Genomic DNA, 114697 nt, shown 5'->3' on the forward strand with positions numbered 1-114697 from the left:
GAAACGCACGGAGGGAATGCATGTCCACTGAATCCGGCTTCGATACCGACATCCTGATCATCGGCACAGGCCCCGCCGGCGCCGCCTCTGCCGCCGCGCTCGCCACCTATGGCGTCCGATGCCAGGCGATCGGCAAGTTCGGCTGGACCGCGCGCACGCCGCGCGCGCACATCACCAACCAGCGGACCATGGAAATCCTGCGCGACCTGGGGCTGGAGCAGGAGGCGCTCGGCATGGCGGTGCCCAACACCCAGATGGGCGAGAACACCTATTGCACCAGCCTCACCGGCACCGAACTCGGCCGGCTGCTGACATGGGGCATGCATCCCGCCCGCCGCGCCGATTATGATCTCGCCAGCCCCACCTCCATGTGCGACCTGCCGCAGAACATGATGGAACCGCTGCTGATCGCGGCAGCCGCCAAGCGCGGCGCGAAAATCCGGTTCGACACCGAATATCTGAGCAGCACGCAGGACGCGGAAGGCGTCACGACGACGGTGAAGGACCATCTGACCGGCGCCGTCTACACCATCCGCTCGCGTTATCTGATCGGCGCCGACGGGGCGAACTCGCGGGTCGTCGCGGACTATGGGTTGCCGCTCGAAGGGCGGATGGGCGTTTCGGGATCGATGAACATCGTCTTCGACTGCGACCTTTCCAAATATGTCGCGCATCGGCCGAGCGTACTCTACTGGATCATCCAGCCGGGATCGAGCGTCGGCGGCCTTGGCATCGGCGTCATCCGCATGGTCCGGACCTGGAACAAATGGCTCGCCATCTGGGGCTACGACATCGAACAAGGCCCACCGCAGATCACCGAGGAGTTTGCGCGCGGCATTCTCCACAAGCTGATCGGCGACGACCGGATTCCGATCAAGATAGAGGCGACGTCGACCTGGACCGTCAACGACGCCTATGCCACCACCATCGCCAAGGGCCGGGTATTCTGCATGGGCGATGCGATCCACCGCCATCCGCCCACGAACGGCCTGGGTTCGAACGCGTCGATCGGCGATGCCTATAATCTCGCCTGGAAGCTCGCGCATGTCGTCAAGGGCCAGGCGGCGCCGTCGCTGCTGGAATCCTACGACCTCGAACGCGCTCCGGTCGCCGAACAGGTCGTCAAGCGGGCCAACAAGAGCCTCGGATGCTTTCCGCCGATCCTTCAGGCGCTGGGACTGCTCGATACGCAGGATCCGGAGGAGATGCGCCGCAACATGGCGGCGCTCCAGGACGATACGCAGGAAGCGGCGGCCCGCCGCGAAGCGCTGCGCGCCGCCATCCAGGCCTCCGACTATGTCTATAATTGCCACGGCGTCGAAATGAACCAGCGCTATGCATCGGGCGCGGTCGTCGATGACGGATCGCCCGAACCCGCCTGGTTGCGCGACCCCGAACTCTATCATCAGGCGAGCAGCCGCCCGGGCGCGCACCTTCCGCACGTCTGGCTCAGCGAAAACGGCCGCCGCGTGGCGGCGATGGACTTGTGCGGGAATGGCCGGTTCACTCTGTTGACCGGCATCAGCGGCGCGGCGTGGGAGCAGGCCGCCGCCGAGGCCGCCGCCGCCTTCGGGATCGAGATCGCGGTTCACCGGATCGGTCCCGGCCAGCGATATGACGATCCTTATGGCGATTTCGCGGCCGCAAGCGAAGTGGCCGACGACGGCGCGCTGCTCGTTCGCCCGGACATTTACGTCGGCTGGCGCGCCCGTCGCGCGAGCGCCACGGCCGCTGCCGACCTGATCGCGGCGCTCGGCGCGATATTGGGCTTCGCGCCTGCGGCCGCCCTGCGCGAAGCCGCCGCATGAGGCGAGCGCGGGCGATGCGAGGCGCATGCATATGGCGATCGCCATGGACCAGCCTTATCAGGATATGGTCCGGGAACCGATCGCCAACGCCTGCGGCAGGCATCCGCCGCAATCACGGAACCTGGCGCACCCAGCGCGCCTGGGCGAATTCGGAAAGGCCCGGAAATGGCCATCCCAAGACATTCCCCTCCCGTAGACGGGAGGGGTTAGGGGTGGGCGCGACCCCGGACTTGATCCGGGGGAGCTTCTGACTTGGCCGTTGCAAAACAACGCGGATGTTGCGCCAGCCCACCCCCTAACCCCCTCCCGCTTGCGGGAGGGGGAACGTCCGCTCTCCACCAAAATCACTCAGTCAGGCGGATCCTGAGTTCGAGACGCCGCAATGGCAAACATAGCGACCGGCATGCTGCGCCCATCGCGCCTCAATAATTCCACTGCACCTGCGTGCGGATAAGATTGCCTTCGGCGCGGCCGGTGCGGCGCTCGTCGGCTTCGGCGCGTTTCATCCGGGCGAAGGCAAGGGTGAATTCCAGCGCCTTCCATGGCTGCCATTCGATGCCCAGTTCCAGTTCGTCGGTTTCCAGGCGCGGCGCGTTGGTCCCTGCTTTCCACCCGCCGCGATAATATTGCCAGCGGCCATAGGGCATCAGCGCGCCGATCGAACCCATGGGCACGCGATACATCATCTGCACATAGCCGCCATGCAGCTTCTTCGTCAGGATGGACTGGCTGGCGCGGTCATATTCCGGCCCCCTGCCCCAGTTCCATTCCGCCTGGATGCCGAAGGGCTGAGGGTAGAGCATGGCATGGATGCCGACGCGATCGTCGTCATAGGCCACCGGACTGACCGAGCCGCTGCGCAGTTCGGGCTGCACGTCGTTCATCATCGCGGAGCCGCCGATTTCGAACACCTGCCCCGCCAACGCGTCGCCCAGACCGTCCAGTTCGAACGGCCAGGTGGCGAAGGCGACCTTCATCAGGCCGCGATTCTGTTCCGTCCTGTTGGTGCCCTGCCCGTTGAAGGCGCCGATGCCGAACGCACCGTAATTGCCGAACAGCTTTTGCCCGTCATGCGCCAGCCGGTCCCATATCTTCTGCACCGAAGGCGGCGTGTAATAGCCCACGATGCCAAGGTCGCGTTCGCCGGGCACCGCGCTGTTTATCGCGTCGCTGCGATCGAGCGTCAGGCGGTTGGAGGAGGATTGCATGTTCTCCCAGCCGAAGGGCACCTTGGACTGGCCGAAGCGCAGGCGAAAATCCTTCCCCTTGTCCAGGAAGACGTCCGCATAGGCGTCCCGCAACTGGGCGAATCCCTCCCGCCGCTCGCTTCCCGCCTGGTTGTTCACCGCCGTGGCGAAATCGGACTGAAGATAGAGCGAGACGCGGTCGGAAACGTCGCCCTGAAGCACCAGCCGGGCACGGCGCAGCGAAAAGCCGCCTCGGTCCGAGATAGAGCTGTCATGCACCGAACGCAGGCGGGAAACGCCCGCAGGCGCGCTATCGTCACCGGACAGGAAGGCATTGTAGCGCATCTGGGTATAGCCCCGAAGCGACAGCCGTTCGTACCACGCCTTCGACCGGGGCGCCGGATCCGATGCCGGCGTGGCGGCCGGCGGCTGGTCGGGCGCGGCGGCCAGGGAGGCGGCTGGCGCGGCGGCGGGCGCAGGAGCGGCCGCGACAGGCTCGGCAGCGGCCGGCGCAGACTTGCTGGCGGCGAGCGCCGATGTCAGCGCCTGTACCTGCGCCTTCAACTCATCGATCTGGCGCTGAAGTTCCGCATTGCTCTGGGCGCTCGCCGCCTGCGGCGTCAGCGCCAGCACGCCCGCGATCAATAACCCGGTTTCGAACGTCCTTGCCCCCATCGAGCGACTCCCCTGATATGCTGGTTGCGGCCGCTATGGCATTTCAGAGACAATAGGATGACAATAATATTTCAGTTTGATGACGGACCGCTGATGGCGGGAATGGGCAGCCGGTGCGGATTTCGACCGTCGCGACCATGCCCGGCATGATGGTGTGGTCCCTGCCGTCCCTGGTCCGCGGGCTGGAATGCCGGGTGCGGACATAGACGCGGTAGAAGACCTGGTCGCGGTTCACCTCATCCTGCAAGGTGTCGGGCGAGATTCGGTCGACCGTGCCGTCGAGTGTGCCGTAGATGGACGGATCATAGGCGGTGATCTTGACCGTCGCGGGCAGCCCCGGACGAATGAAGGCGATGTCGCGCCGGCTGATGCGCGCTTCGATCAGCAGCTTGTCCTCCAGCGGCACGATCTCCATCAGTGAACCGCCGGGACGCGAAATGGTTATCATCTCGGCGCAAGAGACAGGTGATCGCGATTGCGATCCACCCCGCTACCCCGCCCAATCGATGCGCGACAGGGGCAGCCATCAGGGCGCCCCTGTCGCGGGAATCCTATGATCCCTTCGCCGCCTCGGCCGCGGCGAGCACCCTCAGGACATTGCCCGACCAGATCTTCTGGACATCCGCCTCGCTATAGCCCGCCTTCAGCAGGGCGGCGGTGATCTTGGGCAGATCGAGCACATCCTCCAGGCCGACGACACCGCCGCCGCCGTCCCAGTCCAGGCCGATGCCGACATGATCCGGCCCAGCCACCTTCAGCGCGTGGAGCATGTGCGCCATGAAATCGTCGAAGGTCGCCCGGTCCGTTTCGGGGTAGAGCCGGTCGATCTCCTGCCGCTTCGCCAGCAGTTCGGCCCGCTTTTCCGGCGACAGCTTCGCATCCTCGCGCAATTGGCCGAACAGCGCCTTCAGCGCCTCCTGCCGCGCCGGATTGGGCTTGGAAGCGCGCAGATAGGCGCCAAAGGCGTTCATCTGGATCACGCCGCCCTTGGCCGCCAGCGCCTTCAGATGCGCGTCGTCGATGTTGCGCGGATGGTCATAGACCGCCTTGCAGCCCGAATGGGTCAGCAGGACCGGCGTGGTGGACAGGGCCAGCAGGTCGTCCAGCACCTGGTCGCTGCTGTGCGACGCGTCCGGCACCACGCCCAGCCGGTTCATCTCCTTCAGCAGATCCTTCCCCAACGGGGAAAGGCCGCCGAAGCGCGGTTTCTTCGACGGGTCGGTGGAGCTGTCGGCAAACTGGTTATGCGCGAAATGCGCGAAACCGACGACCCGCACGCCCATGTCGTAGAAGGTCTTGAGCAGCGACACGTCCTCGCCCAGCGGATAGGCGTTCTCGATCGACATGAAGACGACCCGCTTGCCCGCCGCCGCGATGGGCACGGCGTCCTTCGCCTCCAGCGCGAGCGTGAAATTCGCCGGGTCCGCCGCCACCATCTGGCGGATCGACACGCCGCGCAGAATCGCGAAGTCCCGCGCCTTGCGGAATCCCTCCTCCGTCAACGGCCCCTGCGGCGTGTAGATCGCCCAGAAACCGCCGTCCAGGCCGCCCTTCTTCATGCGCGGCAGGTCGACCTGGGTATAGTCGCTATGAACCCCATGCTCGTCCTCGATCGACCAGCCGGGCAGGTCGAGCGAGGCGGGCGTGTCGAGATGGCTGTCGAGCGTCAGCAGCCGCTGGTGGAGTTGATAAACTTTCTTCGGCACCTCCTGCGCCTGCACCCCGAACGGGAGCAGCGCCACCAGCGCCGCCCCCGCCATCATCCTTTTCAGCATCAAATCTCGCCCGAAATGGTGAACTGGAACGTGCGGGGAGAAAGCGGCCGGAAGAAGCCGTCGCCCGATGGCTGGGCAGATATGAAGGAAAGCGTGTCCTTGTCGAAGATATTGTCGACGTTGAGCCGCGCCTTGATTCCCTTGACCGGCCCGAAGCTGAGGCCGTCCCCAATGTCGACATAGGCGCTGAAGACAGTATAGCCCGGCACGCTCGACCCCGGCGTGTTGACGAAGGTCGACCAGCGCTTGCTGGTATATTTGCCGGAGAAGTTCGCGACCAGCCAGCTTGCCGGTTCCACCGTCACGCCGCCGCTGACGATCCACTTGGCGCTGTCCGGCAGGAACTTGCCCGCGAGGGGGATGACGGTCGAGCCGATGATGTTGTCCTTGAACTTGGCATTGTTGTAGGTGACGTTCAGGTTGCCGTAAGCGAGGCCATCCAGGAAGGACGGCTTGTAGGTGCCGGCAAATTCCACGCCATAGGAACGCACCCGGCCGACATTCTGGAAGAAGGTTTCCGTAGACGCGCCGCCGCCGGGCACGAAGCTGGTGATCGACTGAATGCGGTTTTCGAACTTCGTGTAGAAGGCCGCCAACGACGCATAGAGCTGCCCCTGGTTGGTGCGGATGCCCAGTTCCATATTCTTCGACCGTTCGGGCGCGGGCTGCGGCACCAGCGCGGACGTGCCGGGGCGCGTCACCGAATAGATGTCGTCCATGCCCTTGGGCAGGGCCATATTCTCCGCATAGGAGGCGAAGACCTGCGTCCGTCCGTCAAATTTGTAGAGCAGCCCCGCCATGGGCAGGAACATATCCGTGTAATGCGCGGTGTTGGCCTGCGGACCCCACCCAGGAATGCCCCTGAGGACGCCGGCGATCGTCCGGGTGCGGTAATAATCGTCAAAGTCGCGATAGCCGCGCTGGACATAGTCCATCGTCAACCCCTTGAAACCGAGGTCGAGGATCAGCCGCTCGTCCATGAGTTTCAGCGTATCCTTCACGAACACCTGCAATATGTCGCGCTTGGACCGATAGTCGCGGCGCAGATAGACCAGTTCGTTCAGGTTGGGCGCGCTGTCGGGAGCGCCATCGACCGTATTGTAGCGCGCCTGGGTGCGATGATATTTGTCGGTTTCGGCCCAGACTCCCGCTTCCAGAGCGTTGCTGCCGATTTCCCAATGCAGCTTGCCGGTGATGCCGTAACGATCCCCGCCAACGCCGGACAAGCCATATTGCACGCCCTTGGGCGCTACGACCGGAAGGCCAGCCTCCGACTGATAAAGATAGCGCAGATAGCTGCCCGGGGTCGCGCCCCGCGTCGTGCTGCCATAGGCGTCGGGCGACACGCCGTAACCGTCCTTGTCCTCATAATAGAGGGTCGATTCCGCCCAGACCCCGTCATCGATGCCAGCGTGGAAGGTCGCGCCGTACAGCTTGTCCTTACGCACGTTGATGGCAAGATTGTAGACGGCGGTATAGGCGCTGTTCGAATAATAGATGCCCGGCGCGGTCGGCGCGAAACCCGTCGTCGTATTCGGCACATTTTCGATATAGGCATAGTCGCGGCCGCACTGCCCCAAGGCATTGCGCGTTACGCAATTATATTGCCCCCGCGTAATGGTCGGCGAGTCATAGTCGAAAAAGTCGTTCGACACGAATTTGAAGCGCGCCCAGCTATCGCCGCCCAGATCGGCGTGGATCTGTCCTTCCCAATGCTCGCGGTCGACCGATCCGGGGCCGCGCCACAGATCACTGTCCAGCTTGGTGCGACTGACATAGGCCTTGAACGGTCCCACCCGCCCGGTGCTCGCGCGAATGAAGGTGCGCTTCATGTCGAAATCGCCAAAGCTCTGCGACACGAACAGGCCCATCTCGTCCTGCGGCGCGATGCTGTTATATTGCACTACCGGGCCGAGCGTCGAATAGCTGGGCAGGCCCACATCGCCCGCGCCGATGGCGGCTTCCACCACGCCGAGATTTTCGTTGTCGACATAGCGGAAAACCGGGCTGCCGCCGAAGGCGTCGCTGCGGCCCGTGGGAATGCCGTCGACCACGAAGCCGATCTGGTCGAGGTTGAAGGCGCGTGTCTGGACGCTGTTGCCGAATTCATAGAGGCCGAGCGCGCCGTCGGTCTGCACGTTGAAGCCGGGCAGTTGCTCCAGCATCTTCAGGCCTGAAATGCCCGACGGAGCGGAAAGCAGGGCTTCGCGCGTGACCGCCACGACATTGCTCACCTTGTCCTCGCCGATGGCCTCCGCCGATTGGGAGATGCGGCGGCCGGTCACGGTGATCGTACCTGCGTCTTCCGCATCCGGCTCCTGCGCCCAGGCGTGGGACGACAGCGTGGCGGCGCAGCACGACAGCAGCAATGCAGCGCGACGAACGGACAAGAACTTCTGCATAAATGGCTCCCTTTCGGCCCTTTTCGGGCAGTTATGGGCCGTTCAGGCATGCGTCGCGCGACAAGGCCCGCGACGCGGCATCCCTCCAAAGAACGGACAGGCCGGACGCTTTTCGCACCCAGCCCATTTCTCGGTTTTCTTGTGAAACGAAATGTTCCTGGAAATCCGCCACGAACAAACGAATAATTCTCATGCCGTAATTAATTCTCTCCAGATGGCGGCCATCTCCGCCGCCGCCTAGAAACTCGCGGTCAGGTTGAAGGAGGTATAGTGCGTCCATCTTCCCGCCGGCGCGTTGGGCGCGTCCCGCAGGAACCGCCCCCTGGCGAGCAAAAGCCCGTCGAATTCAAACCGCAGGCGTGAGGGAAGGATCCAGTATCGCACCCGCCCCTCCACCTGATGGCCGGCGAAGCTGCCCGACCGTCCGCTGGCGTCCCTCACCCCCGTGGAGGAGAAGGCGTCCGTCCGCGAAGCCAGCCACAAGGCGCGATAGGTCGCAAACCAGTCCCACCGCTTGTCTGGCGTCGCCTCCAGCCTGATGCCGGGCGTCACGATGTTGGTCCGCGCCAGCGCATTGTAGAGACCGGCCGGCGCCAGGTCCGCCCGGCGCATGCCGAACAGCGTGTCGAAGCGGCCCTGGCGCCCGCCCCGCCGATCGCCGCTCGCCCGGTCGAATTCCAGCGACAGACGCGGCTTCCAGGATCCGCCGAAGCTGTAGCCGGCATCGACATGCAGGAAACTGGCAGCAACCGATTGGCGCGCCGCGCCGGGCGCAAGCGACGCGCTGACGCTGCCGGTCTGGTAAAATGCCTCCACCTCATAGTCGAACCGCCCCGTTTCCGGTTCGCTCATGATGCGTCCGCCAAAGGTATCGAGCGATCGGTCCCGCGTCGGTCGCCCCGGTTCGTCCCGCTCACCCAGGTGGAAATAGCTGAATTCCGCCATGGCCGGGCCGATCGCATCGGCCTTGCCGACGATGCCGCCCCACAGCACCAGATCGAAACCCTCATGATCGAAACGCACCCGCTTGTTGCGGACGCCGTCGGCATCGTCGGGACGACGCTGCTGCGGCAGGGTGTAGATGAAGACCGCCTTGACCCCGCCGGGCGCGGCCAGGTCGGCGCGCAGACCAGTATAGCCATTGGTGGTATTGCGATAATCGTCGGCGGCGACGAGCCGGCGGGAGCCGAGGTTCAGCGTGAACCGCCCCGCCATCAGGCTGAGCTTGCTGCCCTTGCCCAGCGGCTCCTCTATGTCGCCCGCGACATAGACCTGGACCAACTCCATCGCGTTGACCTCATTGGTGGAGATCGGCGTGCCGGGGTCGGCGCCATAGGCCCGGCTGTCGAACAGTTCCGCCCCTGCCCTGAACGCGCCGGACCGATATTCGGCCATAAGCTGCGTGCGGACGTTGAACAGGCCGTCGTCGCGATCGAACCCTGCGCGCGCCTGGCCTTCTATCTCCTCAAGGCGCAGGCGAACGCTGCCGGTCAGGGCAAGATCGTCATCCTGCGCAAAAGCGTGCGGCGCACCCACTAGGACAGCCGCCGCACATGCAACAGAAAGAGAAGAAGGCCGCAACATTGATATTCCTGTTTCTTCGAATCATCTTCATTGATACATATGCATCATGATCATGACTGACGCCACCCCATGGCTCGCGCTGCTGCACCAACTTCCCGCCAAGCCCCCCTATTTGCGGGTGAAGATTTGGCGCCGCCTGCAATCCATCGGCGCGGTGCCGCTCAAAAATGCAGTCCATGTCCTGCCGCATTCGCAGGAAAGCGCCGCCGCCTTCGGCAGCCTGATGGCGGAGATCGTCGACAATGGCGGCGAAGCGACGCTGATCGAGGCCCGCCTGCTCGCGGGACAGTCCGACGCGGACGTGCGCGCCCTGTTCGATGCAGCCCGGCGCGAGGATTATGAGGAGATCGCCCGCGCCGCCCGACGCCTGCTGGAAACCGGCCCCGCGAGCGGAACGGACATCGCCCGGTTGCAGAAGCGGCTGGAGGATGTCGACCGGCTCGATTTCTTCGGCGCCCCGGAGCGGAGACGGGCCGAAGCGGCGCTTGCCGAACTGGACCGGCAGCGCCACCGGCATCCGGACGTCAGCCGCGCCGAATCTGCCGCTCACGCCGAACCGATCGATCTCGCCGACCGGACCTGGGTGACGCGCAGCGGCGTCCATGTCGACCGCATCGCCTGCGCCTGGCTGATCCGCCGCTTCATCGACCCGCAGGCCCGCTTCAAATTCGTCGACAGCCGCCATTATCAGCCGGGCGAAGGGGAATTGCGCTTCGACATGGCCGATGCCGAATTCACCCATGAAGGCGACCGATGCAGTTTCGAGACATTGCTGCTGCGCGCGGACCTTCTTGACGACCCCGCCCTGGTCGCAATCGGCGAGATCATCCATGACCTCGACATCGGCGACGACAGGTTCGGGCGACCGGAAACTTCGGGTCTGGGCGCCATATTGTCCGGCGTCTGCGCCTCGACCGACGACGACCTACAGCGCATCGCCATGGCGAGCGACGCGCTCAACCAGTTCCATGCCTTTTTCAGCAATAGAAGGACGGATCGATGACCGCAGGCGCATCCTCCACCACCACGACGGCTTCTCTGTCCGACGATCATCACGGCATATCGCTGGGCGAAGCGACGCGCGTGTGGGCGCGGATCGCGGCACTCAGCTTCGGCGGACCGGCGGGACAGATCGCCGTGATGCACCGGCTGCTGGTCGAGGAAAAGCGTTGGATCGGGGAGGAGCGATTCCTCCACGCGCTTAACTATTGCATGCTGCTGCCCGGGCCGGAGGCGCAGCAGCTCGCCGTCTATATCGGCTGGTTGCTGCACAAGACCAAGGGCGGCCTGATCGCGGGCACATTGTTCGTGCTGCCCGGCTTCCTCGCCATTTTGGGCCTCAGCTACATCTATGTGCTGCTGGGCCATGTTCCGGTCATCGAAGGGCTGTTCTTCGGCCTCAAGGCGGCGGTGCTGGCCATCGTGATGCAGGCGGTGGTCCGGGTCGGGTCGCGGGCGTTGAAGAATGCCGCGATGCGCGGGATCGCGGTTGCCGCCTTCGTGGCTATTTTCTTTCTCGGCGCGCCCTTTCCATCGATCGTGCTGGCGGCGGGCCTCATCGGCTTCGTCGGCGGGCGCAGCGGCCTTGCGGCCTTCCAGGGCGGCGGCGGTCACGGCCCGGCGAATGGACAGATCGTGCACGACCGCGACACCGCGCTGGGGGAGCGATTGCCCGATCACGCGCGCCCGGCCCTCGGCTGGTCGCTGCGCATCTCGGCCCTGTTCCTGGCGCTGTGGCTGGGGCCGGTGCTGGCGCTGTTCCTGACGCTGGGGCCGGACAATGTGTTCACCCATATCGCCAGCTTCTTCAGCCAGATGGCGGTCGTCACCTTCGGCGGCGCCTATGCCGTGCTTGCCTATGTCGCGCAGGAGGCGGTCGGCACCTTCGGCTGGCTCCGGCCCGGCGAAATGCTCGACGGCCTGGGCATGGCGGAAACCACGCCGGGGCCGCTGATCATGGTGACGCAGTTCGTGGGATTTCTCGCCGCTTTTCGCGAATCCGGCGCGATGCATCCTCTGCTCGCCGCTACGCTCGGCGCAATCCTGACCACCTGGGTAACCTTTGTCCCCTGCTTCCTCTGGATCTTCGCCGGTGCGCCCTTCGTCGAGCGGCTGCGCGGCAACCCGGCGCTTTCGGCGGCGCTGACCGCGATCACCGCGGCGGTGGTCGGCGTGATCCTGAACCTTGCCATCTGGTTCGCCATCCACACCCTGTTCCGGCAGGTCCAGCGGGTCGGCGGGATCGACCTGCCCGTGCCGTCCAGCGTCGATCTTCCCGCCGTGCTGCTGTCGGCGGGCGCGATGATCGCGGTGTTCCGGTTCAGGATCGGCGTGTTGCCGGTCCTGGGCGCCTGCGCCGCGCTTGGGGCCGCCTATATACTGCTCGTCTGAACCACAGACTCCGGCAGAAAAAGGCCGGTGGAGAAGCTCTCCACCGGCCTTTTCCGATTTTTCCGGGCTTGGGACTTCCCTTGTCGCGGGCGAGCCGCAGGCCCCCCGCGACGCGGTGTTAGAAGTCCATGCCGCCCATGCCGCCCATGCCGCCGCCGGGCATGCCCATCGGCGCCTTGTCGTCGGAGGGCAGTTCGGCGATGGTCGCCTCGGTCGTGATCAGCAGGCCGGCCACCGAAGCGGCGTCCTGCAGCGCGGCGCGGACGACCTTGGTCGGGTCGATCACGCCAGCGGCGACGAGGTTCTCATAGGTGTCGGTCGCGGCGTTGAAGCCCTTGGTCTCGTCATTTTCGCGCAGCAGGTTGCCGGCGACGACAGCGCCGTCGACGCCCGCATTCTGGGCGATCTGGCGCAGCGGCGCTTCGATGGCCTTGCGGATGATGTCGATGCCGCGGGTCTGGTCGTCGTTCGCGCCCTTGAGGTCCTTGAGGGCCTTGGTCGCATAGAGCAGGGCCGTGCCGCCGCCGGGGACGATGCCTTCCTCGACGGCTGCGCGGGTCGCGTGCAGCGCGTCGTCGACGCGGTCCTTGCGCTCCTTGACTTCCACTTCGGTGGCGCCGCCGACCTTGATGACGGCCACGCCGCCGGCCAGCTTCGCCAGACGCTCCTGGAGCTTCTCGCGGTCGTAATCGGACGTGGTGGTCTCGATCTGAGCGCGGATCTGCTCGGTGCGGCCCTTGATCGCTTCGCCGTCACCGGCGCCATCGACGATGGTGGTGTTGTCCTTGTCGATGGTGACGCGCTTGGCGGTGCCGAGCATGCCGAGGGTCACGTTCTCCAGCTTGATGCCGAGGTCTTCGGAGATGACTTCGCCCTTGGTCAGGACGGCGATGTCCTCCAGCATGGCCTTGCGGCGATCGCCGAAGCCCGGAGCCTTGACCGCAGCGACCTTCAGGCCGCCGCGCAGCTTGTTGACGACCAGGGTCGCCAGCGCTTCACCCTCGATGTCTTCCGCGATGATGAGGAGCGGACGGCCCGACTGAACCACGGCTTCGAGGATCGGCAGGATCGACTGCAGGTTCGACAGCTTCTTTTCGTGGATCAGGATGTAGGGGTCGGCCAGTTCGACCTGCATCTTTTCCGGGTTGGTGATGAAGTAGGGCGACAGGTAGCCGCGGTCGAACTGCATGCCTTCCACGACGTCCAGCTCGAAGTCGAGACCCTTGGCTTCCTCGACGGTGATCACGCCTTCCTTGCCGACGCGGTCCATGGCTTCGGCGATCTTTTCGCCGACTTCACGGTCGCCATTGGCGGAGATGATGCCGACCTGGGCGACTTCCTGCGAACCGGAAACCGGCTTGGAACGCGCCTTGACGTCCTCGACCACCTTGGCGACGGCGAGGTCGATGCCGCGCTTCAGGTCCATCGGGTTCATGCCGGCGGCGACCGACTTCATGCCTTCGCGCACGATGGCCTGGGCCAGGACGGTCGCGGTGGTGGTGCCGTCACCGGCGATGTCGTTGGTCTTCGAAGCGACTTCGCGGACCATCTGGGCGCCCATATTCTCGAACTTGTCCTTCAGTTCGATTTCCTTGGCGACGCTGACGCCGTCCTTGGTGATGCGGGGAGCGCCGAAGCTCTTGTCGATGACGACGTTGCGGCCCTTGGGGCCCAAGGTCACCTTGACCGCGTCGGCCAGGATGTCGACGCCGCGCAGGATGCGCTCACGAGCGTCACGCGAAAACTTTACGTCCTTCGCTGCCATGATCTTTACCTCTCTTGAATTGCAAATCTTGCGAAGTTCACACCGTTATGGGGCACGAATTTCCGCCAAAATAGGAAATGACGATCTGGTTCGCAGTTACGCGATGACGCCCAGGATGTCGCTTTCCTTCATGATGAGCAGGTCTTCACCGTCGACCTTGACCTCGGTGCCCGACCATTTGCCGAACAGGATGCGGTCGCCGGCCTTGACGTCCAGCGGGGTCACCTTGCCGTCTTCGGCCTTGGAGCCGGTGCCGACGGAGACGATTTCGCCTTCCTGCGGCTTTTCCTTGGCGGTGTCGGGGATGATGATGCCGCCAGCGGTCTTCTCTTCCGCCTCTACGCGGCGAACGAGAACGCGGTCATGCAACGGACGAAATGCCATGTTGAGTGCCTTTCCCTCTTTACGACGTTGAATGGGATGGGGATGGAATCGCGGCGCGACTCCGGCTCCTTCTCCCTGTTGAACTCGCATCTGTTAGCACTCCTCGTCGGGGAGTGCCAGCGCCGTTTCATATGGACGGGAAGGCGGGACGATCAAGAGCCTGCGTGCAAATTTTTTCATGCCCGTCCATCCCCGTCCATCGACACGGCGCGAAGAAACATGACGCCGGTCCTATAGGCCTTCCCTGCCGGCGGAGACAGCCGGACAGCGACGAAATGCGTTCCACGTGCAAAAAACGCGACCAATGCAGCCGCTGCCGCCGCGCTGCCTTTTTTTGATCATGCGGGGTTTGCGCCGGACAGGGTCGATCCTTACCTAGCCGGAGCAGCGGGCGTAGCCCGCCCCACCCTCTTCCCGCTTCCCCAAGGAGACGCCCTCATGACCGACACAGCCTATATTCCGCCGCGGGTCTGGACCTGGGACAAGGAAAGCGGGGGCGCCTTCGCCAACATCAACCGGCCGGTCGCCGGGCCGACCCATGACAGGGAATTGCCGGTCGGCAAGCACCCGCTCCAGCTCTATTCGCTCGCCACGCCCAATGGGCAGAAGGTGACGATCATGCTGGAGGAACTGCTGGCGGCGGGCAAGGACGCCGAATATGACGCCTGGCTGATCCGCATCAACGAGGGCGACCAGTTCGGCAGCGGCTTCGTGTCGGTCAACCCCAACAGCAAGATCCCGGCGCTGATGGACCATGGCGTCTCGCCGCCCCGGCGGGTGTTCGAATCCGGGTCGATCCTGGTCTATCTGGCCGAGAAATTCGGCGCCTTCCTGCCGACCGACCCGGCCGGGCGGACCGAGACGCTGAACTGGCTGTTCTGGCAGATGGGCAGCGCGCCGCTGCTGGGCGGGGGGTTCGGCCATTTCTACGCCTATGCGCCGGAAAAGTTCGAATATGCGATCAACCGCTATGCGATGGAGGCGAAGCGGCAGTTGGACGTGCTGGACCGGCAACTGGCTGAGCATGAATATGTCGCGGGCGACGAATATACGATCGCGGACATGGCGATCTGGCCCTGGTATGGCGGGGTGGCGCTGGGCCGGGCCTATGACGCGGCGGAATTCCTGGACGTGGGGAGCTATGCCAATGTGCTGCGCTGGGCCGAGCAGATCGACGCCCGGCCCGCGGTGCAGCGCGGGCGGATGGTCAACAAGGCGAACGGACCGCTGGAAGAGCAGCTTCGGGAGCGGCATGACGCCGGGGATTTCGCGACGCGGACGCAGGACAAGCTGGAGGGCGCCGGTTGAGCGGACACAACCCGCCGATGGCATGATCGGGCGCATGATCGGGCGCATGATCGGGCGCATGATCGGGCGATGGTGAAGTACCGTTTCGGACGGGAAGGCGGACGGTCAGCTTCCTGAGCGTCTCGCCCTCCTGCGAGGGCAAAAGCGCAAGACGCTCAAAAAAAAAAACGGCAATGACCCAAACCTGTCCAGCCGTGGAGACTGCCCCCCTCAACCCGCCGGCGGCAGGACGGCCGGCGTGGACGCAGTCTTGCGGCTCTGCTGGTCGACCCAGACCGACCAGAAGCCGGCGACATTCGCCCAATTGCCGGTCGTCACCTGGCCCAGCGCGGCCTTCGCGCCCGCCAGGTCGCCCGACCGCGCCAGCGCCACGCCAAGCCGGGCATTCGCCTTGCCGGCATCGACGCCTCCCTTGCTCAAGGCAAGGCGATATTGCTCCACCGCCTGGGGGAACTGGCCGAGCGAGAAATAGGTGTCGCCCACCGCCATGGCGGCCGACCCGTCCTTCGCCGCCGCCGCCTTCTTCGCCGCGGCGGGCAGGCCCGCTATCTCCTTCGCGGCCTTGGGCGTGGCGCTCTTGAGCAGTTGCGCCGTGGCCGCCTGCGTCGGCGTCAGCTTGCCCGCCGATCGGCCCGCCTCGATGATCGCCTTGGTCTCCGCGCTATAGCCTGTCTTTTCGGCCAGTTGCGCATAGGCCTGATAATCGCGCTCGCTCGCCATGGCGCCATTGGCGGCCTGAAGGCGATAGAGGTCGAGCTGCACCTGCGCGTCCATACCGGGGGCCGCCAGGTAATTGGCGAGGGCCGACCGCCACTCGCCCGCCGAATCATAACGGGACAGCCGTTCCCGATACAGCGCGCCCAATTCGGTCCAGTCCCCCGCCTGATAGGCCATGGAGATCGCCCGGTCGTACCAGGCCGCCGGGATAGGCTGCCCGGCCTCCCGCTGCCGCGCCAGGGCCTGCTGCACGAAGCCGCGCGCGTCCTTGGGCCGGTTGCGGCGGATGGCGATGTCGGCGCGCAGCATGGTGGCGTCGATCGGATCGTAGCCGAGCGTCCGGGCATAATCGAGCTGCGCCGTCGCATCGTCGTAATTGCCGACGATGTAGGACAGATAGCCCGCAATGTAGCGCAGGCGGGGCATGTCGCCCTTCGGCACGGAAGACGTCTTGAACATGTCGTTCAGCGCCACCCGCTGCGCCTGCCGGTCGACCTTCAGCACGGCAAGCTGGAACCGCAGGCCCGCCGCCACATAGGCCTCGAAATCGCTGACCGGCATCAGGCCCGAAATCTGCGCCTGCGCGGTCGAGACATCGCCGGCCCTGATCGCGGCGTCCGCCGCCTGCGTCGCGGCGCGGAACCCGTCCGACATCTGGATCGCCGGGCCGACGGCCGGCTTCTTCGCGACGGCGGGCGCGGCGACCAGCAGGGCGGCGCCGGCCAGCAGCCCGTAGGTCAGAATCGAATGTCTCGTCATGGCCATGTCAGCCATCCCCCTTGTCGCCCGGCTTCGGCCAGGCCGTCATCATGGTGGAAGATGATGGAGGCGCGCCGCCCGCGCCGGGCGGCGCGCCCCACATCAGGCAAGGATCAGGCCTTGGTCGCCAGATAGGCCAGCCACAGATCGGCGATCTGCTTGCGCGAACCGGCCTGCACCGACTGGAACGCCGCCTTGGCCGACGCATTGTCGCCGCCCAGCGCCTTGGCGATGCCCATGCGGGTGTTGATTTCGTCCGCGTCGACGCCGCCCTTCTGCTTGGCGAGTTCGAACATCGCCGCCGCCTTGGCATAGTCGCCATAGCCCAGATAGGCGTCGGCGGTCGCCGCCGCGATCTTGCCGTTCGCCGCCTTCTTCGCGTCAGCCTCCGCAGTGCCCAGCGAACCCTTGTCGCCCGCGATCTTGGGCACCGCCGTCTGGTACAGGTCGCCGCCCTGGCTGGCGCTCAGCACGCCCTTGCTGCGGCCAGCGTCGATCGCCGACTTCACCTCGCCGTAGATGCCGGTCTTCGACGCCATTTCGGCATATTCCAGATAATCCTGCGCCACGACCAGACCGCCGGAGGTCGCCATGAGGCGCAGCACGTCCAGATTCTCGCGGTTGGAGATATTGGGATTGGCCTGCTGGAACAGGCGGATCAGCGTGCGCAGATTTTCCCCGCTGGGCGCGGCCTGATAGGCCATCTTGGCCCATTCGGTGACTTCGGGCAGCTTCGCCTGCGCGGCGCGGCTGACGCCGATCTGATACCATTGCGCCGGCACCTGGCCCCCGGCCGCCCTGGTGGCGTCCGCCGCGGCCTTGAGCGCGGCGAGACCCTGCTGGTTCAGGCCGCGCTGCGGTTCGACCGAACTGTTGGCGGTGCCGGCCTTGCCGAAATAGGCCTGGGCCAGCGTCACGTTCACCGCGTCGGGCTTGTAACCGGCGGCCGCCGCCGCCTGGGCGCGGGTGATGGCGAGATCGTAATTCTTCGCCTGCAACGCCTGGTCGGCGGCGACGGCGTTGAACTGGCCCGCCTGCTCCGGCGGGGTGAGGCCGCTGTCCAGCATCTGCGTCAGCGCCTCGCTCTGCATCGCGGCATCCTTGCTGGCGATGGAGGCGTTCAGCTTGATCGCGCCGATCTGATATTTGTCGTCGTTCGACTTCGCCTTGCTGTCCGCATCGGCCAGCGCCGCCTTGGCCGCGGCGAAATCCTGCTTCTCCGCCGCCTGCTGGGCGGCCTGCAACGCCTTGATCACGTCGGGCGAGACGTTCAGCTTCGGGGCGCCGCCCTTCTTCTCGTCCTTCTTGGCCGCGAATGCCGGGGCCGAGACGGCGCCGCCGGCCAGCGCAAGGGTCAGCGCGAGCGCCACGGGGGTAACAAAACGCATGTTCATCTTCTCCTCTGCGCCCGCGGGACAGGCGGCCTTTGTTTGACGCCGATTAGGGGTCGGCGCGTGAATAACGTTTGAACGACCTATATGCACCAGTTGACCGCCTGTCAGCCCCCCGGAAACGATCCGGCGCGTCCGGCACGCATCTCATGCCTTTGCGCGTGCGCGCGCGAGGGGTGACAGATTTGTTTCGCTCCGCTAGTGCATGACGCACAACAAGCACTCACCGAAAAAAGAGAATCGATTTGACCGACGAGACTGCCCTCGCCGACCCTTCGGACATCAGCCCCATCTCCATCGTGGAGGAGATGAAGGCGAGCTATCTCGACTATGCCATGTCGGTCATTGTCGCCCGCGCCCTGCCGGACGTGCGCGACGGGTTGAAGCCGGTCCATCGCCGCATTCTCTTCTCCGCCCATGAATCGGGCTTCACCCACAACAAGCCCTATCGCAAGTCGGCCCGCATCGTCGGCGACGTGATCGGTAAATATCACCCGCATGGCGACAGCGCGATCTATGACGCATTGGCGCGCATGACGCAGGACTGGTCGATGCGCGTGCCGCTGATCGACGGCCAGGGCAATTTCGGTTCCATGGACCCGGATCCGCCGGCGGCGATGCGCTACACCGAGGCGCGCCTTGCCAAGGTGACGAACGCGCTGCTGGACGATCTGGACAAGGACACCGTCGATTTCCAGCCGAACTACGACGCCTCCGAAAGCGAGCCGCAGGTTCTGCCCGCCCGCTTCCCCAACCTGCTGGTCAACGGCGCGGGCGGCATCGCGGTCGGCATGGCGACCAATATCCCGCCGCATAACCTGGGCGAAGTGATCCGCGCCTGCCTCGCCTATATCGACAACACCGGCATCACCATCGACGAGCTGATCCAGATCGTCCCCGGCCCCGATTTTCCGACCGCGCCCTTGATCCTGGGCCAGTCCGGCGCCCGCAGCGCCTATCATACCGGGCGCGGCTCCATCATGATGCGCGCCCGGCATGAGATTGAGGAAGGTCGCGGCGACCGCCGCTCCATCGTCCTCACCGCCATTCCCTACCAGGTCGGCAAGAACGGCCTGGTCGAGAAAATCGCCGAAGCCGCCAAGGACAAGCGGATCGAGGGCATCAGCGACATTCGCGACGAATCGAGCCGCGAGGGCGTGCGCATCGTCATGGACCTGAAGCGCGACGCCACGCCGGAAGTCGTGCTGAACCAGCTATGGCGCAACACGCCCGCCCAGTCGAGCTTCCCGGCCAACATGCTGGCCATTCGCGGCGGCCGCCCGGAACTGCTCAACATCCGCGACATCATAGAGGCGTTCGTCCGCTTCCGCGAAGAGGTCATCACCCGCCGCACCAAATATGAACTCAACAAGGCCCGCGACCGGGCGCATATCTTGCTGGGCCTCGTCATCGCGGTCACCAACCTCGACGAGGTGGTGCGCATCATCCGGGGTTCGGCCAGCCCGGCCGAGGCCCGCGAAACCCTGCTCGCCCGCGACTGGCCGGTGGCGGAGATCGCGCCCTATCTGAAGCTGGTCGAGGCCATAGAGACGGAAGTCGGCGGCGACAGCTACCGCCTGTCCGACACGCAGGTCCGCGCCATCCTGGACCTGCGCCTGCACCGCCTGACCGCGCTCGGCAGGGACGAGATCGGCAACGAGCTGGCGGAACTCGCCGCCGCCATCGCCGAATATCTCGCCATATTGGGCGACCGGGTGAAGCTCTATGCCGTGATGCGCGAGGAGTTCGAGGCGATCGAACGCGACTTCGCCACCCCGCGCCTGTCGGAAATCACCGCCGCCGCCGACGGCATAGACGATGAAGACCTGATCGAGCGGGAGGAGATGGTCGTCACCGTCACCGTGCAGGGCTATATCAAGCGCACCCCGCTGGAGAGCTTCCGCGCCCAGGCCCGCGGCGGCAAGGGCCGTTCGGGCATGACGACCAAGGATGAGGACGCGATCACCGAATTGTTCGTCACCTCCACCCACACGCCGGTCCTCTTCTTCTCGACGGCGGGCAAGGTCTATCGCCTGAAGGTCTGGCGCCTGCCCGAAGGCGGCCCGGCCACGCGCGGCCGGCCGATGGTGAACCTGCTGCCCTTAAGCCCCGGAGAGACGATCCAGACCGTCCTGCCGCTGCCGGAGGACGAGGATAGCTGGAAGGACCTGCACGTCATGTTCGCGACCGCGAACGGCACGGTCCGGCGCAACAGCATGGACGCCTTCGCCAACATCCCGTCGAACGGCAAGATCGCGATGCGCTTCGACGATGAAAGCGACGACCGCCTGATCGGCGTGGCGCTGCTGACCGAAGAGGACGACGTGCTGCTCGCCACCCGCCAGGGCAAGGCGATCCGTTTCCAGGCGACGGACGTGCGCGAATTCCAGAGCCGCACCTCGACCGGCGTGCGCGGCATGACGCTCAAAAAGGACGATGAGGTCATCTCGCTCTCCATCCTTCACCGCTCGGGCGCCAATCAGGAGGAGCGCGACGATTATCTGCGCTTCGCCCCGTGGAAGGCGGAGAAGGAAGGATCGCCGCAGATGAGCGCGGAACGCTTCGCCGAGCTGGCCGCGAAGGAACAGTTCATCCTCACCGTCTGCGCCAATGGCTATGGCAAGCTGTCCTCCGCCTATGACTATCGCCGCACCGGGCGCGGCGGGCAGGGCATCACCAATATCGACAATATCGGCCGCAACGGCCCCGTCGTCGCCAGCTTCCCGGCGCGGCATGGCGACCATCTGATGCTGGTCACCGACCAGGCGAAGCTGATCCGCATGGGCCTTGAGTCCCTCCGCGTCATCGGCCGCAGTTCGGCCGGCGTGCGCCTGTTCAACGTGTCCGACGACGAGCATGTCGTCAGCGCGGCGAAGATCGAGGAAAGCGACGAGGAGACGGAGGTGAGCACCCCCGCCGGCCTGGAAGTCAGCCCGGAGGCCAGCCCCGAAGCCGATCCGGACCTGACCGAGGAGTGACCGACCTCTTCGCCTACAAGATCCTGACGAAGGATCAGTATGACCAGTTGAAGGCGGATGGCGCGTTCAAGGGCGCGCCGGTCGATCTGGCCGACGGCTACATCCACATGTCCACCCGCGAACAGGCCGCCGAGACGGCCGCCAGGCATTTTGCGGGGCAGGACCATCTGGTGATGCTGATGGTCGACCTGGCCCCTTTCGGCGACGCGCTGAAATGGGAAGAATCGCGTGGCGGCGCCCTCTTCCCGCACCTCTATGGCGAACTGCCGCTCAGCGCCGTGGCGGGCAAGGTGATCCTGCGCCTGGACGAGCAGGGCAGGCATCTCTTTCCGGCGGGCTTCTAACCCCCTGGGGCAATGCAGGCAGGCTCGCGGAAGCCTGCTCCGCCTCCCGCGCTATTTCCGGTTCACAGCAGCGTCATCCGCTGGCGGGGGCCATGTCCCGGCCCTCTCCTGAGATGGCGAGGCGGATCAGATGCTTCGTTTTCATGCCTTGGTGACGTCAGTGCAGGGTGGGGAGCGGACATTTCCCCCTATTCGTCACCCCGGACTTGATCCGGGGTGACGGAAAACTGATGACGGGAAGCGGCCAATCGCCGTCTTTAGGTGCGCCTGCTTCAAGGAAAACGGAACGTCCGCTCCTCATCCTGCATCTCTAGGCACCGTGGACAAATTCAAGACTTGCCGGACTGAGTGATTTGGGTGGTTAGCTGTCATTCCCCCTCCCGCAAGCGGGAGGGGGTTAGGGGGTGGGCTGGCGCAACATGCGCGTTGTTTTGCAACGGCCAAGTCAGAAGCTCGCTTCGCTCGCGCCCACCCCTAGCCCCTCCCGCTTGCGGGAGGGGAATGTCCTGGATTGGCCATTTCACGACATTTTCGAATTTGTCCACGCTGCCTAGAACCCTCTTTCCCCTGCTCCTTGGCATGTCCGATCCGCCTGCGGCTTCTGCGCACGCCTGCGCTTGTGCTGCGAAATCGATAGAAAAAATGACCGGAGTCCCGTCATTCCACTCTCTCCATCCGGACGACGCGCTTGTCGTTCATCCAATAATCATAGCCGCCCCATCTGATCCGCCGGGAAGCCGCCGCCGCCAACTGAATTCCCCAATGCGTCCAGCACACGGCAAAAGGCGCCAGCACATCCCACCAGAGCGAGCGCCGCGCCGCCCGCGCCTGGCCCCGTTCCAGCACGCTTGCGATGATCCGCCGCCGGATCAGCGCCCGTCCCGCGGCCGCCGCATAGCCAACGCCCACGGCGCTCCAGCCACCCCAACCCAGCGCCCAAATCCAGCCCAGCGCCTGCGCGCCCGCCACGGCGCAGGCGATCAGCCACATTCCCGCGCTGTTCGTCAGGACATGCCGATATTGCCGCACGCCGAAGCCCAGCGCCCCCCGCCCCTCCAGCGGGCTGGCCACCAGCAGATCGCGCACTGGCCGCAACCGCAGCTTCGCCCGCCATCCGGCAAGCCCGATCGTCATGTCGTCCGACAACCGCCCCGCCAGCGCGGCATCCAGGTCCAGCCGCTCCGCCGTTTCCCGCGTCAGCGCCATGGCCCCGCCCCAGGGCATGGTCGCGCTCGCCGCCCTGGGCAGCGTCGCCAACTGCATTTCGACCGCGCCCACCAGCGTGGCCGCCATGCTGGCTTCCGGCAACAACAGGCGATAGCCGGTCACGATGTCGGCCTTTCCCCGCACCAGCGGAAAGAGCAGCCGTCCCATGAGCCTTGACGGCGGTTCGATGTCCGCGTCGATGAAAATCAGATAACGGTCCCCCTGCCGCAAGGATCGCAGGGCCGCCCGCAGCTTGTGGACCTTCTGCCCCTCGTCGCTGGCGATGCCGGCGCGAACGATCTGCACCCAGTCCCCTTCGCGCCCCGCCAGCGCCTCCGCCGCCGCGCATGCGCCCGACGTGGCGATCACCAGCCGGAAAGGGGCCGCCTGCGCCTTCAGCCGGGCGATCAGTTCCGCGCCGCCATCCCAATCGTCGCGCACCGACAGCAGCACCACGACGCCATCGGGCGCTTCCTCCTGCCGGTCGGCCGGCAGGTGCCGCCAATAGTCGAGCACGCCGATCACGCTCAGCCCCTGCACGATCGCCCAAAGCCCCAAGGCCCAACTCATCGCAAATCCAAGCCCTTTACCGCCCCGACCGCTGCTGTATGACGGCAGGCGCGATGCTCTCCAACCCCTTTCTCTTCACCCTCCTCCGCATTCTTCCCGCGTCCCTCGCCTCCTGGCTGGGCGGATGGCTGTCGGCCAACATCGCCCGCAAGTCGATGAAGCTGCGCGATGAGCGCGCGCGCAGGAACCTTGCCATCCTCCGCCCCGATCTGGACGATGCGACCCGCGAGGCGATGCTCACCCGCCGCTGGTTCAACCTGGGCCGCACCATGGCGGAACTCACCAATATCGACCGGCTGATCGACAACGATCATGTGACGGTGGAGGATGGGGATGGCTATCGGCGGGTGCTCGACGGCCCCGGTCCGCTGATCGCCCTTTCCGTGCATCTGGGGAATTGGGACCTGCTCGCCGCGCATATCAAGGCGTCGACCGACAGGCCGGGCCTGGGCATCTACGACCCGCCGGAAGACCCCCGGCAGGCGGCCATGCTCAAGCGCGCCCGATCCAGCTATATGGGCGAGGCGATCACCGGGGACGGCGCCGCCCGCGGCGTGCTGAAGCATCTCGCCGGCCGGGACCGCGCCACCCTCTACATCCTGCTGGACGAACGCCGGGACCGGCAGGTCTGGTTTCCCCGCTTCGGCCGCGACCTGCCGCCGTCGGGCAACCTTTCCGTCGCGCTTCGCCTGGCCCGCAAGGTCGGCGCCAGGTTCCTGCCCTTCTACCTGATCCGCAGCGAAGGGCCGCATTTCCGCGTTCACTGGCACCCTCCGCTCGATCCCGCCCTGCTTTCCGACGACCGGATCATGGATCAGGTGGACGCCTTCCTCGGCAAGGCCTGCGTGGATCATGCCGACCAGTGGCTTGCGCTGCACGACATGGACCTGGCGGCTCCCGTCGCCGCCGTCGCGGCTGCGCGGGAGGAAGGGGCAGGGGGAGGGATGGCGGGATGAAAGCGGTTCTCACGCCCGGCCGCACCCGCTAAAGCGCCCCCATGCCCCGACTCGCCATCAAGATCTGCGGCCTTTCGACGCCAGAGACCGTGGGCGCCGCCATGCGGGCGGACGCGACGCATCTGGGCTTCGTCCATTTTCCGAAAAGCCCCCGGCATGTCGAAGCGGATCAATTGCGCGCCCTCGCCGCGCCTGTCCCGTCCCATGTCGAACGGGTCGCCGTGCTGGTCGATCCCACGGACGAAATCCTGGCGGGCCTGGCCGCCACCGGCTCCCTCACCGCGCTCCAGCTTCACGGCAGGGAGCCTCCCGAACGGGCGGCGGCCATTCGCAGGCGCTTCGGCATTCCCGTCTGGAAGGCCATTTCCGTCAAGACCCGCGCCGACATAGAGGCCGCCCGCGCCTATGCGGGCGCCGCCGACTTCATCCTGTTCGACGCCAGGACGCCCCATGGTTCGGCGCTCCCCGGCGGCATGGGCCTGCGCTTCGACTGGACGCTGCTGCGCGGCGCTGCCCCATCCCTGCCCTGGGGGCTTTCCGGCGGCCTGGACGTCGACAATGTGGCCGAAGCCGTCCGCATCACGGGCGCGCCGCTGGTCGACATTTCCTCCGGCGTCGAAAGCGCGCCGGGCATCAAGAGTGTGGACAAGATCATGGCCTTCTGCAATGCGGCATCGGCATGTTGACGCAGCGCGCCCCTTTAGAACGCATCGGCCTTCGATGGCGTTGATCACTTGGCCCAAGTGATCCAACCCATGCCCGAAGAGACAGAAGCGATGACCGATAGCATGACCCTGCCCAACAGCCTGCGTTCGCAGCCCGACGCCTCCGGCCATTTCGGCGCCTTTGGCGGCCGTTACGTGGCCGAAACCCTGATGCCGCTCATCCTGGAGCTGGAGAAGGTGTACAAGGAGGCGAAGCAGGACCCCGCCTTCGACGCGGAATTCACCGAATTGCTGCGCAGCTATGTCGGCCGCCCGAACCCGCTTTACCATGCCGCGCGCCTGACCGAGGCGCTGCGCGCCGAAGCGCCGCCCGGCAAGGGCGCGAAAATCTATCTGAAGCGCGAGGAGCTGAACCACACCGGCGCGCACAAGATCAACAATTGCATCGGCCAGGCGCTGCTGGCCCGCCGCATGGGCAAGAAGAAGGTCATCGCCGAAACCGGCGCGGGCCAGCACGGCGTCGCGACCGCGACCGTCGCCGCGCTGTTCGGCATGGAATGCAAGATCTTCATGGGCGCGAAGGACGTGGAGCGGCAGAAGCCCAACGTCTTCCGCATGAAGCTGCTGGGCGCGGAGGTGATCCCGGTCGTTTCGGGATCGCAGACCCTGAAGGACGCTATGAACGATGCGCTGCGCCATTGGGTGTCGAACGTCCACGACACCTTCTACATCATCGGCACGGCGGCCGGGCCGCACCCCTATCCCGAACTGGTGCGCGATTTCCAGTCGATCATCGGCCGGGAGGCGCGCGAGCAGATACTGGAACTGGAAGGCCGCCTGCCCGACATGCTGATCGCGCCGGTCGGCGGCGGCTCCAACGCCATCGGCCTGTTCCACCCCTTCCTGGACGATGCGGAGGTCAAGATGATCGGCGTCGAAGCAGCGGGCGAAGGATTGCAGGGCAAGCATGCCGCCTCCCTCGCGGGCGGCAAGTCCGGCATATTGCACGGCAACCGCACCTACCTGCTCCAGGACGAGGACGGGCAGATCACCGAGGCGCACAGCATCTCGGCCGGCCTGGATTATCCCGGCATCGGGCCTGAACATAGCTGGCTGCATGAAATCGGCCGGGTCGACTATATGCCGATCACCGACGATGAGGCGCTGGCCAGCTTCCAGAAGCTCTCCGCGCTGGAGGGGATCATCCCGGCGCTGGAATCGGCGCACGCCATCGCCAGCGCGGAAAAGGTCGCGCCGACGCTGGACGCCGACCAGATATTGATCGTCAACCTCTCCGGCCGCGGCGACAAGGACATCTTCACCGTGGCGACCGCTTTGGGGGTGGAGATATGAACCGCCACTCCGTTCGCACCAACGCCGCTTCCATTCGCGCAAATCCCTCCTCCGTTCTCCCTGAGCCTGTCGAAGGGCTGTTCTTCTCTTCAAAGAAAGAGCTGGGCTTCGACAAGCTCAGCCCGAACGGGTACTTTTTCAATGACTGACCGCCTCGCCACCCGCTTCGCCGCCTGCAAAAAGGCGGGCCGCGCCGCGCTCGTCACTTTCGTGACCGCAGGCGATCCGACCGTGGCCGACACCCCCGCGATCCTCGACGCGCTGGTGGAAGGGGGCGCGGACATCATCGAACTCGGCATGCCCTTCACCGATCCGATGGCCGATGGCCCGGCCATCGAACTGGCGAACCTGCGCAGCCTTGGCTCCGGCACCAGGACGAAGGACATCTTCGCCCTCGCCGCCGCCTTTCGCGCCAGGCACCCGGAAACCCCGCTGGTCCTGATGGGCTATGCCAACCCGATGCTCGTGCGCGGCTCGGCATGGTTCGCGGAGCAGTGCAAGACCGCGGGCGTCGATGGCGTCATCTGCGTCGATGTCCCGCCGGAGGAAGATGCCGAGATCGGCCCCGCCCTGCGCGCGGCCGGCGTCCACCTGATCCGCCTGGCGACGCCGACGACCGACGCCGCCAGGCTGCCCGCCGTGCTGAACGGCGCCAGCGGTTTCCTCTACCATGTCGCCGTCGCCGGCATCACCGGCAAGCAGCAGGCCGCGCAGGCCGCCGTCGAGCAGGCCGTCGCGAAGCTCAAGGCCGCCACCGACCTGCCGATCGCCGTGGGCTTCGGCGTGCGCTCCGCCGAACAGGCGGCCGCGATCGGACGCGTCGCCGACGGCGTGGTGGTGGGTTCCGCCATTGTCGACATCATCGGATCGCATGGCGATGCCGCCGCGCCCTTCGTCAAGGATTTCGTCGCCGCCCTTCGGGGCGCGCTGAACGCCAACAGCCCACATTTCCGGGAGACCGCCGCATGAGCTGGATCAACCGCGTCCGCAACGCGCTGCCCTTCATGGCGAAGAAGGAAACCACCGCCGAAACGCTGTGGCACAAATGCCCCTCCTGCGCCGAGATGATCTTCATCAAGGAATGGGAGGACAATCTTTCCGTCTGCCCGCGCTGCGACCATCATGGCCGCATCGGTCCCGCGGAGCGGTTCGAGCAGATACTCGACGCCGGATTCATCCTGCTGCCGACGCCGCAGGTGCAGGAAGACCCGCTCAAGTTCCGCGACTCCAAACGCTATCCCGACCGCATAAAGGCCGCCCGCGCCGCGACCGGCGACCAGGACGCGCTGATCAACGCGCGCGGCGCCATAGACGACGTGCCGCTGGTCATGGGGGTCCAGAACTTCGCCTATCTGGGCGGTTCCATGGGCATGGGCGTCGGCGCCGCCTTCATCCAGGGCGTCAACGAAGCCATCGCCCGCAAATGCCCCTATGTGATCTTCACCGCAGCGGGCGGCGCGCGCATGCAGGAGGGCATCCTCTCCCTCATGCAGATGCCGCGATCCACCGTGGCCATCCGGAAACTCCACGCGGCGGGCCTGCCCTATATCGTGGTGCTGACCGATCCGACGACCGGCGGCGTCACGGCGAGCTATGCCATGCTGGGCGACATCCAGATCGCGGAACCCAATGCGCTCATCGGCTTCGCGGGCCAGCGCGTCATCGAAAGCACGATCCGCGAAAAGCTGCCCGACGGCTTCCAGCGCGCCGAATATCTGCTGGAGCACGGCATGCTGGACATGGTCGTCCATCGCAGCGACCTGCGCGACACGCTTGCCAGGGTGATCGGCTACCTCGCCCCACGCGCCGCCGCCTGACGCCAACGGGACCAGAGCCGATGGCCGACCACGCCGTCTCCGACGATCCGGCCGTCCAGGCCCAGCTCGACCGCCTCGCGACGCTGTCGCCGGGCGCCGACATATTGGGCCTGGAACGCATCGTCCGCCTGCTGGACCACATCGGCAACCCCCACCGCGCCCTGCCGCCCGTCTTCCATGTCGCGGGCACCAACGGCAAGGGTTCGACCTGCGCCTTCCTGCGCGCCGCGCTGGAGGCGGACGGGAAGACGGTGCATGTCTTCACCTCTCCCCATCTGGTCCGCTTCAACGAACGCATCCGCATCAGCGGCAAGCTGATCTCCGACGAGGCGCTGGCCCATTATCTCTCCCGCGTGCTGGACGTGGCGGAAGGGATCGGCGCCAGCTTCTTCGAAGTCACGACCGCCGCCGCCTTCCTCGCCTTTTCCGAACATCCCGCCGACGCCTGCATCCTGGAAGTGGGGCTTGGCGGCCGCCTGGACGCCACCAATGTCATCGAAAGGCCCGTGATCTGCGGCATCGCGCAGCTCGGCCTCGACCATCAGGGCTTCCTTGGCGCCACGATCCGGGAGATCGCGGCGGAAAAGGCCGGCATCGCCAAGCCCGGCGCGCCGCTGGTGACGCAGCGCTATGCCGACGCACTCTTCCCGGTGATGCTGGAGGCCGCCGCCCGCAACCGGACCCACTGGTTCGCCATGGGGGAAAGCTGGGACGCGGCGGCCTATCGGGATCGCCTCCATTATCGCGACGACCAGGGACGGCTCGACACGCCCTTGCCGCGCCTGCCCGGCGCGCACCAGATCCATAACGCCGCGCTCGCCTTCGCCATGCTGCGGCACCAGAATGTCGTGCCCGTCAGCGAAGCCGCGCTGAAGGCCGCCCCGCTCTGGGCGCATTGGCCCGCCCGCCTGCAAAGGCTGGACCATGGTCCCTTGCTCGCCCGCCTGCCGGAAGGGACCGAGGCATGGCTGGATGGCGGCCACAATGCCAGCGCGGGCGAGGCGATCAGCGCCTTTTTCAGCAGCGAGCGGCTGGAGGAACAGAAGCTCCAACTGATGATCGGCATGCTGTCGAACAAGGATCTGGACGCCTATCTCCATCCTTTTGCGGGGCGGATCGCGCATATCCATGCCCTGCCGGTGCCCGGCCATGACCATCATCCGCCGGAACGATTCGCCGCCATCGCCGATCGCTGGGACATCGCCTGCACCGCGCATGCGACGCCCGAAGGCGCCCTTGCCGCCATCTCCGCCCAGCCGGGCCATGCGCCGAAGCTGCTGATCTGCGGCTCCCTCTACCTCGCGGGCGAAATTTTGCGGCTGAACGGTCAATATCCCGACTGAATTTACTTGCGATTGACTCGCAATAGCGTATTTTTGCCTTCCAACAACAAGGCAGAAGGTAAGAACGCATGGCCAACGGAGAGTCCCCCTCCCTCGATCAGCCCCGTCCGCTTCCCGGCGGCTACGGCAACCGGCTGTTCCTCTATGTGATGCGCCGCATGGCGACGGCAGGGGTCAATGACGCCCATGCCGCCAATGCGATGCTGGGCGCCTTTGGCCGCAGCTATCGCCGGCCGCTGGTGCTGATGCGGGCGATGATGCTGGAAATGGCGCGGACATCCAGCCGCAAGATATTGATCGCGCCCTGCTGCTGTTCCCGCATGACGAGCGACGAGGCGCTGATGATGCAGGCCATCGGCGGCGCGCTGCGCAGCCCGCGTTCGGCCTATGAGGATGTCGCCGCCCTGCTGGGCAACGACCATGCGCTGGGCGCGCTCACCTGCCTGCAGGCGGTCGCCCAGGCGCATTGCGATCTGGGACGTCCCCTCGATCTCTACGCGGCGGGTTAGCGCATCGGTTCAGCCATGCTGCGTAGCCGCCGTGCCGACGCTGGCGTCGATCAGCCCGGCGCGCATCATCAGCCAGAAAAGGACGATGCCCGGCACCGCCAGCGCGGTGGTCAGCAGGTAGAAGTCGACATAGCCGAACCGCTCTATCATCGCGCCCGCCGTCGTCCCGGTCAGGAACCGTCCGACGATGCTCGCCGCCGCCGAAATCAGCGCATATTGCGCGGCGGTGAAGCGCAGGTCGCAGAGCGCGGAGAAATAGGCGACCACCGTCACCCCGCCGATGCCGCTCGCGAAATTCTCGAAACCGATGGCGCCGGCCATGCCCCAATTGCTCTTGCCCAGCGCGGCCAGCAGCGCGAAGCTGAAATTGGACACGCCCATCAGCAGCAGGCTGACCAGCACGGACCGCTTCATCCCCATGCGCGCATAGAGCACGCCGCCGACGAAGATTCCGATCAGATAGGCCCAGAAACCGATCCCCACGTCGTAGATGGCGATCTCGTCATTGGTGTAGCCCATGTCGTCGAACAGCAGGCGGAAGGTGAGGTTGGCCAGCGTGTCGCCGATCTTGTGCAGCAGGATGAACAGCAGCACCAGCCAGGCGCCGCGCCGCCGGAAGAATTCCACCAGCGGCCCGGCGATCGACTGCCACACTTCGCCCATTCCGCGCCGCGCCGTCGGCTCGCGGTGCCGCTCCGGCTCGCCCAGCACCAGCCCGGTCAGCATGGCGGGCAAGGCGAAGACCGCGCAGGCCAGATAGGCCCCATGCCAGCCGATCCGCGCCGCCAGCACCAGCGCCAGCGCGCCCGCCGCGACCGACCCGATCCGCCAGCCATATTGCGACAGGCCGGACCCGACGCCCAATTGCTCCGGCTTCAAAGTCTCGATCCGATAGGCGTCGATCACGATGTCGAAGGTGGCGCCCGCGACGCCGACCAGGATCGCGGCATAGGCCGTCTGCAACAGGCCTGTGGCGGGATCGACCAGCGCCAGGTTGGCGACCGCCGCCATCACGAACGATCCCGCCACCAGCAGCCAACTCACCCGCTGCCCCAGCCGGCCGATGACCGGCAGCCGAACGCCGTCGACGACCCAGGCCCACAGCCATTTGAGGTTATAGACCAGGAAGGCGAGAGTGAAGGCCGTCACCGCCTTCTTGTCGATGCCGTCCTGCGCCAGCCGGGTGGTCAGCGTCGCGCCGATCATCGCATAGGGAAAGCCCGATGATATGCCGAGAAAAAAGGCCCCCAGAGGCGCCTTCTGCACATAGGGCTTCACCGCGTCCAGCCAGCCAGCCGAGCCCTTCGCCATGTCGGTCATAAATCGGTGCGCCCCCCGGGGATGATTATCCGGGCCACCATATGGGCAAATGCGGTGGAGGCAAGCCGTCCGCCCATCTTATTCCGGGGGTGGATCAGGGCGCATCCTCGAACAGGTGGAGCCCGTCGGGAAAGCGGGGCAGCGCCTTGCCGCGGAGCAGGGCATCCAGCACGTCGATCGCCGCCAGCAGATCGCGCGGCGCATAGGGCTTGGCCAGGCATCCCAGAGCCATTTCCCTGGCGTCGACCGGGCAGGCGCCCGTCACGAACAACACCGCGACGCCCTTGCCCGCCGCGAAGCGCGCAAGGTCGACCCCGCTCTTGTCGCCATGCAGGGTGACGTCCGCGATCACCAGGTCGACGCTCTCCTCCTCGATCACGGTGACGGCATGGGCATATTCGTCGACGGTGGCGGCCACGCGATAGCCCGCCATTTCCAGCACATGCTCATTGTCGAAGGCGACCAGCGGCTCATCCTCGACCACCAGGACGCTGCGTATCGCCTTGCGGCGCTCCCGCGCTTCGGCTTCCCCTTTTACCAGCCCGAAAAACATTTGCCGATCCGCCCCATTTGCGCCATTCAGCCGACCAACGTGCAAGGCCCCGAAGGGGTTTCCCATCGCCCCGGCGCATGGGCGCAAGGACAACACCATTCGTCAATTTCCTGGCCTTCCCGATATGGGAATGCCGCCCCGTTTTGAAAAGGAACTCTTCCGTGGAACCGCCGAAAAAATCTGGGCCGCCGCGTCGGCCGGGCTCCGGCGGTCCCAGGCGTCCGACGGGCGCCAGGGCTGCGCCGGGATCGCGCCCGGCCCGCCCGCCGTTCAGGAAGACCAAGGCCGCCCCGGCGACGCCCGCCAACCCCCATCCCGCCCGCGCCGCCGCCGCAGCCGGCGGCGGGAACGAGCCGCAGCGCATCGCCAAATTGCTCGCCCGCGCCGGCGTCGCATCCCGGCGGGAGGTCGAGCGGATGATCGAGGAGGGGCGGATCACGCTGAACGGCGAAGCGGTGTCGACCCCCGCCACGCTCCTCTCTTCGCTGCACGGCGTCGCGGTCGACGGCAATCCGGTCGCCGCGCCGGCGCCTGCGCGCCTGTTCCTCTTTCACAAGCCGTCGGGTTTCCTGACGACCGAACGCGATCCCCGCGGCCGCCCGACCATCTACGACAAGCTGCCCCCCGACCTGCCCCGCGTCATGCCGATCGGACGGCTGGACATGATGACGGAGGGCCTGCTGCTGCTCACCACCGATGGGGAGTTCAAGCGGCAGATGGAACTGCCCTCCACCGGCGTGCCGCGCACCTATCGCGCCCGCGCCTTCGGCGAGGTGAGCCAGAACCAGCTTGAGGATCTGTTCGACGGGCTGGAGATAGACGGGATACGCTACGGCCGGATAGAGGCCAATCTGGAACGGCGCACCGGCCGCAACCAGTGGATCGAAATGACGCTGACCGAAGGCAAGAATCGCGAGGTCCGCCGGGTGCTGGAACATCTGGGGCTTCAGGTGAACCGGCTGATCCGCACCAGCTATGGCCCGTTCCATCTGGGCGAACTGGCGTCCGGGGCGGTCGAGGAAGTGCGGCAGCACGATCTGGTCGTCTTCCGCAAGGGGCTGAAGGGCGCGAAATGAGGATCATCGCAGGCCAATGGCGCGGCCGTCCGCTGGTTGCGCCCAAGGGCGACGCGACGCGCCCCACGGCGGATCGCACACGCGAAACGCTCTTTTCCATGTTGCTGAGCCGGATCGGCTCCTTCGAGGGGCTGAGCGTCGGCGATTTCTTCGCGGGGTCGGGCGCGCTTGGCTATGAAGCGCTCTCTCGCGGCGCGGCAAGCTGCGTCTTCGTGGAGCAGGACCGCGCCGCGCTGGATGCGATCCGCGCCAATGGCGACAGGCTGGGCGTCCGCCCCGACATCCGCCAGGGCAGCGTCCTGTCGATCGGTCCGGCGGGCAAGCCGCTGGACCTCATCTTCATGGACCCGCCCTATCAGAGCGGCGCTGGCATGGTGGCGCTGGACAAGCTCAGCCGCCTGGGCTGGACTAGCCCCGCGACCTGGATCAGCATGGAAACCGACCGCCGCGAGGATGTGGCCGTAAAGGGCTTCGCGGCAGAGGCGACCCGCGATGTGGGCAAGGCGCGCCTGACGTTGCTGCGCGCAGCGGACCAGGCCGGGTAAAGAGCGCTCCGGCCCCGGCTGAAAGATAGGGCATGCGCGCGGGCGGGGCTTGGCGACCGTCGTCGCCACCCTGCCCCGCCCCGACGCCGTCAGCGCCGCTTACGCATGGATTTGGACGCTTCGCCGCGGTTGATGCAGCTATCCTGCACTGTCTTGCTGCATAGCGGATAATCCTTTCGCTCGGTCGGCGGCGGCGTCATATTGCCGCCCACTGTCGCGGGATTGGCGGATGTTCCGACCGGCGCGGACGGATCGCGCGGGACGCCGGCGGGGGCAGGTTGCATCCCCGTGTCCGGGGGCACGGCGCCCGTGGGTTGGCCGGCATTGGGATCGGCGGCGGGCGGCGGCGTGGCCGGCGTCGCCGGACTGGCGGGCGCGGAGCCCGGCTCCGCGGGCGTCGCGGGCATGGCGGGCGTCGCGCCCTGATCGGGCGGCGGCGCAGCGGTTGCGGGGGGCTGCGCCGAAGCGGGCATGTCCTGCGCTATTGCAATGCCGGTGACGCCGGCGCCGAAGGCCAATATGGTCGCGCCTGCCAACAGGATCGATTTCATCGGGATCATCCTTTCCTTGTTCTCGACCCGTTCTGCCGTTCGGGCTGCACAAAGAACCGGATTTGCGACGCCGACGTTCCGGCCATGGCGATGAACCGTTGCCGCCGCGCCGCCAGACGATCCCCTAAACCACCCGCCTCAATGCTCAGGATAGCGATCGAACTTCGGCAGTTCGTGCGCGCCCGCCATCCAGGACGCGGCCTCCGCGAATTGCACATGGATGGCCGGCGGCAGGGCGGACGGGTCGTCCAGCGTGCCCGTCTGAATATCCACCATGCCGGGGAAGACCGCGGCATTGCGATAGAACAGCCCCGTGCCGCATGTCCCGCAAAATTCCCGCGTCACATTGTCGGAGGATCGATAGGTCACGGGGCGGCCCGTCACCGTCACCCTGTCTTCCGGAAACAAGGCCCAGCCGACCATCGGCGCGCCCGCGCTTTTCCGGCAGTCCGAACAATGGCACAGCGCGCTGTAGACTGGCTCCCCTTGCGCTTCGTAATGGATCGCCCCGCATTGGCACCGCCCCGAAACCATGGCCTTATCTCCTTGCATGATTCGCCTTTTGTTCTCATAGAAGAAGCGACGGCGCAAGGGCTGCCCGCCCTTGCCGCTTCCCGCCCGGCACCTTAGTTGATAGCTCATGACCCTGCCTGCTCCCTCGCCCGACGATCCCGCCTATCTTCAGGGGCTGAACGAACCCCAGCGGGAGGCCGTGCTCTCGACCGAGGGGCCGGTGCTGGTGCTGGCGGGCGCCGGCACGGGCAAGACGGCGGCGCTTACCGCCCGCCTCGCCCATCTGATCGCCACGCGGCGGGCCTATCCTTCCGAAATCCTTGCCGTCACCTTCACCAACAAGGCGGCGCGGGAAATGCGGGAACGCGTCGGCCGCATGATCGGCCCGGCGGTGGAGGGCATGCCCTGGCTGGGCACTTTCCACGCCATCGCCGCGAAGATGCTGCGCCGCCATGCCGAACTGGTGGGGCTGCAATCCAACTTCACCATCCTCGACACGGACGACCAGCTTCGCCTGATGAAGCAGCTTATCCAGGCGGAGGGCATCGACGAAAAGCGCTGGCCCGCCCGCCAGCTCGCCGGCCTCATCGACCAGTGGAAGAACAAGGGCCTGACCCCGGAGGAGATCGGCGCGGGCGAGAGCGAGGGCTATGCCAACGGCAGGGGGCAGAAGCTCTATGCCGCCTATCAGGCGCGTCTTCGGGACGTGAATGCCTGCGATTTCGGGGACTTGCTGCTGCATGTTCTGACGATATTGAAACGTCATCGGGATGTGCTGGAAAGCTATCAGCAGCGCTTCCGCTATATCATGGTGGACGAATATCAGGACACCAACTCCAGCCAGTATCTGTGGCTGCGCCTGCTCGCCCAAAGCAGCAAGAACATTTGCTGCGTCGGCGATGACGACCAGTCCATCTATTCATGGCGCGGGGCCGAAGTCGCCAATATCCTGCGGTTCGAAAATGATTTTCCGGGCGCGAAGATCATCCGGCTGGAGCAGAATTACCGTTCGACCCCGCATATATTGGGCGCGGCGTCAGGGGTGATCGCGGAAAACGGCAATCGCCTGGGCAAGACGCTATGGACCGACATCGACGTGGGCGAAAAGGTCCGCGTCATCGGCGTGTGGGACGGGCCGGAGGAAGCGCGGCGCGTGGGCGAGGAGATCGAATCGATCGAACGCGGCGGCCGATCGCTGGACGAAGTGGCCATCCTCGTCCGCGCCCAGCACCAGACCCGCGAGTTCGAAGACCGCTTCATCCAGATCGGCCTGCCCTATCGCATCGTCGGCGGTTTCCGCTTCTATGAGCGCGCCGAAATCCGCGACGCGCTGGCCTATCTGCGCCTCGTCAACCAGCCCGCCGACGACCTGGCGTTCGAACGGATCGTCAATGTCCCCAAGCGCGGCCTGGGCGACAAGGCGGTGGAAAAGCTGCACCGACTTGCCCGCACGGAGGGCGTTCCGCTGGCCCTCGCCGCCGCCCGCATCCTCGACACGGACGAGATGACGCCGCAGGCCCGCCGCAGCCTGGGCGCCTTTATCGGCGATCTCGCCCGCTGGCGGGACCGCGCCGCGCAGCTTCCCCATGCCGAACTCGCCCGGCAGATATTGGACGAGAGCGGCTACACCGCCATGCTCCAGGCCGAACGGACCGCCGAAAGCGCGGGGCGGCTGGAGAACCTGAGCGAACTCGCCCGCGCCATGGAGGAATATGAGACGCTGGGGGCCTTCCTGGAGCATGTGAGCCTCGTCATGGACAATGAGGCGCAAGCGGACGAGCGCAAGGTCACGATCATGACCATTCACGCCGCCAAGGGGCTGGAGTTCGACACCGTCTTTCTGGCGGGGTGGGAAGAAGGCATTTTCCCTTCCCAGCGCGCCCTTGACGAAGGCGGCCTCAACAGCCTGGAGGAGGAACGCCGCCTTGCCTATGTCGCGATCACGCGGGCGAGGAAATCCTGCATCATCCTGCACGCCGCCAACCGGCGCATCTATGGCCAGTGGACCAGTTCCATCCCCTCGCGCTTCGTCGGGGAACTGCCGCCCGAACATGTGGAGGAGGAAAGCAGCATGTCCGGCGGCGCCTCGCTCTGGCGCGCCAACTGGTCGGAGCGAGCCGATCCCTTCGCCAATGTCCAGCGCGGCACGGGACGCGGCCCCGGCTGGCAGCGCGCCCAGCAGAGCGGGCAGTTCATGAAGGAACCCGTCCGGATCGTGGAAGCCCGCGCATCGGCCGTATCGCTCGGCAACAAGGGCCGCGACGACATGAGCGTCGGTCTGCGCGTCTTCCACCAGAAATTCGGATACGGCACCGTGGCGGAGATCGAGGGCAACAAGCTGGAGATCGACTTCGAAACGACAGGGCGGAAGCGGGTAATGGACAGCTTCGTGCAGCCTGCCTAGCCGTCAATCGGGCATCCACAATGCAGGGGGCGATCTGGTATCGTGAAATGGCGGCGGTAAGGTTAGCGCCCGTATGGGAATGATAAGGATAGGGGTGGAGAGCGGCCATTCCCTTATTCGTCACCCCGGGCTTGACCCGGGGTCCCGCTGCCTTGGACGAGGCGCGCACTCAGACAAGAAAGCGGGACCCCGGATCAAGTCCGGGGTGACGGAAACTTCAGCTATTAGCCAATTCCAGTCGCTTATTCGACCGTCAGCTTCTGGACTTAAACGACCACTGAGGACCAGCCGCAATAACCCAACGACAATGACATCCCCAAAGGCGTCCTATTGCCCAACAGGCGGCCATTTCGCCTGTCCTATCCGCACGGGCCAGCTTACCAGGCTTCGTCTTTGACAGGCTCGATATGCAGGCCCACCCATGAGCGTCAACGGAAAGTAGCGGAAATCAGCCTCCAATCCCGATCGGGTGGAGAAGCTTGCCCATGGCGAGCTCATTCAGATGTTGGTGGAGCCTAGCGGGATCGAACCGCTGACCTCCTGCATGCCATGCAGGCGCTCTCCCAGCTGAGCTAAGGCCCCATCGTCGCGCGGCACATCATACCGCATCCCAATGGATCAGGCCATGTCCGGCATCAAGCCATCGGCCAAATATAGAACACTCCTTGCGTGGCTTTAGAGTGTTAATCGAGGTCACTTGCGACCTCGCCACACCCCTCGCTTGCGCTCGGGAGTTTTTCGGGAAAATGTCCCCCGGACATTTTCTTTTTCCGAAAAACTGGTGGAGCCTAGCGGGATCGAACCGCTGACCTCCTGCATGCCATGCAGGCGCTCTCCCAGCTGAGCTAAGGCCCCGTTTCCAGTGTCGGCGCCGTTTGGGTCCGGCGCCTCGGAGGCCGCTGCCATTAGGTGGCAGCGAACTCCTTGGCAAGCACAAAATTCAATTAATTGTCGTCGTCGCCATCGTCCCCGCCAGCGTCGACGCCCAGATCGTCGTCGCCGCCCAGATCGACGTCATTGTCGGGCGAATCGCCGTCATCATCCACGTCCAGATCCAGGTCCAGATCGTCGTCCGCCGTCTCGATCTCGCCATCGGCGGTTTCGATGACCTTCTTGGGCGCTTCCTCATAGGGCAGCGGCTGCTTCGACTTCAGCACGGGTTCCGGTTCCCAGGCCGTGCCGCAATTGATGCAGGTGACCGGGTCATCCTTGCCCAGGTCGTAGAAGCGCGTGGCGCATTTCGGGCAGGTACGCTTCGTGCCCCATTCAGCCTTGACCATGTCCGGCCTTGTCCTTCTCTTGCGAGTGCTCAAAACAGAAATTACGCGGCACGACAGGGTCGCCCGCGAAGAGACGGCGCCTTGCCATAGCGAAACCGCGCTGTCAAAAGCCGGGCGCATTTTTTCAAGTCTTGCAGACGGATTGACCCGTGACCGCTTCTTCCGACCAGCCGATGCCCCAAGCTCAACCCGCTACCTTCACCGCCGCCTCGGCGCTTTCCGGATCGATCGCCGTGCCGGGCGACAAGAGCATTTCGCACCGTTCCCTGATGCTCTCGGCGCTGGCGGTGGGCGAAAGTCGGGTCGAAGGGCTGCTGGAGGGGGAGGACGTGCTCGCCACCGCCGCCGCCATGCGGGCGATGGGCGCGGACATCCGCAGGGATGCGGACGGCATCTGGCATATCCATGGCGTGGGCGTCGGCGGCCTGCTCCAGCCGGAAAGCGCGCTCGACATGGGCAATAGCGGCACCTCCACCCGCCTGCTGATGGGCCTGATCGCGAGCCACGCCATCACCGCGACCTTCGTGGGCGACGCCTCGCTCAGCAAGCGCCCCATGGCCCGCGTCACCGAACCGCTGTCGCGCATGGGCGCCAGCTTCACCACCAGCCCCGGAGACCGCCTGCCCCTTACCATGCGCGGCGCCTGCCCGGCGGTGCCGCTGGACTATCGCCTTCCCGTGGCATCGGCGCAGGTGAAGTCGGCGATCCTGCTCGCCGGCCTCAACGCCCCCGGCATCACCCGCGTGGTCGAGCCGATCCCCACCCGCGACCATAGCGAACGCATGCTCAAGGGCTTCGGCGCGGACCTCCATGTCGAGGTCGAGGGCGACGGCACCCGCATCGTCACGCTCAGGGGCGAGGCGGAACTCCGCCCGCAGTCGATCACCGTTCCCGGAGACCCCTCCTCCGCCGCCTTCCCGATGGTCGCGGCGCTGCTGGTTCCGGGGTCGAAGGTCGCCATCGCCAATGTCGGCCTCAACGCGACCCGCGCCGGGCTGATCGACCTGCTGCGCGAAATGGGCGGCGACATCCTCGTCGAAAACCCCCGCGAAGTGGGCGGCGAGCCGGTGGGCGATCTGGTCATCACCGCCTCGACGCTCCAGGGGGTGGAGCCGGACCCCGCCCGCGCGCCGTCGATGATCGACGAATATCCGGTCGCCTTCATCGCCGCCGCCCTGGCCGAGGGGCGCAGCACCTTCCGCGGGCTGGAGGAACTGCGCGTCAAGGAATCGGACCGCATCGCCACCATGGCGGCGGGGCTGCGCGCCATCGGCGTGACGGTGGAGGAACTGGAGGACGGCATCGTCATAGAGGGCAGCGGCGGCGCGCTCCTGCCCGGCGGCGGCCCGATCGCCACGAAGCTGGACCACCGCATCGCCATGAGCTTCGCGGTCGCGGGCCTCGTGTCGAAGAAGGGCGTGACCATCGACGACATGCGCCCGGTCGCGACCAGCTTCCCCGGCTTCACCGCGCTGCTGCGCTCGCTCGGCGCATCGGCATGAGGCAGGGGGCATGACCTTCGATTTCGCCAGCGTCATCGGACTGGTCGGCAGCGGCCTGATGGTCCTCGCCTATGCCTACAGCAACATGGCGAAGGTGCTGAACTTCACCCTGTTCAACCTGCTGAATCTGGTCGGCGCGCTGTTGCTGATCTACTCGCTGACGGTTCATTTCAACGTCGCGTCGATGGCGCTGGAAGTCGTCTGGGCCTTTATCGCCCTGATCGGCCTCGCCAAGGCGCTGCGGAAAGGCAAGGCATCATGATCATCGCCGTCGACGGCCCCGCCGCATCGGGCAAGGGCACCATCGCCAAGGCGCTGGGCCGCCATTACGGGCTGCCGGTGCTCGACACGGGGCTGCTCTATCGCGCAGTCGGGCTTGCCGTGCTCAAGGCCAGCGGCGACCCGGACCATGAGGCCGACGCCCTTGCCGCCTGCGATTTCGACGACGCCATGCTGGACGACCCGGCGCTGCGCAGCGAAGCGGTCGGTTCGCTCGCCTCCCGCGTTTCGATCCACCAGAGCGTCCGCCAGGCGCTGGTGAAGCGCCAGCGCGACTTCGCGACCCAGCCTGGCGGCGCGATCCTGGACGGGCGCGACATCGCCACCGTCATCGCGCCCGATGCCGACGCCAAGATCTTCGTCACGGCCAGCGTCCATGTCCGCGCCCAGCGCCGCTATCAGGACGCGCTCGACCATGGTGGCCACCCCGACATGGACAGCCTGATCGCGGACATCCAGGCCCGCGACACCCGCGACATGAGCCGCGACCACGCCCCGCTGCGCGTGGCCGATGGAGCGGACTTGCTCGACACCAGCAATTTGACTATAGACGCCGCCGTCCAGCAGGCCATTGCTCTGGTGGACGCCCAGTTGGAACGTCGGCGACAGGCCTGACGCGAATGCCGGGCGCCGGGGATTCCCAGGCGCCCTTTTCGCTTTTCCACGGGGCGTCGACTCGTCGTGGCCGAACGGATGTGCGCATGGCATTCGGCCCTGCGGACGCTTTGGCCTGAAAGACCACCGGAGACAACCGGTAGGCCAGCAATGACGAGTGAAGGAAACTACCATGGCCTCTACGGCATTCCCTTCGCGCGACGATTTCGCCGCGCTTCTCAATGATTCTCTCGGTGGCGAGGATGGCGGCTTCGAAGGCCGCGTCGTCAAGGGCACCGTTACCGGCATCGAAAACGACATGGCGCTGATCGACGTCGGCCTGAAGTCGGAAGGCCGCGTGCCGCTGCGCGAATTCGCCGCGCCCGGCCAGAAGGCCGAATTGAAGGTCGGCGACGAAGTCGAAGTCTATGTCGACCGCGTCGAAAACGCCCATGGCGAAGCCATGCTGTCCCGCGACCGCGCCCGCCGCGAAGCCGCCTGGGACAAGCTGGAATCCGAATTCACCGAAAACGCCCGCGTCGAAGGCGTCATCTTCGGCCGCGTCAAGGGCGGCTTCACCGTCGACCTGGACGGCGCGGTGGCGTTCCTGCCCGGCTCGCAGGTCGATATTCGTCCGGTTCGCGACGTCACGCCGCTGATGGACATTCCGCAGCCCTTCCAGATCCTGAAGATGGATCGCCGCCGCGGCAACATCGTCGTGTCGCGCCGCGCCATCCTGGAAGAAACCCGCGCCGAACAGCGCAGCGGCCTCATCCAGACGCTGGCCGAGGGCCAGATCATCGAGGGCGTGGTCAAGAACATCACCGATTACGGCGCGTTCGTCGACCTGGGCGGCATCGACGGCCTGCTGCACGTCACCGACCTCAGCTACAAGCGCATCAACCACCCCAACGAGATGATCAACATCGGCGACACCGTCCGCGTCCAGATCATCCGCATCAACCGCGACACCCAGCGCATCAGCCTGGGCATGAAGCAGTTGGAAAGCGATCCGTGGGAAGGCGCTTCGGCCAAGTACCCCGTCGGCGCCAAGCTGTCGGGCCGCGTCACGAACATCACCGAATATGGTGCGTTCGTCGAGCTGGAGCCGGGCATCGAAGGCCTGGTCCACGTTTCGGAAATGTCCTGGACCAAGAAGAACGTCCACCCCGGCAAGATCGTTTCGACCAGCCAGGAAGTCGACGTCATCGTCCTGGAAGTCGATCCCGAAAAGCGCCGCATCTCGCTCGGCCTCAAGCAGGCCCAGAACAATCCCTGGGACAGCTTCGCCGAACGTCACCCGATCGGCTCGACCGTCGAGGGCGAAGTCAAGAACGCGACCGAATTCGGCCTGTTCATCGGGCTGGACGGCGACGTCGACGGCATGGTCCACATGTCGGACATCGCCTGGGGCATTTCGGGCGAGGACGCGCTGGCGCTGCACCGCAAGGGCGAGACTGTTCAGGCCGTCGTTCTGGACATCGACGTCGAGAAGGAGCGCATCAGCCTGGGCATGAAGCAGCTTGAGCGCGGCGGCCCCGCCGCTGGCGGCACCACCGCCGCTGCCGCCGGCCTCAACAAGAACCAGACGGTCACCGTCACGGTTCTGGAAGTCCGCGACGGCGGCCTGGAAGTCCAAGCCGGCGAAGACGGCGCCACCGGCTTCATCAAGCGCAGCGACCTGGGCCGCGACCGCGACGAGCAGCGTCCGGAACGCTTCCAGATCGGTCAGAAGTTCGACGCCATGGTCACGGGTTTCGACCGCGCCAAGAAGCCGACCTTCTCGGTCAAGGCCCTGCAGATCGCCGAAGAAAAGCAGGCCGTGGCGCAGTACGGATCGTCCGACAGCGGCGCGTCGCTGGGCGACATCCTGGGCGAAGCGCTCAAGGCCAAGAGCGAGGGCTAAGCCCTCCTTCGGCATCTAACTTAAGTAATATCGCCCGCCGGAACTTAGCTCCGGCGGGCTTTTTCTATTCCCAAAATGAGAATGACATACCGATATTGGCTGATTGTCACAGGCATGAGGATTCACTATAAATAAACCGGGAACCAGAAGGGGGAGTCTGGAGGACCAATGATACGCTCGGAACTGATTCAGAAATTGGCTGAGGAAAATCCAAACCTCAACCTCCAGGAAGTGGAAAGGATCGTCGATCTTTTCTTCAAGGAAATAGTCGACCGTCTTTCAAGCGGCGGGCGAGTGGAACTTCGGGGCTTCGGCGCCTTTACGACACGGGCGCGCGAGGCGCGCACCGGCCGCAATCCGCGGACGGGCGAACAGGTGCCGGTGGATGCCAAGCGGGTTCCCTATTTCAAGCCCGGAAAGGAAATGCGGGAACGGCTGAACGCCAAGGCTGCGCTCTGATCCAACCACATCCTTGACCTGTGCGTCGTTAGCCTTCAGGGGGTAACGGCCTCAAGCGGACGTGGCGAAATCGGTAGACGCAGCGGACTTAAAATCCGCCTCCCCCTGGGAATGCGGGTTCAAGTCCCGCCGTCCGCACCATGGCGCTTCACGGCGTCATTTTCCGGTTTCGCATGCTTATCGCTGGATATCCGCCGCATTTGTGGCGATGATCGGTCATGGCCGGCGCGATCAATCCACAGAGCTTCAGCGATTCCCTCGTCATATTGGGGGCTGCGGGACTGGTGATCCCCGGCTTTGCGCGCCTCAGGATCAGTCCGGTCATCGGCTTCATCCTGGTCGGGCTGGCGGTGGGACCGTCGGGGTTGGGCGCATTGGTGGGCCAATATCCCTGGCTCTATCATGTCACCATATCCAACAGGGCGGCGATAGAGCCCTTTGCCGAACTCGGCGTCATATTGCTGCTTTTCTCCATCGGGCTGGAACTGAGTTTTCGTCGCCTCTGGACCATGCGAACGCAAGTATTCGGAGTCGGCGCGGCAGAATTGATCGGCGGCGGCACGCTCATTGCACTTGGCCTTTACTTGCTGGGCCAGCCGCCGGCGGGCGCCTTCGGCCTTGGCCTGGCGCTGGCGCTGTCGTCCACGGCGGTCGTCCTGCCAATGGTCGGCACGCAAAACGCCGTCGGCCGCGCGGCCTTTTCCATGCTCCTTTTCGAGGATCTGGCCCTCGTCCCGATCATCTTCATGCTGGGCGCCCTCGCTCCATCCGTCGCCGCCAGCCCGGACGGCCCGTGGGGCGAACTGGCCGACACGCTGGTCAAGAGCGGCATCACCATCGCCGTCATGCTGGTCCTGGGCCGGCTCTTTCTGCCCCATATCTTCAGCCAGGCGGCCCGCACGAAAAGCCCGGAAGTGTTCCTGGCGGCCAGCCTGCTGGTCGTCATCGTCTCCAGCATGGCGACATCCATCGCCGGCCTGTCCCCCATCGTCGGCGCGCTGCTGGCCGGGCTGCTGATCGCGGAAACCGACTATCATGGCGAGGTCGAGGTCATGACCGCGCCGTTCAAGGGGCTGGCGCTGGGCGTCTTCCTCATCACCGTGGGCATGGGCCTGGACGTTCGCGTCATCCTGGCCAACTGGCCCGCGCTCATCCTGGCGGTGGTCGGCGTGGTCCTGGCCAAGACGATCGTCACCGCGGCGCTGCTCTATCTCTCCGGCGCGAGGAAAGGCGTCGCGCTGGAGGTCGGCGTGCTGATGTCCAGCCCTTCGGAAACCACGCTGATCGTGCTGTCCGCGGCGGCGGCGGCCCAGTTGATCCTCCCCTCCACCGCCGCCTTCTGGCAGATCGTGACCGCCATCGGGCTCACCATCACGCCGCTGCTCGCGCGCCTGGGGCATGACATTGCGCGGCGGCTGGAAATGGCGCTGGGCGAGGACACGCCGGAAATCAGCGAAGACCATGCGGAGGCGGCCGCCGTGGTGATCGGCTTCGGGCGCGTCGGCCGCATGGTCTGCGACCTGCTCGACCTGCACAAGCAGCGTTTCATCGTCGTGGAATCCGACCCGGACGTCGTGGCGGAGGCGCGGCGCGGGGGCTATCCCATATTGTTCGGCGACGTGTCGCGCACCGAAATGCTCGACAAGCTCCGCCTCGGCCATGCGCGGGCGTTGATCCTGACGATGGACGATCCCGTCCTGTCGGTCCGGGTGACGAAGCGCGTGCGGGGCTGGGTGCCCGACCTGCCGATCATCGCGCGGGCGCGGGATACCGACCATGCGGCCCAGCTTTATCGCGCCGGGGCCAGCGACGCCGTGCCGGAGACGCTGGAAAGCTCGCTCCAACTGGCGGAAACGGCGCTGGTGGACCTGGGCGTGGCGATGGGGCCGGTGATCGCCTCCGTCCATCAGATGCGGGAGGATTTGCGCATGGGCATCAAGGATGCCGCGCAACTGGAAACCGCGCCCAAGCTGCGCCGGCTGCGGGCCGATGAGGTGCCTTAGGACGGGTCTTGCGGCGGGCTGAAGACCGACCAGCCGGTGCGTCGCGCCAGTTCTTCGAGCGCCAGCGTGCCAAGCTGGCTGTTGCCATTTTCGTTCAGGCCGGGCGACCAGACAGCTATCGAGGCGCGACCGGGCACGATCGCCAATATGCCGCCGCCCACGCCGGACTTGCCGGGAATACCGACGCGAAAGGCGAAATCGCCCGAAGCGTCATAATGGCCGCAGGTCAGCATCAGGGCGTTGATCCGCTTGGCCCGGCTGGACGAAACGACGCGGCCCCCTTCGGGATGACGGCCGTCGAGCATCAGGTAGCGCCCGGCGAGCGCGAGTTGACGGCAACTCATCTCGATCGCGCATTGGTGGAAATAGGTGCCGAGCACCAGATCGACCGGATGCCGGATATTGCCGAAGGCGCGCATATAATGGGCCAGCGCCATGTTGCGAAAGCCGGTGGCCGTTTCCGACGCAGCCACGGTTTCGTTGATGGCGATGCCGTCGTCGCCCGCGAGATAGCGGACGAAGCGCAGCATTTCGCCGATGGCGACGCGGGGTTGATGGCCGCCAAGGTTGACGTCCGCGACGACGACGGCGCCCGCGTTGATGAAGGGATTTCGCGGGATGCCCTGTTCATGCTCAAGTTGGACGATGGAGTTGAAGGCATTGCCGGAGGGTTCCCGCCCCACCCTCTGCCAAAGCTGGTCGCCGACCTTGCCGAGCGCGAGGGTCAGGGCGAAAACCTTGGAGATGGATTGGATGGAGAAGCCCGTGGCGGAATCTCCGCCTTCGATCAGGCGGCCGTCGGCGGTAGCCACGGCGATGCCGAACTGGCCGGGGTCGACCTTCGCCAGTTCGGGGATGTAGCTGGCGACCGTGCCGCGATCTTCCCATGTCGCGGCTTGGGCGACGATGTCGGCGATGATCGCGGGAAGGTCCATGGCTGGCCTCAAATGGCGGGGATGGCTTAGGATGTGTGGGGATTCAGTCCATGGCGGGCTGCAAATAGCGGCTTTCTGCGCTTCCGGTGCTCACGTACTGAATTACGCTGCGCGCCAGTTCTCGAAATCCACTATTTTCGCCGCGCCCTGAACTGAATCCCCACACACCCTAGTCGGTTTTGGAGTTTAACGGGCGCTCAGGGAGCAGGGCATAGCCCGGATCGGGTGGTGTAGGACAGGGGAAATGTGCGGGGCCGTCACGGTCCGCGGGTCTTGACCGTGCTGCCTTCCCTCATTTGTCATGCTGAACTGGTTTCAGCATCCATTTCTCCCCATAAGCCAAGGCTCAAGCCGGAGAAATGGACCCTGAAACAGGTTCAGGGTGACGAATATGGCCAAGGGTCGGAAACCACCCCGGCAATGCGGAAGCGATCAGGCCGGGACGTTGGCGAGGGCGGCCTTGACCGCTTCAAGCGCTGCTTCCGCCTTGTCTCCGTCGGGGCCGCCGCCCTGGGCCATGTCCGGGCGGCCGCCGCCGCCCTTGCCGCCAAGCGCTTCCACGCCTGCGCGGACCAGATCGACGGCGCTGATGCTGCCCACCAGGTCGTCGGTGACGCCGACGGCGATGGTGGCGCGGCCGTCGACCACGGCTAGGATGGCGGAGACGCCGCTGCCCAGGGTCGCCTTGTTCTGGTCGACCAGGCCGCGCAGTTCCTTGGGGTCCAGGCCTTCGATGACCTGGCCGATGAAGTTCACCGCACCGATTTTCTCAGGGCCTGCGGCCTGGGCGGAGCCGCCGCCGCCGAGCGCCAGCGCCTTCTTCGCTTCGGCCAGTTCGCGTTCCAGCTTGCGGCTCTGTTCGACCAGGGCGGCGATGCGGGCGGGGACTTCCTCCGGCGTCGTCTTGAGCGCGGCGGCGGACTGGCGCAGGCGATCCTCGCGGTCGGAGAGCCAGAGGCGCGCCGCCTCGCCGGTCAGCGCCTCGATGCGGCGGACGCCCGATGACACGGCGGATTCCGAGATGATCTTGAAGATCGCGATGTCGCCCGTGGCGCGGACATGGGTGCCCCCGCACAGTTCGACGGAATAGCTGTGCGCGTCCCCCTTCCCCATGGAAAGGACGCGGACCTCGTCGCCATATTTTTCGCCGAACAGCGCCATGGCGCCCGCCTGAATGGCGTCGTCGGGCGTCATCAGGCGGGTCGTCACCGCTTCATTGTGGCGGACCTGTTCGTTCACATCGGCTTCGATGGCGGCGATCTGGCCGTGGGTCAGCGCTTCGGGATGCGAGAAGTCGAAGCGCAGGCGATCCGGCGCGACCAGGCTGCCCTTTTGCGTGACATGCGCGCCGAGCCGGTTGCGGAGCGCCGCGTGCAGCAAATGGGTGGCGCTGTGATTGGCGCGAATGCGGTCGCGGCGGTTGACGTCGACGCTGAGGTGAACCGTATCGCCGACCTTGACGCTGCCGGCGCCGATCTTCGCCCTGTGGGCATGGAGGCGGCCGAGCGGCTTGGCGGTGTCCTCGACATCCGCGACGAGACCGGATTGCGAACTTATGGTGCCCGCGTCGCCCATCTGGCCGCCGCTTTCGCCGTAGAAAGGCGTCTGGTTGGTGACGATCAGGACCGTCTCTCCGGCGGCGGCGCTGTCGAAGTTCACACCGTCCTTCACGATGGCCACGACCTCGCCTTCGCCCTCGGTCGAGCTGTAGCCGATGAACTCGGTGTTGCCGGTCTTTTCCGCGATGTCGAACCAGATTTCGTCCGACGCCTTTTCGCCCGAACCCTTCCAGGCGGCGCGGGCGGCGGCCTTCTGCTCGGCCATGGCCTTGTCGAAGCCCTCGCGGTCGACGCCTAGGCCGCGCGAGCGCAGCGCGTCCTCGGTCAGGTCGTAGGGGAAGCCGTAAGTGTCGTAGAGCTTGAACGCGGTTTCGCCCGGCAGCGTGCCGCCTTCGCTGAGGTCGCCGGTCGCTTCGTCGAGCAGTTTCAGGCCCTTTTCCAGCGTCTGGCGGAAGCGGGTTTCCTCGCGCAGGAGAGTTTCCTCGATCAGCGGCTGGGCGCGGACCAGTTCCTGATAGGCGCCGCCCATTTCGGAGACGAGGCTGCCGACCAGGCGGTGCATCAACGGCTCCTTCGCGCCGATGATGTGGGCGTGGCGCATGGCGCGGCGCATGATGCGGCGCAGGACATAGCCGCGGCCTTCATTGGCGGGCAGCACGCCGTCCGCGATCAGGAAGCTGGTGGAGCGCAGATGGTCGGCGATGACGCGGTGGCTGGCCTTGAACTCGCCTTCGGTCGCGGTCTTCGTCAGCGCGCCCGATTCCTCGATCAGCGCCCTGAACGTGTCGGTGTCGTAATTGTCATGGACGCCTTGCAGCACCGCCGCGATGCGTTCGAGGCCCATGCCGGTGTCGATGCTGGGCTTGGGCAGTTCGCTGACGATCTCGTTCGCTTCCTGCTCATATTGCATGAAGACGAGGTTCCAGATCTCGACGAAACGGTCGCCATCCTCCTCCGGACTTCCGGGAGGGCCGCCCCAGATATGGTCGCCATGGTCGTAGAAGATTTCCGAACAGGGACCGCAGGGGCCGCTGTCGCCCATCGCCCAGAAATTATCCTTGGTAGGGATGCGGATGATGCGTTCTTCGGGGAGGCCCGCGATCTTCTTCCAGAGGTCGAAGGCTTCGTCGTCCGTGTGGTAGACGGTGGCGGTGAGTTTTTCCGCCGGGAGGCCCCATTCCTTCGTCAACAGGGTCCAGGCATGGGTGATCGCCTGTTCCTTGAAATAGTCGCCGAAGCTGAAATTGCCCAGCATTTCGAAGAAAGTATGGTGGCGCGCCGTGTAGCCGACATTGTCGAGGTCGTTATGCTTGCCCCCGGCGCGGACCGACTTCTGGCTGCTGGTCGCGGTGGAATAAGGCCGGGATTCCAGGCCCGTAAAGACATTCTTGAACGGCACCATGCCCGCATTGACAAACATCAGCGTCGGGTCGTTGTGCGGCACCAGAGGCGCGGACGGAACGATGGTGTGGCCGTTGGCCCCGAAATAGTCGAGGAAGGAGCGGCGAATGTCGTTGGTCGAGGTCATGCGGGCGATTTAGTGGGAAGCGCTCCAACGCACAAGCGGGGCTTTTCGTCGTTTATGGGAATATCGGTCGATGGGGTGGCGGAGCGGGATGGGTGGGGGGATAATGGGCTGATGTTGCGCATTTCCCCTCCACCACTCGCTTCGCGAGCGGTCCCCCTCCCCATCTTGCGATGGGGAGGATGTTTTTAGAGCGCCTTCGCCAGTGCGCGATATTTGTGGAGCAGGGGTTCGGTGTAGCCATTGGGTTGGCTGACGCCTTCGAAGACCAGGGCGCGGGCGGCTTGCCAGGCGAGGCTTTCCGGATGGCCGCTCATCGGCCGATAGAGCGGATCGCCTGCATTCTGGGCGTCGACCTTGGCGGCCATGCGGGTGAAGGCGGCGTCGACCTGTTCCGCCGTGCAGACGCCGTGGAGCAGCCAGTTCGCCATATGCTGAGAGGAAATGCGCAGCGTGGCGCGGTCTTCCATCAGGCCGATGTCGTGGATGTCGGGAACCTTCGAGCAGCCGACGCCCTGGTCGATCCAGCGGACGACATAGCCCAATATGCCCTGGGCATTATTGTCCAGTTCCTGCGTGATTTCCTCCTCCGACCAGTTGCGGCCCTGGGCGACGGGGATCGTCAGCAGCTTGTCGAGCGGGGCGACGGCTTCCTTCGCGCGATCATCCTGACGTTCTAAGACGTTGACGCCGTGATAGTGAGTCGCGTGCAGCGTCGCCGCCGTGGGGGACGGAACCCAGGCGGTGTTGGCGCCGCTCTTCGGGTGGCCGATCTTCTGGTCCAGCATGTCGGCCATGCGGTCCGGCGCGGCCCACATGCCCTTGCCGATCTGGGCGCGGCCCGACAGGCCGCAGGCGAGGCCGATCTGGACATTGCGGTCCTCATAGGCCGTGATCCAGTCGCTGGCCTTCATCTCTCCCTTGCGGATCATGGGACCGGCGTGCATCGATGTGTGCATCTCGTCGCCCGTGCGGTCGAGGAAGCCGGTGTTGATGAAGACGATGCGGTCCTTCACCGCCGCGATGCAGGCGGCAAGGTTGGCGGAGGTGCGGCGTTCCTCATCCATCACGCCGACCTTGAGCGTGTGGCGGTCGAGGCCCAGAAGATCCTCTATGGCGTCGAACAGGCGGTTGGTGAAGCCGACCTCCTCCGGCCCGTGCATCTTGGGCTTGACGATATAGACGCTGCCGGCGCGGCTGTTGCCCCCTGCCCGCTTCAGGTCGTGCAGGGCGATCAGGCTGGTGACGATGCCGTCGACTATGCCTTCGGGCGCCTGCGCGCCATCGGCCAGCAGGACGGCGGGCGTGGTCATCAGATGGCCGACATTGCGGACGAACAGCAGGCTGCGGCCCGGCAGGGTGAAGACGCCGCCCTTGGGCGCTATATAGCTGCGGTCGGGGTTGAGGGCGCGGGTCATCATCGCGCCGTTCTTCTCGAACGTGTCGACAAGATTGCCCTGCATCAGGCCCAGCCAGTTGGAATAGGCGGCGACCTTGTCATCCGCGTCGACGGCGGCGACCGAGTCCTCCAGGTCGCAGATGGTGGTGAGCGCGGATTCCAGGATGATGTCGGCGATGCCCGCCGGATCGCCGCCGCCAATGGGGTGCGAGCGGTCGATGACCAGTTCGATATGCAGGCCGTTATGGCGGAGCAGGATCGCCGTGGGATCTTCCGGAGCGCCGCGATAACCGGCGAAGCCGTCCGCCTGCTCCAGGCTGGTCGCGACGACGCCGTGCGCGCCCTTGATATGCAGGTGGAGTTCGCCGTTCCAGACATGCAGCCGGACGATGTCGGACCAGCCCGCATGCCCCTTCAGCGGGACGGCGCGGTCCAGGAAATCCTTGGCCCAGGCGATGACCTGCGCGCCGCGCGCCGGGTCGTACCCCTTGCCCGACGGCGCGCCGGGCAGCGCGTCCGTGCCGTAGAGCGCATCGTACAGGCTGCCCCAGCGCGCATTGGCGGCGTTCAGCAGGAAGCGGGCGTTGAGGATGGGGACGACCAGTTGCGGTCCGGCCAGGCGGGCGACTTCATCGTCGACATTCGCGCTGCCGATCCGGAACGGCGCGGGTTCGGGGACGAGATAGTCGATCTGGCGCAGGAAGCCCTGATAGGCGGCGGCGTCGAAGGGCTGCCCCGCTTTTTCCCGGTGCCAGGCGTCGATCTGCGCCTGGAGCGCGTCGCGCCGGGCGAGCAGGGCGGCGTTTTCCGGGGCGAATTTCGCGAAGATCGCGGCGGTCCCCTGCCAGAAGGCGGCGGCGTCGATGCCCGTGCCGGGAAGCGCCCGATCCTCGATGAAGGCGGCGAGTTGCGGCGCGACCTTCAGGCCTGCGCGCTCTGTCATGCTGGTCATGGAACGATCTCCTTTGGCAGGACCATAGACGGATCGCATTATGGCGTGTAGACGCCATTATTCGAATTCAGACTTTCTTCTGGTGAAAGAAATGATGGACCCGGATTATGACCTGTTCGCGACCATCGTGGACGAAGGCGGGATGGCGGCGGCGGGGCGGCGGCTCAGCATCTCTCCCGCCATGGTGTCGAAGCGGCTGGTGCGGCTGGAGGAGCGGCTGGGCACGCGGCTGATCCACCGGACGACGCGGCGGCTGGCGCTGACCCCGGCGGGCGAGCGGCTGCACGAAGACCTGCGCGCCATCATGGCGGCGCTGGAAGAGGCGGAGCGGCGCGTGTCCGGCGCTTCGGCGGAGGCGGCGGGGACGCTGCGGGTTTCGGCGCCGACATCCTTTGGGCGGATGCATGTCGCGCCCTATCTGGGCCGGTTCCTGGAGGCGCATCCCAAGGTGCGCCTGCGGATCGACCTGTCGGACGATTATGCCGACCTGCTGGCGACGCGGGCGGACCTGGCCATTCGCATCACCGCCGATCCGGGGTCGGGGCTGGCCGCGCACAGGCTGGCGACCAACCGGCGGGTGCTGTGCGCCGCGCCCGATTACCTGGCCCGCTTCGGCGTGCCGGAAACGGTGCCCGACCTGCGCAGGCACCGGCTGCTCGCGGCGGACGGACAACTGCCCTGGCGGCTGATCGGCCCCAAGGGCGCGGCGACGGTCGAGGGCGACAGCCATGTCCGCACCAACAGCAGCGAAATGGTGCGGGAACTGGCGCTTTCCGGCGTGGGCATAGCGCTGCGTTCGCTCTGGGACATCAGCGACGCGCTGGAGCGCGGAAATGTCCGGCAGGTCATGCCGGATCATGAGGGGTCGGCGGATGTTGGCCTCTATGCCGTTCATCTGCCGCAGAATAATCCCCCGCTCGCCATCACCGCCTTCATCGATTTCCTCGCCGGACTATATGCCCCCAGCCCGCCATGGGAGCGTTCGGGCATTGCCCCCGCGTAAAAGCGGCTTTAAGGGCCGTTTCATGGATGAAAACACCCGGCGCGCCGCCCTCGACTATCACCGCTATCCGCAACCTGGAAAGCTGAGGATCGAACCGACCAAGCGCATGGTCAACCAGCGCGACCTGGCGCTGGCCTATTCGCCCGGCGTCGCCGCGCCCTGCATCGACATTGCCGAAGATCCCGAAAAGGCGATGGACTATACCGCGCGCGGCAATCTGGTCGCGGTGATCTCCAACGGGACGGCGGTGCTGGGGCTGGGCGCCATCGGCGCGCTGGCGTCGAAGCCGGTGATGGAGGGCAAGGCCGTCCTCTTCAAGAAATTCGCCGATATCGACGTGTTCGACATAGAGGTCGACACCACCGATCCGGAGAAGTTCATCGAGGCCGTCGCCCTGCTGGAGCCGACCTTCGGCGGCATCAACCTGGAGGATATCAAGGCGCCTGAATGTTTCGCCATAGAGGCGGAGCTGAAGAAGCGGATGAACATCCCCGTCTTCCACGACGACCAGCATGGCACGGCAATCGTCGTGGCGGCGGCGGTGCGCAACGCGCTGGTGTTGCAGGGCAAGACGCTGGCCGACGCGAAGCTGGTGACGTCGGGCGCGGGGGCGGCGGCGCTGGCCTGCGTCGACCTGCTGGTGTCGATGGGGCTGCCCATCGAGAATGTGACGCTGACCGACAAGGACGGCGTCATCCATTCGGGGCGGGAGGGCATGTTGCCGAACATGGCCCGCTATGCCCGGACCACCAATGCGCGCAGCCTGCCCGACGTGCTGCCGGGCGCCAACCTGTTCCTGGGCCTGTCCGCGCCGGGCGTGCTGAAGCCCGAATGGCTGCCGCTGATGGCGCCCAATCCGCTGATCTTCGCGCTCGCCAATCCGGAGCCGGAAATCCGCCCGGAAGCGGCGCGGGAGGCGCGGCCCGACGCGATCATCGCGACGGGGCGGTCGGACTATCCCAATCAGGTCAATAATGTCCTGTGCTTCCCCTATATCTTCCGGGGGGCGCTGGATGCGCGGGCGACCGAGATCAACGAGGCGATGAAGGTCGCCGCCGCCGACGCCATCGCCAACCTCGCCCGCATGCCCGCGCATGACAGCGTCGCGCAGGCCTATGGCGGGCGCAAGCTGGCGTTCGGGCCGGACTATATCATCCCGACGCCCTTCGACCCCCGGCTGATCGCGGAGATCGCCTGCGCCGTCGCCAAGGCGGCGATGGACAGCGGCGTCGCCAAGCGGCAACTGGACCTGGAGGCCTATAAGCGCCAGTTGACGCAGCAGAACGCCCGCTCCGCCCAGTTGATGCTGCCGGTGTTCGAGGCCGCCCGCGGCGCCCAGCGGCGCATCGCCTATGGGGAAGGCGAGGATGAGCGGGTGCTGCGCGCCATCCAGGATGCGCTGGACGAGGGCATCGTCCGCCCGGTGATCGTGGCGCGGCGGCGCATATTGGAACAGAAGCTGCCGGACATGGGCCTGCGGTTCCAACTGGACCGCGATGTCGAGGTGGTCGATCCGGAGACCGACCATCTGCTGATGGGCGAGCTGGTCGAAGGCTATCGCGCCGTCGCGGCGCGCAAGGGCGTGTCGGGGGCGGAGGTGGTGCGCCATGTCTATCGCCGGCCCAGCGTCACCGCCGCCATGCTGCTGCGCACCGGGCGGGTCGACGCCGCGCTGGTGGGCGGCAACAGCGATTATTGGGGCGAGGTCGAGCATGCGATGCGCATCATCGACCGCATGCCGGGCAGCAGCCGCGTCTATGCGCTGTCGGGGCTGATCCTGGACGCGGGCGCGCTGTTCATCACCGACACCCATATGGTGCCCGATCCGACGCCGGAGCAGATCGCCGAAATGGCGCTGCTGGGGGCGACGGAACTCAAGCATTTCGGCCTGACGCCGCGTGTGGCGCTGTTGTCCCACTCCAATTTCGGGGCTTCGCATTCGCCCAGCGCCCGGAAAATGCGGGAGGCGTTCAAGCTGGTAAGGCAGGCCGCGCCCGAATTGATGGTCGACGGGGAAATGCATGCCGACGCGGCGCTGAGCCAGGGGCTGCGCGAGCGGTTGATCCCCGATTCGCGGTTCGAAGGGTCGGCCAATCTGCTGGTCATGCCCAATCTGGACGCGGCGAACATCACGCTGACGGCGCTGTCGGCTTCGTCCAGTTCGCCGACGGTCGGGCCGATGCTGGTGGGGCTGGCGCAGCCGATCCATGTGCTGACGCCCGGCGTGACGGCGCGGGGCATATTGAACCTGACCGCCATCGCCGCGGCGGAGGTCGAGCGGGAGGGATGATGCTTAACCTTTGCCTGCGATAGATTGTCCAACCGGAGTGGCTGAGGGCATATGGCGCGACAGGTTTCGACAGGGGTGAAGCTGGCCATCGGCGGCGGCGCGGCGGCTGTGGCGCTGTTGCTGGGCCTGTCCATGGGCCGTGGCGGCGATCTGCCGCCCATCCAGAGCAAGGTCGTTCAGGCCAAGGTCGTTCACGCCAGGCCCGCCGAACGCACCCGCGCCCAGCCCGTGGCGGTCGATCCGCGTGCGTTGATGGTGAAGCGCGTGCTGCCGATCGACGGTCCCTTCCGCCATGGCGACTATGTCTGGGACGAAGGCGGCGCGCCCGCGACAGGGCCGCTGATCGTCACCGTCGACCTCAAGGCGCAGACGCTGTCCGTCTTCCGCGCAGGCTATGAGATCGGATCGGCGGTCATCCTCTATGGCGCCGACGACAAGCCAAGCCCTCTAGGCGCCTTTCCGATCATACAGAAGGATGCGGACCATTATTCCAGCACCTACAATAACGCGCCCATGCCCTACACGCTGCGCCTGACCAGCGATGGCGTGGCGATCCACGGCAGCGACGTGCAATGGGGCAACGCCACCCATGGCTGCATCGGCGTGCCCAAGCCTTTCGCGAAAAAGCTGTTCGGCGCGGCGAAGCTGGGCGACCTGGTCGTCATCACCGACGGCAAGATGCTGGATACCAGCCACGCCCGGCCTGAGGCGTGAATTGCGCGATCCAATGCCGCAACTGCAATAAAGTCACGCCGGCCATGGCTTGATTTTGTGCGGTAACGCTATCATGTGCGGGCGTCATTCCCACCGCATCGCAACATGGAGCAGCCGATGGCGCAGGCCAGCCGTCCCCCTTCTTCCGGCCCCGTTCACCCCGCTCTCGTCATTCTCGCGCTCTCCATGGGCGCCTTCGCCATCGGCACGACCGAATTCGCGGCGATGAGCCTGCTGCCCTTCTTCGCCGGCGACCTGCGCATCAGCGAGCCGATGGCGGGCCATGCGATCAGCGCCTATGCGCTCGGCGTGGTGGTCGGCGCGCCGGTGATCGCGGTGCTGGGGGCGCGGCTGCCCCGGCGGACGCTGCTGATCGGGTTGATGGCCCTGTTCGCCATCGGCAATGGCATGAGCGCCCTGTCGCCCGACTATGCGACGATGCTGCTGTTCCGTTTCCTGAGCGGCCTGCCCCATGGCGCCTATTTCGGCGTGGCGGCGCTGGTCGCGGCCTCGCTGGTGCCGGGCGACCGGCGCGCGCTGGCGGTGGCGCGGGTGATGACCGGCCTGACCGTCGCGACCGTGATCGGCGTGCCGGTGGCGAACTGGATGGGACAGGCGCTGGGATGGCGGTGGGGCTTTGGCATCGTGGCGGTGCTGGCGATGATCACCATGACGCTGGTGGCGCTTTACGCGCCGCGGGACGCGGGCGATCCGGCAGCCGTGCCCATGCGCGAACTGGGCGCGTTGCGAGAACCCCAGGTGCTGCTGACGCTGCTGACCGGGGCCATCGGCTTTGGCGGGCTGTTCGCGGTCTATACCTATGTGGCGTCGACCATGATTTCCGTGACCCATGTGTCGGAGCGGCTGGTGCCGGTGGTGCTGGCGATCTTCGGCATCGGCATGACGATCGGCAATCTGGCGGCGGCCTGGGCCGCGGACCGGGCGCAGGGCAGGACCGCCGTCATCGTGCTGTTGTGGAGCGCGGCGTCGCTGGCGCTGTTTCCCCTGATGGCGGGGAATATATGGAGCCTGTCGCTGGTGATCTTCCTGATCGGCTGCGGCGGGGGGCTGGGCAGCGTCTTGCAGACGCGGCTGATGGACGTGGCGGGCGATGCCCAGACGCTGGCGGCGGCGGCGCATCACAGCGCGTTCAACGTCGCCAATGCGCTGGGGCCGTGGCTGGGCGGGCTGGCCATCTCGGCCGGCTATGGGCTGACCTCCACCGGGTGGATCGGCGCGGCCCTCGCCCTGGGGGGCTTGGCGATCTTCCTGCTGGCGTTGAACCTGCGCCAAAAATCCCTGCGGCTGGCGGCGGTGGCTTGCGAATGAGCCTCGCCGGAAACGCGACAGGGGCCGGATTTCCTAATCGGGATCGCAAAGCGGATCGCCGCTGCCATCGCGGGCCTGCAAGGCCGCGGCGGCGTCGCTCGCCACGCGGGGGAAGCTGACGCCCTCCAGCGAGCCTCGCCCCTTGCAGAGTTCCGCGCATTTCATGTCGACCACGCCGGGCAGCGACAGTTGATCGCCGTCATATTGGGCCACCACGATGCAATGATCGCTGCGGGAGAAGCTGAGGATCAGCTTGTCGCCGGCCCGCCGCGCCGATCCCTTGCCGGCGCAGCTCTGGCCCTCCCCGAAGGACGCTTCCATGCCGAAGCGATAATCGCCGTCCCTGGCCGGGATCACGCAGAGCGCGTCCCGCCCCGCTTCATGATTGCGCTGGTAAAGGCCGATTGCCGGCACCTTCGCCGCGTCCGCGATCGCTCCGGTCTCGATGGCGGCGCGCTCAAGGCCGGAACTGGTCTGGATGCCGGTTTCACGCGGACCCGGCGCGGGCGCAGCCTCACGCTGGCACGCGGCGAGCGACAGCAGCGCGGCAAGGCTAGCCAGCCGCATCGACAGGCGTCAGGCCTTCCGGGCCGATGCGGCGGAAGAAGCAGGAGCGCGCGCCGGTGTGGCAGGCAGGCCCGGCGGGCACGGCCTTCACCCAGACGGCGTCCTGATCGCAATCGATGCGAAGGTCGCGCACCTTTAGCATATGGCCGGACGTCTCGCCCTTCTTCCACAGCGACTGGCGGCTGCGCGACCAGAAATGCGCAAGGCCGGTGTCGCGGGTAAGCTGGAGCGCCTTCGCGTTCATGTGCGCGACCATCAGCAATTCGCCGCTGTCCGCATCGGTGACGACGGCGGTGATCAGGCCGTCCCGGTCATATTTGGGGTTGAGGGCCAGGCCCTTGTCGCGCGCTTCGTCCATGAGCGGGCTATAGAGGGCTGCGGCGCTCGTGCGAAGCCCTGAATGATGGGCGGCGTATCGGGCAGAGAAGCAACAAGGCGCTTCGAGGGGATCGGCGCGAAAGAGCCGAGGCGGTGCGCTGGCCCTTTCCTGCCGCGACTGTCCAGGAAGGAAGGAAATGGGGCGATCGACGGGATCCGAACCCGCGACCTCCGGTACCACAAACCGGCGCTCTAACCAACTGAGCTACGATCGCCACAGGGGCCGTGCCCCTTGAGAGAAGGGCCACATATGCGGCCCATCCCGCGCCGTCAAGCGGACTGATGCGGAAAAAGCCGGGATGCCGCAATAAAAAGAAAAGGGGCGAAGGGCATGAAGCCCCCGTCCCTTTTCATGCCTTGGAAAATCAGCGCGCATGGGAGCATTTGCTCCCTGTTGCCGCGCTGAAATCCGGCGCTCTCTCTCCGATAAAACTTCGCCAACCGCGACGCCGGCTCAAAAAACGGACCGGGGCGCTTCATAGGAAAGCGCCCCAGGAAAATCCTTAGTTGACCGAATCCTTCAGGCCCTTGCCGGCCTTGAACTTCGGCTGGGCCGAAGCCTTGATCGTCATCGTCTCGCCCGTGCGCGGGTTGCGGCCGGTCGAGGCCTTGCGCTGCGAAACGGAGAAAGTGCCGAAACCGACCAGGCGAACTTCATCCCCCTTCTTCAGGGCTCCGGTGATGGCGTCGAAAACGCCCTCGACTGCCTTGCTGGCGTCGCTCTTGGAAAGGCCGCTGCTTTCAGCGACTGCGCTGATAAGATCCTGCTTGTTCATGCCTTGGGAACCCCCTTCTAGCTGTCTGGATAGTTTAGGAATCGCGGCGTAGGCGGGGCAATAAGGCGCAGCTTTCGGGCCTTGTCAAAGGGAAAGCGGCATCGGCGCCCGGCGAGGCGAGATTTTATGGTAAAAGCCTGCTGAATCGCCGCCCGCCGCTGCCTTTTTCGTCCATCTCAGTGCCGGATGGGGGCTTCCCCGTCCCGCCCCTGCGCCGGGTTCGGCTGGGCGGCGAGGTCGTCCTCTTCGGTCCAGGCGATCGCTTCGGGCTTGCTCACCAGGGCGCGGGCCAGCACCTCGTCCACATGGGACACGGGAACGATCTCCAGCCCTTCCCGGATATTGGCCGGAATCTCCGCGAGATCCTTCTCATTCTCGGCCGGGATCAGCACCGTCTTGATGCCGCCGCGCAGCGCCGCGAGCAGCTTTTCCTTGAGGCCTCCGATGGGAAGCACGCGGCCGCGCAGCGTGACTTCGCCGGTCATCGCCACATCCTTGTGCACGGGAATGCCGGTCAGCGTCGACACGATGGTCGTCACCATGCCGATGCCCGCCGAAGGCCCGTCCTTGGGCACCGCGCCTTCGGGAAGGTGGATATGGATGTCCTTGCGGGTGAAGATGCTGGGCTTGATCCCATAGCCGGGCGAGCGCGCCTTCACATAGGAGAAGGCGGCCTGGACCGACTCGTTCATCACCTCGCCCAGCTTGCCGGTGGTCCTGATCGCGCCCTTGCCGGGCACGGTCACCGCCTCGATGGTCAGCAGTTCGCCGCCCACCTCGGTCCAGGCCAGGCCCGTCACCGCGCCGATCTGATGCTCCTCCTCGCCCACGCCATGGCGGAATTTCCGCACCCCGGCATAGTCGGCCAGGTTTTCCGGCGTGATCGTCACCTTGTCATAGGCGCCTTCGAGGATCTTGCGCAGCGCCTTGCGGGCGAGGCGCGCCACTTCGCGTTCCAGCGTGCGAACGCCGGCTTCGCGGGTATAGTAGCGGATGAGGTCGCGGACAGCCTCCTCCGTGACGTCGAGTTCGCCTTCCTTGAGGCCATGGGCGTCGATCTGCTTGGGCAGCAGGTGGCGCTGCGCGATCTCCACCTTCTCGTCCTCGGTATAGCCCTCCAGCCGGATGATCTCCATGCGGTCGAGCAAGGGCTGAGGCAAATTCAGGGAGTTGGCGGTCGTCACGAACATCACGTCTGAAAGATCGACGTCGATCTCCAGATAATGATCCTGGAACTTGCTGTTCTGTTCGGGGTCCAGCACCTCCAGCAGGGCGGAGGCCGGATCGCCGCGGAAATCCTGGCCCAGCTTGTCAATCTCGTCCAGCAGGAACAGCGGGTTCATCGTCCCCGCCTTCTTGAGGTTGGAGACGATCTTGCCCGGCAGCGAGCCGATATAGGTCCGGCGATGGCCGCGGATTTCCGCTTCGTCGCGCACGCCGCCCAGCGACTGGCGCACGAATTCGCGGCCCGTCGCCTTGGCGATGCTGCGGCCGAGCGAGGTCTTGCCGACGCCCGGAGGACCGACGAGGCACAGGATCGGGCCCTTCAGCTTGTTGGTGCGCGCCTGCACGGCGAGATATTCGATGATCCGGTCCTTGACCTTTTCCAGCGCGAAATGATCCTCGTCCAGGATCGCCTGCGCCTTCCTGAGGTCGGTCTTGACCTTGCCCTTCTTGCCCCAGGGCAGGCCGAGCAGCACGTCGAGATAGTTGCGCACGACCGTCGCTTCGGCGGACATGGGCTGCATGCCCTTGAGCTTCTTCAGTTCCGCCGTCGCCTTGGCGCGGGCTTCCTTGCTGAGCTTGGCCTTGGCGATCTTCTCGGTCAGTTCGGCGAGTTCGTCGCCTTCCTCGCCCTCGCCATTGCCCAGTTCGCGCTGGATCGCCTTCAACTGCTCGTTCAGATAATATTCGCGCTGGGTCTTTTCCATCTGCCGCTTCACGCGGCCGCGAATCTTCTTCTCGACCTGGAGCACGCCCAGTTCGCCTTCCATGAAGGCGAAGACCATTTCGAGGCGCTTGACCGGATCGGCCTCGACCAGCAGGGATTGCTTGTCGGCGACCTTCACGTTGATGTTGGCGGCGACGGCGTCGGCCAGACGGCCCGCATCCTCGATCTCGCGCAACTGCACCGGGGTTTCGGCAGGCAGCTTCTTGTTGAGCTTGGCGTAATTTTCGAACTGTTCGGCCACCGAACGCATCAGCGCGGCGGCTTCCGGCCCTTCGGCAGCGATTTCCTCGACCGCCGTCACATCGGCGACCATATGGCCGTCGGCCTGCCCAATGCCGTCGAGGCGCGCGCGCTGCTTGCCCTCCACCAGCACGCGGACGGTGCCGTCGGGGAGCTTCAGCAATTGCAGCACCACGGCGATGACGCCGGTGTAGTAGAGCGAATCCTGCCCCGGATCATCCTCCGCCGGGTCAAGCTGCGACACCAGGAAGATTTCCTTGTCGCCTTCCATCGCCGATTCGAGCGCGGCCACGCTCTTGTCGCGACCCACGAACAGCGGCACGATCATCTGCGGGAAAACGACGATGTCGCGCAGGGGCAGAAGGGGGTATTGCGTAGTCATTCACTCTCCGGGGCGGCATCCCACCCAGTCATGCGGTTCATCGCCTTTATGGGGATGGTCGCCGCATGGTTCAATCATGCGTTATGGGATCGCAATGATGAATAAAGGCTGATCCCCGGCGCGTCCGCGATCAGAAAGGCAGCTTGAAACCGGGCGGCAGCGGCAGGCCGGCGGTCATCTTGCCCATTTCGGCGTTGGAGACTTCGTCCGCCTTCTTGCGCGCATCGTTGAACGCGGCGGTGATGAGATCCTCCAGCATCTGCTTTTCCGACGGGGCGAGCAGGCTGTCGTCGATGGCGACGCCCAATATGCGGCCCTTGGCGGAGGCGCGGACCTTGACCAGCCCGCCGCCGGCCGTGCCCTCCACCTCCAGCCTGTCGAGATTTTCCTGGGCGCGTTGCAGTTCCTCCTGCACGCGGCTCGCCATGCCCAATATTTCGTTCAGATCCTTCATCGCTCTGCGCTCCATTGTTCGAGCCCGTCGCCAAGCTCGGCATCGGGGAAAGCGGCCAACGCCGCCTTGACCACCGGGGTTTCCATGATTTCCGCGCGGGCGTCCGCCGCCTTGCGCATTTCCTGCTCCAGCAGGGTGGGCGCGGCGGGGCCATCGACGGCATTGACGCGCCAGGCCGTGCCGGTGACCTCGCGCAGCGCCGGGGTGAGGCGGGCAAGGAAATCGGACGGCAGGGAGGGCGTCGGGGCATAGTCCAGTTCCGGCGCGGCATAGCGGACGACGCCGATGCAATCGTGCAGTTCCTGCGCGAGCTGGCCCTTGCCGCGCTGCCAGAAAGCCTCGATCAGTTCCTCGAAGCTGGCGGGGAGCGTGGCGGCGGGCGCCGAGGATGGGGCGGCTGCGTCCCCCTCGCCCGGCGCGGCGGCGGCTGGCGCGCCTTCCCGGATCAGGCGGGCGATCTCGCCGGGGTCGGGCATGGTCGCGGCGTGCATCACGCGCAGCAGCGCCATTTCGCAGCTTTCGATGGGCAGCGCGGCGCTGGCGACCTCGTCATGGCCCTTCAGCAGCAACTGCCAAAGCCGATGCAGCGGCGCGAAGCCGAGTTGCGACGCCCAGTCGGCCAGCGCCTCGCGCTCCTCCGCCGACTGGCCGGGATTGGCGATGTCGCGGCCCGCCTTCACCAGCGTCACGGCATGGACCAGTTCCAGCAGGCCGCGCATCAGCGAGAGCGGCTCCACGCCCAGCGCATATTGGTCGCGCACTGCGCCCAGCAGCACGCCGGTGTCGCCCTCCAGCAGCAGGCCGAGCAGGCGACGCGTGGCGCCCCTGTCGGAAAGGCCCAGCATGTCGCGGACCTGCGCGGCGGTGACGAGCGGCGCGCCTTCGCCCATTTCGGCATGGGCGATGGCCTGGTCGAGGATGGAGAGGCCGTCGCGGGCGGAGCCTTCGGCGGCCTGGGCTATGAGGGCCAGGGCATCGGGTTCGGCGGCGACCGATTCCGCCTCCACCACATGGGCGAAATGGGCGGCGAGCAGTTCAGCGGGGATGCGGCGCAGGTCGAAGCGCTGGCAGCGCGACAGCACCGTCACCGGCACCTTGTTCACCTCCGTCGTTGCCAGCACGAACTTCACATGTTCAGGCGGCTCCTCCAGCGTCTTCAGCAAAGCATTGAAAGCATTGCGGGAAAGCATGTGAACTTCATCGATGATATAAATCTTGTATCGGGCCGAATAGGCGCCTTTGCCCGCTATATCGATGATCGAACGAATATCGTCGACGCCGGTATGGCTGGCGGCGTCCATCTCCAGAACGTCGATATGCCGCCCCTCGCCAATGGCCATGCAGGGCTCGCAGAGGCCGCAGGGATCGATGGTGGGACCGCCCTGCCCGTCCGGGCCGACGCAGTTCAGCGCCTTGGCGATGAGGCGGGCGGTGGAGGTCTTCCCCACGCCGCGCACGCCGGTCATCAGGAAGGCATGGGCCAGGCGACCCCGGCGGATCGCATTGCCCAGCGTCTGGACCATCGCGTCCTGCCCGATCAGTTCGCTGAAATTGCGCGGGCGATATTTGCGCGCAAGGACGCGATAGGGCTGAGGGGAATCGGACATTCGAATCTTCTAGCCGTTCGTGCGGGGCTTGGCGACCCGAAGGGAAGCCTCCTTCGTTCCCATAGCGAAAGAAGAAGCGGCGTTCGACAGGCTGGGCCAGAACGGGGTTTGGATGGCGGTGGGAGCCGGAACGACCCGCAGCGAAATCACTGTGGCTGCTTCCGTCAGGACCTGACCAGGTTCGCGACGACTGCGTCCGCCCGACTCCCGGCGCGGCATATGGCGAAAGGCGGTGGGGATGGCAAGGGGTTAAGGGATCGGCCGGACAGGGGCTTTCCGTGCTTCTGCGAAGGCGGGAGCCCAAGGCCCGGTTGCGCTTCTCCACCCTGGACTTCTGCCTTCCCAGGAGCCCATTGGTTTTCTTTTGGTTCCTTCCGGGTCTATTCCAGCCCGGTCTTCTGCGCCTTATCCACGAAATCCAGCGCGGCGCGGGCGGTTTCGGCTATGGCGGCTTCGGCGGCCTTGGCGTCGACCGTCGGGCGGTCGAGATAGATGGCCAGGATATATTCCTCGCCCGACGGGGCCTTCACCAGCGCCACGTCATTATAGGCGGTGCCGCAGCTTCCCGTCTTGCTGCCGGAGATCCAGCCCTTGGGCAGGCCCGCCTTGATCCGGTTGGCGCCGGTGGTGCTGGCATTGAGCCAGCCGCGCAGCTTTCCGGCGCTTTCCGGAGCGAGGTCGCGGAAGATCAGGCGGCCCATCAGGCCGGCCATGGCGGCGGGGCTGGTGGTGTCGCGCTCGTCGCCCTCCGCATTCTCGTTGAGAGACGGCTCATTGCGGTCGAGCCGCGTCACCATGTCGCCATGGGCGCGGATGAAGCGGGTCAGGCCCTCCGGCCCGCCGACCATCGGCAGCAGCAGGTTGGCCGCGCTGTTGTCGCTGACCTCCACGGCGGCGGCGGCGAGTTCCTCCATCGACATGCGGCCGCGCTTCACATTCTTCCTGACGACCGGGGCATAGTCCAGCAGATCGGCCTTGGCGAAGCTGATCTGCCCCTCCAGCCCGAACTTGCCGCCTTCCGCGCCCGCCAGCACGGCGGCGGCGAGCGGCGCCTTGAAGGTCGAGCACATGGCGAAACGCTCGTCCCGGTTGAAACCAAGGATCAGCGCGCCCTTGCCGTCGACCAGCGCCACGCCCAGCCGGCCGCCGCTTTCCGTCTCTATCTCCTTGGGATTGCGGACCGACTTCATGGCGGATTCGCTCACCATATAGCGGGGCGGCGGCGGGAGCAGCGACTGGCGCGGCGCTTCCTGCTGCGCGGCCGCCGGGGCGGCGAGCAGCAGGGCCGCGAATATCAGGCGCCTGGGCAAGCTCACATTCCCTGCATATTGTAGGATTCGCCCGGAATGCGGACGGTCAGGCTGTCGAGCTGTTCATCCAGCACGATCTGGCAGGACAGGCGGCTGGTGCGGGTCGCGGCGGCGGCGAGGTCCAGCATGTCCTCCTCATCCTCGCTCGCCTTGCCGAGCTTGGAGAAATCGGCGGCGTCGACGATGACATGGCAGGTGGAACAGGCCATCTGCCCTTCGCATGTTCCCTCCAGCGGCTGGCCCGCGGCCTGCGCGACGTCCAGCAGCACGGCGCCCGGCGGCGCTTCGACCTCCTGCTTATGCTCTCCATCCGCGCTGATGAAGACGACCCTGGTCATGATATGCGTTCCCCGCTCTGTATTGCCGCATGATGCGAAAAGCGGTTTTCCGCTTTTCCGCGCGACGCTTCATGGCGCCCATATTTGGGCTGCCCTGTTCATTGCCTCCGCCGCATCCTCCAATTCGGCCAGTGTCGTGTACCGGCCGAAGCCGATCCGCACCGATCCGCGCGCCTCCGCGTCTGAAAGGCCGAGTGCGCGCAGCACATGGCTAGGCCGCCCGGACCCACTTGCGCAAGCGCTGCCGAGCGAAAAAGCGACATCGCGGCATTCCGACAACAGCCGCGCGCCGTCCACGCCCGTTCGACGCAGGTTCAGATTGCCATGATAGCGCAGGCTTTCGCTGCCGTTGAGCGTCCATTGGGAGAAGAGACGGCGGGCAGCGTTCCAGAGCGTTTCCGCATGCGCCCGGTCGCCATCCGCCCGTTCGCGCATCAGCCGGGCGGCGGCGCCGAAACCCGCGCACAGCGCCGGCGACAGGGTGCCAGAACGCAGGCCGCCCTCCTGCCCGCCGCCATGGATGACGGGCGTCAGGGCCACGTCGTCGCGCAGCCAGAGCGCGCCTATGCCCTTGGGTCCATGGACCTTGTGGGCGCTGATCGCGATCATGTCGCAGCGGGGCGGGATGGGCACGCGGCCATAGCCCTGCACGGCGTCGCAGAGGAACAGCGCGCCTGCCTTGTGCGAAAGGTCGGCCAGTTCCGCGACAGGCTGGATGACGCCGATCTCGTTATTGACCAGCATGGCCGCGACCAGCGCCGTGCCCGGACGGATCGCCCTGGCGGCTTCTTCTAGGTCGACGATGCCGTCGGGACCGACCGGCAGGATGGTGATGTCCCGCCCCGCCCTGCCCATCGCCTGGACCGTGTCGAGGACGGCGGCATGTTCTGTGGCGATGGTGACGATGCCGCCCGGCGAGGCGCCCTGAATCGCCATGTTGAGCGCTTCCGTCGCGCCGGAGGTGAAGATCAGGCGGCCGCCATCCGGCAGCAGCTTCAGGATTTCGGCGCGGGCATGCTCGACCTGCGCGGCGGCGGCCCGGCCGAGCCGGTGGGCGCTGTGCGGATTGGCGAACTGGTCGCGCAGCAGCGGGACCATCGCGTCGAAGGCTTCGGGCGCGAGCGGCGTCGTCGCCTGATAGTCGAGATAGACGGTCATCGCGCCCGTTCCGCCATCCGCGTCCAGGCCGCGACGAAGCGATCCACGTCCGCCTCGCTCGTATCCGGGCCGAAGCTGACGCGGACGACTTCGCCCGCCCGCGCATCGTCCCAGCCCATGGCGCGCAGGACATGGCTGGTCTTGAGCGAACCTGAGGAACAGGCGCTGCCGGCCGAGACGGAAATGCCGGCGAGGTCGAACTGGATTAGCTGGGCGCGGGCGGAAAGGCCGGGCATGCGGTAGCCGGCGATGGTGGGGATGCGCGGCGTATCGCGGGCGACGATCTCGCCCCCGGACGCTTCGATGGCGGCGTCAAGTTTGGCGCGGAGGGTCTCGGCCCTGGGGAGCCAGTCGGCGCGGGCTTCGAGCGCCGCCGCCATGGCGAGGATGGCGGGGAGGTTTTCGGTTCCGGCGCGATAGCCCTGCTCCTGGCCGCCGCTGGGGTCGATCAGGACGAGGTCTTTGATCAGCAGCGCGCCGATGCCGGGCGGGCCGCCGAATTTATGGGCGCTGACGGCGATCATGTCGGCGTCGGGAAGCGGGAGTTTGGCGGCGCTCTGGGCGCAGTCGGCGAAGAGGATGATATTTTCGCGGGCGATGGCGTCCAGCGGCTGGATGACGCCGGTTTCGTTGTTGACGTGCTGGACGGCGAGGAGAACCCTCTCATCCGTTCGGGCTGAGCTTGTCGAAGCCCTCCCCTTCTCTTCCGAAAACAAGTGTTGGGCTTCGACAGGCTCAGCCCGAACGGGGAAAAGAGTGGCGAGACCATCGGACGTTACTTCCAGACGTTCGGCCTGGGGCGTGACGCGCAGGACCGAATCATGTTCGACCGGGGAGGTCAGGATGCGGCCCGCCCTGGCCCGCCCCAGTCCGATGGCGATGGCCTCGCTGGCGCCGGAGGTGAAGAGGATCTGGCCGCCCCAGCCCAGCGCAGCGCCGATGCGGCGGCGGGCGTCCTCCAGCGCGGCGCGGGCGGCGCGGCCGTCGCCATGGGGGCTGGACGGGTTGGACCAGTTGTCCAGCGCCTCGACCATCGCCGCCTTCGCCTGGGGCAGGACAGGCGTGGTGGCGGCGTGATCCAGATAGAGACGGTCGGAAGCCACGGATCTGGGAAGACTCATTGATTGCGGAAATGGTGGCGACTTCTATATAGGCGGTCTGTCGCGCAGCGCCAGCACTGGCTGCTGCGCCCTCTCCATTCGCGGCTCGCCCTGTTTCGGGTGGGGCCGCCCAGAACCATAACAGGTGCCATGCCCGACGTTATTTTCCCCGGTCCCGAAGGTCGCCTCGAAGGCCGCTTCAGCCCTCCGCCCCGCCCCCGCGCGCCCGTCGCGATGATTCTGCACCCGCACCCGCAGGGCGGCGGCACGATGAACGACCGCATCACCCAGGCGCTCTACAAGACCTTCGTGCGGCGCGGCTTCGCCACGCTGCGCTTCAACTTCCGGGGCGTCGGGCGGAGCCAGGGCACGTTCGACAACGGCATAGGCGAGTTGAGCGACGCCGCAGCGGCGCTCGACTGGGTGCAGAGCTTCCATCCGGAGGCGCAGACGACCTGGATCGCGGGCTTCTCCTTCGGGGCGTGGATCGGCATGCAGTTGCTGATGCGGCGGCCGGAAATCCGGGGCTTCATCTCTGTCGCGCCGCCCGCGAACATGTATGACTTCTCCTTCCTGGCGCCCTGCCCTTCGTCCGGCATCATCGTGCAGGGGACGGCGGACGAGGTCGTGACCGCCAGCGCCGTGCAGAAGCTGGTCGACAAGCTGCGGACGCAGAAGGGCATCACCATCCATCATGACGAGATCCGTGGCGCGAACCACTTTTTCGAGCATGAGCTGGACCAGTTGATGAAGTCGGTCGACAATTATCTGGACATGCGGCTTTCGCCGGATTCGCCGATACGGTGAATGGGTTTTGCGGTTGAGGATTTGGGGGCTGCCTTGGCGGCCCCTTTTCTTTTTGGGCTGGCACAGAAGCCGCCGCATGGCCCAATATCGATGCAGCTTAGCGGCCGTCCTTTTCCAGCACAGGCAGGTCCGGGCCGGGGATGGCGGTGATGGCGACATTGGCGAACAGGACGAGGCCCGCGACGATCATCAACGCCCCCCGCCTGCGGTCGCCCCGCTTCACGATGGCGTAGATGCCGCCGCCGGTCAGCGCCATGCCCGCGAGCATCAATATGGATAAAATCGTGCCAGCCATGAAGCAGGCCATAGGTGGGCGGGTGGACTGTGGCAATATCGCGGATCAGCCCCTATGAGGCGCGGAAACGAATCGCCTTTTGCGTGACAGGACGAAATTGCCGTGAAAATCGCCATCGCTTCCGACCATGCCGCCGTCGATCTGAAGGCGGAACTTGCCGACTGGCTGCGCGCCGAAGGGCATGAGGTCGACGATCTGGGTCCGGCGACGGCCGACCGGGTGGATTATCCCGATTTCGGCTACAAGCTCGCGGCGGCGGTGGCTTCGGGCGCGGCGGAGCGGGGCATTGCGCTCTGCGGGTCGGGCATCGGCATTTCCATCGCCGTGAACCGCAACCCCGCCTGCCGTTGCGCGCTGGTGTCGGAGCCGCTGTCCGCCGCGCTCAGCCGCGAGCATAATGACGCCAATGTCCTGGCCATGGGCGCGCGCCTGACCGGCGTGGACATGGCCAAGGCCTGCGTCTCCGCCTTTCTTTCCACCGATTTCGGCGGTGGCCGCCATGCCGGCCGTGTCGAGAAACTCTCCCAGCCCGCGCTTTAAGGAGCCTGCCCTATGAGCACCGCCACCCTCGCCCAGCCCGCCCTGTCGGACATCCGTTCCGAAGGCTATTTCACGCGCAGCCTGGCCGATGCCGATCCGGCGGTCTTCGCGGGCGTCACCCATGAACTGAAGCGCGAGCAGAACCAGATCGAACTGATCGCTTCGGAAAATATCGTGTCGAAGGCGGTGCTGGAGGCGCAGGGTTCGGTCTTCACCAACAAATATGCCGAAGGCTATCCGGGCAAGCGCTATTATCAGGGCTGCGCGCCGTCGGACGAGGTCGAGCAATTGGCCATCGACCGGGCGAAGCAGATCTTCAACTGCGGTTTCGTGAACGTGCAGCCCCATTCGGGCGCGCAGGCGAACGGCGCGGTGATGCTGGCGCTGACGAAGCCGGGCGACACCATCATGGGCCTGTCGCTGGACGCGGGCGGGCACCTGACGCATGGCGCGAAGCCCGCATTGTCGGGCAAATGGTATAATGCCGTGCAATATGGCGTGCGCGAAGACACGCATGTGATCGACTATGACGCGCTGGAGGCGCAGGCGGTCGAGGCAAAGCCGACGCTGATCATCGCGGGCGGTTCGGCCTATCCGCGTCACCTGGACTTCGCCCGCTTCCGGGCGATTGCGGACAAGGTCGGCGCGCTGCTGATGGTCGACATGGCGCATTTCGCGGGCCTGGTGGCGGGCGGCGCGCATCCGACGCCCTTCGGCCACGCCCATGTCGTGACCACCACCACGCACAAGACGCTGCGCGGGCCGCGTGGCGGCATGATCCTGACCGATGACGAGGCCATTGCGAAGAAGATCAATTCGGCGGTGTTCCCCGGCCTTCAGGGCGGGCCGCTGATGCATGTGATCGCGGCGAAGGCAGTGGCCTTCGGCGAAGCGCTGCGGCCGGAGTTCAAGACCTATGCGCAGGCCATCGTCGCCAATGCCAAGGCGCTTGCCGGCAAGCTGGAGCAGCGCGGCCTGGCCGTGGTTTCGGGCGGCACGGACACGCATCTGGCGCTGATCGACCTGCGCCCCTACGGCATTTCGGGCAAGGATGCGGACGAGGCGCTAGAGCGCAGCTTCATCACCTGCAACAAGAATGGCGTGCCGGGCGACCCGCTGCCGCCGACCAAGACGAGCGGCATTCGGGTCGGTTCCCCTGCGGGAACGACGCGCGGGTTCGGCGTGGCGGAGTTCGAGGCCATCGGCGACATGATCGCGGACGTGCTGGAAGGGCTGCGCGATCATGGCGAGCATGGCGATGCCGCGATAGAAGCCAATGTGCGCGAGCGCGTTTCGGCCCTCTGCGCCCGTTTCCCCATTTACGAAGGCTGATAAGGAGTAGGTTCGTTTCGAACCCTTGGACGCCGTCCGCGGCGTCGCTCCGGACAGGCCGAGGTCGAGAAACGGGCAGTAGCGACATCTCGTTTCTCGACCAGCTCGAAACGAACGGAGTTTAGTGAATGCGTTGCCCCTTCTGCGCCCATGACGACAGCCAGGTGAAGGACAGCCGCCCGACGGAGGATGGCGCCGCCATCCGCCGCCGGCGCCAGTGCGAAGCCTGCGGGGCGCGCTTCACCACCTTCGAGCGGATTCAGCTTCGCGACATATGGGTGGTGAAAAGCGAGGGGCGCAAGGAAGCCTTCGACCGCGACAAGCTGGCGCGCTCCATCGGGATCGCGTGCCGGAAGCGGCCAATCGATCCCAGCCGGCTGGAGAAGCTGATTTCGGGCATCCAGCGGCAGTTGGAGACGTCAGGCGACGGAGAGGTTCCGGCGCGGGCGATCGGAGAGATGGTGATGGAAGGGCTGAAACGCCTGGACAGCGTCGCCTATATCCGCTTCGCCAGCGTGTACAAGGACTTCACCGATGCGCGGGACTTCGAGGATTTCGCCTCGACGGTGAAGGAGGTGGGGAGTGATTGACCCCGCCCTGTCCTTTTCTTCCTCCGTTCGTCCTGAGTAGCCATTGAGCGAAGTCGAAATGGCATATCGAAGGACCAGGCCGTGACCTTCCACGTCTACATGCTGCGCTGTTCGGACGGCAGCTACTATCTGGGGCATACGGATAATCTGGAACAGCGCATCGCCCAGCATCAATCGGGCGGGATTGCGGGATACACGCAGAAGCGGCGGCCTGTGTCGCTCGTCTGGCAACAGGATTTCGGGACACGCGACGAAGCGATTTCCGCAGAGCAGCAGATCAAGGGTTGGTCGCGGAAGAAGAAGGAAGCCTTGATCGCTGGCGATTGGGACATGATCAGCCAGTTGGCGCGCAAGTCCTTCGATACGGGGCTTCGACAGGCTCAGCCCCTACTCAGGACGAACGATGGTATGATTGAAACCGCCCCACCCCCCGTCATCGTGCTCGTCCGCCCGCAGCTTGGCGAGAATATCGGCAAGGCGGCGCGGGCCATGTTGAATTTCGGGCTGGTCGAGATGCGGCTGGTGTCCCCGCGCGACGGCTGGCCCAATCCGGATGCCGGGCCATCGGCGGCGGGCGCGGATGTCGTTCTGGACAAGGCGGAGGTTTTCGGGACTCTGGCCGATGCCGTGGCGGATTGCGCGCATGTCTACGCCACCACCGTGCGCAAGCGGGGCGTGACCAAGCCGGTGGTGACGCCCGAAGAGGCGGCGCGAGAAATCCATGCCGCCACGGGGCGCTCCGCCTATGTGTTCGGGCCGGAGCGGTCGGGGCTGGAGACCGAGGATGTGGCGCTGGCGCGGAAGATATTGACCGTGCCGATCAATCCGGAATTCGGGTCGCTCAACCTGGCGCAGGCGGTGATATTGTGCGCCTATGAATGGTCGAAACAGGCTTCGCTGGAGCAGCCGACCGTGGTCGACCTGGGCGAACCGGCTCCGCAGGCGGAACTGGAGGGGATGATCGGGCAGTTCGAGACGCTGCTGGAAAGCGCGGGCTATTTCTTCCCGCCGGATCGGGCGCCCGCGACCAAGCGCACCTTGCGGAACCTGCTGACCAAGCCGGGCTGGAACCATCTGGAGGTGCGGACCCTGCGCGGAGTCTTGTCGGCGCTGGGCAATCCGCGGTCGCGCTGAACGCTGAGCGCAACATGTTCTGCCAAGGCAGGACGTTTGAACTGGGCTCCTGCCTTCGCAGGAGCACGTCATGCCTTGAGGCGGTCGAACTCGGTCATCTCATAGGCGATCGAGGCTTCAACCAGCCGGTCCCACAGGTCGGCAATCACATCGGCCGGGGCGCCCAGCCTCTCCGCCTCGGCGCGGACATTCTCGATCACCTCGGCCTTGCGCGCCTCGTCGCGGACGGCGGCGCGTTCCGGCTTGATCCGGGCGGCGGCGCGCATATGGGCGAAGCGTTGGTCGAGCAGCGCGACGAGCCGGCGGTCGATTTCGTCCACCCCTGCGCGGACTTCGGCCATGGTGGTGTAGCTTTCGGGGTCCATGGCCCGCTCAACTAAGGCCGGAAACAGGCGCTGTCGAGGGTTGACATCGCGTCGTCGCTTCTTCATAGGCGCCGCTTCGCGATTGGCCCCGTATCCCGGTGAAACGGTGGCCCTGCCCCTGAAATACGGACAGCAGGCGATACCGGGAATGACGTTAGAAGCAATTGTTTAGGAAATCATCATGTCGAAGCGTTCAAGCGCCAAGTACAAACTCGACCGCCGCATGGGCGAGAACATCTGGGGCCGGCCCAAGAGCCCGGTCAACAAGCGGGAATATGGCCCCGGCCAGCACGGCCAGCGCCGCAAGGGCAAGATGTCCGACTATGGCATCCAGCTTCGCGCCAAGCAGAAGCTGAAGGGCTATTATGGCGACATCACCGAAAAGCAGTTCAAAAAGAACTACACCGAAGCCGCCCGCATGAAGGGCGACACCGGCCAGAACCTGATCGGCCTGCTGGAACGCCGCCTGGACGCCGTCGTGTATCGCGCCAAGTTCGCCCCGACCATCTGGTCGTCGCGCCAGCTCGTGTCGCACGGCCACATCTATGTGAACGGCGTGAAGTGCAACATCGCCTCGCGCCTGGTGAAGCCGGGCGATGAGATCACCCTGGGCAAGAAGGCGCAGGAAATGGCGCTGGTCCTGGAAGCCCAGGGCCTGCCCGAGCGCGACATCCCCGACTATGTCGTGGCTGACGGCGCCGCCAAGGTCACCTATGTCCGCGTGCCGACGCTGGACGAAGTGCCCTATCCGGTGAAGATGGAACCCAATCTGGTCGTCGAATTCTATTCGCGCTGATCCGGTTTCGCTTCCGGCGAGAATTTCAGGAAGGCGGTCCTTCAGGGCCGCCTTTTTGTTTGCCCCTTCGACTTGTTTGCCCGTCCGACTTGTTTGCCCGTCCTACTTGTTTGCCCGTCCTTCTTGTTTGACACCCGGGCAACTGGCATCACGGCGCATTCGCCGTCTTTTCAAGGGCCTTGCCATGCGCGCGCTTTTCCTGACCACCCTTGTCGCCCTTGCCGGCGGGAGCGCGGCGATTGCCGCTGCCGCCGACGACGGCCCTTCCATCGACACGATGAAGGAGGTGGTGAAGGAGATTTCGTCCGACGCCTATGAAGGGCGCGCCCCCGGAACGGCCGGGGAGGAAAAGACCCTGGCCTATCTGGTGCGGCGTTTCGAGGCGCTGGGGCTGAAGCCCGGCAACAAGGGAAGCTGGTTCCAGGACGTGCCGCTGGTGGAGATCGACGCCAAAAATGTGTCTCCGCTGCGCTTCACCGGGGGCAAGACTGCGGTTTCGGCCGCCTACGGCCCCGAAATGGTGATCGCCACCTATCGCACCGGCCAGCCGCATGTCGAGGTGAAGGACAGCCCGGTCGTCTTCGTCGGCTATGGCATCAACGCGCCGGAGAAGAAGTGGAACGATTATGCCGGGGTCAATGTGAAGGGCAAGACTGTCCTCATCCTGGTGAACGATCCGGATTACCAGACGCCGACGCTGCGTGGGCCGTTCAACGGGCGGGCGATGACCTATTATGGCCGCTGGACCTACAAGTTCGAGGAAGCGGCGCGGCAGGGCGCGGCGGCGGCGATCATCGTGCATGACACCGTGCCCGCCGCCTATGGCTGGAACGTCGTGCAGTCGAGCTGGACGGGCGCGCAACATGTGGCGGACAGCGCCAACGGCAATGCCGACCAGTCCGCCGCCATCGGCTGGATTCAAAAGGACAAGGCGGGCGCGCTGATGGCAAGCGCGGGCCTGAACCTCGACGCGCTGACGGCGGCGGCGAAGAAGCGCGGATTCAGGGCGGTTCCGCTCAGGAATGTGAAGGCCGGCGTCTCCTTCGACAACGCCGTTCGCAGGCATAGCTCGAAGAATGTCGTGGCGCTCCTCCCCGGCAAGGCGCGGCCCGACGAATATGTGCTCTACGCGGCGCACTGGGACCATCTGGGCCGGTGCGAGGCGGCGCCGGACGGCGACGACATCTGCAACGGCGCCATCGACAATGCGACCGGGACGGCGGCGCTGGTGGCCCTGGCGGAGGCCAATGTGAAGGCCGGGCCGACCGAGCGCAGCCAGGTCTTCCTGGCAGTGACGGCGGAGGAATCGGGGCTGCTGGGGTCGGCCTATTACGGCAATCATCCCGTCTTTCCGCTTGGGCAGACGGTGGGCGGGGTCAATATGGACGCGCTCAGCATGGCGGGGCTGGCGAAGAATGTCGTGGTGATCGGCAAGGGCAAGTCGCAGCTCGACGCCTATCTGGACCGCGCCCTGGCGGCGCAGAAGCGGGTCGCCAGCCTGGAGCCGACTCCGGAAAAGGGCTTTTACTACCGATCCGACCATTTCAGCTTCGCCAAGCATGGGGTGCCGATGCTCTATTTCGAAGGCGGGCAGGATCTGGCGAAGGGCGGCCCCGCCGCGGGCGCGAAGGCGGCCAAGGACTATGAGGAGCATCATTATCACGGTCCCAAGGACGAATATGACCCCAGATGGGACTGGAGCGGGGTGAAGGCGGACCTGAAGCTCTATTATGATGTGGGCCGCGCGCTTGCCGTCGCGACCGATTGGCCGAACTGGATGCCGGGGGACGAGTTCCGCGCGATCCGCGACGCGAGCCGGGCGGGCAAGTGAACGAATCCGCGGCCTTTTAGGGGCGAAGGCCGCCATTTTCCGTCGGCAGGAGCGCAATCGCCGGCGGGGCAGCCGCCCCTGACCCTACGGCATCGGGGAAGACGCCTCCCTGCCCCCGGCATCTCCGCGATTCGGCCTTTTTCGTCGCCCGCTTAAATGATAGCGCCCTGCTGGAAATCATGAAGGAGAGGCTTGGCCCATGAGTTTGCCGGCATTTTTGGAAGGGCGCCTGTCCCTGCCGCTGATCGGTTCGCCGTTGTTCATCATCTCGCAGCCGGCGCTCGTGATCGCCCAGTGCCGCGCCGGGATCGTGGGCTCCTTTCCTTCGCTCAATGCCCGTCCGTCCGGCATGTTCGAACAATGGCTCCAGCAATTGGGCGAGGCGCTGACAGACCGGGACGCGCCCTTCGCGGTCAACCTGATCGTGCACAAGACCAACAGCCGGCTGGAGGAGGATCTCGCCCTCTGCGTCAAATATCGCGTGCCCATCGTGATCACCTCGCTGGGGGCGCGGGAGGATGTGAACCGGGCGGTGCACAGCTATGGCGGCATCGTCCTGCACGACGTCATCAACAATGGCTTTGCGCGCAAGGCGATCCAGAAGGGCGCGGACGGGCTGATCGCCGTGGCGGCGGGCGCGGGCGGCCATGCCGGCACCATGTCGCCCTTCGCGCTGGTGGAGGAAATCCGCGCCTGGTTCGACGGGCCGCTGGCCCTGTCGGGCGCGATCGCCACCGGCCGATCGATCGCGGCGGCGCGGATGATGGGTGCGGACTTCGCCTATATGGGTTCCCCCTTCATCGCGACGCAGGAAGCCAATGCCGAACCGGCCTACAAGCAGATGATCGTCGACAGCGGCGCGGCCGACATCGTCTATTCGGATTATTTCACCGGCGTGCTCGGCAACTATCTGCGGCCGAGCATCACCGCCGCCGGGCTGGATGCCGACAATCTGCCGAAGGCGTCGGAAATGGATTTTTCCAGCGCGGCGGGCGGCGCCAAGAAAGCCTGGCGCGATGTCTGGGGCGCGGGCCAGGGAATCGGCGCCATCCGCGACATTCAGCCGGCGGGCGACTTCATCGCCCAGCTCAAGGCCGAATATCGGGCCGCCATCGCCGCCTTCGCCGCTTAGGCTGTATCGGCATTCAGCCCTGACGGCCTCCACCGGCCGGAGGTGACGCCTCAGCGCTTCGCTGCGGAAGGGTCAGAGGAAGCCGCGCAGTTCGGCCATGAAGCGGTCGAACTGGTCATGGTGCAGCCAATGGCCCGCATTGGCGAATTCGACCAGCCGCGCGTCCTGGAAATGCGCGGCGCGCCCATCCTTCACCGGATTGGACGCCCAGCTATCCAGGCCCAGGCACAGCAGGGTCGGGCATGTGATCCGCTTCCAGAACTGGGGCAGGTCGACATCCGACCAGGCCTGAGGCGCCGGATCGTGCAGATAGGGGTCGAATTTCCAGCGATAGCTGCCATCCTCGTTGCGGTTGACGCCGTGGATGGTGAGGTGCATCGCCTGCTCGACCGACAGATGGTCGTTGCGTTCCCGCATGCGCGCCACCGCCGCCTCTATGGTCGGGTAATGCCGCCGCGTCTGGCGCGCCCGCGTCCGCCGCTTGTCGATCCATTGGAGCCATTGGTCCGGCCCGGCCTTTTGCGCCTGCTCCTCGATCCGGCCCGGCGACAGGCCCAGCCCCTCTATGGCTACTATCCTGGCGACCCTGTCCGGAAACAGCCCGGCATAGCGCAGCGCGACCGATCCGCCCAGCGAATGGCCGACCAATATCACCGGCTCCCGCCCCAATTGCTCGATCAACTGCGCCAGGTCGTAGACATAGTTCGCCATCATGTAGGAACCCTCGGCCGACCAGGCGCTGTCGCCATGGCCGCGCAGGTCCGGCGCGACCACGTGATAATCCTTCGCCAGCGCCCGCGCCGTCCAGTCCCAGCTCCGCGCATGGTCGAACCCGCCATGCACCAGGATCAGCGTGGGCGCCGCGCTGTTGCCCCAATCCAGATAATGCAGGCGCATCCGCAGCGACGTGTAGAAATGCGAGGTCGGCGCGGCTTGCGTGTTCATGCGATCCTGCGAAAGCGGTGACGGGAAAGGACGACGTTCCAGCCTCTTTGGCGAACTCCCCGCCGCATGCAAGGGGCGATGGGCGAAAATCCTTGGTTTACGCGCCTTTCGTCAAACTTTGTTGCCGCCGTCGCGCGCGGCGCGCCCTGGGGAAAGCCGCCCGTCCGTTCCCCGTCCGAAATCGGCCATTTGTCATAATGCCTCTGGAATGCCCGGCGCGATGCTGTAGAGGGCGCGGAGGACAGCGTGCGATCAGGAGCCGAGCCCATGACTTTCCATATGCCCGCCGAATGGGCGCCGCATGAATGGACCTGGATCGGCTTTCCCACATCCGCCGAGGAATGGCCCGGCGCGTTCGACGATGCGCGGCGGCAGATCGCGCAGTTCGCAAGCGCGCTGCATGCCGGGGGCAAGGGCGAAGAGGTGCGGCTGGTCTGCGCCAATGAGGGGGATGCGGACATCGCCCGCGCCCTGGTGCCGCCTGGGGTCGCCATCGTCGTGCAGAAGCTGGGCGACGTCTGGCTGCGCGACACGGCGCCCATCGCGGTGAAGCGGGGAAAGGAGCGGGCGCTGGTCGACTTCGGCTTCAACGGCTGGGGCGGCAAATATCGGATGCCGGGCGACGAGGATATAGGCGCGCGGTTGGCGGCGACGACGGGGCTGCCGATCTCCACCCAGAATTGGGTGTTCGAAGGGGGCGCGGTCGACACCGACGGCACCGGCCTGTTCGTGACGACGGAGCAATGCCTGCTCAACCCCAACCGCAACCCCGAACTGGATCGGGGAAAGATCGAAACCCTGCTGGCCGGTTCGCTGGGGCTTTCCGACATGTTGTGGCTGGGCGACGGCCTGCTCAACGATCATACGGACGGGCATGTCGACAACCTGGCCCGCTTCGTGGCGCCGGGGGTGCTGGCGCTGCCGGAAGCGAGCGGGGAGGATGATCCCAATGCCGCCGTCTATGCCGATGCGCGGGCGCGGGCCAGGGCGTTCGGGGTCGACGTCGCCCCCATCCCCTCCCCCGGCCGCGTGATCGTGGATGGGGAGGCGATTCCGGCAAGCTACATGAATTTCTATATCGGCAACGCCGCCGTCATCGTGCCCGTCTATGGCCGGCCGAATGACCAGGCGGCCCTGGACGCGCTCAAGCCCTTCTTCCCCGGCCGGGAGATCGTCGGCCTGCGCAGCGACGCGATCCTGTCGGGCGGCGGCAGCTTCCATTGTTGCAGCCAGCAGATGCCGTCCGCCTGAAAGCCGAAAGGAGCGAGCGCGGCGCCGATCGCGGGTTGCGCGGTCACGATCCTGCTCTATCTCCTCACCATTGCCATTGCGGCCCGCATGGGCGCTCGTCCTTAGGGTGTTACCGATGACCAAAGTTACCGTCGCCGCTCTCCAGCTCGCCTTTTCGGACGACCGGGCGGACAATATCGAAATGGTCGCCGGCCATGTGGTGAAGGCGGCGGCGCGGGGCGCGAAGATCGTCCTGCCGCCCGAACTGTTCGAAGGCCCCTATTTCTGCAAGGTGGAGGAGGAGGAACTGTTCGCCAACGCCCTGCCCCTGGACGAGCATCCCGCCGTGCAGGAAATGCGCAAGGTGGCGAAGGCGGAGGGCGTCTATGTCCCGACCAGCTTCTTCGAGCGCGACGGCCATCATCACTACAATTCGCTCGCCATGATCGACGATGAGGGCGAGATCATGGGCGTCTATCGCAAGAGCCACATCCCCGATGGGCCGGGATATGAGGAGAAATATTATTTCCGCCCCGGCAATAGCGGGTTCAAGGTGTGGAAGACGAAATTCGGCACCATCGGCGTCGGCATATGCTGGGACCAATGGTATCCGGAAACGGCGCGGGTGATGGCGCTGATGGGGGCGGAGATGCTGTTCTACCCGACCGCCATCGGGTCCGAACCCTATGACGCGGACCTCGACACCAGCCGCATGTGGCGCCGGGCGATGATCGGCCATGCCGTCAGCAACTGCATGCCCGTGATCGCCGCCAACCGGATCGGCGAGGAGGACGGCCAGAAATTCTACGGCCACAGCTTCATCGCCGACGAGTGGGGCGATTTCGCCGCGGAAGCCGACGGCAGGGACAATGGCGCGCTGGTGGCGACGCTGGACCTGGCGCAGGCGCGCAAGCATCGTGCCGGCATGGGTTTCTTCCGCGACCGGCGGCCGGAGCTTTACGGCCGGATCGCCCAGGATATCTGAACAAACAGGAGGAAAGACGATGACCATTGCACGCTACTATGTCATGCACGCAAAGGAAGGCATGAGCGCCGCCCTGGAAACCGCCCTGCGCGCCGTGACGGACGCGGTCCGCCCGCTGGCCGGATGCGAAGGGGTGGAATTGATGCGCGACATCGGCAATGAGCGCCGCTTCGTCTTCATCGAGCAATGGGCCGATGTCGACGCCCACAAGGCGGCGGTGGAGATATTGGACAAGGCGCTGTTCGCGCCGATGCTGGCGGCGCTCGACGGGCCGCCGGACGGGCTCTACCTCGACTATCTCATTCGCTGAGCGCCAGCGCCCGGGCGAAGACGGCCTCGAACATCCGAGCCGTCAATCGCCCGGTATTCTGGTTGTACCGCGAACAATGATAGCTATCGATGACGATCCTGCCGCTGGGCATGCGATGCTCCGCCATATGGGCGAAGCGCGCCTTGGGGAGCTTGCCGCCCAGCGCCTTGACCGTCGACTGATGCGCGATCTGACCCAGGGCGACGAAGACCTGCGCGTGGGGCAAGGCCTCCACCGCGGCCTTCAGGAAGGCACGGCAATTGTGGACCTCCTCCGGCAGTGGCCTGTTCTGCGGCGGCAGGCATTTGACCGCGTTGAGGATGATGGCGCCACGCAATGTCAGGCCGTCGTCGGCGCGCGCTTCATAGACGCCGTCGGTGAGGCCGAACTTGGCGAGGGTGGCAAAGAGCAGATCGCCGGCATGATCCCCGGTGAAGGGCCGGCCCGTGCGGTTGGCGCCCATCCTGCCGGGCGCCAGGCCGACAATCGCGATCCGGCCGAGCGGATCGCCGAAATGCGGGACCGGCGCGTTCCACCAGCCGGGATGTTCCGCCCGGTTCCGTTCGCGCAAAACGGCCAGGCGCGGGCAAAGCGGGCAATCGTGGGGCGCCTCGCCATGCGGGATAGGACTTTGCAGCGTCATGGCGACGGGATAGGCGCTGTGGGATGGCCAAGACAAGCACCCGTCATGTTTACGCCCTAGCCCTGGGATCGAACCGGGCCTTGTCCGCGCGGCTGGATCCGCCCCGTCTGTTGGGCGAGGCGATCCGCCGGATCGCGGAACTGGGCGCGGTTCTCAGCGTCGCTCCCGTCATGCAGACGCCGCCCATCGGGCCGTCGCGCCGCGTCTTCGCCAACGGCGCGGTGCTGATGGAAAGCCCCCTGCCGCCCGAGGAGATGCTTTCCCGCCTGCAGGCGATAGAGCGCGCCTTGGGCCGGCAGCGGTTCAGGCGCTGGGGATCAAGGCGGCTGGACATCGACATCATCCTGTGGTCGGGGGGCCGCTGGAACAGCCGCTCGCTGCGCATTCCGCACCCGGCGTTTCGCGGGCGGGACTTCGTGCTGGCGCCGCTGCATGCGATCGCGCCGGGCTGGCGCGACCCGATGTCGGGACTTTCGATCCGCCATTTGCGCTTCCGCCTCCGAAAAGCGGTTTCTGGAGGTTGACCCGCCGCATCGCCGCCTCTAGTGCGTGCGGACCCCAGGACATGAGGGCCCTTAGCTCAGTCGGTAGAGCAACTGACTTTTAATCAGTAGGTCGCTGGTTCGAATCCAGCAGGGCTCACCACCCCGTCGGCACGGGGCTGCCTTCAATCCGCTTCATTAGGGTGTGTGGGGATTCAGTTCAGGGCGCGGCGAAAATAGTGGATTTCGAGAACTGGCGCGCAGCCTACTCAAAGTAGGTGAGCACCGGAAGCACGGAGATTGAAGCGAGGCACGTGACTCGCTTCAACCATTTGCGGGCCGTCAGGGCTGAATGTCGATACAGCCTAGACCGCCTTGATCACCAGCGCGGCAAAGCACCATATTTCTATCGAAACCAGCAGGCCGAACAAGATGCCGAACATGGCGTCAGGCTTCAAAGCGTCGTCCATCTGCCCTCTCCATTTCTTTCTGCAAGATGAACGACTTAACCATGCATCTGGTTCCCGGAGCGTTTCGACGCATGTATCTGTCCGCATTTTGGAGGGTTCGCCTCGCGGCTCCTCGTTTCATGCTGAGCGCGGCGGCTCTCGATAATCTAGCTCTGCGGCCGGTCGCCGGCGCGACCCCGCGCGCCGCTTTCCCGTTCAGCGGGAATGGGCAGGACCGTTCGGGCGGGGACGCGCACGGCGCCGAAATCCCGCGGCTGGTCGTCGCCATTGATGAGGATGGTGAAGCCAGATCGCCGGAACCGCATGGCCAGGTAGCGGCGATCCGCATCCTCCCATTGCGCGACGGTCATGGGCCGATCCTGCTCGTCCAGCCACTCGATGTCGTCTTCCAACAGCCAGCCCGTGTCGTTGAAATCCGGCGCGGACGCCCGCAGGCCGGCGAGCGCGAAGGCATGCGCCTCAATCTCGCGGTCGCGCCCCTGCCAGTCGAGCCAGCCGATCGCATTATCCTGCGCATAGGCATTGTTGTTGCCCATCTGCGTCCGCCCGAACTCATCGCCGGCGGTCAGCATGATCGTGCCGCGGGAGCAGAATAACGTGCCGAGCAGCGCCTTGACGTCGCGCCGCCGCGCCGCCTGAATGGCCGGATCGGCGCTGGCGCCTTCGACGCCGTTGTTCCAACTGAAATTCTCGCCATGACCGTCACGGTTATGCTCGCCATTGGCTTCGTTGCGGCGATGTTCATAGGCGGTCAGGTCAGCCAGCGTGAAGCCGTCATGCGCCGCCAGGAAATTGACGGTCCGCGTCGCCGCAGCGCCATGGAAAATGTCGGACGATCCCGCGAGCCGGGTCGCCAGCGCGCCGATCATGCCGCGATCCCCGCGCCAGAAACGGCGCATGTCGTCGCGATAGCGGTCGTTCCATTCCAGCCACCGTTCCCCGAACCGGCCGAGCTGATAGCCGCCGGGGCCGATGTCCCACGGTTCCGCGATCAGGATGCGGTCGGACAGCAGCGGATCGTCGCGCATCGCCCTCAGCAAGGGCGCTTCGCTGTCGAAACCCGTCGGCAGGCGTCCCAGAGCGGGAGCGAGGTCGAAGCGGAAGCCGTCAACGCCCGCCGCGCCGACGAAATGGCGCAGTGAATCCAGGATCAGCCGCTGCGCGACGGGATGGTTGCAGTCGATGCTGTTGCCCGTGCCCGTGTCGTTGATCAGGCGGCCGTCGGCTTCATGCCGGAAATAGCTGCGCGCATCCAGGCCGCGAAGCGACAGGGTCGGCCCCTCCCGGTCGCTTTCCCCGTCATGATTATAGACCATGTCCAGGATCACGCCGATGCCGGCCGCATGCAGCGCGTCCACCGCGCCGCGCAGTTCCGCCATGCCGCCGGGCGCGAGGCGGGGATCGAGCGCGAAATAGCTGACCGGATTATAGCCCCAGGCGTTGCGCAGCCCCAGCGGCCCCAGATGCCGTTCGTCGATCCAGGCGTTGATCGGCATCAGTTCGACGGCGGAGACATGCAGGCGGCGCAGATGTTCGATCACGGCGGGATGGCCAAGCGCGGCTATGGTGCCGCGCCGCGCCTCCGGAATGTCGGGATGCAGCATGGTGAAGCCGCGGACCTGCACCTCGTAGACCAGCCCGCCGGGGCGGAAGACCGGCGGTTCCGGAGCCATCATGGAAAAGGGTGGCGTCACCACCCCCTTGGGCATCAAGGCTGCCGTGTCCCCGCCCTCGCCGCGTGGCGCGGCCAGCATCGGATCATAGGCGAACGGCCGGTCGATGGCGGCGGCATAGGGATCGAGCAGCAGCTTGTCCGGGTCGAACCACAGCCCGGCGTCCGGATGATGGGGCCCGTCGGCGCGCAGGCCATAGCGATCGCCCTCCCCCACGCCCGGCGCATCGACGGACCAGATTCCATCAACGTCCCGCGTCATCGGCAGGCGCGTCTCGCGATCCTGGCCATCGAACAGGCACAGCCAGAGCCGGTCGGCATCGGGCGCATGGACGCGGAAACGGGTTCCGCGTTCGTGCATGTCCGGACCCAGCGGACTCATGCGCCGGTCTGGATCAGGGTGCGGAACAGTTCCGCATAGCGCGCCGCGCTATGGGTCCAGGAAAAGTCGGCGCGCATGCCGGCGCGCTGCATCGCCTGCCATGTCGGCCGATGCGCATGAAGGCGGATGGCGCGCGCGATCGCGCCGTGCAGCGCCAGCGGATCGGACGGGGGGAAGACGATGCCGGTCGCCGCGCCCGCGCCGACGGCAGCTTCATTGGCGTCGATCACCGTGTCCGCCAGCCCGCCGACACGCGCCACAACCGGCACGCATCCATAGCGGAGGCCGTAAAGCTGGGTCAGGCCGCAGGGTTCGAAGCGGGAGGGGATCAATATGGCGTCGCCGCCCGCCTGCATCAGATGCGACAGCGGCTCGTCATAGCCGATCCGCGCCCCAACCCGGCCGCGATGCCGGTCCGCCGCCGCCAGGAACGCGCCCTCCAGCGGATGGTCGCCCGACCCCAGCAGCGCCAGCTTGCCGCCCAGGCCCACCAGATGGTCAATGGCGTCCATCACCATGTCCATGCCCTTCTGCCAGGTGAGGCGGCTGACGATGATGAAGATCGGCGCATCGTCGCGGTCGAGGCCGAACTGCGTTTCGAGGGCGCGGCGGCTGGCGCGGCGCCCGCCCAGCGCGCGCGCGCTGAAGGGCCTGGGGATCAGGGGATCGGCGGCGGGATCCCATATCGCGGTGTCGACGCCGTTCAATATGCCGTGCAGCCTGTCGGCCCGGCCGTTGATCAGGCCGTCCAGCCCCATGCCGTGCATCGGGGAACGGATTTCGTCGGCATAGGTGGGGCTGACGGTGGTGATGGCGTCGGCGGAGACAAGCCCTGCCTTCAGATAGCCGGTGCCGCCATAATATTCGACCCCGTCGACGCCCCAGGCTTCGGGCGGCAGGCCCAGTTGGGGAAAGATGTCCGCGCCGAAACGCCCCTGAAAGGCCAGGTTATGGATCGTCACCACCCTGGGCACGGCATGGGCCGGGCCGAAACGCATATAGGCGGCGGTCATCGCCGCCTGCCAGTCATGCGCATGGACCAGGTCGGGCCGCCAGCCCTTCACCCCTTCGGCCGCCATGTCCGCCCCCACGCGGGACAGGGCGGCAAAGCGTTTCCAATTGTCGGGCCATTCGCCGCCGCCCGCATCGCCATAGGGGCCGCCTTCCCGCGCGAAGAAATCCGGCGCATCCAGCACCAGCAGGTCAAGCTCGCCCAGCTTCGCCCCCAGCACCGCCGCCGGCGCCCCGAACAGCGCGTCATAGCGGCGCAGCGGCTTCGCCTTGCCCAGGCGCGAAAGAACCGCCGGATAGCCCGGCACCAGCGTCCTGACCCCTATGCCTTGCCCCGCCAGCGCGCCGGGCAAGGCGCCCGCCACGTCGGCCAGTCCCCCGGTCTTCACCAGCGGATAGATTTCGGACGCGACCGAAAGAACCCGCATCGCCATTCCCCCGCCCAAGATTCAGTCCGCCAGCCGTTCGATCATATATTGGGTGATCAGCGTCACGCCGCCTTCGGTCCGTCGGAAACGCTGCGCGTCATGTTCCGGATGTTCCCCCACGATCAGGCCGGGCGGGACGATCACGCCCGAATCCAGCACGCATTTATGCAGCCGCGCCCCGCGCCCGATCACGCAGTCGGGCATGATGACGCTCTCCGTCACGGAGGAGAAGCTGTGCGTGCGCACCCCGGTGAACAGCAGGCTGCGGTGGAGCGACGATCCCGACACGATGCACCCGCCCGCGATCAGGGAGGATGTGGCCGAACCGCGCCGCCCCTCCTCATTATGCACGAACTTGGCGGGCGGGGTGACTTCGGAATAGGTCCAGAGCGGCCAGCTCCGGTCGTAGAGGTCGAGCGAGGGCACCACGTCGGTCAGGTCGATATTCGCCTGCCAATAGGCGTCGATGGTGCCGACGTCGCGCCAATAGGGCACGGGTTCGCTTTCGGCGCGGACGCAACTGCTGGAAAAGCGGTGGGCGACGGCCTTGCCATGCTTGACGATGTGCGGGATGATGTCGCCGCCGAAATCGCGCTTGCTGTCCGGATCGTCAGCGTCGCGGCGCAGTTCCTCGATCAAAAGGGCGGTGCGGAAGACGTAGATGCCCATGGACGCCAGCGCCATGCCGGGGCTGCCGGGAATGTGCGGCGGCTTCTTCGGCTTTTCGACGAAGGCGGTGACCACGTCCTGCTCGTCCACATGCATGACGCCGAAGCCGCTGGCTTCCTTCACCGGCACCTCCATGCAGCCGATGGTGACGTCCGCGCCGCTGTCGACATGCTGCTGGAGCATCAGTTCATAGTCCATCTTGTACACATGGTCCCCCGCCAGGATGACCATATATTCCGGCGCATAGCTTTCGATGATGTCGATATTCTGGAACACGGCGTCGGCCGTGCCCTCATACCACTGGCTTTCCGACACGCGCTGGCTGGCAGGCAGGATGTCGAAGCTCTCGTTGCGTTCCGTGCGAAAGAAGTTCCAGCCGCGCTGGAGATGCCGGATCAGCGAATGCGCCTTATATTGCGTCGCGACGCCGATGCGCCTGATGCCGCTGTTGAGCGCGTTCGACAGCGCGAAATCGATGATCCGCGCCTTGCCCCCGAAATGCACCGCCGGCTTGGCGCGGCGGTCGGTCAATTCGGCCAGGCGACTGCCCCTGCCCCCGGCCAGTACATAGGCCATGGCGTCGCGGGCGATCGGCTGGTGTCTTGGCTGCATCGCCCTCTTCTCCTTCATGCTCGCGAGCGCTTGGTTTCCGCCCGTCGGTTTCAATAGTCCAGTTCCAGCATCAACGTCGCGAGCGGCGGAATGGTGACATTGGCCCATCCTTCCTCATCGGCGGTGACGATCCCCATATTGCCCGCGCCGCTGCCGCCATAGTCGGCGGCGTCGCTGTTGACGATCTCTCGCCAGCGGCCGCCGGAGGGCAGGCGCATGCGGTAGCCGTGGCGCAAGGTCGGCGTGAAGTGGCTGATGACGACGATGGGCGACAGGCCGGGCGCGCGCCGGACCCAGGCGAAGACCGAGTCCGCCGCCGCGTCGACCAGCACCCATTCGAAGCCCTCCGGCTCGCAATCGCGGGCATGCAAGGCGGGATGGGAGCGGTAGAGGCGGTTGAGGTCGCTCACCAGCAACTGCACGCCCCGGTGCGGCGCGTGATCGAGCAGGTGCCAGTCTAGCGCCCGCGCCTCGCTCCATTCGGCGCGCTGGGCGAATTCCTGCCCCATGAACAGCAGCTTCTTGCCCGGATAGCCCCACATCATGGCGTAATAGGCGCGCAGGGTCGCGAATTTCTGCCAGTCGTCGCCGGGCATCTTGTGCAGCAGGGACGCCTTGCCGTGCACCACCTCGTCATGGCTGAGCGCCAGCACGAAATTCTCCGTAAAGGCGTAGAGCAGGCCGAAGGTGATGTCGTCATGATGATGGGCGCGGTGCACTGGATCGCGCGCCAGATAGCGCAGCGTGTCGTGCATGAAGCCCATATTCCACTTGAAACCGAAGCCCAGCCCGCCTTCATGGACGGGGTGGGACACCTTCGGCCAGCTCGTCGACTCCTCGGCAATGGTCATGACGCCGGCATGGGTGCCGTAGAGCGCCTTGTTCATCTGCCGCAGGAAATCGACCGCCTCCACATTTTCCCGCCCGCCCTGGCTGTTGGGAATCCACTCCCCTTCCTTGCGGCTGTAGTCGAGGTAGAGCATGGAGGCGACGGCGTCGACGCGCAGCCCGTCGACATGGTAGCGCTCCGCCCAGAAAAGGGCGTTGTTGACCAGATATTGCGCCACTTCCCGCCGGCCGAAATTATAGATGGCGGTGTTCCAGTCGGGGTGGAAGCCCTTGCGCGGATCGGCATGCTCATAAAGGGCGGTGCCGTCGAAATGGGCCAGCCCATGGGCGTCGGTCGGGAAATGGGCAGGCACCCAGTCGAGGATGACGCCTACCCCCGCCCGGTGCGCGCCGTCGACGAAGCGGGCAAAGCCCTCCGGATCGCCGAAGCGGGCGGTCGGCGCGTAAAGCCCGGTGGTCTGATAGCCCCAGCTTGGATCATAGGGATATTCGCTGATCGGCAGGAATTCGATATGGGTGAAGCCCATGCCGACCACATAGGGGATCAGCCGGTGGGCCAGCGCGTCCCAGCTGAGGAAATTGCCATCCTCGCCGCGCTGCCAGGAGCCGGCATGCACCTCATAGACGGAAATGGCTTCGCGGCGCGGATCGGCCCTTTCCCAATAGGCGCGGTGGCGCTCGTCGCCCCAGTCATGGGCCGGGACCGCCGCCACGATGGAGGCTGTCGCGGGCCGCAATTCGGAACGAAAGGCGAAGGGGTCGGCCTTTAGCGGCAGGACTTTCCCGTCAGGCCCGACGATCTCATATTTATAGGCGCTGCCCACCCCCACTTCGGGCAGGAAGATTTCCCATATTCCCGCATCCTGCCGCCGCCGCATCGGCGCCCGGCGACCATCCCAGCGGTTGAAGTCGCCCACCACCGACACCCGCGCCGCGTTGGGCGCCCAGACCGCGAAATGCGTGCCCGCCACCCCTTCATGGGTGATGAGGTGCGCGCCCATCTTGTCGAATAGCCGGGCATGAGACCCTTCGGCAAAATAATAATCGTCCATCGGCCCCAGCACCGGGCCGAAGCTGTAGGGATCGACCAGCGCATATTCGCCGCCATCGGCATAGGTCGCCCGATAGCGCAGCGGCTGGCGCTTGCGCAGGGCGACCTTGCCGAAGAACAGCCCCGCCGGATGGACCCGATCCAGCGCGCCGACCGCCCTGCCGTCCAGCCTGCATGCCTCGACGCTCACCGCATCGGGCAGGAAGACGCAGGCGGTGAAACCCTTTTCCGCCGGATGGACGCCAAGCGTCGCGAACGGATCGTCCTCCCGCCCCTCCAGCAGGCGGGCGATCTGTTCCGGGGTCAGGCCCACGCTAGATACGGCCCCGCGTCAAACCGGCACTTTCCAGATGTCCGTCGCATATTCCCTGATCGTGCGATCCGACGAGAACCAGCCCATGCGCGCGACATTGTGGATCGCCTTGCTCGCCCAGAGCGCCTGGTCATGCCATATCCCGTCCACCCTGCGCTGCGCGGCGGAATAGCTGTCGAAATCGGCCGCGACCATGAACCAGTCATGATCGTAGATGCCCTGCACCAGATCCCTGTAGCGTCCCGGATCGTCGGGGGAAAAGACGCCGCTCGCGATCGCGTCCAGCGCCTGGCCCAGTTCGCGGCTCTGGCCGATCACCTCGCGAGGGTCGTAGCCATGGGCGCGCCGTTCGTTCACCTGCGCGGCGGTGAGGCCGAAGATCACGATATTCTCCTCCCCCACATGGTCGCGCATCTCGACATTGGCGCCGTCCAGCGTGCCGATGGTGAGCGCGCCGTTGACCGCGAACTTCATGTTGCCGGTGCCCGACGCCTCCATGCCCGCGGTCGAAATCTGTTCGGACAGGTCGGCGGCGGGGATCATCATTTCCGCCAGCGACACATTGTAATTGGGCACGAACTGCACCTTCAGCAGGCCCTGAACCGCCGGGTCGTGATTGACCGCCCGCGCCACGTCGCCCGCCAGCTTTATGATCAGCTTGGCGTTATGATAGCTGGGCGCCGCCTTGCCGCCGAACAGCTTGACCCGCGGAACCCAGTCCTTCTCCGGGTGCGAGCGTATCTGGTCGTAGAGCGACACCGCCTCGATGATGTTGAGCAACTGCCGCTTATATTCGTGGATGCGCTTGATCTGGATGTCGAACAGGGCGGAAGGATCGATCCGGGCGTTGACCCGCTGGCGCAGCAGATCGGCGAGCGCCACCTTGTTGGCGCGCTTGACGGCCAGGAATTTCTCCTGGAAGGCGCTGTCGTCGGCGAAGCGATCCAGTTCCCGCAGCGCTTCGGGATCGTCCATGAAGCGGTCGCCTATCGCCTCGCGGACCAGTTCGAACAGCCCGTGATTGCACTGCATCAGCCAGCGGCGGAAGGTGACGCCGTTTGTCTTGTTGTTGATCCGCGCCGGGTAGAGGCGGTGGAAATCGGCGAACACCGTTTCCTTCATGAGTTCGGTGTGCAGCGCCGACACGCCGTTGACGCTGTGCGATCCGGCGAAGGCCAGATTGCCCATGCGCACCCGCCGCTCTCCCCCCTCGTCGATCAGGGAGATGGCGCCGATCGCCCGGTCGTCGAACTGGCCCGACCGCCGCGCCTCCCCCAGCAGCCGGCTGTTCACCGCATAGACGATCTGCATGTGCCGGGGCAGCAGCCGTTCGAACAACGGCACGGGCCAGCTTTCCAGCGCTTCGGGCAGCAGCGTGTGGTTGGTGTAGCTGAACGTCCGGCGGGTGATGTCCCACGCCTCGTCGAAATCGACGCCGTGATTGTCGAGGAGGATGCGCATCAGCTCCGCGACGGCGACCGCCGGATGGGTGTCGTTGAGCTGGATCGCCGCCTTGTCCGGCAGGGTGCGGATGTCCCCGAAATATTGGATATGCCGCCTGACGATGTCCTGCAGCGAAGCGGAGGAGAAGAAATATTCCTGCCGCAGCCGCAATTCCTGCCCCGCGGGCGAACTGTCGGCGGGATAGAGCACCCGCGTCAGCGCCTCCGCCCTGTTGCTTTCGGTCAGCGCGCCCAGATGGTCGCCGGCGTTGAAGCGGTCGAGCAGGATCGGGTCGATCGGCTGCGCCTCCCACAGGCGCAGCGTATTGACCCGCTTGCCCCGCCATCCCGCGATCGGCGTGTCATAGGGCGTGGCGATGACCCGCTCGGCCGGGCGCCAGCGCATCTGGTGCTGGCTGGCGTCCTCATTCTCCGACGGGTCGACCCGCCCGCCGAAGCCGATCTCATAGCTCGCCTCGCGCCGTTCGAATTCCCAGGGATTGCCGTGGGTCAGCCAGGTTTCGGGCAGTTCCACCTGCCAGCCGTCCGAAATCTCCTGCCGGAACATGCCGTTCACATAGCGTATGCCATAGCCATAGGCGGGCACGTCGACCGTCGCCATGCTCTCCATGAAGCAGGCCGCCAGCCGGCCCAGGCCGCCATTGCCCAAAGCCGCGTCCGGCTCCAGCGCGGCGATGATGTCGATGTCGACGCCCAGCGAACTCAATGCCGCCTGCATGTCGTCCAGCATTTCCATGTTGGACGCCGCGTCGCGCATCAGCCGGCCGATCAGGAACTCCAGGCTCAGATAATAGACCCGCCGACCCTGCTGCTCATAGGTTTTCTCCGTGGAGGCGATCCAGGCGTCGATCACCCGGTCGCGAATGGCGAGGATCACCGCGTGCAGCCAGTCGTGCGGCTTGGCGGCCGTCGCGTTCTTGCCGATCCGATAGGTCAGCCGCTCGACGATCTCATGGGCGAGAACCTGTGGATCGACCTGCCGCGGGGCGGGCTTGGGGAGGGTGGTTTGGCCTTTCAGGTTCATAAATGCGCCCCTTTCGCCTTCGAGTCCGGGCGCGATGATGGCACGCCCTCCCGACGCTCGCCAACAGCAAATTTTGCAGCGCAGCAATTAATCGGCCCGGCTTTCGATGATGGCGTTGCGAATACCCTGCCTCAACTCGCGACGAACCGGATGGATGCTGGAGGGAAAATGCTGGGTCATGAAAATGCCGATCAGCCGCTCCGCCGGATCGATGAAGAAGAAGGTCGAGAAGACGCCCCCCCAATAATATTCCCGCGTCCGCAGGTCCGTCGCGAAGCCGAGGCCGAAACCGACGCCCGCATAGTCCGCCTCGCTGAACATGGAGGAGGACAGGCTGGAAAGGTCGGCCCCGCCCGGCAGGTGATTGGCGTGCATCGCCGCGACCGTTTCCGGCTTCAGCAGCCGCGCGCCGTCCAGTTCGCCGCCGCGCAGCAGCATCCGGGCGAAGCGGTGGTAATCGGCGACGGAGGAAATGAGGCCCCCGCCGCCCGAACGCAGCCTGAGCGGCCTGCGCCACCCGCTGCGGGCGCCCCGGTCGTAAAGCGACAGCGTGCCGTCCGGTCCCCATTGCCAGGCGTCCGTCATCCGCTCCACCCGGCCCTCCGGCAGTTCGAAGAAGGTGTCCGGCATGCCCAGCGGATCGAAGATGCGCTCCTGAAAGCAGCGCTCCAGGTCCAGGCCGGCCAGCCGCTCCACCACGACGCCCAGCACGTCGGTGGACACAGAATAATTCCAGCGCTCGCCCGGCGAAAATTCCAGCGGCAACGCGGCGAGCGCGGCGATGAACTCGTCGGAACCGCGCTTCTGCTGGAACTCGTCGAGGCCAAGATCGCGGTAGCGCGCATCGATGGCGGTCTGCCGCTGCAAGCCGTAGGTAAGGCCGGACGTATGGCGCAGCAGGTCGATCATCAGCATCGGCCGCCGCATCCGCCCGGTTCCATCGGCGCCGACGGCAAGGTCGGCGAATTCCGGCAATATCTTCGTCACCGGATCGTCCAGCGCCACCAGCCCCTGCTCCACCAGCATCATGAAGGCGACCGACGTCACCGGCTTGGTCATGGAGGCGATGCGGTAGAGCGCGTCCTCGGCCAGCGGCTCTCCCGTCGCCCGCGCAATGCCGCTGTGGACCGACATGATCGGTTGCTCGTCCCGCGACACCAGCAAGTGCATATGGGGCAGCTTGCCGGGAGCGACATAGTGGTCGTGAAGGATGTCGGCCAACGCCTGCAATTTCCCGGCGTCCATGCCCGCCGCCTGCGCTGCCTCCGCGTCCACCTGCCCTGTAAGCTCCATCGATCCTCCTGCCGGCCCTTCATATGGCAGAAAAGGACGTTCATTCCATCACCGTCATTCCTGAGTGGTGGTATAAAGCGGACTTATCCTATTCCTCCCCATCAAGAGATGGGGAGGGGGACCGCCGCTGAAAGCGGTGGTGGAGGGGAAAATACGCAGGTCACGCCATTTCCCCTCCACCAGCCTTCGGCCGGTCCCCCTCCCCACGCTTCGCGTAGGGAGGAATCTAACGTCCGCGAATGGCCCTTCACCGACACCCCCAATCGCCCCTTCCCCGCTTGCCCGTTGCCAGGGCTTCATCGTCCCTTTATGCCAACCGCCTGATCCCATTGGACGCAAGTTCTTCATGGCTACCGGCCTTTCCGCCATATTCCTGCACAACCGGCCCGCCCTGCTGCGGTTCCTGCGCGCACGCGGCGCGGGCGACGAGTCCGAGGACCTGTTGCAGGACATGTGGATGAAGCTGGAGGAGAAGGATCTGGGGCCGGTCGCCGACCCCCTCCCCTATCTCTACCGCATGGCGAACAACCTGATGCTCGACCGCTATCGGTCCGCCACCCGGCGGGAACGGCGCGAACAGGATTGGGCGGAGGGCGCGGGCGGCGTGATGGCCGACCCGTCGGAGGACGTCGCCGTCGACGAACGGCTAATCCTGAACGAGCGGCTGGAGGAGGCGCGTGCCGTGCTGCAATCCCTGGGGCCAAGGGTGGAACTGGTGTTCCGCCGCTTCCGCCTGGAGGGGGTCGGACAAAGGCTGATCGCGGAGGAACTGGGCGTCAGCCTCACCACCGTGGAGAAGGATCTGCAAAAGGCCTATCGCGCCATGATCGCCCTCAAGCGAAAAATGGATACGGAATGAGGATCGCGGCGGCGTCTGGCTCAGATGAGGGGCTGACATGAACAGGGCTGGAGCCATGATGAACGAGGAGGCGCTCGGATGGGTCATCCGCACGCGCGATCCCGAATTTGCCGATTGGGAAGCCTTCACCGCGTGGCTGGAGGCCGATCCCGCGCATGCGCCCGCTTATGATACGCTGATGGCGGCGGACGGCGATCTGGCGGACATCGTTCCGGCCGAACCTGTCACCATCGCCATGCCCGCCAACGACGCCGGACCGCGAGGCTGGAGGCCGATGCGCTGGCTGGCGGGGGGCGCGGTCGCGGCCGCGCTGGTCGGGGTGGTTTCGGTTGGCCTGATGAACCGGCCGGACATCTATACCGTCGCCACGCGGCCGGGCGAAACCCGCACCATCGCGCTGGACGAAGGCACCCGCGTCGAGATGAACGGCGGCACGACCATGCGCTTCGACCGGCATGACCCGCGTTTCGCGGCGCTCGACAGCGGCGAGGCGGCCTTCACCGTCCGGCATGACGCGAAAAACCCCTTCCGCGTGACCGTGGGCGACGCGCTGTTCGAGGATGCGGGCACCGTCTTCAACATCGTCCGCACCGGCAATGCGACCCGCATCGGCGTGTCGGAGGGCGAGGTCATCTACAATCCGAAGGCGGAAGCCATCGCCCTGCCCGCCGGCCGCGCCCTCATGGACGACGAGAACGGCCTGCGCGTCATGGACATCGCGCCCGACGCCGTCGCGAGCTGGCGTCAGGGCCGCCTTACCTACGCCAATGCCCCGGTGACGCAGATCAGCGCCGACATCGCCCGTTCATTGGGCGTCCGGCTCACCGCCACGCCCGGCGCGGGGGCGATGCGCTTCACCGGCACGATCCGCCTGGACCGCGACCCGGCGCGCTTCTTTGGCCAGGCGGCGCCGCTGATGGGCCTCGGCGCCGTCAGGCAGGGCGACGGCTGGCTGTTGAGGGAGGGGGATGGCCCGCCACGCTGACGTCCTGTTCGTCGCCGCCCTCGCCATGATGGCCGCTTCGCCTGGGCAAGCGGCGGAAAGACAGCAGATCAGCATCGCCCCCGGACGGCTGGGCGAGGCGGCGATAGCGCTCGGCCGCCAGACCGGCGCCAGCATCGGCATGTCGGACCAGTCGCTGGCGGGCATGGCCACTCCCGCCGTGGAAGGACGCATGACGGTGGAAGCCGCGCTCAAGCGCCTGGTCAAGGGCAGCGGCGCCAGCATCCGGCGGATCGACGCGACCACCTGGCGGATCGTGCGAGCGCCCGTCGCGCGCGAACAGCCCCGCGCCCGCATCGCCCAACCCGTTCCGCAAGCCGCGCCCGAACCGGCCGAGATCATCGTCACCGCGTCCAAGCGCGACATCCCGCTGCCCCGCTATGCCGGGATGGTCGATGCGGTGGGCGACGACGCCTTCACCGCCGGGGAAGCGGCGGGCGGCACGGCCAGCCTGATCTTCCGCGTGGCGAGCCTCAGTTCCACCCATGCGGGCGCGGGCCGCAACAAGCTGTTCATCCGCGCCATCGCGGACTCCGGCGTGGCCGGGCCGACCCAGGCGACGACGGGACAATATCTGGGCGACATGCGGCTCAACTATGCCGCGCCGGACCCTGACCTGAAACTCTACGACATGCAGGGCGTGGAGGTACTGGAAGGGCCGCAAGGCACGCTCTACGGCGCGGGATCGCTGGGCGGCATCGTGCGCATGATCCCCAATGCGCCCAACCTGGTTCGCGCCGGCGGGCAGATCTCCGCCGGGCTCAGCGCGACGCAGCATGGCGATCCGGGCGGCGACCTGGCCGCGACGATCAACCTGCCGGTCGTGACGGAGAAGATCGCGCTGCGCGTCGTCGGCTATGGCGTGCAGGACGGCGGCTATATCGACGATGTGCTGCGCGACAGGCATGACGTCAACCGCATCCGCACCCATGGCGGCCGCGCCGCGCTGCGTTTCGCGCCGGACGAGGACTGGACCATCGACCTCACCGGGGTCTTCCAGCGGATCGAGGGCGACGATGCGCAATATGCCGCCAAGGAGATCGGCGACCTCAAGCGCGCCTCCGCCGTCGCCCAGCCCTATTCGTCCGACTATGCGCTCGCCAACCTGAGGGTAGAGCGGCAGTGGGACGATCTGCGCTTCGTCTCCTCCACCGGCTTCGTGCGCAACATATTGACGGAAAGCTACGACGCGACGCCCTATGAGATGGCCGGGGCGGACGCGCCCGCCGCCCTGTTCCGGCAAAGGAACAAGGTCGACATCTTCTCGACCGAAAACCGCATCGTCCGCGACCTGGACAATGGGCTGGGCTGGATATTGGGCGCATCCTATCTGGAAAGCACGTCGGACATTCAGCGCTCGCTGACTTCCTACGGCACGGACCTGATGCAGCCGCAGGTCATCCCCGGCGTGCCGATGTACGGGCGCGGCATGCCCGCCACATCGACCGGCGTGCACAACCGCATCCGGGAGGCGACGCTCTTTGGCGAGGCGTCGTTCGAACCCATGCGCGGCCTGATCGCCACGGTGGGCGGCCGGCTGACCAACAGCCGCCTGACCGGCGAGGTGCTGGACCCCATCGCCCTGTTGTCCCTGGCCGCCATCGCGAAGGCGGAGGCGCAGGCGAACCGGAGCGAGACGATCTTCCTCCCCTCCTTCTCCCTGCTGACCGACGCCCTGTCGGGAATGACCGTCTATGCCCGGTTCCAGCAGGGCTTCCGTCCCGGCGGGCTGGCGGTCGACGACCAGCATATCCAGCGGTTCCGCAACGACCGCGCGTCCACGCTGGAACTGGGCTTCCGCAGGGGCGTGCCGGGCGTCGATCCGGTCGCGCTCACCGGCAATCTCGCCTATACCAGGTGGCGGGACATCCAGGCCGACGTCACCGACCGGATCGGCATTCCCACCACCGCCAATATCGGGGACGGGCGCATCTACACGGTGGAGGGGCGCGTCGCCATCCGCCCCGCGCCGCGCCTGACGCTGGACGGCAGCATCATCTACAATGACAGCCGCCTCAGCCGCCCGGCGCAATTCCTGCGCCTGCTGTCCTATGAGGGGCAGTCGCTGAGCCTGCCCAATGTCGCCAATTGGGGCGGCCGCATCGGCTTCGACTATCGCGCGCCGGTGGGCGGGGAGATGCGGCTCCAACTCAGCGGGTCGGCCCGCTATGTCGGCAAGTCGCGGCTGGGCGTCGGGCCGCTGCTGGGCCGGGAACAGGGCGACTATGTGGACACGGCGTTCACCGCCGCGCTGACGCATGGGACGGTGCAATGGTCGCTGTCCCTCGCCAACCTGCTCGACAGCAGCGGCAACCGCTTCTCGCTGGGCACGCCCTTCGACCTCAGCGGGGATTATGTGACGCCGCTGCGTCCGCGCACTGTCCGGCTGGGGCTGGATTTTGCCTTCTGATCCTGCATCGCATTATTTTTAACGGACGGGACAGGCGTTCCCGCGCCGTCTTCGCCGCATGCGCGCTCATCGGAAAGAGGCGCGGCACGCAGAGGAGACATCATGCGCAATCTACTGGCCTGCACGGCCATCGCTCCCGTTCTGGCCGCCCTGTCGGTGGCCGATGCGGCGGCGGAAACCACCATCGGTTCCTCCACCACCACCGCCGTCCGCACCTCGACCGTCGCCAATGGCGCCGCCGATGACGTGACGGTCAGTTCGGCAGGATCGATCACCCTGACCGGCGGCACCGCCATCACCCAGGACAGCAACAACAAGGTCGGCAATGCCGGCACGCTGAAGATTTCCGGAGCGGACGGCGCGACCGGCATTCGCGCCGTCGCGGGCACCAGCGGCACTATCAGCCATAGCGGCACGATCACCCTGGACGAGGATTATACGCCCGCCGATGACGACAAGGACGGCGACCTGGACGGCCCCTTCGCCAAGGGTTCGAACCGCAACGGCATCTGGGTCCAGTCGGGCGCGGCGCATATGGGCAATATCGACAGCAGCGGCACCATCACCATCGAAGGCAATCAGTCCGCCGGCATCCGCATCGACGCGCCGCTGACCGGCAATCTGTCGACCAGCGGCTCCACCAGCGTGGTGGGCGACAATAGCCATGGCGTGCTCGCCAATGCGATCACCGGCAATGTCACCATCCGCGGGACGACGGCGGTCACGGGCGCCAACAGCACCGGCCTCGCCCTGCAAGGGGACGTGACCGGAGCGGTGAAGATCCAGGGAACGATCACCAGCACCGGCTATCGCTATATTTCGCGTCCGAGCGACGTTTCCAAGCTGGACGCGGACGATCTGCTTCAGGGCGGATCGGCGGTGACGATCGCCGGCAATGTCACGGGCGGCGTCATCTTCGACATTCCGCCGACGCTCGACAGCAGCAAGCCCGACGTCGACAATGACGGGCTGACCGACGCCAGCGAAGGCTCCGCCAATATCATCGCCTACGGCTCCGCCGCCGCCGTGCGGATCGGTTCGGCCACGGCGGCCACGACCATCGGTCCGGTGGCCGCGGACAGTTCCGGCTATGGCCTGATCGTCAAGGGGACGATCACAGGACAGGGCGTCTATAACGGCGTCAGCGCCAATGGCCTGGCCATTGGCGGGCTGGGCGGCGACGTCACGCTGGCAAAGGGCCTGCTGGTGTCTGGGTCGGTCGGCGCTGCGTCCCATGACAGCAATGCGACGGCCATTCGCCTGGGCAGCGGGGCCACGGCAGACACCATCCAGGTGGGCGGCGCGGTGAGCGCGACCGGATCCAGCGTCGCCGGCACGTTGGCGCGCGCGCTGGTGATCGACGCGGGCGCGACGAGCCGCGCCATCGTCAACAGCGGCGCCATCTCCGCCACGGCGCTCAGCAGCAAGGACGGCGCGGCCGTCGCCATCCTCGATTCCTCCGGCACGGTGTCGTCGCTGTCCAACAGCGGCACCATCTCCGCGACTGGGGGCAAGAGCGGGTCGAACGTCGCCGTCGATCTGAGCGCCAATGGCAGCGGCGTCACCCTGACGCAGTCGCTTGCCTCCGCCACGGCGAGCGCGCCCAGGATCACGGGCGACGTGCGGCTGGGGTCGGGCGCCGACGTCGTGACCGTCTCGGCCGGCGGCATCGCGGGCAATGTCGACCTGGGCGGGGGCAGCAACAGCCTGGCGCTCTCCGGCTCCTCCACCTTGGCGGGCAATGTCGCGCTGGGCGGGAACGGCTCCAGCCTGGGCCTGTCGGGAAGCGCGCAGATCAATGGCGACGTGGATTTCGGCGGCGGCGCGTCGACCCTGACCCTTTCCGGCACCGCCGCGCTCAACGGCGCGATCGGCAATGCCGGCCATGTCGCCGTCGCGATGAATGGCGGCACGCTCAACGCCGGCAACAAGGGCGCGGTCGCGCTTGGCTCGCTGGCGGTCGGCGCATCCTCCGTCATCGGCGTGACGGTCGACACGGCCAACGGCACCAACACGCTCTACAATGTCGCGGGCGCCGCAACCTTCGCCAGCGGATCGCAGGTCAAGGCGACCCTGACCAGCGTCGTCGGGTCGGAGGGCGATTATGTCATCGTCCGCGCCGGATCGCTGAGCGGCACGCCCGCCCTGTCCAGCACCACGCTGATCCCCTATATGTTCAAGGGCGGCATCGCCAGCAACGCCGCGACGGGGGAAGTGACGCTGTCGATCGCCGCCAAGACCGTGTCCGAACTCGGCCTGACGGGATCGCAGGCGCGGGCCTATGACGCGATCTTCAACGCGCTGGACAAGGACAGCGCCGTTGCGGGCCGCTATCTTGCCATCACCGACGGCGACGCGCTGAAGGCCAATCTGCAACAGATGCTGCCCGACCATGCCGGCGGCACGTTCGAGGCGGTGACCGCCGGTTCGCGCGCGACCGCCCGCATCCTGGCCGATCCGGGGGGCATCTACCGCACCGACGACGGGCGCCTCGGCTTCTGGCTGCAACAGGTGGCGTTCGGCAGTTCCAAGAGCCTGGGCGACACTGCGTCCTACGACATCACCGGCTGGGGGGCGAATTTCGGCGCGGAATATCTGACGGGGATCGGCGCGCTGGGCGCATCCTTCGCCTATATCCATGGCAGCGACTCTTCGGGCAGCACCGACAATGCCGTGGATTCCGACCAGTTCGAACTGGCGGCGCACTGGCGGGGCGATTTCGGCCCGTTCCAGGCCTACGCCCGCCTGTCGGCCGCCCATGTCGATTTCCGCGGCAGCCGCCATTTCGAGTCCGGCGACGTCGTGCGCGCGGCCGACGGCGACTGGTCGGGCAAGCTCTACTCCGCGACGGCGGGCGGCTCCTATGAGATGCGCTTCAACCGCTTCACCCTGCGTCCGGCGGCCGGCATCGATTATTACCGGCTGAAGGAAAACGGCTATGGCGAGACGGGCGGCGGCGCTGCCTTCGACCTGATCGTCGACGGGCGCACCAGCGACGAACTGACCGCCAGCGGCAACGTCACGGTCGGTTACGACTTCGGCAGTCTCGACCGCGAGGACGGCTGGATGCGGTTCGAGCTGGAAGGGGGACGGCGCCAGATCATCGGCGGATCACTGGGCGACACCACCGCCCGCTTCGCCGGTGGGGAGGACTTCACCCTGGTCGCGGACAAGCGCACCAGCGGCTGGACCGGGCGCGCCCGGCTGATCGGCGGCACTGGAAGTTTCCGCGTCGGCGGCGAATTCGGGGCGGAACAACAGCAAGATCACGTCGCCCTTTCGTTGCGGGCGACGGTAAACTTCATTCTGTGACGTCCTAGGCAGCATGGACAAATTCGAAAATGTCGTGGAATTGGCCGGGCGCGGTCATCAGTTTTCCGTCACCCCGGGAAGGGGGAATGACGGCAAACCAACCAAATCGCTCAGTCCGTCGAGTCCTGAACTTGTCCACGCTGCCTGGAGCGTTTTCCAAGCAGATGAATCATCTGCTGACTTGGGGAACGCGGCAAAGCAAGAGCCTGGAGCGGCCGATCCGATGCAGTCGGATCGGAATCCGCTCCAGCACTGAATTGGCGGGCCACACCCCACAGACCCTCCCGGCCCGCCGATCCGCCATGACATGAGCCGCATCCCAACGGCGTCATGGCAGTGAAGGAAGGGGCGCTGCCTTCCCCCGGCAGCGCCCCTTTTTTTACCGCTTCAAGGTCGGACCGCGAAATCGAAGATCCGCGCGCCGCCCGTGCCGCCGCCCCACATGCCGGGACCGGAGCCGGCGCTGACGGAATAGAGGAAGCCATATTCGCCCGCGCCCAGATCCGCCTTCGGCATGACCTTGAAGACGCCGGGCGCCACCTGCTCATAGTCGAAGGCGATGCGGTCCTTGTCCATGACTCCGGACTTGGCGCCGCCCAGGTTCATGCTGCCGACGCGGGTTTCGCGACGGCCCTTCTTCACGTCGAACTGGATCAGGCTGAATTCATTGGGCGAGGTGATCGCCGCCGCCGGTCCCGCCAGCCAGAGCGACGGCGCGCCAGCCTGCGACAGGCTGCGATTGGCCTCGTCAAAGTAGAAATAGAAGGTCGGCCGCGCCTTGCCCGACGCGATCCGGGCGCTGACATTGGGTATGACCGCCTTGATGCTGAGCGAGGCGATGCCCCCGGTGAAGGCATAGCCCAGTATCCCGCCTGTCTTGCTCTGGTTGGAAATGGTGGGATCGATCCGCGCCATGCGGGCAGGCTCCGCGCCTTCGACCAGCATGTAGATGCCGGAAGGATGCGGCACCAGCGGATCGGGCGAGTCCGCCGACATGGCCGCCTTGGCCGAGGTGATGCCCTGCGATCCCGCCTCGATCATCGCGGCGATGACGGGGCCGGAAACGCCGTTCTTCTTGAGCGCGATGAGGTCTTCGGTGGACAGCCTGTACCGGGCGGGCGAAGCCTTGATCTTCGCGATCACGGCTTCATCCCCCAGACCGGCCGATACCAGCGCCACGACGCTGTCATTGTCGAGCGTTTCCGCGCGCGCCGCGACGGTCGCGATGCATGCCGCGAGGCACAGCCCCACGGCGAAAATCCCCCTTTTCATATCCACCCCCTGAAACCAGGCCGGCATCCCCATGCCGGCCCCCATGACTTAACTCAAAGCCTTCCTGATCAGTTCGTTGACGACCTGCGGATTGGCCTTGCCCTGCATCGCCTTCATCGTCTGGCCGACGAAGAAGCCGAACAGCGCCTCCTTGCCCGCCTTATACTGCTCGACCTTGTCGCCATTGTCGGCCAGCACCTTGGCCACCGCCGCCTCGATGGCGCCGGTGTCGCTGGTCTGCTTCAGGCCCTTTTCCTCGACGATCTTGGGCGCGCTGTCGCCGGTTTCGAGCATGATCTCGAACACCTGCTTGGCGATGGTGCCGCTGATCGTGCCGTCCGCGATCAGGGCCAGCAGTTCAGCGCCTTCCTCCGGCCCGACCGGGCTGTCCTCCAGGCTCTTGCCCAGACGATTGAGCGCGCCGTAAAGCTCCGACAGCAGCCAGTTGGCCGAAGCCTTGGCCACCTCGCCCTCGCTCTTCTTCTGGATGCGCGCGCCCTCGGCCAGCAGCGCCTCGAACCAGCGGGCGGTGTCGGCGTCGGCGGTCAACGTGGCGGCATTATAGGCGCTAAGGCCCAGATCCTTCTCATAGCGGCGACGCTTGGCGTCGGGCAGTTCGGGCAGCGACTGGCGGCATTCCTCCAGAAAGGCGTCGTCCAGTTCCAGCGGCAGCAGGTCCGGATCGGGGAAATAGCGATAGTCATGCGCGTCTTCCTTCGACCGCATGGAGCGCGTTTCATTCCTGTCCGGATCGTAGAGGCGCGTTTCCTGCACCACCTTGCCGCCCGCCTCCAGCACGTCGACCTGGCGATTGGCCTCATGCTCGACCACCGCCATGACGAAGCGGACGGAGTTGACGTTCTTCGTCTCGGTGCGGGTGCCGAATGGTTCGCCCGGCTTGCGGACCGAGACGTTGACGTCGGCGCGCATCGAACCCTGGTCCATATTGCCGTCGCACGAGCCGACATAGCGCAGGATCGTCCGCAGCTTCGACAGATAGGCCCCGGCTTCGGCCGGGGAGCGCATGTCGGGCTTCGACACGATCTCCATCAGCGCCACGCCCGAACGGTTGAGATCGACATAGGAGCGCGTGGGATGCTGGTCGTGCATCAGCTTGCCCGCATCCTGCTCGACATGGATGCGCTCGATGCCGATCTTCTTGGTCTCGGCGTCCGGATTCTTGTCGTCCAGGCTGATCTCGATCTCCCCCTCGCCCACCAGCGGGTGGTAAAGCTGGCTGATCTGGTAGCCCTGCGGCAGGTCGGCGTAGAAATAGTTTTTCCGGTCGAAACGCGACCATTTGTTGATCTGCGCCTTGATCGCCATGCCGGTGCGCACCGCCTGGCGGATGCATTCGCGATTGGGCACGGGCAGCATGCCGGGCATGGCCGCGTCGACAAGGCTCACCTGCGTGTTCGGCTCCGCCCCGAAAGCCGTGGCGGCGCCGGAAAAGAGCTTCGCCTGGCTCGTCACCTGCGCATGGACCTCCAGGCCGATCACGACCTCCCACTCGCCGGTTGCGCCCTGGATGCGATAGGTTGATTCGGTCATCAGTCGTCCTCTGAAGGCGTGATCAATGACACGCCGGGGAAATAGCTTCTGTAAAAGCGCGGGTCGCGGGTCAGAATGGTGGCTCCCGCCGCCTGCGCATGCCCGCCGATGAAGAAATCGGCGAGGATGGATTTTGCCGCTCCGGCTTGCCGCCGGGCACGATGAACCTCGAACGCCCGCCCGGCCTGGAATGCGCCTTCGTCTGTCAGCGGCTCAATCATGATCAGCATGGAGGCCAAGACGGCCCTGAGATCGGCCAATGCTTCGAACCGTGGCGCGATCTCGCCTACCACCACCGGATTGATGAACAGAGAGGCTCCGAAAGCGGCGCGATTGATGTGGGCGAACGACCAGTCGAACCACTGCGGATCACGATCGAAAACATCTATGAGCACGTTTGAATCAATCAGGATCACGGTTCGTAACTACCCCGTATCTCCCGCATATATTCATCCGTGCTCATGCCGTCCGGATTCGGATATTTTCCGGCGATCGCCATGATGGCTTCACGCACCCGCCGGCTCCGTTCGCTGGCCTCCTCCAGGCTGAAACCCAGAGGGGTGACCACCACCTGGCCTTCGCCATTGACCGTCACCTTATAGGGTTGCCCCGGAACCAGACCAGCGGCGTCACGCATGGCCTTGGGGATCAATATTTGCCCCTTGCTCGTCATGGTTCCGGTTTCGATCTTGCTCGGCGCGTTCATCGTCAATCTCCAGTGTTACCAAGGTAACACTTCGACCTGGACATTACCACCACTTGTCCGGCCGCGCCGCAAAGCCTGCGCGTTCTTCAATCGCAAGGCCCGCGTTCAGCACGGTCTGCTCGTCCAGCGCCCTGCCGATGATCTGGAGGCCCAGCGGCAGTCCTTGCGAGTCCAGCCCGCCCGGCACCGCCATGGCGGGCAGGCCAGCCAACGAAGCGGGCACGGTGAAGACATCGTTCAGATACATGGCCAACGGATCGGCCTGCTTCTCCCCCAATGCGAAGGAAGCGCTGGGCGCGGTCGGCGTCAGCAGCAGGTCGCACTTCTCGAAGGCCTGCTCGAAATCCCGCGCGATCAACGCCCGGACCTTCTGCGCCTGCGTATAATAAGCGTCGTAGAAACCCGCCGACAGCACATAGGTGCCGATCATGATGCGGCGCTTCACCTCCGGCCCGAAACCGGCGGCGCGGGTCGCGGCATACATGTCCTGCAGGCCCGCCCCATCGGGCAGATCGCGCTGGCCATAGCGCACGCCGTCATAGCGGGCGAGGTTCGAGGACGCCTCGGCAGGCGCGATGATATAATAGGTCGGCAGCGCATATTTGGTATGCGGCAGGGACACGTCCACCACCTCGGCGCCCGCATCCTTCAACCATTCGATGCCGCGATCCCACATGGCGGAGATTTCCGCGTTCAACCCATCGGGTCGATATTCCCTGGGAATACCGACCTTCTTCCCCTTGAGATCGCTCGACAAATTGGCTTCCCACTGCGGCACGGCCAGGTCGAGCGAGGTCGAATCCTTGGGATCGAAGCCCGCCATCGTCTCCAGCAGGATCGCATTGTCCCGCACCGTCCGCGCCATCGGCCCAGCCTGATCGAGCGAAGACGCAAAAGCCACGATCCCCCAGCGCGAACAACGCCCATAGGTCGGCTTGATCCCCGATATGCCGGTAAAGGCGGCAGGCTGGCGGATCGACCCGCCCGTGTCGGTCCCGGTCGCCGCCGGGCAGAGCCGCGCCGAAATCGCCGCCGAAGACCCGCCCGAAGACCCCCCCGGCGCCAGCGCGGCATTGTCGCCGCCGCTACGCCGCCAGGGCGAGATCACATTGCCGAAATAGCTGGTCTCGTTCGAAGAGCCCATGGCGAACTGGTCGAGGTTCAGCTTGCCCAGCATGCCAGCGCCCGCATCCCACAGCTTCTTCGAAACCGTGGACTCATAGGTCGGCGTGAACCCCTCCAGCATGTGGGAGGCGGCGGTTGTCTGCACGCCCTCGGTGCAGAACAGATCCTTCATGCCGATCGGCACGCCCGAAAGCGGCTTCAGCGCCTCCCCCGCGGCCTTCGCCCTATCGGCGGCGTCGGCCGCTTCCAGCGCCCTTTCCGGCGTCTCGACGATGAAGGCATTGAGCGCCTTGGCGGCGGCGACATTGGCGTTGAACGCCTCCGCCACTTCCCGCGCCGAAAAATCGCCCGCGCGGAAACCGTCGCGGATTTCCGCGACCGTCAGATCAGTAAGCTCGGTCATTCGATCACCTTCGGCACCGCGAAAAAGCCATGCTCGGCCTGCGGCGCATTGGCCAGCACCCGGTCGCGGACATTGCCGTCGGTGACGACATCGTCGCGCAGGCGCAGCTTGTTGGGGATAACGGCGGTCATCGGCTCCACGCCGGTCACGTCCACCTCCCCCAATTGCTCCACCCAGCCCAGGATGTTGTTGAGTTCGGGCACCATGGCTTCGGCTTCGGCGTCGGTCACCGAAATGCGCGAAAGGCTGGCGATCTTTTTCACGGTCTGAAGGTCTATCGACATGGCCCCGCCGCTACCATCGGCACCTCCATGCTTCAAGTCCTTGCGCGCATGACGCGCTTGCGCCAGACAGGGATATATCAGCATCGCAGCCAGATGGAGAGCGCCGGTTGGCCCGCAAGTTCCTCTATGTCGTAACCGGCCTGATCGTGCTGGTGATCGCGGCATTGCTGGCCTATCGCCTCTGGGGCATGCAGTTGATCCGGGCGGTGATGGTCCCGCGGGAGGCGTTCGCGCAGATTCCGCCCCTGCCCGCCAACGCCTATGACGATCCGAAGATGTGGATCGCCCGGCCCGACATCGTGAAGGACAATCCGGCGCTCTGGACGCCGGAGGGCGTGAAGGACGTCCCGGCCCCGGCAAAGGCGCCGGAAAAGGCAGCAATCTTCTTCATCCACCCGACATCCTACATCACCACGCTGGGCGACGCCCATTGGAACATGCGGCTGGACGATCAGGAAGCGCTCGCCACCGCCAGGCGCTTCGTGCAGAGCCAGGCGAGCGCCTTCAACGCGGCCGGTTCCATCTGGGCGCCGCGCTATCGCCAGGCCAATTACGGGGCGTTCCTGACCGACAAGCCCGCCGCAGAACAATCCCTCGCCGCCGCCTATCGCGACGTCGCGCAGGCCTTCGCCGCTTTCCTCAAGGCCAATCCGCAAGGCCCCCTGATCCTCGCCGCGCACAGCCAGGGAACGCGCCACCTGCTCCAGTTGCTGCGCGAACGGGCGGCGGACAAATCCCTTACCGACCGCATCGCCGCCGTTTACGCCGTGGGCTGGCCCATCTCCGTCGAGGCCGACCTGCCTGCCCTCGGCCTCCCCGCCTGCGCCAGGCGCGATCAGGCGCATTGCATCGTAAGCTGGCAGAGCTATGCCGAACCGGCCGATCCTTCCGCCGTCATCGAAAGTTTCGAGCGCAAGCCCAGCTTCACCGGCAGGCCGCACAAGGGCACGCACATGCTCTGCACCAACCCCATCACCGGCGCGTTCAACGGCTCGGCACCGGCCAGCGCCAATCGCGGCACGCTGGACGCCCGCGACGCGGACAAGCCGACCCGGATCGTCCCCGGCATCGTCCCCGCCCGCTGCGACACCAGCGGCGTGCTGATGATCGGGGAGCCGGTGGACATGGGGCCGTTCACCCTGCCGGGGAATAATTACCACGTCTATGACTATGCGCTGTTCTGGGCCGATGTGCGCGAAGACGCCAGGCAGCGGCTGGCCGCGTTCCTGAAGAAATAAGCATGTCCATCCTCACCGCCGACCGCGCGGCCTTCCGCGAAGCCCTGCCCCATGGCGGCCGCCTGATCGGGCTGGACGTCGGCACCAAGACCATCGGCATTGCGCTGTGCGACGCGGGCTGGTCCATCGCCAGCCCGGCCCACACGGTTTCACGCGGCAAGTTCAGCAAGGACAAGATCGCCCTCGCCGCCTTCATGGAGCAGCAGCAGGTGAAGGGCGTGGTGATCGGCCTGCCGCTCAACCTGGACGGCAGCGAAAGCCCCCGCAGCCAGGCGAGCCGCGCCTTCGGACGGAACATCGCGGACCTGGGCCTGCCGATCCTGTTCTGGGACGAGCGCTGGTCGACGCAGGCGGTGACGCGCACCCTGCTGGAAGCCGACGCCAGCCGCGCGCGAAGGGGCGAACTGGTGGACAAGCTGGCGGCCAGCTACATATTGCAGGGCGCGATAGACGGACTGATGGCGGGGTTCTAACCCCCACCCCGTTCGCTTCGAGCGAAGTCGAGAAGCGAGTGATTTTGGGTGGGGAGCGGACGTTCCCCTATTCGTCACCCCGGACTTGATCCGGGGTCCCGCTGCCTTGGACGAGGCGGACGCTCAGACAAGAAAGCGGGACCCCGGGTCAAGCCCGGGGTGACGGGAAACTAATGACCGCAATTGGCCATTTCCCGGCATCCAAATTGCCCGCGCCGCCCACCCCCGAAACAAGCCCAGCCGCCCTAAACCCCATCCCGCCCATAGACATCCGGCAAAAACCGCACTCCATCCTCCAAAGGCACCGCCGTCAAATAGGTCAGATAGACCGGCACGGGCTGGGGCAGCGGCACATGCTGTTCCGGCTTGTCGCTGGCGGGCTTCAACGGCTTGCCGAAGAACCAGCGTCCCAGCCGCTGCGCATCCTCCAGCCGCACGCAGCCATTGCTGAACTGCCGCGCAGGCTTCGCCAGCAGGTCGCGGGATGGCGTGTCGTGCAGGTAGATGCCAAGGTCGTTGGGGAACATGAACTTGACCTTCCCCATGGCGTTGTCGCCGCCGGGAAGCTGCCGCACGCGCAATTCCGTGCGCCCGTCCGCCACCGCCCGCCAGTCGACCGCCGCCGGATCGAGCTTCCGCGCATTGGCGCTCCAGTCGGACAGCGCCTCGTAGCGCAGCTTCGTCAGCGAAGCGCCGTTCAGCATCCGGGGCGCCAGCTTCCGCTCGACCAGATCGGACGGCACGTTCCAATAGGGATTGAGCGTCGCATATCGCACCATGCCCGCCATCATCGGCGTCTGGCTTTCCTTCGCGCCGACCACGACCTTCATCGTGCCGTCCTGCGCGCCCTTGCTGAAATACCAGAGGCGGGCGGAGGCCGCATCCACCACCACATGCCGCACCTGCGGGCCGGGCAACAGCCGCGCGCGTTCCATGTTGAGCGCGATCAGCCGGTCATAATGGTCGTCGCCCCGGTTGAGGGCGGCGATGGTCGCCGCGCCCGCGACGCCATCGGGCTTGAGGCCGTGGTCGCCCTGAAACGCCTTCACCCTGGCGACCAGCGCCTTGTCATAGGCGGTCCCGCTCGCCAGCCCCAGGCGGCGGCGAAGCGCTGCGGCGCCCGCCTTCATGCCGGGGCGCAACTTGACATCGGCCGGCACCGGCACTTGCGGCAGGCCGCCCCAGCGCTGGGCGAAGTCCGCCCGCGCCTCGCGCAGCTTCACGTAGATGGGGCTCATCCAGCCGATCGACCGCACATAATCGACAAAGGACGGCGCCACCGCGGCGGCGCGCAGAATTTCCTTCGGTTCCTCGTCCTTCGGCTCCACCTCCGGATCGAGATAGCGCACCTTCACCTTGCGCGATGGCTTGCGCATGTCGCCTGCCAGCGCGGCGAAGGCCCTGGACAGGGCGATGTCAGCCCGCGCCAGCAGCCGGGGATCGCCGCTGGCATCGGCGTCCTTCGCCAGGGCCTTGAGTTCGCGGGCGCCATAGTCCTTCGGCTTCAAGCCGTCCGCATCGGCTCCCTCGATCAGCGCGATCAGGGCGTCGGCCTGCGGACCGACCCGGCCCCGTTCGATCCAGAGCGGCCAATAGCCGCGAGGGGCGTAGAAATCCCTCAGCTTGCCGCCCGCGGACGAACGGATTTCCGCCGCCACGCTGGTGCGCTGGACGTCCGCGGCAGGGGCCGGTTGCGCCGCGGCCTGGGCAGGCCATGCCGCCAGCGCAAGCGCCGGAAGCAGGATGCCATGGAGCAAAGGGGCGCGGCAACGGCGCCGCGCCCTGACATATGCCTTTGTCAGCCGCGTTCTCCGCGACGCGAGGGCGGCGGAGGCGGCGGGGGCGGCGGACAGGGCGGCCCTTGAATCTCGTGATACATGCCGTCGGGCGAATAATAGCCATCGACGATGCCGTCGCCATTGCGATCCGCCGCGACAGTGCCACTGATCGCGCCGGGGCCGACCGGCGGCGCAGGCGCGACAGGCTCGTTGCTGGTGGACGCGCAGGCGCTGAGCGCAAGCGCCGTGCCGCCGAGAAGCGCCAATAAGCTGATTTTCATACCCTCTCCCTTGGCGCTTCGAGGACCGTGCGCCGACTAGACTGCGGAAGCTGCGCAAGGCAGCGCGGATGTAACGACCAGCCGAGTGGTTGGATTCCATTACCGCTGCGGAATGACGACGATCCGTGCCTAAGCAACGATTAACCGTTACGCGATGATTTGGGTAGGGAGCGGACGCTCGCCTATTCGTCACCCCGGGCTTGACCCGGGGCCCCGCTGCCTTGGGCGGGGCGCGGACTCAGAAAGAAAGCGGAACCCCGGATCAAGTCCGGGGTGACAGTAAATGATGTCCGCAACTGGCCATTTCCGGACATCAATTCCTCCCTACGCGTAGCGTGGGGAGGGGGACCGCCGCCGAAGGCGGTGGTGGAGGGGAGAGCCCGCAGGGCGCCGGAGGTCGTGCCCCATTCCCCTCCACCAGCCTTCGGCTGGTCCCCCTCCCCATCTCTCGATGGGGAGGAATAGGATAGGTCGGCTAACCACCCTTCTCCGTCATTCACGCGAAAGCGGGAATCTATCTCTCGACGTCACCTCAAGCGCAGCGCTGGGGAGATGGATTCCCGCTTTCGCGGGAATGACGGGGGGAGGTCGAAGGCCTCTTTAGCCGCCCCGGTGATAGTCATATTCGAACGGGCGGCCTTCCTGTTTGGTGAGGATCGCGCCGATGATCGCGCCGCCTGCTCGCCGCAGCCGGTCGACCGCCACGCGCAGGCCGCCATGATGGTTGCGGCCCCATTCGACCACCAGCAGCGTCACCTGTGCCTTGCTCGCCAGCAGGCAGGCGTCGGACAGGCCCAGCACCGGCGGGGCGTCGATCAGTACCGTGTCGTAGCGTTCTCGTACCGTCGCCAGCAGGGAGTCTATCGCTGGCGTGACCAGCAGTTCGGCCGGGCTGGGCGGGATCGCGCCGCAGGGGAGCAGGGATACGCCCGGCACGCCGCTGTCGACGATGACCTGGTCCATCTTCGCCTGGCCCGTCATCAATTCGCTGATGCCCCGCGTGGGGGAGATGCCGAACAGGCTGTGCTGCTTGGGCCGCCGCATGTCGGCATCGATCACCAGCACGCGCTTGTCGAGCTTCGCCAGCGCCTTCGCCAGCGCATATAGGGTGGAGGACTTCCCCTCCCCCTCCTGCGCGCTGGTGACGAGGATGGAGCGCGGCAGGCCAGCCGCCGATCCCAGCAGCAGCGCGGAGGCCATGGGGGCGAAAATCTCCGCCGCCGGTTTCTCGCCGGCCGGGACCGCGCCGAGCAGCGGCAGATTCACCCGTTCGGCCAGAGTGTCGGCTGACGTCACGGCGTCGTCGAAGATATGCCGTCCGGCGACCGCCATCAGGCCGAGGATCAGCCCACCCAATGACGCAAACAACATGGTGACGCCGATATTGGGCGAGGATGGGCGCGAGGGCACCGCCGCCCGATCCAGCGGCTGGATGCGGCCCGCCTGGAAGCCCGCCTGGGAGGCCATGTCGCGATAGCGCTGGAGCAGGCTGTCGTGCAGCAGGCGGTAGGTGTCGACCTGACGCTCCAATATGCTCATCTGCACGCCGCGCCCGCGTTCGGCCTGCGCCTGCCGCTCGACCTTGGCGATTTCGGACTGGATCTGCTTTTCGCCATGGACGGCGACGTCGAACTGTTCCTTGAGCGAGGCGCGGATGGTGTTCGCCATCCCCTCCGCCTGATCGTCCAGCGCGGCCAGCCGGGCGCGGGCCTCGCGCATTTCCGGATGGGCGTCCTTGCGGAACTGGCGTTCCTGCACGACCTGCGCGCGCGCCTGCGCCCGTTCCGTCATGATCTGCTGCATCACGCCGTTGTTCAGCACTTCGGGCAGGGTCTCGACGCTGGACAGGCGGGCGCTTTCCCAGCGTTTCTGCGCGGCGATGCGATCCGCCGTCGCCTGGGCGCGGAAGGCGTTGAGCTGCGCCAGCCGGGTCGCGGTGGTGCCTTCGGGCGGGGGGCTGTCGCCATCGTTCGATTCCGGCGGGGCCATGACCCCGGCATTGGCGGCATAGACCGCCAGATCGCGCTCCGCCCGTTCCAGATCCTTGCGCGCTCCGTCCAGTTCCCCCAGCAGGAAGCGGCGGGCCTGCACGCCGGATTCGAAGCCGCGTTTCAGGTCGGCGCGGATCAGGCTGTCGGCATAGCTGTTGGCGACGCGGGCTGACAGCACGGCGTTGGCGCTGGTGAAGCCGATGCGGATGACGCGGGACTTGCCCGGCAGTTCGACATGCAGATTGTCGCGCAGCAGGTTCACGACCATTTCGGTTTCCACCTGCCGCTGGCTGAGCGAGCCTGCGCCCCGGTCCGGGCGGCGGACGTCCATGCCGTCGAAGAAGGTGCGGCTGCCGACCAGCGCCAGTTCGCGGGCGACATCCTCGGCCAGGGCGCGGCTGCGCAGCACCTCCAGTTCGGTCTGCATCAGCGCTTCATTGTCGGACGGGGTCGCCTGTCGCTGCGCGGCGGCGGCCCCTGCGGCTCCGGCGGGGACATCCTCCACCTCGACCGAGGCGGTCGCCCGGTAATCGGGGGTGGAGAGCAGGATGAAGACCACCCCCGCCAGCACGCAGAGCGCCATGGTGACGAACAGGATGATGCGATGCCGCCGCACAGCCGTCCATGCGCCGTTAGCGGCGGCGGCGAAGCGCGCCGGGCGGCCCTCCATCGCGGCGTCGATCAGCAGGCCCGGTCCCGCCATCAGAGCCCCCCGTCCAGCGCGACGAAGCCCGCGCCGACCGCCGGCAGGGCGAGCAGCGCGCCGCCCAACGCCGCCTTGGCGCGGGAGAGGCCGACGATGATCGTGTCGCCGGGCAGGATTTCGGGATCGGGCGCTTCGCCCTTGCGGATTGCGCCCAGGTCGAACATCGCCGCCTTGCGCTGGCCATCGGACTGGCGGACCACGACGATGCGGCTGAGGCTGGCGAGGCGGGTCGGCCCCTTGGCGAGGGCGACCGCCTGTTGCAGGCCGAGACGGCCGTCGAGCGGGAACAGGCCCGGTTCGCGGACTTCGCCGTCGACGGTGATGCGGCGGCCCACCGCCTTCTTGACGAAGACCGTTACCTGCGGGGAGACAAGGTAGCGGTCGCCCAGCCGCCCGGCGATGACGTCGGAAGCCTCGCTGGCGGACAGGCCCGCGATGGAGACGTCGCCGATCAACGGCATGCGCACCATGCCCGCCGCCGTCACCTGCGCGTCTTCCAGCGACAGGCCCGGCTCATGATAGACCTGGATGCGCAATATATCGTCGGGCGAGATGCGGTAATCGGCGCCGACGGCCGGGGCTGGGGGGATGGCGGCATAGGCGGCCTCCCCCTTCGGCGCGTCCTCCACGGTGGAGCAGGCGCCGAGCAGCGCGCAGGCCATGATCGTGGCCAGCATCCGGTTCCTGCTGTCGGTCGGCCGGTTCATGCCGTGAGAAATCCCCGCAAATTCATCGGGCACGCATGAAGCCTGCCGTTGCGGGTCGGGTTAACGGCGCGACAGGGACATGGCAACCATGGCCGCGTTCGCGCCGCCGATCAGATGGCGATCCGGGCCTGATCCGGGGCAGTCTGACCCGCACTTGGTCGCCGCGGCTGATCCGGCCAGACGCCGCGCGTGTCGTAGACCGCCTTGTCGGCGCGTTCGTCCACCGGGACCGATTTGAACATGTCATGATCGACAAGAATGACGAAAACGCCGCATTGTTCCAGAGCCGTATCGAGATCGATCAGTTCGGCGCCGGTTCCGGCGAACTCCATCGGCAGGTCATGGGCATAGGGTTCGACCAGCTTGATGCGACGGCCGTAGCGCTTGGCGAGGCGGCCTGCGACCTTCACGGCGGGGCTTTCGCGGAAATCGTCGATATTGGGTTTGAAGGCGAGGCCGAGGCAGGCGATGTCCTCGCCGGGGAACTCGTCGATCAGGTCGGAGGCCTTGGCGACGACATAGTCGGTCTTGCCGTCATTGACTTCGCGGGCGGTGCGGATGAGGCGGCTGTTTTCCGGGTCGCCATGGACGATGAACCAGGGGTCGACCGCGATGCAGTGGCCGCCGACGCCGGGGCCGGGCTGGAGGATGTTGACGCGGGGGTGGCGGTTGGCCAGGCGGATGACTTCCCACACGTCGATGTCCATGCGCTCGGCAATGACGGACAGTTCGTTGGCGAAGGCGATGTTGACGTCGCGGAAGCTGTTTTCGACCAGCTTCACCATTTCGGCGGCGCGGGCCGAGGTGGTGATGCAGGCGCCCCGCACGAACTGGCGGTAGAAGCCCAGCGCCTTGCGGGCGCAGCGGGGGGTGATGCCGCCGATGCAGCGGTCATTGTCGATCAGTTCGACCAGGATGCGGCCGGGAAGGACGCGCTCCGGGCAATAGGCGATGGCTATGTCGCCCGCCACGCCGGGTTCGGGCATTTTGAGGTCGGGGCGGAGTTGCGCGAAGAGGTCGCGCATGGCTTCGGTGGTGCCGACCGGGGAGGTGGATTCGAGGATCACCGTGTCGCCGGATTTCAGGACTTGCGCGACGGTGCGGGCAGCCTTCAGGACATGGCTGATGTCCGGGGCGCGGTCTTCGGCGACGGGCGTGGGGACGGCGATGATGAAGACGTCGCTGGGTTCGACCTCCAGGCTGGCGCGGAGGTTGCCGCGGGAAACCACGCCTTGCACCAGGCCGTCGAGGTCGACTTCCTCGATATGGACGCGGCCGCTATTGACCGTCTCCACGACATGGGCGCTGACGTCCACGCCGACCACCTGCGCGCCGCCGCGAGCGATCAGGGCGGCGGTCGGCAGGCCGATATAGCCCAGGCCGATGACGGATACCTTCTGCTGGAGCTTTTCAAGGGGCATTGGGGAGTCCTGGGAAGCCGATGATTGGCCTCGCTTTGTGACGGGAAATGCTGAAGATTTCGGTAATATTGGTGACAATAACAGCGGGTTCCTGCGAAGGCAGGAACCCAGGTCAGACGGCGGGACTGGGTTCCTGCCTTCGCAGGAACACGGTGCGTTGATTAGGCAGCTTCTTCCAAGCCATCAGACTGCGCGCTGGCGGCGATGATGGTCGCGATCCGTTCTGCCGCGTGGCCGTCGCCGAAGGGGTTGTGGGCGCGGGACATGGCGGCGTAGGCGGCTTCGTCATCCAGCAGGGCGAAGACAGACTGGACGATCTTCGTTCGGTCGGTGCCGACCAGTTTCGCCGTGCCTGCCGTCACGCCTTCCGGGCGTTCGGTGGTTTCGCGCATCACCAGCACCGGCTTGCCGAGCGAGGGCGCTTCCTCCTGCACGCCGCCGCTGTCGGTCAGGACGAGATGGCAGAGGTCCAGCAGGCGGACGAAATGGGGATAGTCGAGCGGCTCGATCATGGCGACATTGGGCAGGCCGCCCAGCACCGCGTCCATCACCGGGCGCACATGGGGGTTGGGATGGACGGGGAAGATCACCGCCACGTCCGGGCGCTCCGCTATGTCCGCGATGGAACGGGCGATCGCCTCCATGCCGCCGCCGAAATTCTCCCGCCGGTGGCTGGTGACGGCGACGATGCGCTTGCCCGCGAAACGCCCGGCCAGATCGTCGAGGCCTGACGCGAGGCCGGGTTCGGCCAGCACCCGCTTACGGGTGGCGAGCAGCGCGTCGATCACCGTGTTGCCGGTGACGTGGATGGTCGCCGGGTCGCGATTTTCCGCCAGCAGCGCATCGGCGGCGGCCTCAGTCGGGGCGAAGTTCATGTCGGCGATGCAGGCGACGACGCGGCGGTTCACCTCCTCCGGCCAGGGGTGGTGGATGTCGCCGCTGCGCAGGCCCGCCTCGACATGGGCGACCGGAATCTTGCGGTAATAGGCGGCCAGGCTGGCGACCATGGTGGTGAGGGTGTCGCCATGGACGACCACGCGGTCCGGCTTTTCCGCGTCGAAGGCCTTGCCCAGTTCCACGATCAGCTTCGCGGTCAGGCCGTCCAGCGTCTGGTTCGGCGTCATCACGTCCAGGTCGATGTCGGGCGCGATCCCGGCGATCTCCAGCACCTGGTCGAGCAGGCCGCGATGCTGCGCAGTCACGATCAGGCGGGTTTCCACATCCTCCCGCGCCCGCAGCGCGTGAATTACCGGAAACAGCTTGATCGCCTCGGGGCGCGTCCCGAACACCAGCGCAACCTTCATTCGTCATCCTTTGCAAGCTGTCTTTCGGGTAAGTCTCTGGCAGAAAATGGTAACCATCCCCTGAACATGGGTAATCCCGACGCCCGCTTTCGCATTGGCCGACAGCTATGCTAGAGGCCAGCGGGACCATCTTTCCCAATCGAGGGCTCAGTAATTTATGAAGATCACGATGATCGGCACGGGCTATGTCGGGCTGGTGTCAGGCGCCTGCTTCGCCGATTTCGGCCATGACGTGGTGTGCGTGGACAAGGATGCGGGGAAGATCGCCGCCATCGAATCCGGACGCATGCCGATTTTCGAACCCGGCCTCGACCATCTGGTGGGCAGCAATGCGGCGGCCGGGCGGCTGACCTTCACCACCGATCTGGCGGCGGGCGTGA

97 protein-coding genes, 5 tRNA genes and 1 other RNA gene (2 of these 103 only partly in view) are annotated in these 114697 nt (G+C 66.1%); 49 read left to right on the forward strand and 54 right to left on the reverse strand.

Annotated features, from left to right (window positions below):
* Together Sj15T_RS07055 and Sj15T_RS07060 are read left to right on the forward strand one after the other, a co-directional pair.
* Position 1, forward strand: partial view of a dienelactone hydrolase family protein gene (locus Sj15T_RS07055; RefSeq protein ID WP_013040397.1) — a 1-nt sliver only. 746 nt of this gene lie to the left of the window's left edge; just 1 of its 747 coding nucleotides falls inside the window; its start codon lies beyond the left edge, outside the window; only part of the stop codon is in view: it crosses the left edge, with 1 base visible at position 1.
* A 19-nt stretch (positions 2–20) separates the two neighbouring features.
* Entirely contained in the window at positions 21–1808 is a 1788-nt protein-coding gene (locus tag Sj15T_RS07060) for an FAD-dependent monooxygenase (RefSeq protein WP_013040398.1), read from the forward strand.
* Between the two features lie 422 nt (positions 1809–2230).
* On the opposite strand, the gene Sj15T_RS07065 is transcribed toward Sj15T_RS07060, so the two are convergent.
* From Sj15T_RS07065 to Sj15T_RS07085, 5 genes are all read right to left on the reverse strand, one after another.
* On the reverse strand, positions 2231–3670 hold the full coding sequence (locus Sj15T_RS07065; protein ID WP_013040399.1) for a porin: 1440 nt from the start codon (positions 3668–3670) through the stop codon (positions 2231–2233).
* A 43-nt stretch (positions 3671–3713) separates the two neighbouring features.
* Complete coding sequence (locus tag Sj15T_RS07070; RefSeq protein WP_081440651.1) at positions 3714–4118, reverse strand: HlyD family efflux transporter periplasmic adaptor subunit; 405 nt, start codon at positions 4116–4118, stop codon at positions 3714–3716.
* A gap of 103 nt (positions 4119–4221) precedes the next feature.
* Complete coding sequence (locus Sj15T_RS07075; RefSeq protein ID WP_013040401.1) at positions 4222–5445, reverse strand: dipeptidase; 1224 nt, start codon at positions 5443–5445, stop codon at positions 4222–4224.
* Positions 5445–7847 carry a TonB-dependent receptor gene (locus Sj15T_RS07080; protein ID WP_013040402.1) on the reverse strand — a complete coding sequence of 801 codons (2403 nt, stop codon included), beginning with the start codon at positions 7845–7847 and terminating at the stop codon, positions 5445–5447. Before Sj15T_RS07080 ends, Sj15T_RS07075 begins: the two co-directional genes overlap by 1 nt.
* A gap of 237 nt (positions 7848–8084) precedes the next feature.
* Positions 8085–9383, reverse strand: a complete 1299-nt coding sequence (locus Sj15T_RS07085; protein WP_253720645.1) for an alginate export family protein — start codon at positions 9381–9383, stop codon at positions 8085–8087.
* Between the two features lie 100 nt (positions 9384–9483).
* On the opposite strand from Sj15T_RS07085, the gene Sj15T_RS07090 reads away from it, so the two are divergent.
* Both Sj15T_RS07090 and chrA read left to right on the forward strand, forming a co-directional pair.
* Positions 9484–10434 (forward strand): chromate resistance protein ChrB domain-containing protein, encoded by a 951-nt coding sequence (locus tag Sj15T_RS07090; RefSeq protein ID WP_253720646.1) that lies wholly within the window; start codon positions 9484–9486, stop codon positions 10432–10434.
* Positions 10431–11822, forward strand: a complete 1392-nt coding sequence (chrA, locus tag Sj15T_RS07095) for a chromate efflux transporter (protein WP_013040405.1) — start codon at positions 10431–10433, stop codon at positions 11820–11822. Before Sj15T_RS07090 ends, chrA begins: the two co-directional genes overlap by 4 nt.
* Positions 11823–11940: 118 nt before the next feature.
* On the opposite strand, the gene groL is transcribed toward chrA, so the two are convergent.
* Positions 11941–13587: a chaperonin GroEL gene (gene groL / locus Sj15T_RS07100; protein ID WP_013040406.1), complete on the reverse strand. Its 1647-nt coding sequence runs from the start codon at positions 13585–13587 to the stop codon at positions 11941–11943.
* 96 nt (positions 13588–13683) lie between these two features.
* Entirely contained in the window at positions 13684–13971 is a 288-nt protein-coding gene (gene groES / locus Sj15T_RS07105) for a co-chaperone GroES (protein WP_007688871.1), read from the reverse strand.
* Between the two features lie 438 nt (positions 13972–14409).
* On the opposite strand from groES, the gene yghU reads away from it, so the two are divergent.
* Positions 14410–15279: a glutathione-dependent disulfide-bond oxidoreductase gene (yghU, locus tag Sj15T_RS07110; protein ID WP_013040408.1), complete on the forward strand. Its 870-nt coding sequence runs from the start codon at positions 14410–14412 to the stop codon at positions 15277–15279.
* Positions 15280–15489: 210 nt separating this feature from the next.
* On the opposite strand, the gene Sj15T_RS07115 is transcribed toward yghU, so the two are convergent.
* Together Sj15T_RS07115 and Sj15T_RS07120 are read right to left on the reverse strand one after the other, a co-directional pair.
* The gene (locus tag Sj15T_RS07115) at positions 15490–16761 is read right to left on the reverse strand and encodes a hypothetical protein (protein WP_041386459.1); all 1272 of its coding nucleotides are present in this window, start codon (positions 16759–16761) and stop codon (positions 15490–15492) included.
* A 107-nt stretch (positions 16762–16868) separates the two neighbouring features.
* Positions 16869–18149: a hypothetical protein gene (locus tag Sj15T_RS07120; protein ID WP_007688864.1), complete on the reverse strand. Its 1281-nt coding sequence runs from the start codon at positions 18147–18149 to the stop codon at positions 16869–16871.
* A 242-nt stretch (positions 18150–18391) separates the two neighbouring features.
* Between Sj15T_RS07120 and gyrA the strand changes: the two genes are divergently transcribed.
* On the forward strand, positions 18392–21124 hold the full coding sequence (gene gyrA, locus Sj15T_RS07125) for a DNA gyrase subunit A (protein WP_338756219.1): 2733 nt from the start codon (positions 18392–18394) through the stop codon (positions 21122–21124).
* Entirely contained in the window at positions 21121–21468 is a 348-nt protein-coding gene (locus tag Sj15T_RS07130; RefSeq protein ID WP_007688860.1) for a DUF952 domain-containing protein, read from the forward strand. Before gyrA ends, Sj15T_RS07130 begins: the two co-directional genes overlap by 4 nt.
* Before the next feature lie 657 nt (positions 21469–22125).
* Here Sj15T_RS07130 and Sj15T_RS07135 read toward each other — a convergent pair.
* Complete coding sequence (locus tag Sj15T_RS07135; protein ID WP_013040411.1) at positions 22126–23244, reverse strand: glycosyltransferase; 1119 nt, start codon at positions 23242–23244, stop codon at positions 22126–22128.
* Between the two features lie 53 nt (positions 23245–23297).
* On the opposite strand from Sj15T_RS07135, the gene Sj15T_RS07140 reads away from it, so the two are divergent.
* The 8 genes from Sj15T_RS07140 to Sj15T_RS07175 all read left to right on the forward strand — a co-directional run bounded on the left by Sj15T_RS07140 (position 23298) and on the right by Sj15T_RS07175 (position 29887).
* Positions 23298–24200, forward strand: coding sequence for a lauroyl acyltransferase (locus Sj15T_RS07140; RefSeq protein ID WP_013040412.1), 903 nt, complete (start codon positions 23298–23300; stop codon positions 24198–24200).
* 41 nt (positions 24201–24241) lie between these two features.
* Positions 24242–24886, forward strand: a complete 645-nt coding sequence (locus Sj15T_RS07145) for a phosphoribosylanthranilate isomerase (RefSeq protein WP_013040413.1) — start codon at positions 24242–24244, stop codon at positions 24884–24886.
* A gap of 90 nt (positions 24887–24976) precedes the next feature.
* Positions 24977–26218: a tryptophan synthase subunit beta gene (gene trpB, locus Sj15T_RS07150; RefSeq protein WP_020819289.1), complete on the forward strand. Its 1242-nt coding sequence runs from the start codon at positions 24977–24979 to the stop codon at positions 26216–26218.
* Complete coding sequence (locus tag Sj15T_RS07155) at positions 26215–26367, forward strand: hypothetical protein (protein WP_154651061.1); 153 nt, start codon at positions 26215–26217, stop codon at positions 26365–26367. Before trpB ends, Sj15T_RS07155 begins: the two co-directional genes overlap by 4 nt.
* Positions 26360–27187 (forward strand): tryptophan synthase subunit alpha, encoded by an 828-nt coding sequence (gene trpA / locus Sj15T_RS07160; RefSeq protein WP_013040415.1) that lies wholly within the window; start codon positions 26360–26362, stop codon positions 27185–27187. Before Sj15T_RS07155 ends, trpA begins: the two co-directional genes overlap by 8 nt.
* Positions 27184–28035: an acetyl-CoA carboxylase, carboxyltransferase subunit beta gene (accD, locus tag Sj15T_RS07165; protein WP_007688844.1), complete on the forward strand. Its 852-nt coding sequence runs from the start codon at positions 27184–27186 to the stop codon at positions 28033–28035. The genes trpA and accD overlap by 4 nt, the downstream gene beginning before the upstream one ends.
* 20 nt (positions 28036–28055) lie before the next feature.
* A complete protein-coding gene (locus tag Sj15T_RS07170; protein ID WP_013040416.1) occupies positions 28056–29378 on the forward strand; it encodes a folylpolyglutamate synthase/dihydrofolate synthase family protein in 1323 nt (440 codons plus the stop codon).
* 68 nt (positions 29379–29446) lie between these two features.
* The gene (locus Sj15T_RS07175) at positions 29447–29887 is read left to right on the forward strand and encodes a DUF6628 family protein (RefSeq protein WP_007688841.1); all 441 of its coding nucleotides are present in this window, start codon (positions 29447–29449) and stop codon (positions 29885–29887) included.
* A 9-nt stretch (positions 29888–29896) separates the two neighbouring features.
* On the opposite strand, the gene Sj15T_RS07180 is transcribed toward Sj15T_RS07175, so the two are convergent.
* Both Sj15T_RS07180 and Sj15T_RS07185 read right to left on the reverse strand, forming a co-directional pair.
* Positions 29897–31207 (reverse strand): MFS transporter, encoded by a 1311-nt coding sequence (locus tag Sj15T_RS07180; RefSeq protein ID WP_013040417.1) that lies wholly within the window; start codon positions 31205–31207, stop codon positions 29897–29899.
* Positions 31208–31301: 94 nt separating this feature from the next.
* Complete coding sequence (locus Sj15T_RS07185; protein WP_013040418.1) at positions 31302–31760, reverse strand: response regulator; 459 nt, start codon at positions 31758–31760, stop codon at positions 31302–31304.
* Positions 31761–31921: 161 nt separating this feature from the next.
* On the opposite strand from Sj15T_RS07185, the gene Sj15T_RS07190 reads away from it, so the two are divergent.
* Both Sj15T_RS07190 and rsmD read left to right on the forward strand, forming a co-directional pair.
* Positions 31922–32836 carry a pseudouridine synthase gene (locus Sj15T_RS07190; protein WP_013040419.1) on the forward strand — a complete coding sequence of 305 codons (915 nt, stop codon included), beginning with the start codon at positions 31922–31924 and terminating at the stop codon, positions 32834–32836.
* The gene (gene rsmD / locus Sj15T_RS07195; protein ID WP_013040420.1) at positions 32833–33381 is read left to right on the forward strand and encodes a 16S rRNA (guanine(966)-N(2))-methyltransferase RsmD; all 549 of its coding nucleotides are present in this window, start codon (positions 32833–32835) and stop codon (positions 33379–33381) included. The genes Sj15T_RS07190 and rsmD overlap by 4 nt, the downstream gene beginning before the upstream one ends.
* An 89-nt stretch (positions 33382–33470) precedes the next feature.
* Here the strand turns inward: rsmD and Sj15T_RS07200 are convergent, their stop codons facing one another.
* On the reverse strand, positions 33471–33941 hold the full coding sequence (locus tag Sj15T_RS07200; protein WP_013040421.1) for a hypothetical protein: 471 nt from the start codon (positions 33939–33941) through the stop codon (positions 33471–33473).
* Between the two features lie 129 nt (positions 33942–34070).
* Entirely contained in the window at positions 34071–34466 is a 396-nt protein-coding gene (locus Sj15T_RS07205; RefSeq protein ID WP_007688829.1) for a GFA family protein, read from the reverse strand.
* 106 nt (positions 34467–34572) lie between these two features.
* Here Sj15T_RS07205 and Sj15T_RS07210 point away from each other — a divergent pair, with 106 nt between their 5' ends.
* On the forward strand, positions 34573–36849 hold the full coding sequence (locus Sj15T_RS07210) for a UvrD-helicase domain-containing protein (RefSeq protein WP_013040422.1): 2277 nt from the start codon (positions 34573–34575) through the stop codon (positions 36847–36849).
* A gap of 506 nt (positions 36850–37355) precedes the next feature.
* Here the strand turns inward: Sj15T_RS07210 and Sj15T_RS07215 are convergent.
* From Sj15T_RS07215 to Sj15T_RS07225, 3 genes are all read right to left on the reverse strand, one after another.
* Positions 37356–37431: transfer RNA gene (locus Sj15T_RS07215), tRNA-Ala, on the reverse strand.
* A 197-nt stretch (positions 37432–37628) separates the two neighbouring features.
* A tRNA-Ala gene (locus Sj15T_RS07220) sits at positions 37629–37704 on the reverse strand.
* 89 nt (positions 37705–37793) lie between these two features.
* The gene (locus Sj15T_RS07225) at positions 37794–38129 is read right to left on the reverse strand and encodes a TIGR02300 family protein (protein ID WP_007688826.1); all 336 of its coding nucleotides are present in this window, start codon (positions 38127–38129) and stop codon (positions 37794–37796) included.
* A gap of 149 nt (positions 38130–38278) precedes the next feature.
* Here Sj15T_RS07225 and aroA point away from each other — a divergent pair, with 149 nt between their 5' ends.
* From aroA to Sj15T_RS07260, 7 genes are all read left to right on the forward strand, one after another.
* Positions 38279–39631 carry a 3-phosphoshikimate 1-carboxyvinyltransferase gene (gene aroA, locus Sj15T_RS07230; protein WP_013040425.1) on the forward strand — a complete coding sequence of 451 codons (1353 nt, stop codon included), beginning with the start codon at positions 38279–38281 and terminating at the stop codon, positions 39629–39631.
* Between the two features lie 10 nt (positions 39632–39641).
* Entirely contained in the window at positions 39642–39893 is a 252-nt protein-coding gene (locus Sj15T_RS07235; RefSeq protein ID WP_013040426.1) for a hypothetical protein, read from the forward strand.
* Positions 39890–40525, forward strand: a complete 636-nt coding sequence (gene cmk / locus Sj15T_RS07240; protein ID WP_013040427.1) for a (d)CMP kinase — start codon at positions 39890–39892, stop codon at positions 40523–40525. Before Sj15T_RS07235 ends, cmk begins: the two co-directional genes overlap by 4 nt.
* Positions 40526–40697: 172 nt before the next feature.
* The gene (gene rpsA / locus Sj15T_RS07245) at positions 40698–42410 is read left to right on the forward strand and encodes a 30S ribosomal protein S1 (RefSeq protein WP_007688820.1); all 1713 of its coding nucleotides are present in this window, start codon (positions 40698–40700) and stop codon (positions 42408–42410) included.
* Positions 42411–42578: 168 nt separating this feature from the next.
* A complete protein-coding gene (locus Sj15T_RS07250) occupies positions 42579–42869 on the forward strand; it encodes an integration host factor subunit beta (RefSeq protein ID WP_007688818.1) in 291 nt (96 codons plus the stop codon).
* 55 nt (positions 42870–42924) lie between these two features.
* Positions 42925–43010: transfer RNA gene (locus Sj15T_RS07255), tRNA-Leu, on the forward strand.
* A gap of 77 nt (positions 43011–43087) precedes the next feature.
* The gene (locus Sj15T_RS07260) at positions 43088–44872 is read left to right on the forward strand and encodes a cation:proton antiporter (RefSeq protein ID WP_013040428.1); all 1785 of its coding nucleotides are present in this window, start codon (positions 43088–43090) and stop codon (positions 44870–44872) included.
* Here the strand turns inward: Sj15T_RS07260 and Sj15T_RS07265 are convergent.
* From Sj15T_RS07265 to Sj15T_RS07275, 3 genes are all read right to left on the reverse strand, one after another.
* On the reverse strand, positions 44869–45807 hold the full coding sequence (locus tag Sj15T_RS07265; protein WP_007688815.1) for a glutaminase: 939 nt from the start codon (positions 45805–45807) through the stop codon (positions 44869–44871). The two genes, Sj15T_RS07260 and Sj15T_RS07265, sit on opposite strands and share 4 nt — an antisense overlap.
* Positions 45808–46239: 432 nt before the next feature.
* Positions 46240–48894 carry an alanine--tRNA ligase gene (gene alaS, locus Sj15T_RS07270; RefSeq protein ID WP_013040429.1) on the reverse strand — a complete coding sequence of 885 codons (2655 nt, stop codon included), beginning with the start codon at positions 48892–48894 and terminating at the stop codon, positions 46240–46242.
* 185 nt (positions 48895–49079) lie between these two features.
* Positions 49080–51242: a malate synthase G gene (locus Sj15T_RS07275; RefSeq protein ID WP_013040431.1), complete on the reverse strand. Its 2163-nt coding sequence runs from the start codon at positions 51240–51242 to the stop codon at positions 49080–49082.
* A gap of 91 nt (positions 51243–51333) precedes the next feature.
* Here Sj15T_RS07275 and Sj15T_RS07280 point away from each other — a divergent pair, with 91 nt between their 5' ends.
* The 4 genes from Sj15T_RS07280 (at position 51334) to Sj15T_RS07295 (ending at position 56578) form a co-directional block, all read left to right on the forward strand.
* On the forward strand, positions 51334–52245 hold the full coding sequence (locus Sj15T_RS07280; RefSeq protein ID WP_041385947.1) for a LysR family transcriptional regulator: 912 nt from the start codon (positions 51334–51336) through the stop codon (positions 52243–52245).
* Between the two features lie 22 nt (positions 52246–52267).
* The gene (locus Sj15T_RS07285; RefSeq protein ID WP_013040433.1) at positions 52268–54535 is read left to right on the forward strand and encodes an NADP-dependent malic enzyme; all 2268 of its coding nucleotides are present in this window, start codon (positions 52268–52270) and stop codon (positions 54533–54535) included.
* A 51-nt stretch (positions 54536–54586) separates the two neighbouring features.
* Entirely contained in the window at positions 54587–55249 is a 663-nt protein-coding gene (locus Sj15T_RS07290; protein WP_013040434.1) for a L,D-transpeptidase family protein, read from the forward strand.
* Between the two features lie 117 nt (positions 55250–55366).
* Entirely contained in the window at positions 55367–56578 is a 1212-nt protein-coding gene (locus tag Sj15T_RS07295) for an MFS transporter (protein WP_013040435.1), read from the forward strand.
* A 33-nt stretch (positions 56579–56611) separates the two neighbouring features.
* Here Sj15T_RS07295 and Sj15T_RS07300 read toward each other — a convergent pair whose 3' ends face one another.
* From Sj15T_RS07300 to Sj15T_RS07355, 12 genes are all read right to left on the reverse strand, one after another.
* Positions 56612–57145, reverse strand: a complete 534-nt coding sequence (locus Sj15T_RS07300; RefSeq protein ID WP_013040436.1) for a hypothetical protein — start codon at positions 57143–57145, stop codon at positions 56612–56614.
* On the reverse strand, positions 57132–57503 hold the full coding sequence (hisI, locus tag Sj15T_RS07305) for a phosphoribosyl-AMP cyclohydrolase (RefSeq protein WP_007688801.1): 372 nt from the start codon (positions 57501–57503) through the stop codon (positions 57132–57134). The genes Sj15T_RS07300 and hisI overlap by 14 nt, the downstream gene beginning before the upstream one ends.
* 158 nt (positions 57504–57661) lie before the next feature.
* Positions 57662–57738 (reverse strand) — tRNA-His (locus tag Sj15T_RS07310).
* Positions 57739–58026: 288 nt separating this feature from the next.
* Positions 58027–58299: an HU family DNA-binding protein gene (locus Sj15T_RS07315; protein WP_007688799.1), complete on the reverse strand. Its 273-nt coding sequence runs from the start codon at positions 58297–58299 to the stop codon at positions 58027–58029.
* A 176-nt stretch (positions 58300–58475) separates the two neighbouring features.
* Positions 58476–60872, reverse strand: a complete 2397-nt coding sequence (gene lon / locus Sj15T_RS07320; protein ID WP_013040438.1) for an endopeptidase La — start codon at positions 60870–60872, stop codon at positions 58476–58478.
* 130 nt (positions 60873–61002) lie between these two features.
* Positions 61003–61326, reverse strand: a complete 324-nt coding sequence (locus Sj15T_RS07325) for a YbaB/EbfC family nucleoid-associated protein (RefSeq protein WP_007688797.1) — start codon at positions 61324–61326, stop codon at positions 61003–61005.
* A complete protein-coding gene (locus Sj15T_RS07330; protein ID WP_013040439.1) occupies positions 61323–62933 on the reverse strand; it encodes a DNA polymerase III subunit gamma/tau in 1611 nt (536 codons plus the stop codon). Before Sj15T_RS07330 ends, Sj15T_RS07325 begins: the two co-directional genes overlap by 4 nt.
* Before the next feature lie 114 nt (positions 62934–63047).
* Positions 63048–63145, reverse strand: an RNA gene (ffs, locus tag Sj15T_RS07335) — signal recognition particle sRNA small type.
* Positions 63146–63313: 168 nt separating this feature from the next.
* Positions 63314–64228, reverse strand: a complete 915-nt coding sequence (blaSGM, locus tag Sj15T_RS07340) for an SGM family class A beta-lactamase (RefSeq protein ID WP_253720711.1) — start codon at positions 64226–64228, stop codon at positions 63314–63316.
* A gap of 17 nt (positions 64229–64245) precedes the next feature.
* Positions 64246–64581 (reverse strand): 2Fe-2S iron-sulfur cluster-binding protein, encoded by a 336-nt coding sequence (locus tag Sj15T_RS07345; RefSeq protein WP_007688791.1) that lies wholly within the window; start codon positions 64579–64581, stop codon positions 64246–64248.
* 69 nt (positions 64582–64650) lie between these two features.
* The gene (locus Sj15T_RS07350; RefSeq protein WP_013040441.1) at positions 64651–65739 is read right to left on the reverse strand and encodes a cysteine desulfurase family protein; all 1089 of its coding nucleotides are present in this window, start codon (positions 65737–65739) and stop codon (positions 64651–64653) included.
* On the reverse strand, positions 65736–66842 hold the full coding sequence (locus Sj15T_RS07355; protein ID WP_013040442.1) for an aminotransferase class V-fold PLP-dependent enzyme: 1107 nt from the start codon (positions 66840–66842) through the stop codon (positions 65736–65738). Before Sj15T_RS07355 ends, Sj15T_RS07350 begins: the two co-directional genes overlap by 4 nt.
* Positions 66843–66989: 147 nt before the next feature.
* On the opposite strand from Sj15T_RS07355, the gene Sj15T_RS07360 reads away from it, so the two are divergent.
* Positions 66990–67646, forward strand: a complete 657-nt coding sequence (locus Sj15T_RS07360) for an alpha/beta hydrolase (protein WP_013040443.1) — start codon at positions 66990–66992, stop codon at positions 67644–67646.
* Positions 67647–67743: 97 nt separating this feature from the next.
* Here the strand turns inward: Sj15T_RS07360 and Sj15T_RS07365 are convergent, their stop codons facing one another.
* Positions 67744–67941: a hypothetical protein gene (locus Sj15T_RS07365; RefSeq protein ID WP_013040444.1), complete on the reverse strand. Its 198-nt coding sequence runs from the start codon at positions 67939–67941 to the stop codon at positions 67744–67746.
* Between the two features lie 102 nt (positions 67942–68043).
* On the opposite strand from Sj15T_RS07365, the gene rpiB reads away from it, so the two are divergent.
* The 4 genes from rpiB to Sj15T_RS07385 all read left to right on the forward strand — a co-directional run bounded on the left by rpiB (position 68044) and on the right by Sj15T_RS07385 (position 71537).
* Entirely contained in the window at positions 68044–68481 is a 438-nt protein-coding gene (gene rpiB, locus Sj15T_RS07370; protein WP_013040445.1) for a ribose 5-phosphate isomerase B, read from the forward strand.
* A gap of 12 nt (positions 68482–68493) precedes the next feature.
* On the forward strand, positions 68494–69813 hold the full coding sequence (gene glyA / locus Sj15T_RS07375) for a serine hydroxymethyltransferase (protein WP_013040446.1): 1320 nt from the start codon (positions 68494–68496) through the stop codon (positions 69811–69813).
* Between the two features lie 128 nt (positions 69814–69941).
* A complete protein-coding gene (nrdR, locus tag Sj15T_RS07380) occupies positions 69942–70403 on the forward strand; it encodes a transcriptional regulator NrdR (protein WP_013040447.1) in 462 nt (153 codons plus the stop codon).
* 81 nt (positions 70404–70484) lie between these two features.
* A complete protein-coding gene (locus tag Sj15T_RS07385) occupies positions 70485–71537 on the forward strand; it encodes a TrmH family RNA methyltransferase (protein WP_013040448.1) in 1053 nt (350 codons plus the stop codon).
* Between the two features lie 68 nt (positions 71538–71605).
* On the opposite strand, the gene Sj15T_RS07390 is transcribed toward Sj15T_RS07385, so the two are convergent.
* Entirely contained in the window at positions 71606–71902 is a 297-nt protein-coding gene (locus tag Sj15T_RS07390; protein ID WP_013040449.1) for a chorismate mutase, read from the reverse strand.
* A gap of 181 nt (positions 71903–72083) precedes the next feature.
* On the opposite strand from Sj15T_RS07390, the gene rpsD reads away from it, so the two are divergent.
* The 3 genes from rpsD to Sj15T_RS07405 all read left to right on the forward strand — a co-directional run bounded on the left by rpsD (position 72084) and on the right by Sj15T_RS07405 (position 75661).
* Complete coding sequence (gene rpsD / locus Sj15T_RS07395; protein WP_007688773.1) at positions 72084–72698, forward strand: 30S ribosomal protein S4; 615 nt, start codon at positions 72084–72086, stop codon at positions 72696–72698.
* A 184-nt stretch (positions 72699–72882) separates the two neighbouring features.
* Complete coding sequence (locus tag Sj15T_RS07400; RefSeq protein WP_013040450.1) at positions 72883–74529, forward strand: M28 family peptidase; 1647 nt, start codon at positions 72883–72885, stop codon at positions 74527–74529.
* 199 nt (positions 74530–74728) lie between these two features.
* Positions 74729–75661 (forward strand): nitronate monooxygenase family protein, encoded by a 933-nt coding sequence (locus tag Sj15T_RS07405; protein WP_013040451.1) that lies wholly within the window; start codon positions 74729–74731, stop codon positions 75659–75661.
* A gap of 72 nt (positions 75662–75733) precedes the next feature.
* Here the strand turns inward: Sj15T_RS07405 and Sj15T_RS07410 are convergent, their stop codons facing one another.
* Positions 75734–76606, reverse strand: a complete 873-nt coding sequence (locus Sj15T_RS07410; protein ID WP_013040452.1) for an alpha/beta hydrolase — start codon at positions 76604–76606, stop codon at positions 75734–75736.
* A 267-nt stretch (positions 76607–76873) separates the two neighbouring features.
* On the opposite strand from Sj15T_RS07410, the gene Sj15T_RS07415 reads away from it, so the two are divergent.
* From Sj15T_RS07415 to Sj15T_RS07425, 3 genes are all read left to right on the forward strand, one after another.
* On the forward strand, positions 76874–77857 hold the full coding sequence (locus Sj15T_RS07415; RefSeq protein ID WP_007688767.1) for an agmatine deiminase family protein: 984 nt from the start codon (positions 76874–76876) through the stop codon (positions 77855–77857).
* 115 nt (positions 77858–77972) lie between these two features.
* Entirely contained in the window at positions 77973–78821 is an 849-nt protein-coding gene (gene aguB, locus Sj15T_RS07420) for an N-carbamoylputrescine amidase (RefSeq protein WP_013040453.1), read from the forward strand.
* A gap of 19 nt (positions 78822–78840) precedes the next feature.
* Positions 78841–79131 (forward strand): antibiotic biosynthesis monooxygenase, encoded by a 291-nt coding sequence (locus Sj15T_RS07425; RefSeq protein ID WP_007688763.1) that lies wholly within the window; start codon positions 78841–78843, stop codon positions 79129–79131.
* On the opposite strand, the gene Sj15T_RS07430 is transcribed toward Sj15T_RS07425, so the two are convergent.
* A complete protein-coding gene (locus Sj15T_RS07430; protein ID WP_041385952.1) occupies positions 79121–79774 on the reverse strand; it encodes a uracil-DNA glycosylase in 654 nt (217 codons plus the stop codon). The genes Sj15T_RS07425 and Sj15T_RS07430 overlap by 11 nt on opposite strands.
* Positions 79775–79797: 23 nt before the next feature.
* On the opposite strand from Sj15T_RS07430, the gene folK reads away from it, so the two are divergent.
* Together folK and Sj15T_RS07440 are read left to right on the forward strand one after the other, a co-directional pair.
* Positions 79798–80298: a 2-amino-4-hydroxy-6-hydroxymethyldihydropteridine diphosphokinase gene (gene folK, locus Sj15T_RS07435; RefSeq protein ID WP_013040455.1), complete on the forward strand. Its 501-nt coding sequence runs from the start codon at positions 79798–79800 to the stop codon at positions 80296–80298.
* 45 nt (positions 80299–80343) lie between these two features.
* Positions 80344–80419: transfer RNA gene (locus Sj15T_RS07440), tRNA-Lys, on the forward strand.
* A 453-nt stretch (positions 80420–80872) separates the two neighbouring features.
* On the opposite strand, the gene glgX is transcribed toward Sj15T_RS07440, so the two are convergent.
* The 6 genes from glgX to Sj15T_RS07470 all read right to left on the reverse strand — a co-directional run bounded on the left by glgX (position 80873) and on the right by Sj15T_RS07470 (position 91493).
* A complete protein-coding gene (glgX, locus tag Sj15T_RS07445) occupies positions 80873–82780 on the reverse strand; it encodes a glycogen debranching protein GlgX (RefSeq protein ID WP_013040457.1) in 1908 nt (635 codons plus the stop codon).
* The gene (gene glgA, locus Sj15T_RS07450) at positions 82777–84225 is read right to left on the reverse strand and encodes a glycogen synthase GlgA (RefSeq protein WP_013040458.1); all 1449 of its coding nucleotides are present in this window, start codon (positions 84223–84225) and stop codon (positions 82777–82779) included. Before glgA ends, glgX begins: the two co-directional genes overlap by 4 nt.
* Before the next feature lie 15 nt (positions 84226–84240).
* Positions 84241–85500, reverse strand: coding sequence for a glucose-1-phosphate adenylyltransferase (gene glgC / locus Sj15T_RS07455; protein ID WP_007688750.1), 1260 nt, complete (start codon positions 85498–85500; stop codon positions 84241–84243).
* Positions 85501–85550: 50 nt separating this feature from the next.
* Complete coding sequence (gene glgB / locus Sj15T_RS07460; protein ID WP_013040459.1) at positions 85551–87713, reverse strand: 1,4-alpha-glucan branching protein GlgB; 2163 nt, start codon at positions 87711–87713, stop codon at positions 85551–85553.
* Positions 87714–87731: 18 nt separating this feature from the next.
* Entirely contained in the window at positions 87732–90200 is a 2469-nt protein-coding gene (locus Sj15T_RS07465; RefSeq protein ID WP_013040460.1) for a glycogen/starch/alpha-glucan phosphorylase, read from the reverse strand.
* A gap of 87 nt (positions 90201–90287) precedes the next feature.
* The gene (locus Sj15T_RS07470) at positions 90288–91493 is read right to left on the reverse strand and encodes a serine hydrolase domain-containing protein (protein WP_013040461.1); all 1206 of its coding nucleotides are present in this window, start codon (positions 91491–91493) and stop codon (positions 90288–90290) included.
* A gap of 346 nt (positions 91494–91839) precedes the next feature.
* On the opposite strand from Sj15T_RS07470, the gene Sj15T_RS07475 reads away from it, so the two are divergent.
* The 4 genes from Sj15T_RS07475 to Sj15T_RS07490 all read left to right on the forward strand — a co-directional run bounded on the left by Sj15T_RS07475 (position 91840) and on the right by Sj15T_RS07490 (position 99077).
* A complete protein-coding gene (locus tag Sj15T_RS07475) occupies positions 91840–92352 on the forward strand; it encodes a sigma-70 family RNA polymerase sigma factor (protein ID WP_007688742.1) in 513 nt (170 codons plus the stop codon).
* A 55-nt stretch (positions 92353–92407) separates the two neighbouring features.
* Entirely contained in the window at positions 92408–93337 is a 930-nt protein-coding gene (locus Sj15T_RS07480) for a FecR domain-containing protein (protein WP_013040463.1), read from the forward strand.
* Positions 93321–95765 (forward strand): TonB-dependent receptor, encoded by a 2445-nt coding sequence (locus Sj15T_RS07485; RefSeq protein WP_013040464.1) that lies wholly within the window; start codon positions 93321–93323, stop codon positions 95763–95765. The genes Sj15T_RS07480 and Sj15T_RS07485 overlap by 17 nt, the downstream gene beginning before the upstream one ends.
* Positions 95766–95867: 102 nt before the next feature.
* Positions 95868–99077 carry an autotransporter domain-containing protein gene (locus Sj15T_RS07490; RefSeq protein WP_013040465.1) on the forward strand — a complete coding sequence of 1070 codons (3210 nt, stop codon included), beginning with the start codon at positions 95868–95870 and terminating at the stop codon, positions 99075–99077.
* Between the two features lie 387 nt (positions 99078–99464).
* On the opposite strand, the gene Sj15T_RS07495 is transcribed toward Sj15T_RS07490, so the two are convergent.
* The 6 genes from Sj15T_RS07495 to gatC are packed head-to-tail and all read right to left on the reverse strand — an operon-like array spanning position 99465 to position 104418.
* A complete protein-coding gene (locus tag Sj15T_RS07495; RefSeq protein ID WP_041386465.1) occupies positions 99465–100349 on the reverse strand; it encodes a hypothetical protein in 885 nt (294 codons plus the stop codon).
* Between the two features lie 48 nt (positions 100350–100397).
* On the reverse strand, positions 100398–101900 hold the full coding sequence (gene gatB / locus Sj15T_RS07500) for an Asp-tRNA(Asn)/Glu-tRNA(Gln) amidotransferase subunit GatB (RefSeq protein ID WP_013040468.1): 1503 nt from the start codon (positions 101898–101900) through the stop codon (positions 100398–100400).
* Positions 101900–102316, reverse strand: a complete 417-nt coding sequence (locus Sj15T_RS07505; RefSeq protein WP_041385954.1) for a type II toxin-antitoxin system VapC family toxin — start codon at positions 102314–102316, stop codon at positions 101900–101902. Before Sj15T_RS07505 ends, gatB begins: the two co-directional genes overlap by 1 nt.
* A complete protein-coding gene (locus Sj15T_RS07510; protein ID WP_007686467.1) occupies positions 102313–102606 on the reverse strand; it encodes an AbrB/MazE/SpoVT family DNA-binding domain-containing protein in 294 nt (97 codons plus the stop codon). Before Sj15T_RS07510 ends, Sj15T_RS07505 begins: the two co-directional genes overlap by 4 nt.
* Before the next feature lie 43 nt (positions 102607–102649).
* A complete protein-coding gene (gatA, locus tag Sj15T_RS07515) occupies positions 102650–104134 on the reverse strand; it encodes an Asp-tRNA(Asn)/Glu-tRNA(Gln) amidotransferase subunit GatA (RefSeq protein ID WP_013040470.1) in 1485 nt (494 codons plus the stop codon).
* On the reverse strand, positions 104131–104418 hold the full coding sequence (gene gatC, locus Sj15T_RS07520; RefSeq protein ID WP_007686469.1) for an Asp-tRNA(Asn)/Glu-tRNA(Gln) amidotransferase subunit GatC: 288 nt from the start codon (positions 104416–104418) through the stop codon (positions 104131–104133). Before gatC ends, gatA begins: the two co-directional genes overlap by 4 nt.
* 107 nt (positions 104419–104525) lie before the next feature.
* Between gatC and Sj15T_RS07525 the strand changes: the two genes are divergently transcribed.
* Together Sj15T_RS07525 and ruvX are read left to right on the forward strand one after the other, a co-directional pair.
* Complete coding sequence (locus Sj15T_RS07525) at positions 104526–105656, forward strand: DUF3089 domain-containing protein (RefSeq protein WP_013040472.1); 1131 nt, start codon at positions 104526–104528, stop codon at positions 105654–105656.
* Between the two features lie 2 nt (positions 105657–105658).
* Entirely contained in the window at positions 105659–106129 is a 471-nt protein-coding gene (gene ruvX, locus Sj15T_RS07530) for a Holliday junction resolvase RuvX (RefSeq protein ID WP_007686471.1), read from the forward strand.
* A 245-nt stretch (positions 106130–106374) separates the two neighbouring features.
* Here the strand turns inward: ruvX and Sj15T_RS07535 are convergent, their stop codons facing one another.
* The 6 genes from Sj15T_RS07535 to wecB form a co-directional block, all read right to left on the reverse strand.
* Complete coding sequence (locus Sj15T_RS07535; RefSeq protein WP_013040473.1) at positions 106375–107886, reverse strand: L,D-transpeptidase family protein; 1512 nt, start codon at positions 107884–107886, stop codon at positions 106375–106377.
* 41 nt (positions 107887–107927) lie between these two features.
* Positions 107928–108188: a hypothetical protein gene (locus Sj15T_RS07540; protein WP_013040474.1), complete on the reverse strand. Its 261-nt coding sequence runs from the start codon at positions 108186–108188 to the stop codon at positions 107928–107930.
* Positions 108189–108788: 600 nt separating this feature from the next.
* Positions 108789–110882 (reverse strand): polysaccharide biosynthesis tyrosine autokinase, encoded by a 2094-nt coding sequence (locus tag Sj15T_RS07545; protein WP_013040476.1) that lies wholly within the window; start codon positions 110880–110882, stop codon positions 108789–108791.
* Positions 110882–111592 (reverse strand): polysaccharide biosynthesis/export family protein, encoded by a 711-nt coding sequence (locus Sj15T_RS07550; RefSeq protein WP_041385957.1) that lies wholly within the window; start codon positions 111590–111592, stop codon positions 110882–110884. Before Sj15T_RS07550 ends, Sj15T_RS07545 begins: the two co-directional genes overlap by 1 nt.
* A gap of 110 nt (positions 111593–111702) precedes the next feature.
* Entirely contained in the window at positions 111703–113013 is a 1311-nt protein-coding gene (gene wecC, locus Sj15T_RS07555) for a UDP-N-acetyl-D-mannosamine dehydrogenase (RefSeq protein WP_013040478.1), read from the reverse strand.
* 161 nt (positions 113014–113174) lie between these two features.
* A complete protein-coding gene (gene wecB / locus Sj15T_RS07560; protein ID WP_013040479.1) occupies positions 113175–114317 on the reverse strand; it encodes a UDP-N-acetylglucosamine 2-epimerase (non-hydrolyzing) in 1143 nt (380 codons plus the stop codon).
* A gap of 157 nt (positions 114318–114474) precedes the next feature.
* Here wecB and Sj15T_RS07565 point away from each other — a divergent pair, with 157 nt between their 5' ends.
* Positions 114475–114697 carry the 5' end (the start) of a UDP-glucose/GDP-mannose dehydrogenase family protein gene (locus Sj15T_RS07565; RefSeq protein WP_013040480.1) on the forward strand. It continues 1097 nt past the right edge of the window, so only the first 223 of its 1320 coding nucleotides appear in the window; its start codon is at positions 114475–114477; its stop codon lies beyond the right edge, outside the window.

The sequence above is a fragment of the Sphingobium sp. TA15 genome (assembly GCF_037101235.1).
Taxonomy (GTDB): Bacteria; Pseudomonadota; Alphaproteobacteria; order Sphingomonadales; family Sphingomonadaceae; genus Sphingobium; species Sphingobium indicum.

Excerpts from the sequence above, each read along its gene's own strand:
- Sj15T_RS07060 (WP_013040398.1), top strand. The coding sequence starts at position 21 with ATGTCCACTGAATCCGGCTTCGATACCGACATCCTGATCATCGGCACA.
- Sj15T_RS07065 (WP_013040399.1), bottom strand. The coding sequence starts at position 3,670 with ATGGGGGCAAGGACGTTCGAAACCGGGTTATTGATCGCGGGCGTGCTG.
- Sj15T_RS07070 (WP_081440651.1), bottom strand. The coding sequence starts at position 4,118 with ATGATAACCATTTCGCGTCCCGGCGGTTCACTGATGGAGATCGTGCCG.
- Sj15T_RS07075 (WP_013040401.1), bottom strand. The coding sequence starts at position 5,445 with ATGCTGAAAAGGATGATGGCGGGGGCGGCGCTGGTGGCGCTGCTCCCG.
- Sj15T_RS07080 (WP_013040402.1), bottom strand. The coding sequence starts at position 7,847 with ATGCAGAAGTTCTTGTCCGTTCGTCGCGCTGCATTGCTGCTGTCGTGC.
- Sj15T_RS07090 (WP_253720646.1), top strand. The coding sequence starts at position 9,484 with ATGACTGACGCCACCCCATGGCTCGCGCTGCTGCACCAACTTCCCGCC.
- chrA (WP_013040405.1), top strand. The coding sequence starts at position 10,431 with ATGACCGCAGGCGCATCCTCCACCACCACGACGGCTTCTCTGTCCGAC.
- groL (WP_013040406.1), bottom strand. The coding sequence starts at position 13,587 with ATGGCAGCGAAGGACGTAAAGTTTTCGCGTGACGCTCGTGAGCGCATC.
- groES (WP_007688871.1), bottom strand. The coding sequence starts at position 13,971 with ATGGCATTTCGTCCGTTGCATGACCGCGTTCTCGTTCGCCGCGTAGAG.
- yghU (WP_013040408.1), top strand. The coding sequence starts at position 14,410 with ATGACCGACACAGCCTATATTCCGCCGCGGGTCTGGACCTGGGACAAG.
- Sj15T_RS07115 (WP_041386459.1), bottom strand. The coding sequence starts at position 16,761 with ATGGCCATGACGAGACATTCGATTCTGACCTACGGGCTGCTGGCCGGC.
- Sj15T_RS07120 (WP_007688864.1), bottom strand. The coding sequence starts at position 18,149 with ATGAACATGCGTTTTGTTACCCCCGTGGCGCTCGCGCTGACCCTTGCG.
- Sj15T_RS07135 (WP_013040411.1), bottom strand. The coding sequence starts at position 23,244 with ATGAGTTGGGCCTTGGGGCTTTGGGCGATCGTGCAGGGGCTGAGCGTG.
- Sj15T_RS07140 (WP_013040412.1), top strand. The coding sequence starts at position 23,298 with ATGCTCTCCAACCCCTTTCTCTTCACCCTCCTCCGCATTCTTCCCGCG.
- Sj15T_RS07145 (WP_013040413.1), top strand. The coding sequence starts at position 24,242 with ATGCCCCGACTCGCCATCAAGATCTGCGGCCTTTCGACGCCAGAGACC.
- trpB (WP_020819289.1), top strand. The coding sequence starts at position 24,977 with ATGACCGATAGCATGACCCTGCCCAACAGCCTGCGTTCGCAGCCCGAC.
- Sj15T_RS07155 (WP_154651061.1), top strand. The coding sequence starts at position 26,215 with ATGAACCGCCACTCCGTTCGCACCAACGCCGCTTCCATTCGCGCAAAT.
- trpA (WP_013040415.1), top strand. The coding sequence starts at position 26,360 with ATGACTGACCGCCTCGCCACCCGCTTCGCCGCCTGCAAAAAGGCGGGC.
- accD (WP_007688844.1), top strand. The coding sequence starts at position 27,184 with ATGAGCTGGATCAACCGCGTCCGCAACGCGCTGCCCTTCATGGCGAAG.
- Sj15T_RS07170 (WP_013040416.1), top strand. The coding sequence starts at position 28,056 with ATGGCCGACCACGCCGTCTCCGACGATCCGGCCGTCCAGGCCCAGCTC.
- Sj15T_RS07175 (WP_007688841.1), top strand. The coding sequence starts at position 29,447 with ATGGCCAACGGAGAGTCCCCCTCCCTCGATCAGCCCCGTCCGCTTCCC.
- Sj15T_RS07180 (WP_013040417.1), bottom strand. The coding sequence starts at position 31,207 with ATGACCGACATGGCGAAGGGCTCGGCTGGCTGGCTGGACGCGGTGAAG.
- Sj15T_RS07185 (WP_013040418.1), bottom strand. The coding sequence starts at position 31,760 with ATGTTTTTCGGGCTGGTAAAAGGGGAAGCCGAAGCGCGGGAGCGCCGC.
- rsmD (WP_013040420.1), top strand. The coding sequence starts at position 32,833 with ATGAGGATCATCGCAGGCCAATGGCGCGGCCGTCCGCTGGTTGCGCCC.
- Sj15T_RS07200 (WP_013040421.1), bottom strand. The coding sequence starts at position 33,941 with ATGATCCCGATGAAATCGATCCTGTTGGCAGGCGCGACCATATTGGCC.
- Sj15T_RS07205 (WP_007688829.1), bottom strand. The coding sequence starts at position 34,466 with ATGGTTTCGGGGCGGTGCCAATGCGGGGCGATCCATTACGAAGCGCAA.
- Sj15T_RS07210 (WP_013040422.1), top strand. The coding sequence starts at position 34,573 with ATGACCCTGCCTGCTCCCTCGCCCGACGATCCCGCCTATCTTCAGGGG.
- Sj15T_RS07225 (WP_007688826.1), bottom strand. The coding sequence starts at position 38,129 with ATGGTCAAGGCTGAATGGGGCACGAAGCGTACCTGCCCGAAATGCGCC.
- Sj15T_RS07235 (WP_013040426.1), top strand. The coding sequence starts at position 39,642 with ATGACCTTCGATTTCGCCAGCGTCATCGGACTGGTCGGCAGCGGCCTG.
- cmk (WP_013040427.1), top strand. The coding sequence starts at position 39,890 with ATGATCATCGCCGTCGACGGCCCCGCCGCATCGGGCAAGGGCACCATC.
- rpsA (WP_007688820.1), top strand. The coding sequence starts at position 40,698 with ATGGCCTCTACGGCATTCCCTTCGCGCGACGATTTCGCCGCGCTTCTC.
- Sj15T_RS07250 (WP_007688818.1), top strand. The coding sequence starts at position 42,579 with ATGATACGCTCGGAACTGATTCAGAAATTGGCTGAGGAAAATCCAAAC.
- Sj15T_RS07260 (WP_013040428.1), top strand. The coding sequence starts at position 43,088 with ATGGCCGGCGCGATCAATCCACAGAGCTTCAGCGATTCCCTCGTCATA.
- Sj15T_RS07265 (WP_007688815.1), bottom strand. The coding sequence starts at position 45,807 with ATGGACCTTCCCGCGATCATCGCCGACATCGTCGCCCAAGCCGCGACA.
- alaS (WP_013040429.1), bottom strand. The coding sequence starts at position 48,894 with ATGACCTCGACCAACGACATTCGCCGCTCCTTCCTCGACTATTTCGGG.
- Sj15T_RS07275 (WP_013040431.1), bottom strand. The coding sequence starts at position 51,242 with ATGACCAGCATGACAGAGCGCGCAGGCCTGAAGGTCGCGCCGCAACTC.
- Sj15T_RS07280 (WP_041385947.1), top strand. The coding sequence starts at position 51,334 with ATGATGGACCCGGATTATGACCTGTTCGCGACCATCGTGGACGAAGGC.
- Sj15T_RS07285 (WP_013040433.1), top strand. The coding sequence starts at position 52,268 with ATGGATGAAAACACCCGGCGCGCCGCCCTCGACTATCACCGCTATCCG.
- Sj15T_RS07290 (WP_013040434.1), top strand. The coding sequence starts at position 54,587 with ATGGCGCGACAGGTTTCGACAGGGGTGAAGCTGGCCATCGGCGGCGGC.
- Sj15T_RS07295 (WP_013040435.1), top strand. The coding sequence starts at position 55,367 with ATGGCGCAGGCCAGCCGTCCCCCTTCTTCCGGCCCCGTTCACCCCGCT.
- Sj15T_RS07300 (WP_013040436.1), bottom strand. The coding sequence starts at position 57,145 with ATGCGGCTGGCTAGCCTTGCCGCGCTGCTGTCGCTCGCCGCGTGCCAG.
- hisI (WP_007688801.1), bottom strand. The coding sequence starts at position 57,503 with ATGGACGAAGCGCGCGACAAGGGCCTGGCCCTCAACCCCAAATATGAC.
- Sj15T_RS07315 (WP_007688799.1), bottom strand. The coding sequence starts at position 58,299 with ATGAACAAGCAGGATCTTATCAGCGCAGTCGCTGAAAGCAGCGGCCTT.
- lon (WP_013040438.1), bottom strand. The coding sequence starts at position 60,872 with ATGACTACGCAATACCCCCTTCTGCCCCTGCGCGACATCGTCGTTTTC.
- Sj15T_RS07325 (WP_007688797.1), bottom strand. The coding sequence starts at position 61,326 with ATGAAGGATCTGAACGAAATATTGGGCATGGCGAGCCGCGTGCAGGAG.
- Sj15T_RS07330 (WP_013040439.1), bottom strand. The coding sequence starts at position 62,933 with ATGTCCGATTCCCCTCAGCCCTATCGCGTCCTTGCGCGCAAATATCGC.
- Sj15T_RS07345 (WP_007688791.1), bottom strand. The coding sequence starts at position 64,581 with ATGACCAGGGTCGTCTTCATCAGCGCGGATGGAGAGCATAAGCAGGAG.
- Sj15T_RS07350 (WP_013040441.1), bottom strand. The coding sequence starts at position 65,739 with ATGACCGTCTATCTCGACTATCAGGCGACGACGCCGCTCGCGCCCGAA.
- Sj15T_RS07360 (WP_013040443.1), top strand. The coding sequence starts at position 66,990 with ATGCCCGACGTTATTTTCCCCGGTCCCGAAGGTCGCCTCGAAGGCCGC.
- Sj15T_RS07365 (WP_013040444.1), bottom strand. The coding sequence starts at position 67,941 with ATGGCTGGCACGATTTTATCCATATTGATGCTCGCGGGCATGGCGCTG.
- glyA (WP_013040446.1), top strand. The coding sequence starts at position 68,494 with ATGAGCACCGCCACCCTCGCCCAGCCCGCCCTGTCGGACATCCGTTCC.
- nrdR (WP_013040447.1), top strand. The coding sequence starts at position 69,942 with ATGCGTTGCCCCTTCTGCGCCCATGACGACAGCCAGGTGAAGGACAGC.
- Sj15T_RS07390 (WP_013040449.1), bottom strand. The coding sequence starts at position 71,902 with ATGGACCCCGAAAGCTACACCACCATGGCCGAAGTCCGCGCAGGGGTG.
- rpsD (WP_007688773.1), top strand. The coding sequence starts at position 72,084 with ATGTCGAAGCGTTCAAGCGCCAAGTACAAACTCGACCGCCGCATGGGC.
- Sj15T_RS07400 (WP_013040450.1), top strand. The coding sequence starts at position 72,883 with ATGCGCGCGCTTTTCCTGACCACCCTTGTCGCCCTTGCCGGCGGGAGC.
- Sj15T_RS07405 (WP_013040451.1), top strand. The coding sequence starts at position 74,729 with ATGAGTTTGCCGGCATTTTTGGAAGGGCGCCTGTCCCTGCCGCTGATC.
- Sj15T_RS07410 (WP_013040452.1), bottom strand. The coding sequence starts at position 76,606 with ATGAACACGCAAGCCGCGCCGACCTCGCATTTCTACACGTCGCTGCGG.
- Sj15T_RS07415 (WP_007688767.1), top strand. The coding sequence starts at position 76,874 with ATGACTTTCCATATGCCCGCCGAATGGGCGCCGCATGAATGGACCTGG.
- aguB (WP_013040453.1), top strand. The coding sequence starts at position 77,973 with ATGACCAAAGTTACCGTCGCCGCTCTCCAGCTCGCCTTTTCGGACGAC.
- Sj15T_RS07425 (WP_007688763.1), top strand. The coding sequence starts at position 78,841 with ATGACCATTGCACGCTACTATGTCATGCACGCAAAGGAAGGCATGAGC.
- Sj15T_RS07430 (WP_041385952.1), bottom strand. The coding sequence starts at position 79,774 with ATGACGCTGCAAAGTCCTATCCCGCATGGCGAGGCGCCCCACGATTGC.
- folK (WP_013040455.1), top strand. The coding sequence starts at position 79,798 with ATGGCCAAGACAAGCACCCGTCATGTTTACGCCCTAGCCCTGGGATCG.
- glgX (WP_013040457.1), bottom strand. The coding sequence starts at position 82,780 with ATGAGTCCGCTGGGTCCGGACATGCACGAACGCGGAACCCGTTTCCGC.
- glgA (WP_013040458.1), bottom strand. The coding sequence starts at position 84,225 with ATGGCGATGCGGGTTCTTTCGGTCGCGTCCGAAATCTATCCGCTGGTG.
- glgC (WP_007688750.1), bottom strand. The coding sequence starts at position 85,500 with ATGCAGCCAAGACACCAGCCGATCGCCCGCGACGCCATGGCCTATGTA.
- Sj15T_RS07465 (WP_013040460.1), bottom strand. The coding sequence starts at position 90,200 with ATGAACCTGAAAGGCCAAACCACCCTCCCCAAGCCCGCCCCGCGGCAG.
- Sj15T_RS07470 (WP_013040461.1), bottom strand. The coding sequence starts at position 91,493 with ATGGAGCTTACAGGGCAGGTGGACGCGGAGGCAGCGCAGGCGGCGGGC.
- Sj15T_RS07475 (WP_007688742.1), top strand. The coding sequence starts at position 91,840 with ATGGCTACCGGCCTTTCCGCCATATTCCTGCACAACCGGCCCGCCCTG.
- Sj15T_RS07480 (WP_013040463.1), top strand. The coding sequence starts at position 92,408 with ATGATGAACGAGGAGGCGCTCGGATGGGTCATCCGCACGCGCGATCCC.
- Sj15T_RS07485 (WP_013040464.1), top strand. The coding sequence starts at position 93,321 with ATGGCCCGCCACGCTGACGTCCTGTTCGTCGCCGCCCTCGCCATGATG.
- Sj15T_RS07490 (WP_013040465.1), top strand. The coding sequence starts at position 95,868 with ATGCGCAATCTACTGGCCTGCACGGCCATCGCTCCCGTTCTGGCCGCC.
- Sj15T_RS07495 (WP_041386465.1), bottom strand. The coding sequence starts at position 100,349 with ATGAAAAGGGGGATTTTCGCCGTGGGGCTGTGCCTCGCGGCATGCATC.
- gatB (WP_013040468.1), bottom strand. The coding sequence starts at position 101,900 with ATGACCGAATCAACCTATCGCATCCAGGGCGCAACCGGCGAGTGGGAG.
- Sj15T_RS07510 (WP_007686467.1), bottom strand. The coding sequence starts at position 102,606 with ATGAACGCGCCGAGCAAGATCGAAACCGGAACCATGACGAGCAAGGGG.
- gatA (WP_013040470.1), bottom strand. The coding sequence starts at position 104,134 with ATGACCGAGCTTACTGATCTGACGGTCGCGGAAATCCGCGACGGTTTC.
- gatC (WP_007686469.1), bottom strand. The coding sequence starts at position 104,418 with ATGTCGATAGACCTTCAGACCGTGAAAAAGATCGCCAGCCTTTCGCGC.
- ruvX (WP_007686471.1), top strand. The coding sequence starts at position 105,659 with ATGTCCATCCTCACCGCCGACCGCGCGGCCTTCCGCGAAGCCCTGCCC.
- Sj15T_RS07540 (WP_013040474.1), bottom strand. The coding sequence starts at position 108,188 with ATGAAAATCAGCTTATTGGCGCTTCTCGGCGGCACGGCGCTTGCGCTC.
- Sj15T_RS07545 (WP_013040476.1), bottom strand. The coding sequence starts at position 110,882 with ATGGCGGGACCGGGCCTGCTGATCGACGCCGCGATGGAGGGCCGCCCG.
- Sj15T_RS07550 (WP_041385957.1), bottom strand. The coding sequence starts at position 111,592 with ATGAACCGGCCGACCGACAGCAGGAACCGGATGCTGGCCACGATCATG.
- wecC (WP_013040478.1), bottom strand. The coding sequence starts at position 113,013 with ATGCCCCTTGAAAAGCTCCAGCAGAAGGTATCCGTCATCGGCCTGGGC.
- wecB (WP_013040479.1), bottom strand. The coding sequence starts at position 114,317 with ATGAAGGTTGCGCTGGTGTTCGGGACGCGCCCCGAGGCGATCAAGCTG.